90 protein-coding genes, 1 tRNA gene and 1 riboswitch are annotated in these 106615 nt (G+C 71.6%); of the genes, 59 read left to right on the top strand and 32 right to left on the bottom strand.

Annotated features, from left to right (window positions below; translation table 11 throughout):
* Nucleotides 1-515: plastocyanin/azurin family copper-binding protein (locus ACFVDM_RS14720; RefSeq protein ID WP_383639147.1), on the bottom strand; the 515-nt coding region annotated here is incomplete at its 3' end.
* A gap of 862 nt (nt 516-1377) precedes the next feature.
* Between ACFVDM_RS14720 and ACFVDM_RS14715 the strand changes: the two genes are divergently transcribed.
* The 3 genes from ACFVDM_RS14715 (at nt 1378) to mmpA (ending at nt 6834) form a co-directional block, all read left to right on the top strand.
* The gene (locus ACFVDM_RS14715; protein WP_383638309.1) at nt 1378-2409 is read left to right on the top strand and encodes a multicopper oxidase domain-containing protein; all 1032 of its coding nucleotides are present in this window, start codon (nt 1378-1380) and stop codon (nt 2407-2409) included.
* Between the two features lie 84 nt (nt 2410-2493).
* Complete coding sequence (locus ACFVDM_RS14710) at nt 2494-6531, top strand: ThuA domain-containing protein (RefSeq protein ID WP_383638306.1); 4038 nt, start codon at nt 2494-2496, stop codon at nt 6529-6531.
* Nucleotides 6532-6690: 159 nt separating this feature from the next.
* Entirely contained in the window at nt 6691-6834 is a 144-nt protein-coding gene (gene mmpA, locus ACFVDM_RS14705; protein WP_383638304.1) for a morphogenic membrane protein MmpA, read from the top strand.
* Nucleotides 6835-6852: 18 nt separating this feature from the next.
* On the opposite strand, the gene ACFVDM_RS14700 is transcribed toward mmpA, so the two are convergent.
* Nucleotides 6853-8043: a saccharopine dehydrogenase family protein gene (locus ACFVDM_RS14700; RefSeq protein ID WP_383638301.1), complete on the bottom strand. Its 1191-nt coding sequence runs from the start codon at nt 8041-8043 to the stop codon at nt 6853-6855.
* A gap of 304 nt (nt 8044-8347) precedes the next feature.
* Between ACFVDM_RS14700 and ACFVDM_RS14695 the strand changes: the two genes are divergently transcribed.
* From ACFVDM_RS14695 to ACFVDM_RS14680, 4 genes are read left to right on the top strand one after another with little or no spacing between them, the layout of a single operon-like run.
* Nucleotides 8348-9508 (top strand): CaiB/BaiF CoA transferase family protein, encoded by a 1161-nt coding sequence (locus tag ACFVDM_RS14695; RefSeq protein ID WP_383638298.1) that lies wholly within the window; start codon nt 8348-8350, stop codon nt 9506-9508.
* Complete coding sequence (locus ACFVDM_RS14690) at nt 9508-10650, top strand: acyl-CoA dehydrogenase family protein (RefSeq protein ID WP_383638295.1); 1143 nt, start codon at nt 9508-9510, stop codon at nt 10648-10650. Before ACFVDM_RS14695 ends, ACFVDM_RS14690 begins: the two co-directional genes overlap by 1 nt.
* Before the next feature lie 39 nt (nt 10651-10689).
* Nucleotides 10690-11904, top strand: coding sequence for an acetyl-CoA C-acetyltransferase (locus tag ACFVDM_RS14685; RefSeq protein WP_383638292.1), 1215 nt, complete (start codon nt 10690-10692; stop codon nt 11902-11904).
* Nucleotides 11905-11935: 31 nt separating this feature from the next.
* Entirely contained in the window at nt 11936-14107 is a 2172-nt protein-coding gene (locus ACFVDM_RS14680) for a 3-hydroxyacyl-CoA dehydrogenase NAD-binding domain-containing protein (protein WP_383638289.1), read from the top strand.
* Between the two features lie 60 nt (nt 14108-14167).
* On the opposite strand, the gene ACFVDM_RS14675 is transcribed toward ACFVDM_RS14680, so the two are convergent.
* Together ACFVDM_RS14675 and ACFVDM_RS14670 are read right to left on the bottom strand one after the other, a co-directional pair.
* Entirely contained in the window at nt 14168-14899 is a 732-nt protein-coding gene (locus ACFVDM_RS14675) for a MerR family transcriptional regulator (protein WP_383638286.1), read from the bottom strand.
* Nucleotides 14900-15001: 102 nt separating this feature from the next.
* Complete coding sequence (locus ACFVDM_RS14670) at nt 15002-16039, bottom strand: Lrp/AsnC family transcriptional regulator (protein WP_383638283.1); 1038 nt, start codon at nt 16037-16039, stop codon at nt 15002-15004.
* A 105-nt stretch (nt 16040-16144) separates the two neighbouring features.
* Between ACFVDM_RS14670 and ACFVDM_RS14665 the strand changes: the two genes are divergently transcribed.
* The 6 genes from ACFVDM_RS14665 to ACFVDM_RS14640 all read left to right on the top strand — a co-directional run bounded on the left by ACFVDM_RS14665 (nt 16145) and on the right by ACFVDM_RS14640 (nt 24121).
* Nucleotides 16145-17347 carry a M20 family metallopeptidase gene (locus ACFVDM_RS14665; protein ID WP_383638280.1) on the top strand — a complete coding sequence of 401 codons (1203 nt, stop codon included), beginning with the start codon at nt 16145-16147 and terminating at the stop codon, nt 17345-17347.
* Nucleotides 17344-18777 carry an MFS transporter gene (locus ACFVDM_RS14660; protein ID WP_383638276.1) on the top strand — a complete coding sequence of 478 codons (1434 nt, stop codon included), beginning with the start codon at nt 17344-17346 and terminating at the stop codon, nt 18775-18777. Before ACFVDM_RS14665 ends, ACFVDM_RS14660 begins: the two co-directional genes overlap by 4 nt.
* A gap of 11 nt (nt 18778-18788) precedes the next feature.
* The gene (locus ACFVDM_RS14655) at nt 18789-19268 is read left to right on the top strand and encodes a macro domain-containing protein (RefSeq protein ID WP_383638273.1); all 480 of its coding nucleotides are present in this window, start codon (nt 18789-18791) and stop codon (nt 19266-19268) included.
* 133 nt (nt 19269-19401) lie between these two features.
* Nucleotides 19402-20511 carry a helix-turn-helix transcriptional regulator gene (locus tag ACFVDM_RS14650; protein WP_383638270.1) on the top strand — a complete coding sequence of 370 codons (1110 nt, stop codon included), beginning with the start codon at nt 19402-19404 and terminating at the stop codon, nt 20509-20511.
* 126 nt (nt 20512-20637) lie between these two features.
* Entirely contained in the window at nt 20638-23331 is a 2694-nt protein-coding gene (locus ACFVDM_RS14645) for a M4 family metallopeptidase (protein WP_383638267.1), read from the top strand.
* Nucleotides 23332-23488: 157 nt separating this feature from the next.
* Nucleotides 23489-24121 carry a TetR/AcrR family transcriptional regulator gene (locus tag ACFVDM_RS14640; RefSeq protein ID WP_383638264.1) on the top strand — a complete coding sequence of 211 codons (633 nt, stop codon included), beginning with the start codon at nt 23489-23491 and terminating at the stop codon, nt 24119-24121.
* Here ACFVDM_RS14640 and ACFVDM_RS14635 read toward each other — a convergent pair.
* On the bottom strand, nt 24111-25022 hold the full coding sequence (locus tag ACFVDM_RS14635) for an oxygenase MpaB family protein (protein ID WP_383638261.1): 912 nt from the start codon (nt 25020-25022) through the stop codon (nt 24111-24113). The two genes, ACFVDM_RS14640 and ACFVDM_RS14635, sit on opposite strands and share 11 nt — an antisense overlap.
* 94 nt (nt 25023-25116) lie before the next feature.
* Between ACFVDM_RS14635 and ACFVDM_RS14630 the strand changes: the two genes are divergently transcribed.
* A complete protein-coding gene (locus ACFVDM_RS14630; protein ID WP_383638258.1) occupies nt 25117-26052 on the top strand; it encodes an oxygenase MpaB family protein in 936 nt (311 codons plus the stop codon).
* A gap of 12 nt (nt 26053-26064) precedes the next feature.
* Here the strand turns inward: ACFVDM_RS14630 and ACFVDM_RS14625 are convergent, their stop codons facing one another.
* Nucleotides 26065-27108, bottom strand: coding sequence for a LacI family DNA-binding transcriptional regulator (locus tag ACFVDM_RS14625; RefSeq protein ID WP_383638255.1), 1044 nt, complete (start codon nt 27106-27108; stop codon nt 26065-26067).
* Nucleotides 27109-27392: 284 nt separating this feature from the next.
* Here ACFVDM_RS14625 and ACFVDM_RS14620 point away from each other — a divergent pair, with 284 nt between their 5' ends.
* On the top strand, nt 27393-28694 hold the full coding sequence (locus ACFVDM_RS14620) for a M14 family zinc carboxypeptidase (RefSeq protein WP_383639144.1): 1302 nt from the start codon (nt 27393-27395) through the stop codon (nt 28692-28694).
* 158 nt (nt 28695-28852) lie between these two features.
* Nucleotides 28853-30565 (top strand): BCCT family transporter, encoded by a 1713-nt coding sequence (locus ACFVDM_RS14615; protein ID WP_383639141.1) that lies wholly within the window; start codon nt 28853-28855, stop codon nt 30563-30565.
* A 72-nt stretch (nt 30566-30637) separates the two neighbouring features.
* On the opposite strand, the gene ACFVDM_RS14610 is transcribed toward ACFVDM_RS14615, so the two are convergent.
* Nucleotides 30638-31561 carry an FAD-dependent oxidoreductase gene (locus tag ACFVDM_RS14610; protein ID WP_383638252.1) on the bottom strand — a complete coding sequence of 308 codons (924 nt, stop codon included), beginning with the start codon at nt 31559-31561 and terminating at the stop codon, nt 30638-30640.
* Between the two features lie 129 nt (nt 31562-31690).
* Here ACFVDM_RS14610 and ACFVDM_RS14605 point away from each other — a divergent pair, with 129 nt between their 5' ends.
* From ACFVDM_RS14605 to ACFVDM_RS14595, 3 genes are all read left to right on the top strand, one after another.
* Nucleotides 31691-33328 (top strand): ABC-F family ATP-binding cassette domain-containing protein, encoded by a 1638-nt coding sequence (locus ACFVDM_RS14605; protein WP_383638249.1) that lies wholly within the window; start codon nt 31691-31693, stop codon nt 33326-33328.
* A 218-nt stretch (nt 33329-33546) separates the two neighbouring features.
* The gene (locus ACFVDM_RS14600) at nt 33547-34215 is read left to right on the top strand and encodes a GntR family transcriptional regulator (RefSeq protein ID WP_383638246.1); all 669 of its coding nucleotides are present in this window, start codon (nt 33547-33549) and stop codon (nt 34213-34215) included.
* A 50-nt stretch (nt 34216-34265) separates the two neighbouring features.
* Nucleotides 34266-35474, top strand: coding sequence for an amidohydrolase family protein (locus tag ACFVDM_RS14595; RefSeq protein ID WP_383638243.1), 1209 nt, complete (start codon nt 34266-34268; stop codon nt 35472-35474).
* Nucleotides 35475-35580: 106 nt separating this feature from the next.
* On the opposite strand, the gene ACFVDM_RS14590 is transcribed toward ACFVDM_RS14595, so the two are convergent.
* Nucleotides 35581-37980: a Tex family protein gene (locus ACFVDM_RS14590; RefSeq protein ID WP_383638240.1), complete on the bottom strand. Its 2400-nt coding sequence runs from the start codon at nt 37978-37980 to the stop codon at nt 35581-35583.
* 154 nt (nt 37981-38134) lie between these two features.
* Nucleotides 38135-38992, bottom strand: coding sequence for a hypothetical protein (locus ACFVDM_RS14585; RefSeq protein WP_383638237.1), 858 nt, complete (start codon nt 38990-38992; stop codon nt 38135-38137).
* Between the two features lie 134 nt (nt 38993-39126).
* On the opposite strand from ACFVDM_RS14585, the gene ACFVDM_RS14580 reads away from it, so the two are divergent.
* Both ACFVDM_RS14580 and ACFVDM_RS14575 read left to right on the top strand, forming a co-directional pair.
* Nucleotides 39127-40119 (top strand): GlxA family transcriptional regulator, encoded by a 993-nt coding sequence (locus ACFVDM_RS14580; protein WP_383638233.1) that lies wholly within the window; start codon nt 39127-39129, stop codon nt 40117-40119.
* A 33-nt stretch (nt 40120-40152) separates the two neighbouring features.
* Nucleotides 40153-40788, top strand: a complete 636-nt coding sequence (locus tag ACFVDM_RS14575; protein WP_383638230.1) for a DJ-1/PfpI family protein — start codon at nt 40153-40155, stop codon at nt 40786-40788.
* On the opposite strand, the gene ACFVDM_RS14570 is transcribed toward ACFVDM_RS14575, so the two are convergent.
* Nucleotides 40775-41560, bottom strand: coding sequence for an enoyl-CoA hydratase/isomerase family protein (locus tag ACFVDM_RS14570; protein WP_383638227.1), 786 nt, complete (start codon nt 41558-41560; stop codon nt 40775-40777). The genes ACFVDM_RS14575 and ACFVDM_RS14570 overlap by 14 nt on opposite strands.
* Before the next feature lie 80 nt (nt 41561-41640).
* Here ACFVDM_RS14570 and ACFVDM_RS14565 point away from each other — a divergent pair, with 80 nt between their 5' ends.
* Both ACFVDM_RS14565 and ACFVDM_RS14560 read left to right on the top strand, forming a co-directional pair.
* Nucleotides 41641-42249: an HdeD family acid-resistance protein gene (locus tag ACFVDM_RS14565; RefSeq protein ID WP_383638224.1), complete on the top strand. Its 609-nt coding sequence runs from the start codon at nt 41641-41643 to the stop codon at nt 42247-42249.
* Between the two features lie 152 nt (nt 42250-42401).
* Complete coding sequence (locus ACFVDM_RS14560; RefSeq protein ID WP_383638221.1) at nt 42402-42857, top strand: ATP-binding protein; 456 nt, start codon at nt 42402-42404, stop codon at nt 42855-42857.
* 23 nt (nt 42858-42880) lie between these two features.
* Here the strand turns inward: ACFVDM_RS14560 and idi are convergent, their stop codons facing one another.
* The 3 genes from idi to galE form a co-directional block, all read right to left on the bottom strand.
* On the bottom strand, nt 42881-43474 hold the full coding sequence (gene idi / locus ACFVDM_RS14555) for an isopentenyl-diphosphate Delta-isomerase (RefSeq protein WP_383638218.1): 594 nt from the start codon (nt 43472-43474) through the stop codon (nt 42881-42883).
* Between the two features lie 261 nt (nt 43475-43735).
* Entirely contained in the window at nt 43736-44677 is a 942-nt protein-coding gene (locus ACFVDM_RS14550) for a cation diffusion facilitator family transporter (protein WP_383638214.1), read from the bottom strand.
* A gap of 166 nt (nt 44678-44843) precedes the next feature.
* Nucleotides 44844-45827 carry a UDP-glucose 4-epimerase GalE gene (gene galE, locus ACFVDM_RS14545; protein WP_383638211.1) on the bottom strand — a complete coding sequence of 328 codons (984 nt, stop codon included), beginning with the start codon at nt 45825-45827 and terminating at the stop codon, nt 44844-44846.
* 297 nt (nt 45828-46124) lie between these two features.
* Between galE and ACFVDM_RS14540 the strand changes: the two genes are divergently transcribed.
* From ACFVDM_RS14540 to ACFVDM_RS14510, 7 genes are all read left to right on the top strand, one after another.
* Nucleotides 46125-47900, top strand: coding sequence for a DUF5941 domain-containing protein (locus ACFVDM_RS14540; RefSeq protein WP_383639138.1), 1776 nt, complete (start codon nt 46125-46127; stop codon nt 47898-47900).
* Complete coding sequence (locus ACFVDM_RS14535; RefSeq protein WP_383638208.1) at nt 47897-48634, top strand: sugar phosphate nucleotidyltransferase; 738 nt, start codon at nt 47897-47899, stop codon at nt 48632-48634. The genes ACFVDM_RS14540 and ACFVDM_RS14535 overlap by 4 nt, the downstream gene beginning before the upstream one ends.
* Nucleotides 48622-49683 (top strand): iron-containing alcohol dehydrogenase family protein, encoded by a 1062-nt coding sequence (locus ACFVDM_RS14530; RefSeq protein WP_383638205.1) that lies wholly within the window; start codon nt 48622-48624, stop codon nt 49681-49683. Before ACFVDM_RS14535 ends, ACFVDM_RS14530 begins: the two co-directional genes overlap by 13 nt.
* Nucleotides 49661-50440 carry a CDP-alcohol phosphatidyltransferase family protein gene (locus tag ACFVDM_RS14525; protein WP_383638202.1) on the top strand — a complete coding sequence of 260 codons (780 nt, stop codon included), beginning with the start codon at nt 49661-49663 and terminating at the stop codon, nt 50438-50440. The genes ACFVDM_RS14530 and ACFVDM_RS14525 overlap by 23 nt, the downstream gene beginning before the upstream one ends.
* An 8-nt stretch (nt 50441-50448) precedes the next feature.
* Complete coding sequence (locus tag ACFVDM_RS14520; protein WP_383639135.1) at nt 50449-51321, top strand: glycosyltransferase family 2 protein; 873 nt, start codon at nt 50449-50451, stop codon at nt 51319-51321.
* Nucleotides 51322-51430: 109 nt separating this feature from the next.
* Complete coding sequence (locus ACFVDM_RS14515; protein WP_383638199.1) at nt 51431-52360, top strand: ABC transporter permease; 930 nt, start codon at nt 51431-51433, stop codon at nt 52358-52360.
* Complete coding sequence (locus tag ACFVDM_RS14510) at nt 52353-53138, top strand: ABC transporter ATP-binding protein (RefSeq protein WP_383638197.1); 786 nt, start codon at nt 52353-52355, stop codon at nt 53136-53138. Before ACFVDM_RS14515 ends, ACFVDM_RS14510 begins: the two co-directional genes overlap by 8 nt.
* A gap of 93 nt (nt 53139-53231) precedes the next feature.
* Here the strand turns inward: ACFVDM_RS14510 and ACFVDM_RS14505 are convergent, their stop codons facing one another.
* The gene (locus ACFVDM_RS14505; RefSeq protein WP_383638194.1) at nt 53232-53810 is read right to left on the bottom strand and encodes a TetR/AcrR family transcriptional regulator; all 579 of its coding nucleotides are present in this window, start codon (nt 53808-53810) and stop codon (nt 53232-53234) included.
* 246 nt (nt 53811-54056) lie between these two features.
* On the opposite strand from ACFVDM_RS14505, the gene ACFVDM_RS14500 reads away from it, so the two are divergent.
* From ACFVDM_RS14500 to ACFVDM_RS14445, 12 genes are all read left to right on the top strand, one after another.
* A complete protein-coding gene (locus ACFVDM_RS14500) occupies nt 54057-55565 on the top strand; it encodes an MDR family MFS transporter (RefSeq protein ID WP_383638191.1) in 1509 nt (502 codons plus the stop codon).
* A gap of 437 nt (nt 55566-56002) precedes the next feature.
* Entirely contained in the window at nt 56003-56923 is a 921-nt protein-coding gene (gene hpnC / locus ACFVDM_RS14495; RefSeq protein WP_383638188.1) for a squalene synthase HpnC, read from the top strand.
* 29 nt (nt 56924-56952) lie between these two features.
* Entirely contained in the window at nt 56953-57873 is a 921-nt protein-coding gene (hpnD, locus tag ACFVDM_RS14490; RefSeq protein WP_383638185.1) for a presqualene diphosphate synthase HpnD, read from the top strand.
* 119 nt (nt 57874-57992) lie between these two features.
* Nucleotides 57993-59378 (top strand): hydroxysqualene dehydroxylase HpnE, encoded by a 1386-nt coding sequence (hpnE, locus tag ACFVDM_RS14485; protein ID WP_383638182.1) that lies wholly within the window; start codon nt 57993-57995, stop codon nt 59376-59378.
* Nucleotides 59375-60478, top strand: coding sequence for a polyprenyl synthetase family protein (locus tag ACFVDM_RS14480; protein ID WP_383638179.1), 1104 nt, complete (start codon nt 59375-59377; stop codon nt 60476-60478). The genes hpnE and ACFVDM_RS14480 overlap by 4 nt, the downstream gene beginning before the upstream one ends.
* Before the next feature lie 286 nt (nt 60479-60764).
* A complete protein-coding gene (gene shc, locus ACFVDM_RS14475) occupies nt 60765-62768 on the top strand; it encodes a squalene--hopene cyclase (RefSeq protein ID WP_383638176.1) in 2004 nt (667 codons plus the stop codon).
* Nucleotides 62768-63427: a 1-hydroxy-2-methyl-2-butenyl 4-diphosphate reductase gene (locus tag ACFVDM_RS14470; RefSeq protein WP_383638173.1), complete on the top strand. Its 660-nt coding sequence runs from the start codon at nt 62768-62770 to the stop codon at nt 63425-63427. Before shc ends, ACFVDM_RS14470 begins: the two co-directional genes overlap by 1 nt.
* A 5-nt stretch (nt 63428-63432) precedes the next feature.
* The gene (gene hpnH, locus ACFVDM_RS14465) at nt 63433-64452 is read left to right on the top strand and encodes an adenosyl-hopene transferase HpnH (RefSeq protein WP_383638170.1); all 1020 of its coding nucleotides are present in this window, start codon (nt 63433-63435) and stop codon (nt 64450-64452) included.
* A 159-nt stretch (nt 64453-64611) separates the two neighbouring features.
* Nucleotides 64612-66540, top strand: a complete 1929-nt coding sequence (gene dxs / locus ACFVDM_RS14460) for a 1-deoxy-D-xylulose-5-phosphate synthase (protein WP_383638167.1) — start codon at nt 64612-64614, stop codon at nt 66538-66540.
* Nucleotides 66537-67934 (top strand): aspartate aminotransferase family protein, encoded by a 1398-nt coding sequence (locus ACFVDM_RS14455; protein WP_383638164.1) that lies wholly within the window; start codon nt 66537-66539, stop codon nt 67932-67934. The genes dxs and ACFVDM_RS14455 overlap by 4 nt, the downstream gene beginning before the upstream one ends.
* Before the next feature lie 76 nt (nt 67935-68010).
* Nucleotides 68011-68619 (top strand): helix-turn-helix domain-containing protein, encoded by a 609-nt coding sequence (locus ACFVDM_RS14450; RefSeq protein ID WP_383638161.1) that lies wholly within the window; start codon nt 68011-68013, stop codon nt 68617-68619.
* A 46-nt stretch (nt 68620-68665) separates the two neighbouring features.
* Nucleotides 68666-68842 carry a DUF6126 family protein gene (locus ACFVDM_RS14445; protein ID WP_383638158.1) on the top strand — a complete coding sequence of 59 codons (177 nt, stop codon included), beginning with the start codon at nt 68666-68668 and terminating at the stop codon, nt 68840-68842.
* Nucleotides 68843-68885: 43 nt separating this feature from the next.
* Here ACFVDM_RS14445 and ACFVDM_RS14440 read toward each other — a convergent pair whose 3' ends face one another.
* Entirely contained in the window at nt 68886-69698 is an 813-nt protein-coding gene (locus ACFVDM_RS14440; RefSeq protein ID WP_383638155.1) for a tyrosine-protein phosphatase, read from the bottom strand.
* A gap of 489 nt (nt 69699-70187) precedes the next feature.
* A riboswitch (cyclic di-AMP (ydaO/yuaA leader) is annotated at nt 70188-70341 on the top strand.
* Between the two features lie 5 nt (nt 70342-70346).
* On the opposite strand from ACFVDM_RS14440, the gene ACFVDM_RS14435 reads away from it, so the two are divergent.
* Nucleotides 70347-71291 (top strand): peptidoglycan DD-metalloendopeptidase family protein, encoded by a 945-nt coding sequence (locus ACFVDM_RS14435; RefSeq protein ID WP_383638152.1) that lies wholly within the window; start codon nt 70347-70349, stop codon nt 71289-71291.
* Between the two features lie 185 nt (nt 71292-71476).
* Complete coding sequence (locus ACFVDM_RS14430; RefSeq protein ID WP_383638149.1) at nt 71477-72313, top strand: SGNH/GDSL hydrolase family protein; 837 nt, start codon at nt 71477-71479, stop codon at nt 72311-72313.
* Nucleotides 72314-72328: 15 nt separating this feature from the next.
* On the opposite strand, the gene ACFVDM_RS14425 is transcribed toward ACFVDM_RS14430, so the two are convergent.
* The 5 genes from ACFVDM_RS14425 to ACFVDM_RS14405 all read right to left on the bottom strand — a co-directional run bounded on the left by ACFVDM_RS14425 (nt 72329) and on the right by ACFVDM_RS14405 (nt 77621).
* Nucleotides 72329-73243, bottom strand: a complete 915-nt coding sequence (locus ACFVDM_RS14425; protein WP_383638146.1) for an STM4011 family radical SAM protein — start codon at nt 73241-73243, stop codon at nt 72329-72331.
* A gap of 7 nt (nt 73244-73250) precedes the next feature.
* Nucleotides 73251-74615 (bottom strand): STM4012 family radical SAM protein, encoded by a 1365-nt coding sequence (locus tag ACFVDM_RS14420; protein WP_383638143.1) that lies wholly within the window; start codon nt 74613-74615, stop codon nt 73251-73253.
* Nucleotides 74612-75427: an STM4013/SEN3800 family hydrolase gene (locus ACFVDM_RS14415; protein WP_383639132.1), complete on the bottom strand. Its 816-nt coding sequence runs from the start codon at nt 75425-75427 to the stop codon at nt 74612-74614. Before ACFVDM_RS14415 ends, ACFVDM_RS14420 begins: the two co-directional genes overlap by 4 nt.
* A 46-nt stretch (nt 75428-75473) precedes the next feature.
* Nucleotides 75474-76592 carry an STM4014 family protein gene (locus tag ACFVDM_RS14410; protein WP_383638140.1) on the bottom strand — a complete coding sequence of 373 codons (1119 nt, stop codon included), beginning with the start codon at nt 76590-76592 and terminating at the stop codon, nt 75474-75476.
* Between the two features lie 78 nt (nt 76593-76670).
* Entirely contained in the window at nt 76671-77621 is a 951-nt protein-coding gene (locus tag ACFVDM_RS14405; protein ID WP_383638137.1) for an STM4015 family protein, read from the bottom strand.
* A gap of 174 nt (nt 77622-77795) precedes the next feature.
* Between ACFVDM_RS14405 and ACFVDM_RS14400 the strand changes: the two genes are divergently transcribed.
* Nucleotides 77796-78122 carry a hypothetical protein gene (locus tag ACFVDM_RS14400; RefSeq protein WP_383638134.1) on the top strand — a complete coding sequence of 109 codons (327 nt, stop codon included), beginning with the start codon at nt 77796-77798 and terminating at the stop codon, nt 78120-78122.
* Between the two features lie 66 nt (nt 78123-78188).
* A complete protein-coding gene (locus ACFVDM_RS14395; protein WP_383638131.1) occupies nt 78189-79190 on the top strand; it encodes a DUF6745 domain-containing protein in 1002 nt (333 codons plus the stop codon).
* A gap of 50 nt (nt 79191-79240) precedes the next feature.
* Here ACFVDM_RS14395 and ACFVDM_RS14390 read toward each other — a convergent pair whose 3' ends face one another.
* The 3 genes from ACFVDM_RS14390 to ACFVDM_RS14380 form a co-directional block, all read right to left on the bottom strand.
* Complete coding sequence (locus ACFVDM_RS14390; RefSeq protein ID WP_383638128.1) at nt 79241-79831, bottom strand: TetR/AcrR family transcriptional regulator; 591 nt, start codon at nt 79829-79831, stop codon at nt 79241-79243.
* A gap of 93 nt (nt 79832-79924) precedes the next feature.
* Nucleotides 79925-81133: a Glu/Leu/Phe/Val dehydrogenase dimerization domain-containing protein gene (locus ACFVDM_RS14385; RefSeq protein ID WP_383638125.1), complete on the bottom strand. Its 1209-nt coding sequence runs from the start codon at nt 81131-81133 to the stop codon at nt 79925-79927.
* A 201-nt stretch (nt 81134-81334) separates the two neighbouring features.
* Nucleotides 81335-81922, bottom strand: coding sequence for a carboxymuconolactone decarboxylase family protein (locus ACFVDM_RS14380; RefSeq protein ID WP_383638121.1), 588 nt, complete (start codon nt 81920-81922; stop codon nt 81335-81337).
* Nucleotides 81923-82127: 205 nt separating this feature from the next.
* On the opposite strand from ACFVDM_RS14380, the gene ACFVDM_RS14375 reads away from it, so the two are divergent.
* The 7 genes from ACFVDM_RS14375 (at nt 82128) to ACFVDM_RS14345 (ending at nt 88440) form a co-directional block, all read left to right on the top strand.
* Nucleotides 82128-82568: a PPOX class F420-dependent oxidoreductase gene (locus tag ACFVDM_RS14375; protein WP_383638118.1), complete on the top strand. Its 441-nt coding sequence runs from the start codon at nt 82128-82130 to the stop codon at nt 82566-82568.
* A gap of 98 nt (nt 82569-82666) precedes the next feature.
* A complete protein-coding gene (locus tag ACFVDM_RS14370; RefSeq protein ID WP_383638115.1) occupies nt 82667-83929 on the top strand; it encodes an MBL fold metallo-hydrolase in 1263 nt (420 codons plus the stop codon).
* 392 nt (nt 83930-84321) lie between these two features.
* Entirely contained in the window at nt 84322-86286 is a 1965-nt protein-coding gene (locus tag ACFVDM_RS14365; protein ID WP_383638112.1) for an ATP-binding protein, read from the top strand.
* A gap of 7 nt (nt 86287-86293) precedes the next feature.
* Entirely contained in the window at nt 86294-86728 is a 435-nt protein-coding gene (locus tag ACFVDM_RS14360) for a roadblock/LC7 domain-containing protein (protein WP_383638109.1), read from the top strand.
* 2 nt (nt 86729-86730) lie between these two features.
* Nucleotides 86731-87102: a DUF742 domain-containing protein gene (locus tag ACFVDM_RS14355; RefSeq protein WP_383638106.1), complete on the top strand. Its 372-nt coding sequence runs from the start codon at nt 86731-86733 to the stop codon at nt 87100-87102.
* Nucleotides 87080-87862: an ATP/GTP-binding protein gene (locus tag ACFVDM_RS14350; RefSeq protein ID WP_383638103.1), complete on the top strand. Its 783-nt coding sequence runs from the start codon at nt 87080-87082 to the stop codon at nt 87860-87862. The genes ACFVDM_RS14355 and ACFVDM_RS14350 overlap by 23 nt, the downstream gene beginning before the upstream one ends.
* Nucleotides 87859-88440 (top strand): GAF domain-containing protein, encoded by a 582-nt coding sequence (locus tag ACFVDM_RS14345; RefSeq protein ID WP_383638100.1) that lies wholly within the window; start codon nt 87859-87861, stop codon nt 88438-88440. Before ACFVDM_RS14350 ends, ACFVDM_RS14345 begins: the two co-directional genes overlap by 4 nt.
* A 71-nt stretch (nt 88441-88511) precedes the next feature.
* Here the strand turns inward: ACFVDM_RS14345 and ACFVDM_RS14340 are convergent, their stop codons facing one another.
* Both ACFVDM_RS14340 and ACFVDM_RS14335 read right to left on the bottom strand, forming a co-directional pair.
* A complete protein-coding gene (locus ACFVDM_RS14340; protein WP_383638097.1) occupies nt 88512-89417 on the bottom strand; it encodes a transketolase family protein in 906 nt (301 codons plus the stop codon).
* A gap of 80 nt (nt 89418-89497) precedes the next feature.
* Nucleotides 89498-90199 (bottom strand): transketolase, encoded by a 702-nt coding sequence (locus ACFVDM_RS14335; protein ID WP_383638094.1) that lies wholly within the window; start codon nt 90197-90199, stop codon nt 89498-89500.
* 127 nt (nt 90200-90326) lie between these two features.
* On the opposite strand from ACFVDM_RS14335, the gene ACFVDM_RS14330 reads away from it, so the two are divergent.
* Nucleotides 90327-90400 (top strand) — tRNA-Pro (locus ACFVDM_RS14330).
* Between the two features lie 109 nt (nt 90401-90509).
* Here ACFVDM_RS14330 and ACFVDM_RS14325 read toward each other — a convergent pair.
* From ACFVDM_RS14325 to ACFVDM_RS14315, 3 genes are all read right to left on the bottom strand, one after another.
* Nucleotides 90510-91727: a tyrosine-type recombinase/integrase gene (locus tag ACFVDM_RS14325; protein ID WP_383638091.1), complete on the bottom strand. Its 1218-nt coding sequence runs from the start codon at nt 91725-91727 to the stop codon at nt 90510-90512.
* Entirely contained in the window at nt 91727-92026 is a 300-nt protein-coding gene (locus tag ACFVDM_RS14320; RefSeq protein WP_383638088.1) for a helix-turn-helix domain-containing protein, read from the bottom strand. The genes ACFVDM_RS14325 and ACFVDM_RS14320 overlap by 1 nt, the downstream gene beginning before the upstream one ends.
* Before the next feature lie 581 nt (nt 92027-92607).
* Complete coding sequence (locus tag ACFVDM_RS14315) at nt 92608-98019, bottom strand: sacsin N-terminal ATP-binding-like domain-containing protein (protein WP_383638085.1); 5412 nt, start codon at nt 98017-98019, stop codon at nt 92608-92610.
* Between the two features lie 217 nt (nt 98020-98236).
* On the opposite strand from ACFVDM_RS14315, the gene ACFVDM_RS14310 reads away from it, so the two are divergent.
* Entirely contained in the window at nt 98237-98449 is a 213-nt protein-coding gene (locus tag ACFVDM_RS14310; RefSeq protein ID WP_383638082.1) for a hypothetical protein, read from the top strand.
* A 146-nt stretch (nt 98450-98595) separates the two neighbouring features.
* On the opposite strand, the gene ACFVDM_RS14305 is transcribed toward ACFVDM_RS14310, so the two are convergent.
* The gene (locus ACFVDM_RS14305; RefSeq protein ID WP_383638079.1) at nt 98596-98760 is read right to left on the bottom strand and encodes a hypothetical protein; all 165 of its coding nucleotides are present in this window, start codon (nt 98758-98760) and stop codon (nt 98596-98598) included.
* A gap of 156 nt (nt 98761-98916) precedes the next feature.
* Nucleotides 98917-100140: a hypothetical protein gene (locus ACFVDM_RS14300; RefSeq protein ID WP_383638075.1), complete on the bottom strand. Its 1224-nt coding sequence runs from the start codon at nt 100138-100140 to the stop codon at nt 98917-98919.
* 274 nt (nt 100141-100414) lie between these two features.
* Here ACFVDM_RS14300 and ACFVDM_RS14295 point away from each other — a divergent pair, with 274 nt between their 5' ends.
* The 3 genes from ACFVDM_RS14295 to ACFVDM_RS14285 all read left to right on the top strand — a co-directional run bounded on the left by ACFVDM_RS14295 (nt 100415) and on the right by ACFVDM_RS14285 (nt 103857).
* On the top strand, nt 100415-101023 hold the full coding sequence (locus ACFVDM_RS14295; protein WP_383638072.1) for a hypothetical protein: 609 nt from the start codon (nt 100415-100417) through the stop codon (nt 101021-101023).
* Nucleotides 101017-102438 (top strand): hypothetical protein, encoded by a 1422-nt coding sequence (locus tag ACFVDM_RS14290; protein WP_383638069.1) that lies wholly within the window; start codon nt 101017-101019, stop codon nt 102436-102438. Before ACFVDM_RS14295 ends, ACFVDM_RS14290 begins: the two co-directional genes overlap by 7 nt.
* A gap of 525 nt (nt 102439-102963) precedes the next feature.
* Nucleotides 102964-103857, top strand: a complete 894-nt coding sequence (locus tag ACFVDM_RS14285; protein ID WP_383638066.1) for a DUF5655 domain-containing protein — start codon at nt 102964-102966, stop codon at nt 103855-103857.
* 144 nt (nt 103858-104001) lie between these two features.
* Here the strand turns inward: ACFVDM_RS14285 and ACFVDM_RS14280 are convergent, their stop codons facing one another.
* A complete protein-coding gene (locus tag ACFVDM_RS14280; RefSeq protein ID WP_383638061.1) occupies nt 104002-104730 on the bottom strand; it encodes a hypothetical protein in 729 nt (242 codons plus the stop codon).
* Nucleotides 104731-104933: 203 nt separating this feature from the next.
* Between ACFVDM_RS14280 and ACFVDM_RS14275 the strand changes: the two genes are divergently transcribed.
* Complete coding sequence (locus ACFVDM_RS14275) at nt 104934-105350, top strand: NUDIX domain-containing protein (RefSeq protein ID WP_383638058.1); 417 nt, start codon at nt 104934-104936, stop codon at nt 105348-105350.
* Here ACFVDM_RS14275 and ACFVDM_RS14270 read toward each other — a convergent pair.
* A complete protein-coding gene (locus ACFVDM_RS14270) occupies nt 105345-106514 on the bottom strand; it encodes an SUMF1/EgtB/PvdO family nonheme iron enzyme (protein ID WP_383638054.1) in 1170 nt (389 codons plus the stop codon). The two genes, ACFVDM_RS14275 and ACFVDM_RS14270, sit on opposite strands and share 6 nt — an antisense overlap.
* Between the last annotated feature and the right edge of the window lie 101 nt (nt 106515-106615).

Below are 106615 nucleotides of genomic sequence, written 5' to 3'. Positions count from 1 at the left end.
TCGAGGGTGTATTCGATGCCTGCGACGCCTGATTCGGTGTCTGTGGCGGTGAGGGTGACGGTGGCGGTGTCGATGTATTCGCCGGCGTCGTTCTTCGTCCCGGCGACGGTCGCGTTGGTGTCCGGGGCCGTCGTGTCCTCGCCCGGCGCGGCGGTGACCACCAGCTCGCCGACCATCATCTGGTGGCCCGGCATCGCGCAGAAGTAGCGGTAGGTGCCAGGGGTGAGGGTCACCTCGACCGAGTGCCTGCCGCCCTCCGCGTCGAAGGGGCTGGCCAGGATGTTGAGGCTGACATCGTTGTTGTAGTCGCCGTTGGCCGTGTCGAACGTCAGGGTGTGCGTCAGCCCCGTCGTGTTGCCGGTGGCGGCGCTGCTCTCGAACACGATGGTCGCCTTGCCCGCGACGGCGGTGGCGGGGGCCGAGGTGTACTTCGTGTAGTCGTCGCCGGCCGTCCAGGTCAGGACCTGGTCGGCGGCGGCCGTCGCGGCCGGCGCCTTCGACGGGGCGCCGGTCATCGCCGCGTAGGCGGCCGGGGCCGCCAGGGCGAAGGCGGTGAAGACGACGGCCATCACGGCCATCAGCACCGGATGCCGGGTGAGCCGGTCACGTGGCGCGGAGCTTGAGGGGGGCGGATCCGTCTGGTCATGGAGCAGTCTTGTGGACACTGCTGCACCTCTCGGAAATGTCGCTGGTGCGGCACCGCATGGGACTCACGGCCCCGCCTGCTGGACGATCGGTCGCACGCCGGGACGAGCACGTTTCTCACGGAGCACGCCCGCGTGCCCCGGGGCGGCCGGTTCCCGGCCGGGACGGGGACGCGCATCGTGCTGCTGCCGGTCGACCGGCCCGCGCGCGGGCCACGGCCAGTCCGCCGTGACCCGCGCACGGACGGATCGACTCCCGTTCGCTGTCCCACACCGAGGCCGTCGGCGCCGTGATCCCCCGGGAGCGGGGCTCACACAGCCTCCTTCAACGTGACAACGTCGGAAGCTAGCCGCTCTTTTGACTATTCGCCAAGACCTATGACGAGAATCCAACCAACTTTGACCTGAGTCTGGAAAAACTGTCGGCGGGGCCGCTACGGTGTCCAGCGTTCCGAGGCGAATCCCCTTCATTCAGCGGATCCGGACCCGGCGGCAGCCGGCTCCTCGGACCGCGTCAGAGCTCACGTCAGGTCCTGGCCCGTCCGTCCGGCCCGCCCCCCTCGCAGTGCGGTCCGGTGCCCCGCCCACCCCGCCACCCCCGGCGGGCCCGCACGCCAGGTGCACCACGCGTACCGCCGCCGGCAGCACGGCTGTCGTCGTCGGCGGCTCACACACGACCACGAAACGACCGCGTGCGCCTTCGCGAGCCGAGCGTTTCGAGGATTGGAGAGCGATGTTCGACTCAGGCTCAGGCTCAGCTCCAGGCAACGGACGCTTCTTCTCCCGGCGCGCGTTCGCCACCGGCGCCGCCGCGGCGGCCGTCGTCCCCACGGTGCTCGGCGCCACCGCCGCCGTATCGAAGGACAAGCCGGCCGAGGGCAACGGCAACGGCAACGGAAACGGCAAGGGCACCGTACGCGAGCTGACGCTGTACATGGAGAAGCTGCCGAACGGGGAGATGGGCTACGGCCTGGAACCCGGCAAGGCCTCGATCCCCGGCCCGCTCATCGAGCTGACCGAGGGCGACACCATGAACATCGAGGTCGTCAACAACCTCGACGTCGCCGCGAGCCTCCATGTGCACGGCGTGGACTACGACGTGGCCAGCGACGGCACCAAGATGAACGACAGCGTCGTCGAACCGGGCGGCCGCCGCACCTACGTCTGGCGCACCCACGCCCCGGGCCCCAATCACGACGGCACCTGGGAGAGCGGCAGCGCCGGCTACTGGCACTACCACGACCACAACGTGGGCACCGAGCACGGAACGGGCGGCCTGAAGAAGGGGCTGTACGGTGCGGTGATCGTGCGCCGCAAGGGCGACGTCCTGCCCGACAAGCAGTTCACCGTCGTCTTCAACGACATGACGATCAATCAGAAGGCCCACCACGACACCCCCACCTTCACGGCGGTCGTCGGCGAGCGGGTGGAGTTCGTCGTCATCACGCACGGCGAGTTCTTCCACACCTTCCACGTGCACGGCCACCGCTGGGTCGACAACCGCACCGGCATCATGCAGGGCCCCAAGGACGAGACCAGGGTCATCGACACCAAGACCGTCGGACCGGGCGACTCCTTCGGCTTCCAGGTGGTCGCCGGTGCCCGCGTCGGCGCGGGCAACTGGATGTACCACTGCCACGTCCAGAGCCACGCGGACATGGGCATGGTCGGAATGTTCCGGGTGACCGAGGCCGACGGCAGCGTCCCCGGCGGCGACGGCGGCATGGGCGGCATGGGGGACATGGCCGGCATGGACCACCACTAGAGCCGTACGCACCCTCTCCATTCGCGCCCCCCGCATCCCATCCCTGAACGCTCTTCCGGTTCCGGATCGAGTCAAGGAGTAAGCATGGGCAAGAGAGACCGGTTCACATGGTCGAGGCACAGCGGAGCCCCGCCCTCCCGCGGGCGGCGCGTTCCGGGCCGGGTACGCCCCTGGCGCCGGGCGGTCGTCATGCTGTCCAGCGCCGCGCTGAGCGTCGGGCTGTCCGCGCTGCCCGCGACGCAGGCCCAGGCGCGGCCGGCCGACGGCGCGAGCGAGGCGCGGGCCGCCACCGATTCCCGGGTCAGCGTGCTCGTCTTCCACGGGCCCGCCGCCAAGCAGGACGACCCGGTGAAGAAGGCCGCCGCCGAGATCGAGAAGCTCGGCGCGGCGAACGGCTTCGAGGTCGTCGAGTCCGAGGACGCGAAGGTCTTCAACACCGCCGACCTCGCCACATACCGGGGGGTGGTGTTCCTCTCGGCCGACGGCGTGACGCTCAGCGCCGAGCAGGAGGCCGCGTTCCAGTCGTACATCAGTGACGGCGGCGGCTTCGTCGGCGTCCACGACGCGGCGCGCGCCCAGGCGGACTCCTCCTGGTTCACCGGGCTCATCGGCTCCCGCCCGGCGCTCGGCCTGCCGGACGCGGAGAAGGTCACCGAGTCCTCGGTCAACTCGGAGAACCCGCCGAACGAGACCAAGGAGAAGCTGTTCGACGGGAAGAACGACACCAAGTGGCTGGGGCGTTCGCCGACCGCCACGATCACCATGAAGCTCGACAAGCCCGTCGCCGTCGTCAACTACGCGCTGACCTCGGCCAACGACTTCACCGAGCGGGACCCCAAGGACTGGAAGCTGGAAGGGTCCGAGGACGGCAAGGACTGGACGACACTGGACACCCGCAAGGGCGAGACCTTCCCCTCGCGCTTCCAGACCCGGCAGTTCCAGTTCACCAACACCACCGCGTACCGGCACTACCGGCTGGACGTCACCGCCAACAGCGGTGACTCCCTGACCCAGCTGGCCGAACTGCGGCTCTTCAGCGCCGACCCGACGCCGCCGCAGGACTCCAAGGTGCAGAAGGCCGTCGTCGACGTGACGGACCGCCAGCACCCGGCAAACAAGGGCCTGCCCCTCAACTGGACCCGCTCCGACCAGTGGATCAACTGGGACCCGAACCCCATCGGCAAGGTCCACACGATCGCACAGGTCGAGGAGCACACCTACAAGCCCGGTCTCAGCGCCAACGGCGCCTTCCACCCGGTCTCGTGGTGCCGCGACTACGAGGGCGGCCGCTCCTTCTACACCGGCATGGGCCGTACGGAGGAGAGCTACACCGACGACGCGAAGTTCCGGAGCCATCTGCTCGGCGCCATCGAGTGGACCACCGGCATGGTGCGCGGCGACTGCCAGGCGACCATCGCGTCCAACTACACCACCGAGCGGCTGACCGCGCAGAACCAGGCCGGGCAGCTCGACCAGATCGGTGAGCCGCACGGTCTGACCATGGCCCCCGACGGCAAGGCCTTCTACATCGGCAAGGCCGCCTGCCCGTCCGGCGCGATCGTCGACTGGAACGACCCGAAGGTCGGCCTCGGCTGCGGCACCATCCACCAGTGGGACCCCAGGACCAAGAAGGTCAAACTGCTCACCACGCTCGACGTGATGGGCAACCGGGGCAGCGGCGACGAACTCGTCAAGAACGAGGAAGGCCTCATCGGCGTCACCCTGGACCCGAAGTTCGAGAAGAACGGGTGGATGTACATCTTCTGGATGCCGCACGACTCGATCGACCGGGACAAGCGGATCGGTCAGCGCACGGTCTCCCGGCTGACGTACGACTTCGCCTCCGAGTCCATCGACCAGGGCACCCGCAAGGACCTGCTGCACTGGGACACCCAGATCCACAGCTGCTGCCACGCGGGCGGTGGCATGGCCTTCGACAAGGACGGCAACCTCTACATCGGCTCCGGTGACAACAACTCCTCGGGCGGCTCCGGCGGCTACTCGGGGAACAACTGGACCGAGGACTACAAGGGCGTCTCCTTCCAGGACGCCCGCCGCACCTCCGGCAACACGAACAACCTGAACGGGAAGATCCTGCGGATCCACCCCGAGCCGGACGGCACCTACACCATCCCCAAGGGCAACCTCTTCCCGCCGGGCACGGACAAGACCCGTCCCGAGATCTACGTCATGGGCGTCCGCAACATCGCCCGGCTCGCCATCGACCCGGAGCACAACTGGCTCACCGCCGGCTGGGTCGGCCCGGACGCCGGAGCGCCCGACCCGGAGCTGGGCCCGGCCAAGTACGAGACGGCCACCGTCATCACCTCCGCGGGCAACCAGGGCTGGCCCTACTGCATGGGCAACAAGCAGCCGTACCGCGACCGCAGCAACACCGACGCCAAGCAGCTCACCGGCTGGTACGACTGCGACCACCTCAAGAACGAGTCGCCCCGCAACACCGGTCTGACGGACATCCCGCCGGCCCGCGACAACATGATCTGGTACTCCCCCCAGGGCGGCGGCCCGGTCTACCCCGAGCGCTCCGACGGCAGCGGACTCCCGTCGTACGTGGAGAGCGAGGCGACCTACACCGAGCCGTACCTCAAGGGCGGCGGCCAGGCCGTGATGTCCGGTCCGACCTACCACCGCTCCCAGGTGGACACCGGCAGCGGCGTCGCCTGGCCGGCGTACTGGGAGGACAAGTGGTTCATCGGTGACGAGTCCAACGCCAACAACCGCGTCGCGGTGACGGTGGACCCGGACCGCGTCAAGGACGCCGGCGCGCCCGCCTTCGGCGAGGACCTGCGCACCATCATCGCGCCCGGCGGTGGCGCCACCCAGCTCCAGAGCTGGATGGACGCCAAGTTCGGTCCCGACGGCGCGCTCTACATGCTCGACTACGCGGGCGGCTTCTTCAGCCTGCACCCCAACCAGAAGCTCATCCGCATCAGCTACCACGGCGGTCCCGCCACCCCGAACCCGCAGGCGGCCGGGGCGCGCGTGGTCACCCAGAGCAAGCCGAAGACCGTGGCGTTCTCCGGCACCCGCGTCGGCGGGGTGGCCTGGGAGTGGGACTTCGGCGACGGCAGCGCGCCCTCGCACGAGGCCGCCCCGACGCACACCTACGCCGACTACGGCACGTACAAGGCGAAGCTGACGGTCACCTACGCCGACGGCGAGAAGGCCACCGCGACGATCGACGCGAAGGCCGGCTGCTCCGCGCCGGACGCGCGGAAGACCGTCCGGCTGCTCGACACCGACACGGGCGTGGCCAACCACGTGGCCGGCGGCGGCTGCACCGTCAACGACCTGATCGACGACGAGGCGTCCTGGCCGAACCACGGCGCGTTCGTCAGCCACGTCAACGGTGTGGTCAACGACCTCCGCAAGGAGGACGTGCTGGACAACAAGGAGGCGTCCGCGATCGGCAGGGCCGCGGCCCAGAGCCGGATCGGCAAGATCCCCGGATACCGTCCGCTCTTCGACGGGACGGCGGGCACCCTGGCCGACTGGCGGCAGGCGGGCCCGGGGAAGTTCTCCCTCCAGCCCGACGGCACCCTGCGCACCTCCGGCGGGATGGGGATGCTCTGGTACGCGAAGAAGGCGCTGGGGGACTTCTCCGTGAGACTCCAGTTCCGTGATGTCGCGCCCGGCACCGCCAACGCCAACACCGGGGTCTTCATCAGATTCCCCGACCCGCGGACCCCGCTGGCCGACCGGCCCGAGGGCAGCTGCGGAACGGTCGGCTCGGCCCGCACCGCCCAGGAGTGGCTCGCCGTCTACTGCGGACAGGAGATCCAGATCTACGACGGAGCCACGGGCGAGGCCCAGAAGACCGGTTCGGTCTACAACTTCAAGCCCGTGGGCCTGGACAAGGCGGGGGTGACCCCGAAGGGGCAGTGGAACGACTACGAGATCCGCGCGGTCGGCCAGCACTACACGATCATCCGCAACGGTGTGGTGATCAACGAGTTCGACAACACGCCGGGCAAGGCCTCGTCCCGGGCGGGTGACCCGCCCACGGACCTGCGCCAGTTCCTCAGCGGGTACATCGGGCTGCAGAACCACAGCAACAACGACCTGGCCGAGTTCCGCAACATCAGGGTGCGGGACCTGTAGCACGGCGCCACGGTACGGAGGCGGGGGCCGCGGTCACGAGCCGCGGCCCCCGTCCGCGCGTCCCCGCCCGCCCCGTCTGCCCGCCCCCGTCACGGGACGGGCACCTCCTGAGTATCCGTACGGATGGCGCCCGGCGATCATGCTCGGCAGTCTGGACACATGAACGCACACCGCACATCCGGCCGAACCGTCCCCTCGCCGCCCGCCCCGCGCCGGGTCGCCCTCGGCGTCCTGCTCGGCGGGGCGGTGGGACTCGTCTGGGCCGGCGCCATGCTCTACACCCTGGCGTCCTGGATCCTCTGAGCCCCCGCGCCGGACGGCTCAGCGGACATCCGCCACCCGGAAGCGGATCCCCGCTCCGCGCAGCCGGTCGAGCAGCGCGTCGCCCATCGCCACCGCCGGGGTGACCTGGCCCGCGGTCTCCGGCAGATCGTCCAGCGCCAGGCACAGCGCCGACTCGGCCAGCATCTTCGCCGTCTCCCCGTAGCCCGGGTCACCGCCCGACACCTCGGTGAAGACCCGGCGCCCACCGCCCTCGCCCACGAAGCGGACCGTGAACCAGCTGCGCTCCCTGCGCTCCGCGTCCGGTCCGTCGCCCGGCTCGTAGAAGTCCATCAGGCGGTCGCGCACGGCCGGCACCTGCGCCGCACCGAGCAGCAGGCCCATGGCGAGCGTGCCGCCGAGGGCCACCGGGAGGTGCTTGACCGAGGCGTAGTGCCGGTAGCGGAAGTCGGGGCCGTACCGGGGGAGCGCACGGGCCGAGCGCTCCACGATCTGCGCGTCGATCGTCGGCAGCGGAAGCGCCCAGGTGCCGGTCTCGGCGCTGAAGCGGGGTCGGCCGAGCGGGGCGCGGACGCGGCGGGCGACCAGACGCGGCTCGTGCAGCCGCCGCTCCCGGGCGGCGCGCAGCGTCTGCGGCTGCCGGCTCATGATGCTGAGCGTGGACGCGAAGGTGCCGCCGGAGAACGCGGCGTTGGAGCGGACGAAGCCGTCGATCGTCAGCGGGACGCCCTCGGGCAGCTGCCCGACCGTGAAGTACGCGCCCAGGTCGTGCGGGACGGAGTCGAAACCGCAGGCGTGCAGGATGCGCGCCCCGGTCTCGCGGGCGCGGGTGTCGTGCTCCAGGAAGACCTCGTCGGCGAACTCCGTCTCACCGGAGAGGTCCGTGTAGTCCGTTCCGGCCTCGGCGCAGGCCGCGACCAGTTTCCTGCCGTACCAGACGTACGGGCCGACGGTCGTGGCGACCACATGGGTGGACTCGGCCAGCTCGCGCAGGGCGTCCTCGTCGTCCGCGTCCGCGTGCAGCAGCGGGAGGTCAGCGCAGCGCGGATCGGTGTCGGTCAGCCGGTTGCGCAACTGCTCCAGCTTGGCGCGGTTGCGTCCGGCGAGCGCCCAGCGGCACCCCTGGGGCGCGTGCGCCGCCAGATACTCGGCCGTCAGCTCACCCACGAAGCCGGTGGCGCCGAAGAGGACTACGTCGTAGGGGCGTTCCGCCCCGTTCTGCCTGTTCATCAGTGCCTCCGCAGGGGGCCGGCGCCAAGGTCGCACGCAGAGGGTAGCCGAGGCGGCCGTGGCGTTGGGCGCCCGGGGAGGGCTCATGGGGCAGGATCCGGCGAAAGAGGTATCCGGCGTGTTCCGAAAGGAGTGCCGTCCGCCCGGAGCGCGGGCGGGACCCCCGGACCGGGTCGTTCGGGCGTACGACGGGAGTTTCCTGGAACGACCTAAGCGCTTGCTCGCTCCGAGGGGTTGTGCGGAGCCCGGCGCGTTCTTAGCATCATCGATGTTACATCGGTTGTGTCACACCGCTGGGGGCTCGATGGCAACGACAGGGAACGGTCCGGACGGCCCGCGCGGCCCCCTGGCCGGAGTACGTGTGGTCGAGCTGGCGGGCATCGGGCCCGGCCCGTTCGCCGCGATGCTCCTGGCCGATCTGGGCGCCGACGTGGTGCGCGTCGACCGGCCCGGCGGCGCCGGGATCGGCATCGACCCGGCCAAGGACCTCACCAACCGCAACAAGCGCTCCGTCCTCGTCGACCTCAAGGACCCGGACGGCCCCGCCACCGTGCTGGACCTCGTCGCACGCGCCGACATCCTCATCGAGGGCTACCGGCCCGGAGTCGCCGAACGCCTCGGCGTGGGCCCCGACGCCTGTCTGGCCCGCAATCCCCGCCTCGTCTACGGGCGGATGACCGGCTGGGGCCAGGACGGGCCGCTCGCCGACCGCGCCGGGCACGACATCGCCTACATCGCGCTCACCGGCACCCTCTCCATGATCGGCCGGCCGGACGAGCCGCCCACCGTGCCGGCCAACCTCGTCGGCGACTACGCCGGGGGCTCCGTCTATCTCGTCGTCGGCGTCCTCGCCGCCCTCCAGCACGCCCGGACGCCCGACGGCACCGGCCAGGTCGTGGACGCGGCGATCGTGGACGGCGCCGCCCACCTCGCCATGATGATCCACGGCATGCTCGCGGCCGGCGGCTGGCAGGACCGGCGGGGCAGCAATCTGCTCGACGGCGGCTGCCCCTTCTACGGCAGCTACGAGACCTCCGACGGCGGACACATGGCCGTCGGCCCGCTGGAGCAGCGGTTCTACGAGGAGTTCGTCACCCTCCTCGGCATCGCGGGGACCGCCCCCGACCGGGGCGACCTCGCCCGCTGGGACGAACTGCGCGCCGTGGTCGCCGCCCGGTTCCGCACCCGCACCCGCGCCGAGTGGACCGAGGTCTTCGAGGGCACCGACGCCTGCGTGGCCCCCGTGCTCTCGCTGCGCGAGGCCCCGCACCACCCGCACCTCGCGGCCCGCTCCACCTTCGTCGACCACGGCGGGCTCACCCAGCCCGCGCCCGCGCCCCGCTTCTCGGCCACCCCCGCCTCGGTGCGCGGCGGCCCCGCGCTGCCGGGCGCCGACACCGAGGCCGTCGCCGCCGACTGGGCCGTGCCGGCCCTGCGGACCACCCGGAAGGACACGACCGACTGATGCAGCGGCAGATCTTCACCGAAGAGCACGAGGCGTTCCGCGCCACCGTCCGCACCTTCCTCACCAAGGAGGTCCTCCCGTACTACGAGCAGTGGGAGAAGGACGGGATCGTCGCGCGCGAGGCCTGGCTCGCCGCCGGCCGGCAGGGGCTGCTCGGCCTCGCCGTCCCCGAGGAGTACGGCGGCGGCGGGAACCCCGACTTCCGCTACAGCGCCGTCCTGGCCGAGGAGTTCACCCGGGCCGGCGCCCCCGGCCTCGCGCTCGGCCTGCACAACGACATCATCGGCCCCTACCTCACCGGCCTCGCCACCGAGGAGCAGAAGCGGCGCTGGCTCCCCGGCTTCTGCAGCGGCGAGATCATCACCGCCATCGCCATGACCGAACCCGGCGCGGGCTCCGACCTCCAGGGCATCCGCACCACCGCCGAGGACCGGGGCGACCACTGGCTGCTCAACGGCTCCAAGACCTTCATCTCCAACGGCATCCTCGCCGACCTCGTGATCGTCGTCGCGAAGACCACTCCGGAGGGCGGCGCCAAGGGCCTCTCGCTGATCGTCGTCGAACGCGGCGCCGAGGGCTTCGAGCGCGGCCGCAACCTCGACAAGATCGGCCAGAAGTCCCAGGACACCGCCGAGCTCTTCTTCCACGACGTCCGCGTCCCCAAGGAGAACCTGCTCGGCGAACGCGACGGCGCCTTCATCCACCTGATGACCAACCTCGCCCAGGAGCGGATGGGCATAGCCGTCGCCGGCATCGCCGCCGCCGAACACCTCCTGGAGATCACCACCGCGTACGTCAAGGAGCGCGAGGCCTTCGGGCGACCGCTCTCCAAGCTCCAGCACATCCGCTTCGAGATCGCCGAGATGGCCACCGAGTGCGCCGTCACCCGGGCCTTCCTCGACCGCTGCATCGTCGACCACTCCGACGGGACGCTCGACGCCGTCCACGCCTCCATGGCGAAGTGGTGGGCCACCGAACTGCAGAAGCGCGTCGCCGACCGCTGCCTCCAACTCCACGGCGGCTACGGCTACATGGCGGAGTACCCCGTGGCCAGGGCGTTTACCGACGGCCGCATCCAGACCATCTACGGCGGCACGACCGAGATCATGAAGGAGATCATCGGCCGCTCGCTGCTCGCCTGACCCACCCTCTTCGCACCACACCCCCGAAAGGCTGCTGACTTGAGCACCGAAGCGTACGTCTACGACGCGATCCGCACTCCGCGCGGCCGCGGCAAGGCCAACGGGGCCCTGCACGGCACCAAGCCGATCGACCTCGTCGTCGGCCTGATCCACGAGCTGCGCGGCCGTTTCCCCGGCCTCGACCCGGCGGCCGTCGACGACATCGTGCTCGGTGTCGTCAGCCCGCTGGGAGACCAGGGCTCCGACATCGCCCGGATCGCCGCCATCGCGGCCGGACTCCCGGACACCGTCGCGGGCGTCCAGGAGAACCGCTTCTGTGCCTCGGGCCTGGAAGCCGTCAACCTGGCCGCCGCCAAGGTCCGTTCGGGCTGGGAGGACCTGGTCCTCGCGGGCGGCGTGGAGTCGATGTCCCGGGTGCCGATGGGCTCCGACGGCGGGGCCTGGGCCATGGACCCGATGACCAACTACGAGACCGGCTTCGCCCCGCAGGGCGTCGGCGCCGACCTCATCGCCACCATCGAGGGCTTCTCGCGCCGCGACGTCGACGAGTACGCCGCGCTCTCCCAGGAGCGGGCCGCCGAGGCGTGGAAGGAGAACCGCTTCGCGCGTTCCGTCGTCCCCGTCAAGGACCGCAACGGCCTCGTCGTCCTCGACCACGACGAGCACATGCGCCCCGGCACCACCGCCGACTCCCTCGCCGCCCTCAAGCCGTCCTTCGCCGCCGTCGGCGAGATGGGCGGCTTCGACGCGGTGGCGCTCCAGAAGTACCACTGGGTCGAGAAGATCGACCACGTCCACCACGCGGGCAACTCCTCCGGCATCGTGGACGGCGCCGCCCTCGTCGCCATCGGCAACAAGGAGACCGGCGAGCGCTACGGGCTCACCCCGCGCGCCCGGATCGTCTCCGCCGCCGTCTCCGGCTCCGAGCCCACCATCATGCTCACCGGCCCCGCCCCCGCCACCCGCAAGGCCCTCGCCAAGGCCGGGCTGACCATCGACGACATCGACCTCGTCGAGATCAACGAGGCCTTCGCCGGTGTCGTGCTGCGCTTCGCCCGGGACATGGGCCTGCCCCTCGACAGGATCAACGTCAACGGCGGCGCCATCGCGCTCGGCCACCCGCTGGGCGCCACCGGCGCGATGATCCTCGGCACCCTCATCGACGAACTGGAGCGCCGCGACCAGCGCTACGGCCTCGCCACCCTCTGCGTGGGCGGCGGCATGGGCATCGCCACCGTCGTCGAGCGTCTCTGACCGTCCCCCTTCCTACGGAGAAGACACACCCATGACCGAGAGCACGACCATCCGCTGGGAACAGGACGAGACCGGCGTCGTCACCCTCGTACTGGACGATCCCGATCAGTCCGCCAACACCATGAACCAGGCCTTCAAGGACTCCATCGCGGCGATCGCCGACCGCGCCGAGGCCGAGAAGGACTCCATCCGCGGCATCATCTACACCTCCGCGAAGAAGACCTTCTTCGCCGGCGGCGACCTCAAGGACATGATCCGGATCGGTCCTTCGAGCGCGCAGCTCGCGTTCGACACCGGCACCGCCATCAAGAACTCGCTGCGCCGCATCGAGACCCTGGGCAAGCCGGTCGTCGCCGCCATCAACGGCGCGGCCCTCGGCGGCGGTTACGAGATCGCCCTGGCCGCCCACCACCGCATCGCCCTCGACACCCCCGGCTCCCGCATCGGCCTGCCCGAGGTCACCCTCGGACTGCTCCCCGCGGGCGGCGGCGTCACCCGCACCGTACGCCTCATGGGCATCGCCGACGCGCTGCTCAAGGTCCTCCTCCAGGGCACCCAGTACACCCCGCGGCGCGCCCTGGAGAACGGTCTGGTCCACGAGGTGGCCGCCACACCGGAGGAGATGCTGGCCAAGGCCCGCGCCTTCATCGACGAGCACCCCGAGTCCCGGCAGCCCTGGGACGTCAAGGGCTACCGGATCCCCGGCGGCACCCCGTCGAACCCGAAGTTCGCCGCGAACCTCCCGGCGTTCCCGTCCAACCTGAAGAAGCAGCTCAACGGCGCCCCGATGCCCGCCCCGCGCAACATCCTCGCGGCGGCCGTCGAGGGCTCCCAGGTCGACTTCGAGACCGCGCTGACCATCGAGGCCCGGTACTTCACCGAGCTGGTCACCGGCCAGGTCGCCAAGAACATGATCCAGGCCTTCTTCTTCGACCTCCAGGCCGTCAACTCCGGCGCCAGCCGCCCCAAGGGCATCGAGGAGCGCCCGGTCCGCAAGGTCGCCGTCCTCGGCGCCGGGATGATGGGCGCCGGCATCGCTTACTCCTGCGCCAGGGCCGGGATCGAGGTCGTCCTCAAGGACGTCTCCACGGAGGCCGCCGCCAAGGGCAAGGCGTACAGCGAGAAGCTGCTCGACAAGGCGCTGTCCCGGGGCCGGACCACCGAGGCGAAGCGCGACGAACTCCTGGCCCGCATCACCCTGACCGGTGACGTGGCCGACCTCGCGGGCTGCGACGCCGTCATCGAGGCCGTCTTCGAGGACACCGCCCTCAAGCACAAGGTCTTCCAGGAGATCCAGGACGTCGTCGAGCCGGACGCGCTGCTCTGCTCCAACACCTCGACCCTCCCGATCACCGTCCTCGCCGAGGGCGTCGAACGCTCCGCCGACTTCATCGGGCTGCACTTCTTCTCGCCGGTCGACAAGATGCCGCTCGTCGAGATCATCAAGGGCGAGAAGACCGGCGCCGCGGCGCTGGCCCGCGCCTTCGACCTGGTCCGCCGGATCAAGAAGACCCCGATCGTCGTCAACGACTCGCGCGGCTTCTTCACCTCGCGCGTCATCGGGCAGTTCATCAACGAGGGCGTCGCCATGGTCGGCGAGGGCGTCGAGCCCGCCTCCGTCGAGCAGGCCGCCGCCCAGGCCGGCTACCCGGCGAAGGTGCTCTCCCTCATGGACGAGCTGACCCTCACCCTGCCCCGCAAGATCCGCAACGAGACCCGCAAGGCCGTCGAGGAGGCGGGCGGCACCTGGCCGGGCCACCCGGCGGACGCGGTCATCGACCGGATGGTCGACGAGTTCGGCCGCCCCGGCCGCAGCGGCGGCGCGGGCTTCTACGAGTACGACGAGAGCGGGAAGCGCACCCGCCTCTGGCCCGGTCTGCGCGAGCACTTCACCCGGCCGGGGACGGACATCCCGTTCCTCGACATGCAGGAGCGGATGCTCTTCTCCGAGGCCCTGGACAGCGTCCGCTGCCTGGAGGAGGACGTCCTGATCACCGTCGCCGACGCCAACATCGGCTCCATCATGGGCATCGGCTTCCCGCCGTGGACCGGCGGCGTGCTCCAGTACATCAACGGCTACGAGGGCGGGCTGCCCGGCTTCGTCGCCCGCGCCCGGGAACTCGCCGAGCGCTACGGCGACCGCTTCCTGCCGCCCGCGCTGCTCGTGGAGAAGGCCGAGAAGGGCGAGACCTTCCACGACTGACGCCACCACGACGGGCCGCCTTCCCCGCGCCGTGCGGGGAGGCGGCCCGTCGTCGTGCCGTCACTCGGCCGCGAAGGCGGCCCGCAGCTCCTCCTTGAAGGAGCGCTGGAACGCGGTCACCAGGGCCTGCAGCACGATCGGCTGCATGTGCCCGGACAGCGACCGCATCGCCTTCACATGCTCCGGATCCGACTCCCGCTCCCGGTACGGGTTCCACACCTCGTCCCGGAACAGCCGCGACAGCTCGTGCGCGACCGAGCGGGTGTGCTCCAGCAGCACGGTCCGGGCCGCGAGGATCGTCTCGTGCGCGATCGGCACGTCCAGCAGCTCGACACCCAGCCGCAGCAGCCCCGGGTCCAGCCGGTACACCCCGTCCGCCGGATCGGACCGCTCCAGCACCCCCATCGCGGCCAGCCGGTCGATGTCCCCGCGGTCCAGCGGCCGTCCCGCGCGACGCTCCAGATCGGCCCGGGTGGCGTCCTCCGCCGAGTCCGGTGCCCACGACGCCACCAGGGCCCGGTGGATCGCCAGATCATGGGCGCTCAGATCGGGCGGCAGCTGCTCCAGATAACGTTCGATCGCGGCGAGCGTCATCCCCTGGTGCTGGAGCTCCTCGATGAGCGCCAGCCGGGACAGATGCGCCTGCCCGTAGTGCCCCACCCGGCGCGGCCCGATGACGGGCGGCGGCAGCAGCCCCCGGGTGCTGTAGAAACGCACCGTGCGCACGGTCACCCCGGCACGGGCCGCCAGCTCGTCGACGGTGAGCGTGGGCTCCTCGGCTCCGGTCGCCATATCTGCTCCTCGGGTCTCGGTGCAACAGTATTGCTGTCTCACCAAAGATGTGAAAGACCGTGGACCTCGTCCCCGGCCTTCGTCCCGGGCGGGCGGGGGCGTTCAGGGACCGATGGACCGGACGTCGATCGGGACGGTGCCCGTGCGGTAGCCGTGCTCGTCCAGGAGATGGCCGCCGATCTTCGTGTGCCACAGGACGATGGCCCGGTCCGCGATGGTCAGGGCGGGCAGCCGCTCGGTGAGCCGGACCTCGAAGCGCGGAACGTCGTCCAGCGAGCGGACCCAGGCGATGATCTTGAGGTTGTGCCGGCCGATCAGCCCGGCGCACAGCCGCACCTCGCGGGCACCCCGCACCTGCTCGGCGACGGACAGCAGATCGCCGGGCGGGGTGTGGGCCCACAGGATCACCGACACCGGCCACTCGGAGAGCGGGCGCGCCACCTCGCAGCGGATCTGCGCCATGCCCGAGGCCAGCAGCCGGTTGAGGCGGCGGCGCGCGGTGTCGGGGCTGGTGCCGCACTGCTCGGCGAGGGCGCGGTGACCCGCCCGGCCGTCCTCGGAGAGCGCCGCGAGCAGTGAGTGGTCGAGGTCGGTGAGGGTGTACGCGGGCACGTTCGCGTGCGGCGGGCCCGGATCGGCGAGCCGGGCGATCTGCGTACGGTCCAGGCTGCGCAGCCGCCACCGGCTGCCCTCGGAGTAGAGGGTGCTGGCCAGATGGGTGCGGGTGGCGACGATCCCGGGCAGCGAGCCCAGGCGGTGCGTCACCCAGCGGGTCAGCGCCGTCAGATGCGGGGCGATGACGGTGAGCAGCAGATCGCGGCCGCCGCTGACGTGCTCCACGGCCACGATGTGCCGTTCGGCCGCCAGCGTCCGGGCGACCTCGTCGAGACGTCCGTTGGCGCAGTCGACCTCGACGAAGGCGAGGCAGCCCTGCCCGGACGCGGCGGCGGCGGGCGCCGGATGGCAGCCGACCCAGGCGGCCCCGGCCTCGGTCAGCCGGGCCCAGCGGCGGGCCACCGTCACGGGATCGGCGCCCAGCACGGCACCGAGCCGGGTCCAGTCGGCGCGGGGCGCGATCTGCAGGGCGTGCACCAGGGCCTGGTCCAGGGCGTCGAGCATCGGTCTGCCGTTTTCCTGCACCAGCGTTCTCCCTCTGCGATTTCCCGGCGTTCCGCACCCGGAACCTGAGGTGTGACAGCACGGTGTCCCCACTCGTGCCGGACCGTACCAGGAGATCGCACCGCCATGTCGCTCATCGAACGCGCCCAGGAACTGCAGCCCGACCTCGTCCGGCTCAGGCGCTCCCTGCACCGCGAGCCCGAACTCGGCCTCGTGCTGCCCCGGACCCAGGAGAAGGTCCTCACCGCCCTGGAGGGGCTGCCGCTGGAGATCACCCTCGGCAGGGACCTCAGCTCGGTGACCGCGGTGCTGCGCGGCGGGCGGGAGGGCGGCGCCGTACTGCTGCGCGGCGACATGGACGCCCTGCCCGTCACCGAGCGCAGCGGCGTGGACTACGCCTCCCGGACGCCCGGCGCGATGCACGCCTGCGGCCACGATCTGCACACCGCCGGACTCGTCGGCGCCGCGACGCTCCTCGCCGAACGCCGCGAGAGCCTCCGCGGTGACGTGGTGTTCATGTTCCAGCCGGGCGAGGAGGGCCACAACGGCGCCTCCGCCATGATCGCGGAGGGCGTGCTCGACGCGGCCGGCAAGCCGCTCGACGCCGCGTACGCCCTGCATGTCGCCGCCAACCGGCTCCCCGGCGGTGTGGTCGCGACCCGCCCCGGGACCGTCACCTCCGCCTCGGACACCCTGACCGTCACCGTGCGGGGCAGGGGCGGCCACGGGTCCAGCCCGTGCGGCGCCCTGGACCCGGTCCCGGTCGCCTGCGAGATCGTCACGGCGATCCAGACCTGGGTCACCCGCCGCTTCGACATCTTCGACCCGGTGGTGGTCACCGTCGGCAGCTTCCACGCCGGTACGCAGGCGAACGTCATCCCGGAGACCGCCGAGTTCCGGGCGACGGTGCGCAGCTACTCCGAGGCCGCCCACGAACGGCTGATCGAGGGCCTGCCCCGCCTGGTGCGCCGTATCGCCGCCGCGCACGGCGCCGAGGCCGAGGCCGACTACGCCGTCATGTACCCGGTGACCGTCAACGAGCCCGGCGAGGCCGCCTTCGCGCTCGGCACCGCCCGCGAACTGTTCGGCCCCGCCCAGGCGTTCCAGGCCCCCGACCCGGCCAACGGCTCCGAGGACTTCGCCTTCGTCCTGCGGCACACCCCGGGGGCGATGCTCCTCGTCGGCGCCGTGCCCGAGGGCATCGACGCCGACACGGCACCCATGAACCACGCCCCCGAAGCCGTCTTCGACGACCGGGTGCTGCACCGCCAGGCCGCCCTGCTCGCCACGCTGGCGGAGCGGCGGCTGGCCCTGGGGGCCGCGGCATGAGCGGCCCGGCCGCCGTGGCGCCGGCCACCTCGAACGTCCGGGCGGTCGTCGGCCTGCTCGTCGCCTTCGAGCTCGTCAGCGGCTTCCTCCAGGGCTCCGCCGTCCCGCTGATCCCCGAGATCCAGGACCGTTTCGGCGTCGGAACCGGTCAGGCCCAGTGGTTCACCACCGTCCAGTACCTCGCCGCGGCGATCGGCGTGCCCGCCTTCGGCCGCCTCGGCGACCTCTACGGACACCGCCGCATGCTGCGTGTCGCGCTCGGCTGCGTCGCGCTCGGCACCGTCCTCGTCGCCTGCGCCCCCGACCTCGCGGTCCTGCTCCTGGGCCGCGCCCTGATGGGACCGCTGGCCGCGCTCCTGCCGCTGGAGATCGGACTCGTGCGCGACCGGCTGACCGTGGCGGAGGGCCGCCGGGCGGTGGGGCTGCTCGTCGGCTCCCTCGTGCTGGGCACCGTGCTCGGCACCGGCCTCATCGGACCCCTCCTGCCGCTCCTCGGCGGCCTCGGGGGCACCCTGACCGCCCTCGCCGTCCTCGCGACGGGCTGCGTCGTCGTCTCGTACACCGCGATCCCGGAGTCCCGCACCCGGGCCGGGGGCCGCATGGACTGGCGCGGTGCGATCCTGCTCGCCCTCACCCTCGTCCTGCTGCTCGGCACCCTCTCCAAGGGCGCCCGCTGGGGATGGCTGTCGCCCGCCACGCTCGGCGGACTGGCCCTGTCCGCCGCGCTCCTGTACGGCTGGGTCCGCCTCCAGCTCGCGGCCCCGCACGCCCTGGTCGACGTCCGTGCCATGGCCCGCCGGCAGAACGCCCCGGCCTACGCGTCGGGGTTCGTCCTCGGCGCGGTCATGATGGCCGGTCAGTCCGTCGTCGTCAGCTACCTGGCCGCCTCACCCGCCGACGAGGGCTACGGCTTCGCCCTCGCCACCTGGCAGATCAGCGTCTGGGGCGTCGTCCCGCACCTCATGGCCTTCATCGCCTCCACGCTGTGCGCGACCCTCGCCGCCCGCACCGGCTACCACCGCCTGCTGCTGCTCGCCTTCGCCCTGCTCACCGCCGGATACCTGGGCCTGATCGCCGGACACGACGGCCTCGCGCCCTTCGTGACCGCCAACGCGCTCGTGGGCCTCGGCTGCGGCCTCGCCCTCGGCGGACTGCCCACCGTCATCGTCGAGAACAGCACGGGCGACCGCACCGCCAGCGCCACGGCCGTCTACAACAACCTCAAGACGCTCGGCGGCAGCGTCGGCGGCGCCGTCTTCTCCGTCGTCCTGGGCGCGCTCGTGACCGGAACCTCGGACACCCCCACCCTGCGCGCGTACGTGACCATCTGGTCGATCGGCGCGCTCGCCGGCGCCCTCGCCGTCGGCGCGCAACTCCTCGGCCGACGGCGAACCCCGTCGCCACGGCCGGCTGTCAGTGCCCGCGTCTAGGCTCTGTCCTCATGCCGGAGATCCAGTACGTACAGGGTGACGCGACCGCGCCGCAGGGCAAGGGCGTCAAGGTGATCGTCCATGTCTGCAACGACCTCGGGGGCTGGGGCAAGGGATTCGTCCTGGCCCTCTCGCGCCGCTGGCCGGGCCCGGAGGCGGCCTACCGGCGGTGGCACCGGGAGCGCGCCGGCAACGACTTCGGCCTCGGCGCGGTGCAGTTCGTGCAGGTGACCCCGTACATATGGGTGGCCAACGCGGTGGGGCAGCACGGCATGCGCCGGGGGAGCAAGGGCGTTCCGGTGCGCTACGAGGCGATCGACACCGCGCTCGCCGCGGTGGCCGAGCGCGCGGCGGAGCTGGGCGCCTCGGTGCACATGCCCCGGATCGGCTGCGGGCTCGCCGGGGGCACCTGGTCCCGGGTCGAGCCCCTGATCGAGCGGCGGCTGACCGCCCGGGGGCTGCCGGTGACGGTGTACGACTTCGAGGGCTGAGCCCCCCGCTCCCGCACGCCACCCGTGTGCGAGCGCGAACGGTTCCCCCGCCGGACAGCCCGCCCCGGCCCGCCGCCGCCCCGCCGGATACGCTGACCGCCGTCCACGGGGGTGGGTGACAAGGGGAGGTCCGGTGACGGAGGCCGACGCGGAGGGCGGGACGACCGGGGGACCGGGGGAGGGGGCGCCGCCCGGCGCCGAGGACGCGTCGCTGCTGACGCTGCTCGGCCTGGGACCCGACGAGGACACGGTCTACCGGCTCCTCGTGGACCGCCCGGACTGCGAACCGGAGGCGCTCACCGGGCCGGTGGGCGGGATCGGCACGGTGACCCGCGCCCTGGACGCGCTGCTCGAACGGGGCCTGGCCAGCGTCGACCGGCCCGACGCGGACGGCGTCGTACGCTACCGGGCCGCCTCGCCCGTGCTCGCCCTGGGGCCGCTCCTGGAATCGCGGCGCTCCGCCCTGCATCGCGTCGAGTCCCTCGTCGGCGACCTCACCGAACGGCACCGCTCCGCCCAGCTGTACGGGGCGGGCGCCCCGGTCGAGGTGCTGTCCGGACCGGCGGCGATCCGGCGGCGGCTGCTCACCATGCAGCGCCAGGCCAGGACCGAACTGTGCACGCTCGTCCCGGCCCGCCACGTCCCCGCCGTCCTCAGCTTCGAGGACAACCACGCGGAGGTGGACGCCGAGATGATCGGGCGCGGGGTCGACGTCCGCAGTGTTGTCGAACGCGAATGGCTGGAGGACCCGCAGACCGCGAGCCTGCTCGCCTCCTGCGTCGCCCAGGGCCAGCACATCTCCGTCACCGACAGCCTTCCCATCAAGCTCGCCATCGTGGACCGCCGGGTCGCCCTCCTGCCCCTGGACCCGGAGCGCGAGACCGAACCCGTGGCGCTCGTCGTGCACCGCACCGGGCTGCTCACCGCCCTGGTCTCGCTCTTCGAGGAGCACTTCGAGAAGGGCTGGCGGCTGAGCCTGGCCGGTGGGCGGGAGGGCTCCGGCTCCCCGCTCGCGGCCGTCGACCGGCAGATCGTGGCCCTGCTGCACGTCGGGCTCACCGACGCCGCCATCGCCCGCCAACTGGGCATGGGCCACCGCACGGTGCAGCGCCGACTGCACGCGCTGATGGACGAGGTCGGTGCCGAGACCCGCTTCCAGCTGGGCTGGCACGCGGCGAGGGCCGGCTGGCTGCCCGATCTCGGGGACACCGGACCGGTTCCGGGACGCGCCCCGGAGGCGTAATTACGCCACGGCACTTTCGCGCCAGCGCCATCCCTTGTTCCCACCGCCTCCCATGACGAACGATCGGCACGTCAACGCCCGAGCCGCCCCAACGGCTCGGGCGACGGTGTGCAAGGGGAGGTCTCTGTGAGACGAACGAATGTGCAGCGGATGCTGGCCACCGGTGTGGTCGCCGCCGCGACGGGGGCGGCGCTGCTGACCGCGCCCGCCTGGGCGGAGGAGCCGGTTCCGGCCCCGGCGGCCGAACCGGTGGGTGTCGCCCCGGCGATGACCCAGGGCCTCGACAAGGGCCCCCGGCCCGGTACCCCGGCCGAGGCCGCGCGGGCCCATCTGAAGGCCCACGCGGACACCTACCGCGTCCCGGTCTCCGACCTGAAGGCCGTGAAGACCACCAAGGACGGCGCGCAGTCCTCGGTCCGTTTCCAGCAGAAGCACCACGGCGTCCCCGTCTTCGGTGCCGAGTACGCGGTGCAGACCCGCTCGGCCGACGGCGGCCAGCAGGTCACCTCCGCCACCGGAACCCTCTACACCGACCTCACCGTCTCCACCACGCCCCGGGTCGGCGAAGCCCTGGCACGGCAGCGGATGTTCGGCCTGGACCGGAACCTGGCCGGGGTGCGCGACGCCCGGACCGAGGCGCACGGCCTGTCCGTCCTGCCCGACGCGAACGGCGGACGGCTCGCCTGGCACTTCACCGTCACCGGCGGCCGGGCGAACGGCAGCCCGCTCCGCCAGGAGGTCTACGTCGACGCGGCGGTGGGCGGCATCGCGCTCTCGTACAACAACATCGACGCCGCCGACGCCGCGCCCGCCCGCGCCACCGGTGTCCGGGTCGACGGCAGCGAGGCCGCGCTGGACGTCAACAAGGAGACGGACGGCTCGTACACCCTCGTCGACTCCACGCGTGCCATGTACCCGACGACCGGGGGACAGATACGCACCTACGACGCGCTGCGCAAGAACTACACCCTCGTCGCGGGCGGCCCGGTCACCGACGACATCCCGCTGGCCGCCTCGGCGAGCGACCGCTTCGACGGTGTCAACACCGCCTCGGGCGCGGTCGACGCACACCTGAACGCCGCGAAGGTCTACGAGTACTACAAGGACCAGATCGGCCGCGACGGCGTCGACGGCAAGGGCGGCACCATCTACTCCGTCGTCAACGTCGCCTCCAACGGCAAGGACTACGCCAACGCCTTCTGGGACGGCTCCAAGATGGTCTACGGCCACATGGACGGTGTCCCGCTCTCCGTCGGCCTGGACGTCGTCGGCCACGAGATGACGCACGGCGTGACCGAGCACTCCGCGGGCCTCGTCTACCTCAACCAGTCGGGCGCCCTCAACGAGGCCATCTCCGACTACTTCGGCAACGCCATGGAGACCGCCGACAAGGGCATCGCCATGAGCGACCCCAGCTCCGGTCTCATCGGCGAGTACCTCTGCAACGGCACCAAGCCGCTGGAGGAGTGCGCGCTGCGCGACCTGAACGACGGCCGCAACGCCCAGAAGGACTACGAGCCCATCACGCTCGACATCGACAACGGCGGGGTGCACTACAACTCCACCATCGTCGGCGGCGCGCTGTGGGACATGCGCAAGAACCTCGACCCCAAGCTGGCCGACCAGATCGTCTACCGGTCCGCGCAGAACTACCTCACCCCGCTGTCCGGCTTCACCGACATGCGCAACGCGGTGACCCTGGCCGCCCAGTCCCTCAAGGTCTCCGCCGCCGACCTCGCGGCCATCGACAAGGCCTTCGACGACCACGGCATCGAGCAGGGCTGGGAGCAGAAGGGCGGCACCCACGACGGCACCACCATCGGTGCGGACGTCCTGCCCGCCTACGAGGTCTACAGCGGCGTCGACGAGCAGGCCGCGCAGATCAACGGCGACGTCTACGCCATCAGCCACGGCGACGCCATCGCCTGGGACCAGGGCAGCGCCGCCTTCGGTATCACCGTGGGCCGCTTCGGCAAGAAGCCCACGCACGAACTGGCCCAGAAGGACGCCTACCTGCTCGACCCGTCGCTCGACGACGACCGCGTCGTCTTCACCCGCATCGCGGCCGACGGCATCGGCATCTACGGGACCGGCGCCAAGGGGCAGGGCGCGATCAAGAAGCTCGTCGACCGCCCGGACGCGGACGAGACCGAGCCGGTGACCGACAACGGCGCGCTCGCCTACCTCAGCACCACCGCCGACGGCGAGCAGGACGTGATGCTCCGCAAGGCCGACGGCACCACCGTCAACGTCACCCCGGAGGCCGGGACCAAGGCCTCCCGGCTCGCCATGAAGCACGGCACGATCGCCTGGGCCGGCGGCGACGGCACCTATGTGTACGTCTACGACATCGCGAGCGGCACCACCCAGACCAAGCGGATCTCCGGCTTCCTCTTCAACTACGTCTCCGACATCCAGATCACCGCGGACCGTGTGTTCTGGCGGGAGACCGGCGGCTTCCTGATCCCGAGCACCTCGTTCGTCTCGGCCCCGCTCGGCGACCTCTCCAAGGCCGCCAAGCTGCGCTACCCGTCGAACGTCTACGTCGCCCAGTTCTCGGTCAGCGACGAGTACTTCGCGTACTCCACCTATGACCTGTGGGGCGCCCTCGGTGCCTGGACCGAGCCCGGAAAGGTCCGGGTCGCCAAGACCGCCGACGTGGTCGCCGGGGTGGACGCCTTCAGCCGGGTCTCCTGCTCCTCCGGCGCCCAGCTGGCCCCGTCCCTCGGTGACGGCCAGCGCATCGCCTGGCTCGACACGAGCGCCGCGGCCACCGATGTGGTGACCCGCGCGACCTTCGCCGGAACCTGCGAGGGCTAGTCCCCGCCCGGCACCGCACCCGTGACGGGGCACCCACCGGACCTCCGGTGGGTGCCCCGCCCGTGCGTGACAGACATACGCTCCCTGTCACTCCGTATCGAACCCCGGCCGGCCGGCACCTACAGTTGGGGGTCCACGCCGCGGATCGGGGAGGGCCATGACGGCACGGAGCACCGACGAGTCACCGCTGGCCCTCGCGCTGCGCGCGCCCGAGCCCGACGACGCGCTGAGCGAACAGATCCTCGACGCCGCCCGCGAGCAGTTCATGACCTTCGGACTGCGCCGCTCCACGGTGGACGACGTCGCCCGGCGCGCCAAGGTCTCGCGCGTGACCGTGTACCGCAGGGTCGGCAACAAGGACGGACTGGTCGCGGCCTGCCTGCTGCGCGAGTACCGCCGTTTCGTCATGGAGGTCGACGAGGCGGTGGCGGCGCTGCCGACCACGGAGGACCGGCTCGTCGAGGGATTCACCGCGGTGCTGCGGCACATCCGCGAACACCCCCTCATCGGCGGGCTGCTGCGGCTGGAGCCCGAGACCATGCTGCCGTTCCTCACGGTGGAGAGCGGCCCCGCCTTCCTCGCCATCCGCGCCTACCTGGCCGAACGGCTGGGCGAGGCGCGCCGCGCGGAAGGGCTGCCCAGCGGTGACCCGACACCCGTCGCCGAGCTGATGGTGCGGATCACCGTCTCCTTCCTCCTCAACCCCGTCAGCTGCTTCGAGCTCGACGACGACACCCAGGTGCGGGAGTTCGCCCGCCGCTGCCTGGTGCCGCTGCTCGCTACCGGGTAGACGTCCCGGCGCCGTCGTGGGCGCCGTCGCGTTCGTCGGGCAGCGGTTCCAGCGGGCGGTTGCGGGCCCAGTGCGGCCCGAGGTCGTCGAGCCGCCAGCCGAAGGGGTACGAACGCGGCTGCGGCCGGGACGGGAAGCGGCGCGGCCGGGCCGGCAGCCGGCGCACGCAGCGGGCCCGCAGCCGCAGCGCCGCCTCGGCAGAGTTCCGGGCCCACCGGGGCTGCGGCCGGAACCCCAGCGCGGCGAGCAGCGGCTCGTCCAGCAGCGCCAGCGAGAACCTGGCGATCAGCGGCCGCAGCGGACGCGGGTACCAGGCGGCGATGACCCGGAAGGTGGCGTTGGCGACCCGCCGGTTGGCCGGGTCGTAGGCGAACATCCGCGCCTCGTACGCCTCCAGCAGCTCCTCGAACCCCGCATAGCTGTCGGGCACGTCCTCGATGCCCATCACGGCCGCCGTTCTGCGACCGGCCTCCACCAGCGCCTGCACCTCCTGCGCGCACAGCGGGCGCCAGCCGAACCGGTCGATCCAGCGCTTGGGGCCCACCACCGTCGTCGCCAGGACGTACCGGAAGTCCTCGTTGGGGATGGAGTACTTCCCGTGGATCCGGTTGAGGTGCCGGGCCGCCGCCCGTCCGCGCTCCGAGTCGAAACCGTCGGCCGCCATCTCGTAGCCGAGCAGCACCGTGTCGTCGTAGCGCTTCTGCCCGGCCCGCTCGAACTCCTGGGTGCGGTCCAGGAGTACCGAGATCCGGGGGACCCCGTAGTCCCGCAGGAAGGCGACGCCCACCCCCTGCCGGTAGTCCCAGGGGAACTCGTACTGGGAGATCAGCCGGAGGATCTCGGCGTAGTCGCGCGACGGATCCATCCGGCGGATCTGGTGCAGCCGGCTGTAGCGGCCCATGGTGCGCCCTCCTGTCCGTGTACCGGTTCAGCGGTGCGGCCCCGTCCGACGGGTCAACTCACTTGTCGGTGCGGGGAGATGAGGAACAGTCAGAATGCAGAGTCAAAGATACAAATACTATCGACTTGTTTCAGGAGTCCCGTCAACACCGCCGCCGGCCCCGGACCCGCCGACCGCGCTCCGGGCCCCGCCGGGCGGGGTGCTGTGGAGCCTGTCCGGAGACATCCGGGCCCTGCTGATGCTGCCCGCCGCCCTCACCCTCCAGGTCGCCCACCCCGCCGTCGGCGCCGGAGTCGACGAGCACTCGGTCTTCCGCACCGACCCGTGGGGGCGCGGCGAACGCTCCCTCGGCTCGCTCCAGCTCTGGGTGTACGGCGGGGCCGAGGCCGCCGAGGAAGGGCGCCGGCTCCGGCGGCTGCACCGCACCATCAACGGCACCGACATCCGGGGCCGCCCCTACCACGCCCTGTCGCCCGCCAACTACGCCTGGGTGCACGCCACCGGCTACCCCGTCTACCGCCACGGCGCCCGCTACCTCCTGCGCCCGCTCGACGCGGCCCAGGAACGCGCCCTGTACCGGGAATGGCTCCAGGTCGGCCGCGTCCTCGGCATCCACGACCGGGACATGCCGCAGACCATCGAGGAGTTCTGGCCCTACTACCACCGGATGCTCGCCGAGGAGATCGAACGCACCGTCGTCGTGGACGAACTCGTGGCCACCCGCACCCCCGTGCCGCCTCCGGACCGGGGCCCGCTCCCGCTCCGGCTGCTGCTGCGGGCGTGCTGGCCGCTGCTGCTTCCGCCGCTGATCCGGTTCCGCGCCTTCCTCACCGTCGGGCTGATGCCGCCGGACGCGCGTGCCGCCATCGGCCTGGAGTGGACGGACGCGCAGGAGCGCCGGCTCCGCCGGTTCTGTGCGGTGCTCCGTGTCGTGGTGCCCGTCCTGCCGGAACGGCTGCGCTATCTGCCCCGGGCCCGCCGCGCCAGGGCCGCCCACCGGGCCGCGCGGCGCCGGGCCGGTGCCGGGTGATCGGGCCCCGCGCTACGCCGAGGCGCGGCGGACCAGCCGAGTCGGCATGATCACCGCCTCGTCCCCCGAGCCGCCGCCGTCCAGCCGTTCCATCAGCAGCCGGACCATCAGCCGGCCCATGCCGACCACGTCCTGACGGACCGTCGTCAGCGGGGGGTCCGTCGCCTCGGCGACCGACTCCAGATCGTCGAAGCCGACGAGCGCCACGTCCTGCGGCACCCGGCGGCCGTGGGCGCGCAGCACCCGCAGCGCGCCCGCCGCCATCAGATCGTTGGCCGCGAAGACCGCGTCCAGCTCCGGGACCCGCTCCAGCAGCCGGGCCATCGCGCGGGCGCCGCCCTCCTCGGTGAAGTCGCCCTCCTCGATCAGGGCCGGACCGGCGTCCGGCAGGACGTCGGTGTAGCCGTCGATCCGGTCCAGCGCGGAGGTCTGGTCGCGCGGTCCGGCGAGGTGCGCGACCGTGCGGCGGCCGAGCGAGACGAGATGGCGCACCGCCTCCCGCGCCCCGGCGCGGTTGTCGCAGTCCACATAGGGCACCGCGAGCGCGGAACCGGCCCCCGGACGGCCGGGCCGCCCGCCGTACACGGTCGGCACCCGGAACCGGCGCACCACGGCGGGCAGTTCGTCCCCGGTGTGCAGGGAGAAGGCCAGCACCCCGTCGACGTGGCCGCCGGCCAGATAGCGGGTGACCCGTTCGAAGTCGCCCCGGTCCTCCACGAGTAACAGCACCAACTGGGTGTCGTTCAGCGCGAGTTCGCGGCTGATGCCCCGGATGTGCTGGGAGAAGAAGGGGTCGGAGAAGATCCGGGCCTCGGGCTCGTCGATGATCACCGCGACGGCCCCGTTGCGCCGGGTCACCAGGGTGCGGGCGGCGTGGTTCGGTATGTAGCCCAGCTCCTCGACCGCCTTGCGGACGCGTTCCACGAGCGGCTGCCGTACGCCCGCCCCGCCGTTCACCACCCGCGAGGCGGTCGCCCGGGAGACATCGGCGAGGGCCGCGACCGCCTCCAGGGTCGGGCGGGTGCCGTCCGGGACGGCGGGGCTCGGACCGGACACAGGACGCTCCTCGGGGCGCGGGACGGTGCGGAGGACGGCCGGGCCCGGCCGGTCAGCGCGGAACCTCCCCAGCCTAGGCTCTTTCCTCCCGGTCGGGACGGCGACCCCGGTCATGACCGGCCGTCGCCGCGGGGGCGGGCGCACCGAACCGCGCCCGCTGCCGCACGGGCCTGTCGCGGGGCCCGCCCCCGGGGTACCGTCCCGCCATGCCGACAGCCGGGGGCAGGGCCCGCATCGAGTTCCCCGCCGGTGCCCCGACGCAAGGCACCGGCGCCGGGGGACCGATGACACGCACCCGGACCCGCCCCGGCCGGCGCGTGCGCAACCTCGGCCTGACCGCCGTGGCCGCCGCCCTCCTCACCTCCCTGGTCGTCGCCCCGTCCGGCGCGGCGGACACCCCGCCGCGCACCGGTTTCGAGATCAGCGAGGGGGAACGCTGGACGAGCCCCGACGAGGAGAGCGCCCTGCTGGCCGCCGTGGACCGCCACGGCGACCGGGTCTCCGTGGACCGCGTCGGCACGACACCGCGGGGGCGGCCGCTGCGCCTCGTCACGATCGGCGGCGCGCGCCCCGGCGCGCTGACCGTGCTGCTGGTGTGCAGCCAGCACGGCGACGAACCCGCCGCCCGCGAGGCCTGTCTGACGGTGATCAGGGATCTGGCCTACGCCTCCGATCCGGCGACCCGAGCCCTGCTCGACCGCACCCGGATCCTCGTCCTGCCCACCGCCAACCCCGACGGTTTCGCGGCCGGGACCCGGGGCAACTCCGACGGCGAGGACGTCAACCGCGACCATCTGGCCCTGCGGACCTCCGAGGCCCGCGCCCTGGCCGCCGTTCTGAGGGACCGGGCGCCCCAGGTGGTCGCCGATCTGCACGAGTACGCGGCGACTCCTCCGTACTACGAGAAGGACCTCACCGTCCTGTGGCCGCGCACGCCCGCCGCCGCCGGGGTGCGCGGGGCCGCCGAGCGGCTGGTGGAGAACCGGCTGCGGCCGGCGGTGCGCGACGCCGGTTACACCGTCGGGCTGTACGGCGAGTGGAACGACCCCGTCACCGGCGCCCGGATCAAACAGACGGCCGGCGACGGCCAGGAGCGCATCCTGCGCAACCTCGCGGGCGTCAAGCACGCCGTCGCGGTGCTCGTCGAATCCCGCGCCGACCCGGTCGACGCGGCCGAACGCGCCCGTCCCGCGCTCGCCCAGCGCCGCCGGGTGTCCTCGCAACGCGCGGCGATCGAGGCCCTGTTCGACGCGGCCGACCGCGAGCGGGCCGGCCTCGCCGCCGTCACCGCGCGGTCCCGTGCGGCGGGCGCCGGGAACCGGGGGCCGCTGTACCTCGGGGGAGCGGACGACCGGGCACCCCGCACCGGCGATGTGCCTGCAGCCCCGCCCTGCGGCTACCGGCTCACCGCCGCGGCGTACGCCCGGGTCCACGACGAACTGACCCTGCACGGTGTCACGTCCCGTGCGGACGGCGACGGGGTGTACGTCCCCCTGCGTCAGCCCGCCCGCGACCTCGTTCCCCTGCTCCTCGACCCACGGGCCGCATATCACCTCGTAAACGGACAAGCCGATACGGCTTGTTGATCCCCGACGCGCCACCGTCCGTGTGGTACTGCCTACGGAGAGCGAAACATTTCTCCCGAAAGGTGCCGTGCGTGTCGCAGGACGAACAGAGAACGGGCGACGAAGGAACGGGCGACCGGGCAGCGGACGAGCAGGAAGCGGGTTCCCGGCGGGCGGACGTGCTGGGCGACCTCTCGGTGACGGCGGATCTGCCCGGCGAGCCCTCCGGGGACCGCAGGCCCACGACGGACCGGGTGGTGTTCGGTGTCACCGCCGTCCTCACCCTCGCCTTCGTCGTCTGGGGCGCCACCGCCACCGACTCGCTGGAGGACGTCTCCAGCCGCATGCTCAACAGCCTGATCCACAACGGTGGTTGGGCCTTCATGCTGGCCGCGTCCGGCTTCGTGGTCTTCGCCCTCTGGCTGGCGATCAGCCGGTACGGCAACATCGCGCTCGGCCAGGAGGGCGAGGAACCGGAGTTCCGCACGGTCTCCTGGGTGGCCATGATGTTCAGTGCCGGGATGGGCATCGGCCTGATGTTCTACGGCGTCAGCGAGCCACTGGCCCACTTCACCGACCCGCCGCCCGGCACCCACCCGGCCGACGCCGCCGAGGCCATGCAGACGGCGATGGCCACCACCCTCTTCCACTGGACGCTCCACCCCTGGGCGATCTACGCGGTCGTCGGCCTCGCCATCGCGTACAGCACCTTCCGGCGCCGCAGGCGGCAGACGATCAGCGCGGTCTTCGAACCGCTCATCGGCGCCCGCCACGCCCACGGCGGCGTCGGACGGCTGATCGACATCCTCGCGATCTTCGCCACCCTCTTCGGCTCGGCGGCCTCGCTGGGGCTGGGCGCCCTCCAGATCGGCAGCGGCTTCCACGAACTGGACTGGATGGAGAAGACCGGTACGGGACTGCTCGTCCTGATCATCGCGGTGCTCACCGCCTGCTTCGTCGCCTCCGCGGTCTCCGGGGTGGAGAAGGGCATCCAGTGGCTGTCCAACACCAACATGGTCCTCGCCCTGATCCTCGCCGTCTTCGTGTTCGTCGCCGGTCCCACCGTGATCGTGCTCGATCTGCTGCCCACCTCCATCGCCGCGTACTTCGGTGATCTCCCGCAGCTCGCCGGGCGCACCGAGGCCACCGGCAAGGGCGAGGTCGCCACCTGGCTCGGCAGCTGGACGGTCTTCTACTGGGCCTGGTGGATCTCCTGGACGCCCTTCGTCGGCATGTTCATCGCCCGCATCAGCCGCGGCCGCACCATCCGCCAGTTCATCGGCGGGGTCATCCTGGTGCCGAGCACCGTCAGCCTCGTCTGGTTCGCCATCTTCGGAGGCACCGCGATCAAACTGCGCGAACGCGGCAGCCTCGGTGACGCGGACACCCCGGAGGCCCAGCTCTTCGGTGTGCTGCGGGAGTTCCCGATCCCCACCGTGATGAGCATCCTGGTGATGGTCCTCGTCGGCATCTTCTTCGTCTCCGGCGCCGACGCCGCCTCCATCGTCATGGGCACCCTCTCGCAGAAGGGCATCCTCGAACCCGCCAAGTGGGTCATCGTCTTCTGGGGCGTCGTCACGGGCGCGGTGGCGGCGGTCATGCTGCTCATCGGCAACGGCAAGGGCGACGCCCTGGCCGGACTCCAGAACCTGACCATCCTGGTGGCGGCGCCGTTCACCCTGGTGATGATCGGCATGTGCGTGGCCCTGATGCGGGACCTGCGCAGGGACCCGCTGATCGTGCGCCGGGAGTTCGGCGTGGAGGCCGTCGAGTCCGCGGTGATCGAGGGGCACACCAAGTACGACGGCGACTTCGAGATCCGCATCGGCCCCGGCGGCAGCGAGATCACCACCGAACGCGACGGCCGGCGCGGAGGATCGAGCCCCGTCTGATCCGGACGGTGGCCCCGGGCCGCCCGATCCGGGCAGGTGGCCCCGGGCCGCCCGCGCGCCCCGGCGGCCCGCTCAGTCCACCAGGGCCGCCGCCGCCCGCGCACAGCCCAGGGCCACCGTCACACCCGCTCCGCCGTGCCCGTAGTTGTGCACCAGCCGCCCGCCGCCGGGCAGGGGCTCCGCCTCGATCCGGACCCCGCCCTCGCGGGCCGGCCGCAGTCCCACCCGGTGGCCGATGATCCGCGCACCGGCGATCTCGGGCCGCACCCGCGCGCACCGCTCCACGATCGCGCGGGCCGTGTCCGGATCGGGCACGGTGCTCCAGTCGCCGGCGACGGCGGTGCCGCCGAGGACCAGCCGACCGGGCTGCGGGAAGAAGTAGGTCGTCTCGCTGGAGGCGGGATCCGCCTCGGTGAACCACTCCTCGATCCCCGGGTTCTCCACCAGCACCAACTGACCGCGCACCGGCCGCACCCCGGCATCCGGCACCAGCGACGCCGCCCCGATCCCGGTGCAGTTGACGACCACGTCCGCCCCGTCCGCCGCCGCGCCGAGGGACGCGACGGTGCCCCGCTCCAGCGTGCCCCCGGCGGCCGTCACCCGGTCCTCCAGCCACCGCAGATGCGCCGGCATGTCGAGCAGCGGCAGCCGGCAGCGCAGGCCCTCCGCGCTCTGGACCAGGGACTCCACCTGTCCGGCCCACGACCCGAGGGCCGCCAGCCGTTCGCCCCGGTGCAGCCCGCCGACCAGCCGGACACCGGTCTCCCCGGGCCGGGCCGCCAGCTCCTCGTACCAGCGCAGCGTGGTCAGGGCCCAGTCACCGACCAGGTCCAGCGGTTCGATGCGGTAGGGCCACCACAGGGCGCCCGCGACCGCCGACGTCGTCGCGGACGCCGGGTCCGCCGAGACGACCCGCACCCGGTGCCCCTCCCGCGCCAGCACCAGCGCCGTCGTGAGCCCCATGACGCCGCCGCCCACCACTCGCACGTCCGACACTGTCCCACCGCTTCCGCTCGCCGCCGTATCCGTCGGTGGGGACGGTAACCGAACACGCCGGACCCGCCCACCGCGCCCCCGCACGCGGCCTCCGGCCGCGCACGGGGGCCGATTAGGATCGGCACCCTGATGACTGCCACTCTCGTCGCCAAGGACCTCGCCGCCGGACACGGCGACCGCACGCTCTTCGCCGGGCTCGACCTCGTGGTCGCGCCCGGCGACGTGATCGGTCTCGTCGGTGTCAACGGGGCCGGAAAATCGTCGCTGCTCCGCCTGCTCGCCGGGCTCGACCGGCCGGAGGAGGGGGAACTGCGGCTCTCCCCGCCCACCGCCACGGTCGGGCATCTGCCGCAGGAGCCCGAGCGCAGGCCGGGGGAGACCGTCCGGGAGTTCCTGGCCCGGCGCACCGGCGTCGCCGACGCGCAGCGGACCATGGACGAGGCCACCCAGGCCCTCGTCGACGGGGCACCGGGCGCCGACGACGCGTACGCCGAATCGCTGGAGCGCTGGCTGGCGCTGGGCGGCGCCGACCTGGACGAACGGGCCGAGGAGGTCGCGGCCGAACTGGGCCTCACCGTCGGTCTCGACCTGCCGATGACCGCCCTGTCCGGCGGCCAGGCGGCCCGCGCCGGACTCGCCTCGCTGCTGCTCTCGCGCTACGACGTCTTCCTGCTCGACGAGCCGACCAACGACCTGGACCTCGACGGCCTCGAACGCCTGGAGCGCTATGTCTCCGGGCTGCGCGCCGGCACCGTCGTCATCAGCCACGACCGCGAGTTCCTGATGCGCACGGTCACCAAGGTCCTCGAACTCGACCTGGCCCAGCAGCAGATCAACCTCTACGGCGGCGGCTACGCGGCCTATCTGGAGGAGCGCGAGCGGGCCCGCCGGCACGCCCGCGAGGAGTACGAGGAGTACGCGGACAAGCGCTCCGCGCTCGAAGGGCGCGCCCAGACGCAGCGCGCCTGGATGGACAAGGGCGTCAAGAACGCCCGCCGCAAGGCCACCGACTCCGACAAGATCGGCCGCAAGTTCCGCAGCGAGTCCAGCGAGAAGCAGGCGGCGAAGGCCCGCCAGACCCAGCGCATGATCGAACGGCTCGACGTCGTCGAGGAGCCCCGCAAGGAGTGGGAGCTGCGGATGGAGATCGCCGCCGCGCCGCGCTCCGGTTCCGTCGTGGCCACGCTGCGCGACGCGGAGGCGGTCCTCGGCGACTTCGCCTTCGGGCCGGTCTCGCTCCAGATCGACTGGGCGGACCGGGTCGCCATCACCGGGGCCAACGGGTCCGGGAAGTCCACGCTGCTGGCCGCGCTGCTGGGCCGGCTGCCGCTGGACGCGGGGCACGCGAGCCTGGGCTCGGGCGTGGTCGTCGGCGAGGTCGACCAGGCCAGGAAGCTGTTCCACGGCTCGGAGACCCTGCTGGAGGCGTTCTGCGCGGCCGTTCCCGACCAGGAGCCCGCCGATGTGCGCACCCTGCTCGCCAAGTTCGGGCTCCGGGCCGACCACGTCATGCGCCCGGCGACCACGCTCTCGCCGGGAGAGCGGACCCGGGCGGCCCTCGCCCTCCTCCAGGGCCGGGGCGTCAACCTCCTGGTGCTCGACGAGCCCACCAACCACCTGGACCTGCCGGCGATCGAGCAGCTGGAGTCGGCGCTCGACTCCTACACGGGGACGCTGCTGCTGGTCACGCACGACCGCCGGATGCTGGAGGCGGTCCGCACGACGCGGCGCGTGGAGGTGACGGCGGGCCGGATCACCGAGAGCTGACCCCCACCCGCCGCCTGGCCTCGCTTGGTATGCCAACGAGACCGGGCGGCGGTGTACCCGGCGGCCTTGGTCGGTGATTACCGCTTGCGCCGGTGTCCCGGATTGGCGTGGACGGCATCTTGGTATGCCAAATGGTACGGTCTCTGTCCTCGGCCGGTACCGCTCCCCGCGCTGCCCCGGCCGGTGAGCCCCCGCCCGCCGCCGAAGGAGACCCCACGATGACCGCACCGCCGGACGGCGCCGTCTCCCACGCCGACCGCGCCGAGCGCGCGATCCGCGCGGGCATCCTGTCCGGCGCGTACGCCCCCGGCGCACGGCTGCGCGAACGCGAGCTGTCCGACGCGCTCGGCATCTCCCGCATCCCGGTCCGCGAGGCGCTCACCCGGCTCAGCGGTGAGGGACTGGTGGTGAACGCCCCGCGCCGGGGCGCCTCCGTGCGCGCCCTCTCGCTGCGGGACGTGACCGAACTGTTCGACCTCCGCCTGAGCCTGGAGGTCTTCGCCGCCCGGCGCGCGGCCGAGGTTCGTGCCGCCGGCCGCGACGGAAGCCGGCTCACCGCGCTCATGGCCGCCGCCGAGGACGCCACCCGGCGCGGCGACACCGCCGCCGTCCCCGCCGCCAACACCGCCCTGCACGCCGAGATCGTCGCCATGACCGGCAACCGGCTGCTCGGGGACGCGTTCCGGCCCTCCCTGGGGCTGGTGCAGTGGCTCTTCACCCTCACCGCGGGCCGCGACCCGCGCGTCCAGTGCGCCGAGCACCGGGGCATCTGCGACGCGATCCAGTCCGGCCGGCCGGACCTGGCCGCGGCCCTCGCGTACGCGCACATCGAACACGGGCGGGTCCCCTCGCTCGACGCCCTGGCGGACGTCCTCCCGGCCGAGTGACGCCGCTCCTCCTCCCCGAACCGCCGACCGCACCACAGGAGAGACACCCCATGCTGATCACCGACGTCCGCCCCTGGGGCGGCGAGTCCAGCGACATCGAGGTCCGGGACGGTGTCATCGCCGCGATCACCGCGCACGACCCGGTCCGCGCCGCCGCGGACGACACCGTGGCCGGACGCGGACGGCTCGCCCTGCCCTCGTTCTCGGACGTCCACTGCCACCTGGACTCCACCCGGATGGGGCTGCCGTTCCGGCCGCACACCGGCGAAGGGGGCATCTGGGGCATGGTCATGAACGACCGCGCGCACTGGCGCGAGGACGAGTGGAGCGTCGCCGAGCGGGCCACGTACACCCTGGGCCGGATGATCGAGCGCGGGACGACCAGGGTCCGCAGCTACGCGCAGATCGACGCGGACTGCGGCCTGGAGCGGTTCGAGGGCGTCCTCGCCGCCAAGGAGGCGCACGCCGACCGGTGCGACGTCGAGATCATCGCCTTCCCGCAGGCCGGACTCCTGCGCGAGAAGGGCGTCCCCGAGCTGATCGACCGGGCCCTCTCCTCGGGCGCCGCCGTGGTCGGCGGCATCGACCCGTGCACCCTGGACCGCGACCCCGTACGCCACCTCGACGTCCTCTTCGACCTCGCCGAACGCCACCACGCCCCGGTCGACATCCACCTCCACGAGCCGGGCGCGCTCGGCGTGTTCAGCGTCGACCTGATCCTGGAACGGGTCCGCGCCCTCGGCATGGCCGGCCGGGTCTCGCTCTCGCACGCCTACGACCTCGGCGGCGTCGACGAGGCGACCACCCGCCGCCTCACCGAGGAGTTCGCCGAACTGGACATCGCCATGGCCACCGTCGCCCCGGCCCGGCACCGCTCGCTGCCGCTCACCGGACTCACGGCCGCCGGGGTGCGGGTCGGTCTCGGCGAGGACGGCCAGCGCGACTTCTGGTCGCCGTACGGCAACGGGGACATGCTGGACCGCACCTGGCAGCTCGCCTTCACCCACGACTACGGCGCGGACGAACTGATCGAGCACTGCGTGGCCGTGGCCACCGTCGGCGGCGCCTCGATCCTCCGGGACGGCCCGGCCCGGCTGACGTCCACGGCCGACCGTCCCGGCCTCGCGGTGGGCGACCCGGCCGATCTGCTGCTCGTGGAGGGCGAGACCGTCGTCTCCGCCGTGATGGACCGGAGCGGCGACCGCACGGTCCTGCACGCGGGCCGCGTCGTCGCCGACGGACTGGCCCTCGTCGGCTGACGGGAACGGCCGTCGCGCATCCCTCCCGGGGACGGGCGGCAACAGCCGGCGAGAACCGCCGAGGGGGGCGGAGCGGCCCGGCCGCACCCGCCCCCTCGGCCGTCCGCTACCGCTTCCCGCCACCCTGCTTCGGGTCCAGCAGTCCGGCCCTGCGCAGCGCGTCGGCCATCGCGCCGTTCGCGGGCGCCGCCGGGGCCTGACGCCCGCCGCCCCCGCCCCCGTTGCCGCGCCGGTCACGTCCCTGGCCGCCGCGCGCGCCCTGGCCGCCCTGGCCCTGCCGCTGCCTCGGCGGGCGCCCGCCGCGCTCGTTGCCCGGGTTCGCGGCCCCGGCCCCCGCCTCGTCGTCCAGCCGCAGCGTCAGCGAGATCCGCTTGCGCGGGATGTCGACCTCCATGACCTTCACCCGCACGACGTCACCCGGCTTCACGACGTCCCGGGGGTCCTTCACGAAGGTCCGGGACATCGCCGAGACGTGCACCAGCCCGTCCTGGTGCACACCGACGTCGACGAACGCGCCGAAGGCGGCCACGTTCGTCACGACGCCCTCCAGCACCATCCCGGCCTCCAGGTCGCCGATCTTCTCGACGCCCTCCTTGAACGTGGCCGTCCTGAAGGCGGGCCGGGGGTCGCGGCCCGGCTTCTCCAGCTCCTTGAGGATGTCGTTGACGGTCGGCAGCCCGAACCTCTCGTCCACGTAGTCCTCGGCCCGCAGCGAGCGCAGCGTCTGCGTGTTGCCGATCAGCGCCGCGACGTCCGCGCCGGTCCGCTTCACCATCGCGCGTACCACCGGGTACGCCTCCGGGTGCACGCTGGAGGCGTCCAGCGGGTCGTCGCCCCGGATCCGCAGGAAGCCCGCGCACTGCTCGTACGCCTTCGGGCCGAGCCTGGCCACGTCCTTGAGGCCCTTGCGGGAGCGGAACGGGCCGTTGGCGTCGCGGTGCGCCACGATGTTCTCGGCGAGCCCAGTACCGATGCCGGAGACCCGCGAGAGCAGCGGCGCCGACGCGGTGTTGACGTCGACCCCGACCCCGTTCACACAGTCCTCGACGACCGCGTCCAGCGAACGCGACAGCTTCACCTCGGACAGGTCGTGCTGGTACTGCCCGACCCCGATCGACTTCGGGTCGATCTTCACCAGCTCGGCCAGCGGGTCCTGGAGCCGGCGCGCGATCGACACGGCACCGCGCAACGACACGTCCATGTCCGGGAGTTCCTGCGAGGCGAAGGCCGACGCGGAGTACACCGAGGCGCCCGCCTCCGAGACCATCACCTTGGTGAGCTTCAGCTCCGGGTGCCGGGCGCACAGCTCACCGGCGAGCTTGTCGGTCTCGCGCGAGGCCGTGCCGTTGCCGATCGCGATCAGCTCCACGGCGTGCTCGCGCGCCAGCCGCTCCAGCTTCGCCAGCGCCTGGTCCCACTGGTTGGCCGGGACGTGCGGGTGGATGACGTCGGTGGCGACGACCTTGCCCGTCGCGTCCACGACGGCGACCTTCACCCCGGTGCGGAAACCGGGGTCGAGCCCCAGCGTGGCCCGCGTCCCGGCCGGCGCGGCGAGCAGCAGGTCCCGCAGGTTGGACGCGAAGACGCGCACCGCCTCGTCCTCCGCCGCCGTGCGCAGCCGCAGCCGCAGGTCGATGCCGAGGTGCACCAGGATCCGCGTCCGCCAGGCCCAGCGCACCGTGTCGCCCAGCCACTTGTCCCCGGGCCGCCCCCGGTCGCCGACGCCGAAGCGCCGGGCCACCATGTTCTCGTACGAGGACGGGCCGGGCGTCTCGGACGGCTCCTCCGGCTCCAGGACCAGATCGAGGACGTCCTCCTTCTCGCCCCGGAGCATCGCCAGCACCCGGTGCGAGGGCAGCGCGGTGAACGGCTCCGCGAAGTCGAAGTAGTCGGCGAACTTGGCGCCGGCCTCCTCCTTGCCCTCCCGGACCCGGGCCACCAGCCGCCCGCGCGACCACATCCGCTCGCGCATCTCGCCGATCAGGTCGGCGTCCTCCGAGAAGCGCTCGGTGAGGATGGCGCGGGCCCCCTCCAGGGCCGCCGCCGCGTCTGCGACGCCCTTGTCCGCGTCCACGAAGGCGGCCGCGGCGGCGAGCGGGTCCACCGACGGGTCGTCGAGCAGCCCCGAGGCCAGCGGTTCGAGACCGGCCTCGCGGGCGATCTGCGCCTTGGTCCGCCGCTTCGGCTTGAACGGCAGATAGATGTCCTCCAGGCGCGCCTTCGTGTCGGCCGCCCGGATCCGGGCCTCCAGCGCCTCGTCGAGCTTGCCCTGCTCGCGTACGGACTCCAGGACCGCCGTGCGCCGCTCCTCCAGCTCCCGCAGATAGCGCAGCCGCTCCTCCAGCGTGCGCAGCTGGGCGTCGTCCAGCATCTCGGTCGCTTCCTTGCGGTAGCGCGCGATGAACGGAACGGTCGAACCGCCGTCGAGCAGCTCGACGGCCGCCCTCACCTGTCGCTCCCGTACGCCGAGTTCCTCGGCGATCCTGCCTTCGATGGACATCGTCACGGTTCTACCGACTCGCCTTCTCCTGCTGGCTGTGCTGGTCGGGCCCGGGGCCGGCCGTGCGACCGGCCCCGGAGCCACTCGCCTGCATTGTGCCGGGTGGCCGGGTGCCGTGTCGCCCGACCGACCGGGACGGCCCGCGACGGCTTCGGTCCGGTCAGCCGGTGGCCTCCACCGGGAACGCCCCGGCGGCCAGCACGGTGTCCAGGAAGCCCCGGCCCAGCTCGGTCAGCCGGGCCGTGCCCACCCCGCCCAGATGCTCGTACGGGGCCAGGTCCAGCCGGTCCGTGGTCTCCTCCAGGGCGGTCCGCATCGCCGCGCCCTCCTCCGTCAGCGTGCCCTCGGCGGTGAGGTACCCGCGTCCGCGCAGCCGCTCGCGGGCGGCGTCCCAGTCGGTGCGCCGCCAGCCCCGGCTCGCCAGCAGCCAGCGCGGGGCCATGCCCTTGCCCGTGGCGGTGTGGCTGACCAGCGCCTCCAGCGGATCGAGGGAGGCGGTGAGGAGTGCGGCGAGATGGCCGTCGCCCCGGTGCTCGCGCAGCAGGGTCGCCGCGTGCCAGTAGGCCAGGTGCGGTTCGTCCGGCACCGGGAGATCGGCGAGCGCCCCGTACAGCGGCCGGGCGTGCCGGGTGCAGCCCTCGGTGGCGCGCAGGGCCAGTTCGGCGGCCTCGGCCATCTCGGGGGAGGCGACGGTCTCGTCGCCGAGCAGCCGGCGCAGCGTCGTGTCGGCGGCGCGCAGCCGGGCCGCGAGGACCGCGTCGGGGGAGGCGAGGTCCCAGACGGCGGGCACGTGCCGGGAGACGAAGGCGTGGTTGAAGTTGTAGAAGGCGGCGGTGACCGTGCCCGCGCCGACGGCGCCGAGCGGGGCGGCCCGCGTCGCGAAGTAGGCGGCGGACGGGTCGGCTATCCCGATGGCGGCCAGCTCCTTCGCCAGGTCGGGCGAGAAGTAGAGCGTCGAGTGGAACGGGTTGAGGGCGTTGTGGCAGCGGCGTCCGGCGCGGGGCGGCAGAGTACTCATACCCGCACGTTACCGACTGGTCGGTACGGCCCGGAACCCCCGGGTGGACGTGACCTGCGCCCGGCCGCGGCATGGCAGGAAAGGTGGGCAGAGCGTCATTGCGGCCATTCGTGGGCCCCCGCAGGATGGCGTGCATGAACCAGCGCACCGTCCTGGTCGTCCTCTTCGACGGCGTCCAGAGCCTCGACGTGACCGGCCCCATGGAGGTGTTCGCCGGCGCCGCCCGCTTCCCCGGCATCTCCTACGCGCTGCGCACCGCCTCGACCGACGGCGCCCCGGTCCGTACGTCGAGCGGGCTGACCCTGGTGCCCGACGGCCCGCTGGCCGGTGCCGCGACCCCGCACACCCTGCTCGTCCCCGGCGGGCAGGGCACCCGCGCCCCGGAACCGGCGCTGGTCGACTGGCTGCGCGCCCACGGGCCGCGCCCGGAGCGGCTGGTCTCCGTGTGCAGCGGGGCGCTGCTGCTCGCCGCCGCCGGCCAGCTCGACGGACACCGGGCCACCACCCACTGGAGCGTCTGCGACCATCTCGCCCGCACCTACCCGGACGTCGAGGTCGACCCCGAACCGATCTTCGTCCGCGACGGCAGGATCGCCACCTCCGCCGGGGTCACCGCGGGCATCGATCTCGCCCTGGCGCTCGTCGAGGAGGACCACGGCCGGGACGTCGCCCTGGCGATCGCCCGCCACCTCGTGGTCTTCCTGCGCAGGCCCGGCAACCAGTCCCAGTTCAGCGCCCAGCTCACCGCCCAGACCGCCCGCCGCGAACCGCTGCGCGAGGTCCAGCACTGGATCACCGAGCACCCGGCCGCCGACCTCTCGGTGGAGGCCCTCGCGGCCCGCGCCCGGCTCTCGCCGCGCCACTTCGCCCGCGCCTTCCGGGACGAGACCGGCACCACCCCCGGCCGCTACGTCGACCGGATCCGCCTCGAAGCCGCGCGCCGCCTGCTGGAGGACACCACCGACGGTGTCGCCGGCATCGCGCGCGCCAGCGGCTACGGCACGCCCGAGGCGATGCGCCGGGCCTTCCTCAGGGCGCTCGGCACCGGGCCCGCCGAATACCGGCGGCGCTTCAGCACCCGTCCGGCGGGCGGCCCGCCCGCCGCCACCGACCACCCCGGTCACTGACCGGACGACCCACCGAAAGGCAGGCAGTCACCCATGCGGATCGCCATCCTCCTCTTCGACCGCTTCACGGCCCTGGACGCCGTCGGACCGTACGAGATCCTGTCCCGCGCCCCCGGAGCCGAGACGGTCTTCGTCGCCGAGACCGCCGGGCCGGTGCGCAACGACAGCGCGAGTCTGGCCCTGGTCGCCGACCGGACGCTCGACGAGGTCCCGGACCCCGATCTGGTGATCGTCCCCGGTGGCCCCGGACAGGACGCCCAGATGGAGAACGAGGCCCTGCTCGGCTGGCTGCGCCGGGCCGACGCCGCCAGCACCTGGACGACGTCCGTCTGCACCGGCTCCCTGCTCCTGGCGGCCGCCGGACTGCTGACCGGACGCCGCGCCACCTCCCACTGGCTGGCCCTGGACACGCTGAAGGCGTACGGCGCCGAACCGACCGGGGAGCGCGTGGTCAGCGACGGCAAGTACGTCACCGCCGCGGGGGTGTCGTCCGGCATCGACATGGGGCTGACCCTGCTCGGCCGGATCGCGGGCGAGCGGCACGCCCAGGCCGTCCAGCTGCTGACCGAGTACGACCCGCAACCGCCCTACGACGCCGGGTCCCCGGCGAAGGCACCCGCCGCGCTGGTCGAGGAGTGGCGGGGGAGGAGCCGCTTCATCCTGCGGTGAGCTGACCGTCCTCCGGGGCGCCGGCGGGCCAGGTGAAACGCGGGGTGCGGCGCTCCAGGAAGGCGGCGACGCCCTCCGCGGTGTCCCCGCTCCGGCGGGCCTGCTCCGTCCAGTACGCGTCCCGGTCCTCCCGCCCCGCGGCGAACTCCTTGGCCGCGGCCTGGGTCAGCCGCGAGCGGGAGACCAGGGTGCGGGCGTACTCCCCGACCCGCCGGTCGAACGCGTCCTCCGGCAGCACCTCGTCCACCAGCCCGGTCCGCAGCGCCCGCCCGGCGTCGATCAGCTCACCGGAGAACAGCAGATGCTTGGCGGTCGCCGGGCCGGTCAGCGCGACCAGCCGGCGGGTGGACGAGGCGGGGTAGACGATGCCCAGCCGGGCCGGGGTGACCCCGAACGACGCGCCCTCCCGCGCGAACCGCAGATCACAGGCGGCGGCGAGCTGGCTGCCGCCGCCCACGCAGTAGCCGCGCACCGCGGCGAGCGTCGGCAGCGGGAACGCGGCGAGCGCCTCCTCGGCCGCCACGGCCAGCGCCTGCGGCTCGTGCGAGGGATCGCGCAGCGAGGAGATGTCCGCCCCCGCGCAGAAGGTCTCCCCGGCCCCGGTCAGCACCAGGGCGCCCACGGAGGCGTCGGCGGCCAGCTTCTCCAGGAGCACCGGCAGCGACCGCCACATCGCCGCCGTCATCGCGTTGCGCTTGGCGGGGTTGCTGATCACGACGGTGGCGACGCCGTCCGCGACGGCGTGCTCCAGCCGGGGTTCCGTACGGTCCATGGGCCGGATGCTATCCACCGCCCCCGAACCTATGATCAGGAAGGGGTCGCGAAGCAGGTACGCACCCTGAGGAGTACGCCGTGGCCGATCCGGTGAAAGAGGGCAGGAGGCTCCACCGCAGTTTCGGCGGTCTGGCCCTGCTCGGCATCCTTCTCGTCGTCGCCGGACTGGTGGGGCTCGTCTACACGGGCGTGGCGACGCTCACCTCGATGATCCTCTTCGGCTGGCTGCTGCTCATCGGCGGCCTGGTCGGTCTGGTGCACGCCGTGCAGTCGCGCGGCACCAGCTACTTCTGGCTCGGCGTGGTGGTCGCGGCGCTGAACATCGCGGCCGGGGTCGTCGTCATCCGCCATCCGCACGGCACCGCCGAGGCCCTGACGATGTTCGCGGCGCTGCTCTTCCTGACCGGCGGGGTGTTCCGCCTGGTCGGCAGTGTGGTGGTGCGCGGCCCCCAGTTCGGCTGGACGCTGCTCCAGGGTGCCTTCGGGCTGCTGCTGGGGCTGCTGGTCCTCTTCGACTGGCCGCACAGCAGCCTCTACGTCCTGGGCTGCTTCTTCTCGCTGGCCCTGCTCTTCGACGGACTCGGGCTCATCGCCGTCGGAGTGGGCGGCCGGCGGATCGTCTCGCTCGTCTCGGAGCAGATGACCCCCGAGGGCACCGGCCTCGATACACGAACAGAAGAAGAGTAGAAGCGGTCCGAAAGCTGATGGGCTCGGAAGAAGTCGACCAAATCACGTCGATATAAGTCGACTTCTGTTCAGTAGGACGGACCGGCCCGACTACGCCCCGCACCCTGTACTCGACGTGCAGTCACCATCGAGGCGAGAGCGGGTACCGGACTATGGAGAGCCGCGGGAGTGTCCCCGCCCGGCCCGTGTCGTACGAGGGGGTCTGGCGCTTCACGGCCCCGGCCACCGACGCCTCCGTACCCCGGGCCCGGCACGCGGTGCGCGATCTGCTGGCACGCCAGGGCGTGCCCCTGGACGAGGACATCGCCCAGGGCCTGCTGCTCATCGTCTCGGAGCTCGTGACGAACGCGGTGAAGCACGCCGCTCTCCTCTCCCCGGAACTGGCGGTCGAGGTCGCCGTGAACGCCGAGTGGATCAGGGTCGCGGTGGAGGACAACCACCCCTACCGCCCCACGGCCCTGGAGACGGACTACGCGCAGACCGGCGGACGCGGGCTGCTGCTGGTCCGGGAGATCACCCGCGAGGCGGGCGGCAGCTGCGACGTGGAGCACACCGCGAGCGGCGGGAAGATCATCTGGGCGGCGCTGCCGCTCCGCACGCTTCCCTGACCCGCCGCCGCGGCATCCGCGTCCTACCAGCCGGCGGACGGTCCCGTCAGCTCCCTGATCGCCGGACGGGCGGCGTCCAGCACGGTCATGAACCACGCGGAGAACGGGCCCTCGGCATGCCGCTCGGCCAACTCCCCGGCCGTCACGAACACCGTCTCGCCCACCTCCTCCGCATCCGGCCGCGGCAGCTCCCGCACCAGGCCCACGAAGAGGTGGTTGAACTCCTGCTCGACCAGCCCGGAGGCGGGGTCCGGGTGGTTGTAGCGCACCGTGCCCGCCTCGGCCATCAGCGAGGGCGAGACCCCCAGCTCCTCGTACGTGCGCCGGGCGGCGGCGGCGAAGGGCGCCTCGCCCGGGTACGGGTGACCGCAGCAGGTGTTGGACCAGACGCCGGGGGAGTGGTACTTGCCGAGCGCGCGGCGCTGGAGGAGCAGCCGCCCCTTCTCGTCGAAGAGGAACACGGAGAAGGCCCGGTGCAGCAGGCCGGGCGCGAGGTGCGCGGCCAGCTTCTCCTCCGTGCCGATGGTGGTGCCGTTCTCGTCGACCAGTTCGAGCATGATCGCTTCTGCTGCGCTGTCCGACGAGGTGTTCGCCGCGGTGGCTGGTGTGGTCGGCATACCCATCCTTCGCATGTGTTCAGACGCCCCCGGGGTCCGGCGCCCGTGTGCCGGTCCCGTCGAGTCCGGCCCAGTCTGCCGTACAAAAGCGGCTTGTCCGTACTTCGGGTCCAGGCATGTCCGGTTCCGTACGCCGACGCGAGGAGGCGGGACCGGACACGGCGTCAGGTCGGGCGGAGAAGAGGTCCCGCACCGCCGAAGGCGAACGGCGCGTCCGCGAAACCCTACACGCCGGGCCCCCGCGGCCCGGGGTGGCGGCCGTCAGTGGCAGAGCCGGGCCTCGTGCTCCGCGTGACCGCTCGGCTCCAGCTGGAAGGTGCAGTGCTCCACGTCGAAATGGTCACCGAGACACCCCTGCAGTTCGTGCAGCAGCTTCTCGTGCCCCACCGAGTCGAGGAAGTCCTGCTGCACCACCACATGGGCGGAGAGCACCGGCATCCCCGAGGTGATCGTCCAGGCGTGCAGATCGTGGACGTCCAGCACCCCGGGCAGGGCCGTGATGTGGTCGCGCACCTCGTCCATGTCGACCCCGGGGGGAGCCGCCTCCAGCAGCACGTTCAGCGTCTCGCGGAGCAGCTTCACCGTCCTCGGGACGATCATCAGCCCGATCACCAGCGAGGCGACGGGGTCCGCCGCCTGCCAGCCGGTCGCCATGATGACGCCGGCCGAGACCAGCACCGTCACCGAGCCGAGGGTGTCGGCGAGCACCTCCAGATAGGCGCCCCGCACATTGAGGCTCTCCTTCTGCCCGCGCATCAGCAGCGACAGCGACACCATGTTGGCGACCAGACCCACCACGGCGAAGGCGATCGTCAGCCCGCCCCGGGTCTCGGTGGGGGTGATGAAGCGGTCCACCGCCTCGTAGAGCAGGAAGCCGCCCACCCCCAGCAGCAGCAGACAGTTGGCCAGGGCGGCCAGGATCTCGGCGCGGGCGTAGCCGAAGGTGCGGTTCGGCCCGGCCGGCCGGTTGGCGAAGTGGATCGCCAGCAGCGCCATGCCCAGGCCCAGCGAGTCGGTCGCCATGTGCGCCGCGTCGGCGATCAGCGCGAGCGAACCCGACAGCACGCCCCCGACGACCTCCATCACCGTCACGCCCAGGGTGATGGCCAGCGCGATCCGCAGCCGCCCCTTGTGCGCGGCCGCGGCCGTGCCGGTGGGCGGCGGCCCGCCGTGCGCGTGTCCGTGATCGTGCCCTGCCCCCATGAGGACGCCTCCCGGTCGTCTGCGAAAACCGGACGGAACCGCCCGGACCCGGTTCAGTCAACTACGGGTGGGGGGTATAGGGCAACACGGCACTGAACACGGTTATCAACTCCCCTGACCTGCGGAAATGTCCCCAGGTCAGAGGAGTGCGGGCACCCCGGACCGGTCAGCGCGCCACCGTCGGCGGATGGTGCAGCCGCCAGCCCTCCCAGGCCGACTCCACCATGTCGCGCACCCCGCGCCGGGCCGTCCAGCCCAGCTCCCCGGAGATCCGGTCGCACGAGGCGACCGCCTTCGCGGCATCACCGGGACGCCGCGGTTCGACCACCGGCTTCGTGCTGAGCCCGGTGACCTCCGCCACCAGATCCGCCAGCTCCCGCACCGAGACGCCCTCGCCCCGGCCGATGTTCACGGTCAGGTCGCCGGGCTCGTCCCGTTCCGCCAGCCGGCGGGCGACGGCGAGGTGCGCGTCGGCCAGATCCGCCACGTGGATGTAGTCGCGGATGCCGGTGCCGTCGGGCGTGGGGTAGTCGGCCCCGAAGATCCGGGGCCCCTCGCCCCGGGTCAGCCGGTCGAAGAACATCGGGATCACATTGAAGACACCCAGGTCCGCGAGGCCCGGCTCGGCGGCGCCTGCCACGTTGAAATAGCGCAGACAGCCGGTGGACAGCCCGTGCGCCCGCCCCGCAGCCCGCACCAGCCACTCGCCGGCGAGCTTCGTCTCGCCGTACGGGTTGATCGGGACGCAGGGCTCCTCCTCGGTGATCAGCTCCGCCGCGGGGACGCCGTACACCGCCGCCGACGAGGAGAACAGGAAGCTGCGCACGCCCGCGGCGACGACCGCCTCCAGCAGGACGGTCAGCCCCGTCACGTTCTCCCGGTAGTAGTGCAGCGGACGCTCCACCGACTCCCCGACCTGCTTCTTCGCTGCGAGATGCACCACACCGCTCACCGCGTGCCCGGCCAGCACCCGGTCGAGCAGCGCACGGTCGGAGACCGAGCCGCGGACCAGCTCGACCCCGTCCGCCAGCCGCTCGGGGCGGCCCGTGGACAGATCGTCCAGGACGACCACCCGCTCCCCGGCCTCCCGCATCGCCCGCACCACATGGGCCCCGATGTATCCCGCTCCGCCAGTGATCAGCCATGTCATGCGGGCCAGACTACGAGACGCCGGACGGCCCCCCGCCCCCGCGTTTTGTCAGCCGAGGCGGCCATCGACCATGATGATCGCGGACGCGGTCGCATGATGTCGGTCCACCCCGAACGGACCACAAACGGGCAGTGAACTCCCGCTTCCGTTCATCCGATAGCCTCTGCCGACATGCCGCCGGCCGTATCCAGGCCGCGCTGTCGCGCGCCGACCCGTGTCAGCACCAAGGAGTGAGTTCGTCTGTCGACCGCCATTCTCACCGGTGCCCCGGTACCCGGATCCCCGCTCCAGGACGATCTGCGGTCGCTGGGCTTCGACGTCCAGACCGCCCCCGACGTGTCCCGGGCGGCGGCGCTGCTCTCCGAGGTCCCCGCCGGTCACCGCGTCGCCCTCGTCGACCCCCGCTTCGTCGGGCACGTCCACGCCCTGCGCCTCGGACTCACCGACCCGCGCTTCCCCGCCGCCGCCGTCCCCGGGGCGCTCACCGTGCAGCCCGAGGCGCGCGCCGCCCTGGTCGGCGCCCTGCGCACCACCACCGAGGCGGTGGGCGCGGGCGTCCCCGCGGGCCCGCCCGGAGCCACCGCCGTGGTCACCGACCGCACGGTGCCCGGCCGGCTGGCCGCCACCATGGACGCCGAGGGCACCGCGGTCCAGCGCCCGGAGCTGGGCACCCTGGTCGCCGCCGTGCCGGCCGACGAGCCCGCCCGCGCCGCCGCACGGGCCCGGGTGGCCGAGGTCGACGACGAGGCGGTGCGGCTGCGCAGTGCCGTGAAGGCCCGCGACGGCTTCTTCACCACGTACTGCATCAGCCCGTACTCGCGCTATCTCGCGCGCTGGTGCGCGCGCCGCGGGCTCACCCCGAACCAGGTCACCACCGCCTCGCTGCTCACCGCGCTGATCGCGGCCGGCTGCGCGGCCACCGGCACCCGCGGCGGATACGTCGCCGCCGGGATCCTGCTCCTCCTCTCCTTCGTGCTGGACTGCACCGACGGGCAGCTCGCCCGCTACTCCCTGCAGTACTCCACGATGGGCGCCTGGCTGGACGCCACCTTCGACCGGGCCAAGGAGTACGCGTACTACGCGGGCCTGGCCCTCGGCGCCGCACGCGGCGGGGAGGACGTCTGGGCCCTGGCGCTCGGCGCGATGGTCCTCCAGTCCTGCCGGCACATCATCGACTTCTCGTTCAACGAGGCCAACCACGACGCGGTCGCGAACAGCAGCCCCACCGCCGCCCTCTCCGACAAGCTCGACAGCGTCGGCTGGACGGTCTGGGTGCGCCGCATGATCGTGCTCCCGATCGGCGAGCGCTGGGCGATGATCGCCGTGCTCACCGCCCTCACCACCCCGCGCATCGTCTTCTACGCCCTGCTCGTCGGTTGCGCCTTCGCCGCCTGCTACACCACGGCGGGCCGGCTGCTGCGCTCCGTGACCCGCCGGGCCCGGCGCACCGACCGCGCCGCCCAGGCCCTCGCGGACCTCGCCGACTCCGGACCGGTCGCCGAGCTGGTGGCCGCCCGCGCGCCGAGGATCGGCGGTGCCTGGACCGCCCCGGTCGTCGCGATCGTCGGGGCCGGCGCCCTGATCGCCGCCGCGCTCCAGCAGCCCTTCGGCAGCCGCCAGACGATCATCGCCGCCGCGTTCTACGCCGTCTGCTCCGGCATAGCCGTGGCCCGCCCCCTCAAGGGCGCGCTCGACTGGCTCGTGCCCCCGGTCTTCCGGGCGGCGGAGTACTGCACGATCCTGATCCTGGCCGCCCGCAGCGACGTCGACGGGGCGCTCCCCGCGGCCTTCGGCCTGGTCGCCGCCGTCGCCTACCACCACTACGACACGGTGTACCGCATCCGCGGCGGCTCCGGAGCCCCGCCCGCGTGGCTGGTGCGCACCATCGGCGGACACGAGGGCCGGACCCTCGTCGTCACCGTCCTCGCCGCCGTCCTCACGGCACCCTCCGACTTCACCACGGCCCTCACCGTCCTCGCGGTGGCCGTCGCGCTCGTCGTGCTCGTGGAGTCCATCCGCTTCTGGGTGTCCTCCGGGGCACCCGCCGTCCACGACGAAGGAGAACCCGCATGATCGGCCTCGTACTGGCAGCCGGCGCAGGGCGGCGGCTGCGCCCCTACACCGACACGCTCCCCAAGGCCCTCGTGCCCGTCGACGGCGACAGAACGGTCCTCGACCTCACCCTCGCCAACTTCGCCGCGATCGGTCTCACCGAGGCCGCGATCGTCGTCGGCTACCGCAAGGAGGCCGTCTACGCGCGCAAGGAGGAGCTGGAGGCGACGTACGGCCTGAAGCTCACCCTCGTCGACAACGACAAGGCCGAGGAGTGGAACAACGCCTACTCCCTGTGGTGCGCCCGTGACGTGCTCAAGCGCGGCGTGATCCTCGCCAACGGCGACACCGTGCACCCGGTCTCCGTCGAGAAGACGCTGCTCGCCGCCCGCGGCGAGGGCAAGAAGATCATCCTCGCCCTCGACACGGTGAAGCGGCTCGCCGACGAGGAGATGAAGGTCGTCGTCGAGGACGGCAAGGGCGTCCGCCGGATCACCAAGCTGATGGACCCGGCCGAGGCCACCGGCGAGTACATCGGCGTCACCCTCATCGAGGCCGAGGCCGCCGAGGAACTGGCGGACGCGCTGAAGACCACCTTCGAGCGCGACCCCGACCTCTACTACGAGGACGGCTACCAGGAGCTGGCCGACCGCGGCTTCACGGTCGACGTGGAGCCGATCGGCGACGTGACATGGGTCGAGATCGACAACCACGAGGACCTCGCCAAGGGCCGGGAGATCGCATGCCGGTACTGACCCGACTCATCCCCTCCCCGGTCTTCGTCGACATCAGCCGGGGCGCCATGGACGATCTGGCCGGCCTCCTGGTCGACCAGCGGATCTCCGGCTCCGGCAAGCTCGCCATCGCGATCAGCGCCGGCTCCGGACTGGCGCTGCGCGAGAAGCTGGCCCCCGCTCTTCCGGGCGCCGACTGGTACTGCGTGGCCTCCGGTGACATCGATGCCGCCGTGCAGCTCGCGGACGACATCAAGGGCAAGCGTTACGACGCCGTGGTCGGCCTCGGCGGCGGCAAGATCATCGACGTGGCGAAGTACGCCGCGGCGCGGGTCGGCCTGCCGCTGGTCTCGGTCGCCACCAACCTGGCCCACGACGGCCTCTGCTCGCCCGTCGCCACCCTGGACAACGACAACGGCCGGGGCTCCTACGGGGTCCCGATGCCGATCGCCATGGTCATCGACCTCTCCGTCATCCGCGAGGCCCCGGACCGCTTCGTCCGCTCCGGCGTCGGCGACGCGATCTCCAACATCTCCGCGATCGCCGACTGGGAGCTCTCGCACCGGGTCAACGGCGAGCCGGTCGACGGACTGGCCGCCGCCATGGCCCGTACCGCGGGCGAGGCCGTCCTGCGCCACCCCGGCACCGTCGCCGACGACGAGTTCCTCACCGTCCTCGCGGAGTCGCTGGTCCTCTCCGGCATCGCCATCTCCATCAGCGGCGACACCCGGCCCTCGTCCGGCGCCTGCCACGAGATCAGCCACGCCTTCGACCTGCTCTTCCCCCGTCGGGCCGCCAGCCACGGCGAGCAGGTCGGCCTCGGTGCCGCCTTCGCCATGCACCTGCGCGGCGCCAGGGACGAGTCCGGGCTCTTCGCCGAGGTCCTGCGCCGGCACGGCCTGCCGGTCCTGCCCGAGGAGATCGGCTTCAGCGCCGACGAGTTCGTGCAGGCCGTCGAGTACGCCCCGCAGACCCGTCCGGGACGCTTCACGGTCCTGGAACACCTCAACCTCTCCACCGACCAGATCAGGGACGCGTACGCCGACTATGCCAAGACCATCAGTAGCTGAACTCCGCCCGGTCGTTCACCCGCCGGGGGTCAAGGACCGGCGCAGCGGCGAGCACTGGGCGGGCCGGATATACATGCGCGAGGTCTCCCTGCGCGTGGACCGGTACCTGGTGAACACGAGGGTGACGCCCAACCAGCTCACCTATCTGATGACCGTCGCCGGAGTGCTCGCCGCCCCGGCCCTGCTCGTACCGGGCATCCCCGGCGCACTGCTCGGCGTCCTCATGGTCCAGCTCTATCTGCTGTTGGACTGTGTGGACGGCGAGCTGGCGCGCTGGAAGAAGCAGTTCTCGCTGGGCGGGGTCTACCTGGACCGCGTCGGCGCCTATCTGTGCGACGCGGCCGTGCTGGTCGGCTTCGGCCTGCGCGCCGCCGATCTGTGGGGCAGCGGGCGCATCGACTGGCTCTGGGCCTTCCTCGGCACCCTGGCCGCCCTGGGCGCCATCCTGATCAAGGCCGAGACCGACCTCGTCGGCGTCGCGCGCCACCAGGGCGGACTGCCGCCCGTCAAGGAATCGGCCTCGGAGCCGCGCTCCTCCGGCATGGCGCTGGCGCGCCGGGCCGCCGGCGCGCTCAAGTTCCACCGGCTGATCCTCTGTGTCGAGGCGTCCCTGGTGATCCTGGTCGCGGCCGTGCTCGACGCCGTCCGCGACGATCTGTTCTTCAGCCGTCTCGCGGTGGCGGTGCTGGCCGGCATCGCGCTGCTCCAGACGCTCCTCCACCTCGTGTCGGTCCTGGCATCGAGCAGGCTCAAGTGAGTTCCCCCATGAAACTCGGCGCGGTCATCATCACGATGGGCAACCGCCCCGCCGAACTGCGGGCCCTTCTCGATTCGGTCGCCGCGCAGGAGGGCGACCGGATCGAGGTGGTCGTCGTCGGCAACGGCTCACCCGTCCCGGACGTCCCCGCGGGCGTGCGCACCGTCGAGCTGCCGGAGAACCTCGGCATCCCCGGCGGCCGCAACGTGGGCATCGAGGCCTTCGGGCCCTCCGGCGCCGACGTCGACGCGCTGCTGTTCCTCGACGACGACGGGCACCTGCCGCGCACGGACACCGCCGAACTGTGCCGGAAGGCGTTCGAGGCCGATGCCCGGCTGGGCATCATCAGCTTCCGGATCGCCGACCCGGACACCGGAGAGACCCAGCGCCGGCACGTCCCGAGGCTCCGCGCCGCCGAACCGATGCGCTCCTCGCGGGTGACGACCTTCCTCGGCGGCGCCAACGCCGTCCGTACCCGGGTCATCGCCGAGGTCGGCCCCCTGCCGGGCGACTTCTTCTACGCGCACGAGGAGACCGACCTCGCCTGGCGGGCGCTCGACGCCGGGTGGCTGATCGACTACCGCGCGGACATGGTCCTCAACCACCCCACCACCGCCCCGTCCCGGCACGCGGTCTACCACCGCATGGTGGCCCGCAACCGGGTCTGGCTGGCCCGCCGCAACCTGCCGGCGCCGCTCGTCCCGGTGTACCTGGGCGTCTGGATGCTGCTGACCCTGCTCCGCCGCCCCTCGGGCCCCGCGCTGAAGGCATGGTTCGGAGGCTTCCGGGAAGGCTGGACGACACCCTGCGGACCGCGCCGTCCCATGAAGTGGCGTACGGTGTGGCGGCTGACCAGACTCGGCCGCCCTCCCGTGATCTGAGAGGTTCGCCTCTGGGACCATGAGGCGTAGATACTTCTGCCGGGACCCTGTCCGCCCCTGTGCCGCGCCCGTGAACGACCGCGCGTTCCGAATACGAGAGTTTCAACTGGTGAGTGACACAACCCACGACGGTGCTGTTGCGCTGAGCACCCCGCCATCCGCCGACGACGGCCTGGGCGCCGCCGAGCTGGCCGCGAAGTACGGTCTGGCGGTCAGCGGCGCCCGTCCCGGACTCGTCGAGTACGTGCGTCAGCTGTGGGGGCGCCGCCACTTCATCGTGGCGTTCTCCCGCGCGAAGCTGACCGCCCAGTACAGCCAGGCCAAGCTGGGCCAGCTGTGGCAGGTGGCCACCCCGCTGCTGAACGCCGGGGTGTACTTCGTGATCTTCGGCCTGATCCTCGGCACCAAGCGGGGGATGGGCTCCGACGTCTTCATCCCCTTCCTGGTCACCGGGGTGTTCGTCTTCACCTTCACCCAGAGTTCGGTGATGGCCGGGGTCCGGGCCATCTCCGGCAACCTGGGGCTGGTGCGGGCGCTGCACTTCCCCCGCGCCTCGCTGCCCATCTCGTTCTCGCTCCAGCAGCTCCAGCAGCTGCTGTACTCGATGATCGTGCTGGTCGCGGTGACCGTCGGCTTCGGCAGCTACCCCTCGCTGTCCTGGCTGCTGGTGCTTCCGGCGCTGGCCCTGCAGTTCCTCTTCAACACCGGCCTGGCGCTGATCATGGCCAGGCTCGGGGCCAAGACGCCCGACCTGGCCCAGCTGATGCCGTTCATCATGCGGACCTGGATGTACGCCTCCGGCGTCATGTTCTCGATCAAGGAGATGCTGGCCGACCAGCCGGCCTGGATCACCGATGTGCTCCAGTACAACCCGGCGGCCATCTACATGGACCTGATCCGCTTCGCGATGATCGACGGCTACGGCTCCGAGAACCTGCCGGCGCACGTCTGGGCGGTGGGTCTGGCCTGGGCGGTCGTGGTCGGCGTCGCGGGCTTCGTGTTTTTCTGGAAGGCAGAGGAGCGGTACGGCCGTGGCTGAGCAGAACTCCGCGGGGCGCGTCCCCACCGTGATCGCCGACGGGGTGCACATCGTGTACCGCGTCAACGGCGGCGGCGGTGGCAAGGGCAGCGCCACCGCCGCTCTGAGCCGGATACTGCGCCGCGGCAAGGGCGAGGCGCGCGGGGTCCGCAAGGTGCACGCCGTGCGCGGTGTCTCCTTCACCGCCTACCGGGGCGAGGCCATCGGCCTCATCGGCACCAACGGCTCCGGCAAGTCCACCCTGCTGCGGGCCATCGCGGGACTGCTGCCGACCGAGCACGGCAAGGTGTACACGGACGGGCAGCCCTCGCTGCTCGGCGTGAACGCGGCGCTGATGAGCGATCTGACCGGCGAGCGCAACGTGGTGCTCGGCGGACTCGCGATGGGCATGTCCCGCGAGGAGATCCGCGAGCGCTACCAGGGCATCGTCGACTTCTCCGGGATCAACGAGAAGGGCGACTTCATCACGCTGCCGATGCGGACGTACTCCTCCGGTATGGCCGCCCGGCTGCGCTTCTCCATCGCCGCCGCCAAGAACCACGACGTCCTCATGATCGACGAGGCGCTGGCCACCGGTGACCGCAAGTTCCAGATCCGCTCCGAGGAGCGCATCCGCGAGCTGCGCAAGGAGGCCGGGACGGTGTTCCTGGTCAGCCACAGCAACAAGTCGATCAGGGACACCTGCGACCGGGTGCTGTGGCTGGAGAAGGGCGAGCTGCTGATGGACGGCCCGACCGACGAGGTACTCAAGGCGTACGAGCGGGAGACCGGCAAGTAGGGAGCCCACGCCCCGCACCGACGCCATCGGCCTTCAGGACCACCATCCGGTCCTGAAGGCCGACGTCGTCGGTGCGGGGCGGATGCGGACGGATTACGGCGTGACCGCGCCGCCGCCTGCCGGGCGGAGTGCCTGCCAGGCGTCGTCGGCGGCGCCCTCGGGGTGCACCGGGGCGTCGTGCAGCCAGTGGGTGACGAGCCCCATGAAGGCTCCCGTGGCGCAGTGGGCGCGCATCCCGACGACGGGGGAGTCGGACGGGCCGACCCCGGCCTCGACCAGCTGGAGGGTCACCTGCTCGGCGACCAGCTGGTGCAGGCGGTTGATGAAGCGCGCCGATCCGCACGGCCCGAGCATCCGGCGGTAGAGCACCGCGTGCGCGTCGACGTGGTCCAGTATGTCGACGAACGCCGGCGGCACGGCGTGCGGCAGCACCACGAGGGGACACCGCGCGACCAGGCCGACCAGTCCGGCCAGTTCGTTGTCCATCGCGTCCAGCAGCAACTCGTCGCGGTCGCGGTAGTGCTGGTAGACCGTCGCGCGATTGATGGTGGCCCGCTCGGCGACGCGGGCGATGGTGATGGACTCCGGCTCACGCTCGGTGGCGAGCTCCAGGACGGCGGCCCGCAACAGGGCACGGGTCCGCTGCACCCGGGGATCGACGCGCTTGGCCATCTGGCCAGCCTACACAGGCGTGGGCGACAGATGTCGTGGACTGTGAGCCGTCCTGCCGCTCTACGTGCCGTGCCCGGAGTTTCGCGGCCGTCGGGCGACCATGTGCCCGCCCCGCTCCATCTATCCAACATGTGTTGCAAAGGCGACAGTCGTTGTGGAAGTCTGGCGCTCCGGGACGCGGTCCACGAGGGAAGGTCGGTCGTGAAGGCGAAGAAGACTCCGGTCGGGGCCGAAGGGTCCGACCGTGTGACTCCGGAACTCTGGTGGCTGAGCGGCATCATGGCCTTGGGCGGCTTCGCCGGCCTGCTGGACGCGACGATCATCAATGTCGCCATCGGGCCGCTCGCTAAAGTGTTCGACTCTGACCTGGCCACGGTTCAATGGGTGGTGACCGGGTACCTGCTCGCCATCACCGCGGCGATCCCGATGAGTGGCTGGGCCACGGCCCGGTTCGGGGCGAAGCAGACGGTCGTCTTCTCGCAAGTCGTCTTCCTGGTCGCCTCGTTGCTCTCCGGACTGGCCTGGTCCGCGTCAAGCCTGATCGTCTTCCGGGTGATCCAGGGCATCGGCGGCGGCCTGGCGGTCCCGGTGGGCCAGGCGCTGCTGGCTCAGGCGGCGGGGCCGAAGCGGCTCGGCAGGCTGATGTCCGTCGTCACGGTCCCCGCCCTGTTCGCCCCGCTCATCGGCCCCTCGCTCGGCGGCGTCCTCATCGACCACCTCGGCTGGCGCTGGATTTTCTTCGTCAACGTCCCGTTCTGTGTCGTGACGATCGCGCTCGTGCGGGCCAAGGTGAAGAACGTCGTCGCCCCCTCGGCCGGAGCCCGGCTCGACCTGACCGGCCTGGTGCTGCTGCTGCCGGGCCTGGCGCTGCTCGTCCACGGACTCTCCGAGGCCGGCTCGGCCGGTGGCTTCGGGTCCGGAGGGGTGATCGGCGGCCTGGCGGCCGGGGCGGTGCTGCTGCTCGCCTTCGGTGCGCGGGCGCTGAGGAGCCGGACCGAGGGACTGCTGGACCTGCGGCTGTTCAGGGTCCCCGACTTCAGGTCCGGCACGCTGGCCGGTCTCCTGATGAGCATGGCGATGTACGGCGTGCTGATCCCGCTGCCCCTGTACTACCAGGTCGTACGGGGCACCAGCGTCCTGGACTCCGCGCTGCTCCTCCTCCCGCAGAGCCTGGGCTATCTGCTGGCGATCGTCCTGGTGAACGCGCTCACCGCCCGGCTGGGTGTCCGCACCCTCACCGTCATCGGCATCGTGCTGGCCCTGGCCGGCACCCTCCCGTACGCACTCGTCGACGCCCACCCGAACCAACTGCTCCTCGGTACCACCCTGGTGGTCCGCGGATTCGGTCTGGGGGCGTCGATGATGCCGACCATGACGATCGCCTTCGCGAGCGTGCCGAAGGAGACCGCGCCGAGCGCGACCAGCGCGTTCAACGTCTTCCAGCGGGTCGGCGCCTCCCTGGGCACCGCGGTCCTCACCGTCGTGCTCCAGCAGCGGCTGACGGGCGAACTGCCCGCGCACGCGCACTTGCTCGGTCAGGTCGAGCCCGGCGGGACGGTCGCCCGAGGCCTGGCCCCATCCTTCGGTGCGCCGTTCTGGTGGGCGATGCTCTTCACCGCCCTCGCCCTGTTCCCGGCCTTCTTCCTTCCGGGGCGACTGCCGGCCGCCGCCGGGAGCGGTGCGCCCGGTGTTCCGCCCGCACGGGAGAGCGGGAGCGCGACTCCGGCCGACCGGCCGCCTCCGGTCGTCCCGTGAGCCGCCTCACCGTCTCGCCCCGAGCCCCCGTCGGCACCCCGGCGGGGGCCGTTCCGTGTTTCGGGAGGGGTGACGGGTTTCGGACATCCACGTGTCGTCGTACGCGCCCCCGCCCGATCTCCTCCCGCCGGATGACGTCAATCTCCTTGCGCAAGGGGAAAGTTGACCACGCCGTGCGCGCACCCCCGGTGTGCGTCGCCCCCCGGCGTATGGATGAGCGTTGTACAACGTAAGCTGTACCGGTGCTGATTCGTTGCAAGTGGGGCGATACCGCCTGGGTGGGCCGCCCGTAGCCGTCCGCCGCACTCGGAAGGGCGGGCGGCGTGTCCGGAATGGGATGTTTTGGGTCAGCAGTGTAGAACGGGAGATGTGACGGCTATGACGGAAGATCTCCAGCTCCGAGGTGCTCACGCCGTCCCCGCGCAGGGCGGTCGGCAGTGACACGCACCGAACGGACGCGGCTGGATTCCGCCGTCCCCGCGACCCTCGACAAGGCCGCCGACGAGAACTTCCCGGTGGCCCCCTTCTTCCTGCCGCGCGCCTGGCGCGACGATCTGATGGCGGTCTACGGCTTCGCCCGCCTCGTCGACGACATCGGCGACGGCGATCTGGCCCCCGGCGGCGCCGACGCCCGCCATCTCGGCCTCGGTCCGGACGGGGCCGAGGACCGCGTCGCCATGCTCGACGCGCTGGAGCGGGACCTGGGACGGCTCTTCGGTGCCGCCGGCGAGACCCCGCACCACCCCCTGCTCGCGGCCCTGCGCCCCACCGTGCGGCGCCGCGCGCTCACCCCCGAACCCTTCACCGGCCTCATCGAGGCCAACCGGCAGGACCAGAAGGTCCGCCGCTACGGGACGTACGAGGAACTGCTCGCCTACTGCGAGCTCTCCGCCAACCCCGTCGGCCGCCTGGTCCTCCAGATCACCGGCACCGCGAGCCCCGAGCGCATCCGCCGCTCCGACGCCGTCTGCACCGCCCTGCAGATCGTCGAACACCTCCAGGACGTCTCCGAGGACCTGGGCCGCGACCGGATCTATCTGCCCGCCGAGGACCTGGCCAGGTTCCATGTCTCCGAACACGACCTGGCCGCCCCCTCCGGGAACGCCTCGGTGCGCGCACTGATCGCGTACGAAGCGGAACGAGCCGCACATCTGCTGAATGAAGGCACCCCCTTGGTGGGTAGCGTCCACGGCAGGCTCAAGCTGCTTCTCGCCGGATTCGTGGGAGGGGGGCGCGCCGCCCTCTCCGCGATCGCGGCCGCCGGGTTCGACGTACTGCCCGGACCACCCAAACCCACCAAGCCCAGCCTTCTGCGCGAGGTGGGAGTTGTCTTGCGAAGCGCGCGTAGAGAGGGGTGAGCCGGACCGTGGAGGGACAGACGACGTACATGTCGGCACCGGTGCAGGCTGCGTACAGTTACTGCGAGGCGGTCACCGGACAGCAGGCGCGTAACTTCGCGTACGGCATCAGGTTGCTGCCCGCGGAGAAGCGACAGGCCATGTCGGCGCTGTACGCCTTCTCCCGCCGGGTCGACGACATCGGCGACGGCGAACTGGATCCGGAGACCAAGCGCGTCCGGCTGGAGGGCACCCGCACCCTGCTCGACCGGATCCGGGCCGGCGCGGTCGACGAGGACGACACCGACCCGGTGGCCGTCGCGCTGGCGGACGCGGCCCGCCGCTTCCCGCTGCCGCTCGAAGGGCTCGACGAGCTGATTGACGGCGTGCTCATGGACGTGCGCGGCGCCACCTACGAGACCTGGGACGACCTCAAGGTCTACTGCCGCTGCGTCGCCGGCGCCATCGGCCGCCTCAGCCTGGGCGTCTTCGGCACGGAACCGGGCGCCCCCGGCGCCGAGCGCGCCGCCGAGTACGCCGACACGCTGGGCCTCGCGCTCCAGCTGACGAACATCCTGCGCGACGTCCGCGAGGACGCCGGTAACGGCCGCACCTATCTGCCGGCCGACGACCTCGCCAAATTCGGCTGCTCGGCCGGATTCCACCGTGCCACCCCGCCGCCCGGCTCCGACTTCGCCGGGCTCGTCCACTTCGAGGTGCGGCGCGCCCGTACCCTGTTCGCCGAGGGCTACCGGCTGCTGCCGATGCTCGACCGGCGCAGCGGGGCCTGCGTGGCGGCCATGGCCGGCATCTACCGCCGGCTCCTGGACCGGATCGAGCGCGACCCGGAGGCCGTGCTGCGCGGCCGGGTGTCGCTGCCGGGCCACGAGAAGGCGTACGTCGCGGTGCGCGGACTGTCCGGCCTCGACGCGCGCCACATGTCCCGGCGCACGACCCGGGGGCGTGTCTGAATGCGTCCCGGGGACATCTCGCGCACCATGTGCATCATGGATGATCTCTCCGTACGCCGGGCAACCCTCCGCCGCACGGATGCGTCACTGACGGAAAAGACCTGGCGAGAGGGGGACGCATGACCGGCGGAGCGACACGTTCCTCCCGGGCGGTCGTGATCGGCGGCGGACTCGCCGGGATCACCTCCGCCCTGCGTCTGGCCGACGCCGGGCTTGACGTGACCCTGCTCGAAGGACGGCCCCGTCTCGGTGGCCTGGTCTTCTCGTTCCGGCGCGGCGAGCTGACCGTCGACAACGGCCAGCACGTCTATCTGCGCTGCTGCACCGCCTACAGCTGGTTCCTCGACCGCGTCGGCGGGACCTCGCTCGCACCGCTGCAAAACCGTTTGGACGTGCCGGTACTCGATGTCGGGCGGCCCTCGGGGCCCCGCCTCGGACGGATCCGCCGCAACGGGCTGCCGGTGCCGTTCCACCTGGCCGCCGGGCTCGCCGGCTATCCGCACCTCTCGCTCGCCGAACGCGCGAGCGTCGGCCGTGCCGCGCTCGCGCTCGGCCGGCTGGACCCGGAGGACCCGGCGCTCGACGGAGTCGACTTCGCAAGCTGGCTCGCCCGGCACGGCCAGTCGCCCCGCACCGTCGAGGCGCTCTGGGACCTGGTCGGTGTGGCCACGCTGAACGCCACCGCGCCGAACGCCTCCCTCGGCCTGGCCGCCAAGGTCTTCAAGACCGGGCTGCTCTCCGAGCCGGGCGCCGCCGACATCGGCTGGGCCGCCGTCCCGCTCGGCGCCGTCCACGACACCCTGAGCCGCGCGGCCCTGGACGCCGCCGGAGTCCGCACCGAGTTGCGGACCAAGGCCGGTGCGCTCACCCGCGACGAGGGGCACTGGACGGTCGACACCGGAAGCGAACGCATCGAGGCGGACACCGTCGTCCTCGCCGTCCCGCAGCGCGAGACCCACGCCCTGCTGCCGCCCGGCGCGCTGGACGCCCCCGAACGGCTGCTGGAGATCGGCACCTCGCCGATCCTCAACGTGCACGTGGTCTACGACCGCAAGGTGCTCCGGCGGCCGTTCTTCGCGGCGCTGGGCTCCCCGGTCCAGTGGGTCTTCGACCGGACCGAGGCGTCCGGTCTGACCGGCCCCGGCCAGTACCTCGCGGTCTCCCAGTCCGCCGCGGGCGACGAGATCGACCTGCCGGTCGCGGAGCTCCGCGCCCGCTATCTGCCCGAACTCGAACGGCTGCTGCCCGCCGCTCGCGGGGCGGGGATCCGGGACTTCTTCGTCACCCGGGAGCGCACGGCGACCTTCGCGCCCGCGCCCGGCGTCGGCCGGCTGCGGCCCGGCACACGGACCCGCGCCCCCGGCCTGTTCCTGGCCGGAGCATGGACCGCCACCGGCTGGCCCGCCACGATGGAGGGCGCCGTGCGCAGTGGCTCCGTCGCCGCGGACGCCGCGCTCCGGGCGCTCGGCCGCCCCCATGAACATCCGCTGCAGGAGGCGGCATGAGCAGTACCACCGGAACAAGAGGAGAGTCAGTGACCCCGGCGAATCCGGCTTCCGACACCGTGGCGGAGACCACGGACGTCACCGCGCTTCTGGAGCGCGGGCGGGCCCTTTCCACGCCGGTGCTGCGCGCCGCGGTCGACCGGCTCGCACCGCCCATGGACACCGTGTCCGCCTATCACTTCGGCTGGATCGATGCCCAGGGCAGGCCCTCGGACGGTGACGGCGGCAAGGCCGTCCGCCCCGCGCTGGCCCTGCTGTCCGCGGAGGCGGCCGGCGCCGCACCCGAGGCGGGCGTCCCCGGCGCCGTGGCCGTCGAACTCGTGCACAACTTCTCGCTGCTGCACGACGACCTGATGGACGGCGACGAGCAGCGCCGCCACCGCGACACGGTGTGGAAGGTGCACGGCCCCGCCCAGGCGATCCTGGTCGGCGACGCGCTGTTCGCCCTGGCCAACGAGATCCTGCTGGAGCTGGGCACCGTGGAGGCGGGCCGCGCGGCCCGCCGGCTGACCACGGCCACCCGCAAGCTCATCGACGGGCAGGCCCAGGACATCTCCTACGAGCACCGCGAGCGGGTCACCGTCGAGGAGTGCCTGGAGATGGAGGGCAACAAGACGGGCGCCCTGCTGGCCTGCGCCTGCTCGATCGGCGCAGTGCTCGGCGGCGCGGACGACCGCACCGCCGACGTGCTGGAGGCCTACGGCTACCACCTGGGGCTCGCCTTCCAGGCCGTCGACGATCTGCTCGGGATCTGGGGCGACCCGGAGTCCACGGGCAAGCAGACCTGGAGCGATCTGCGTCAGCGCAAGAAGTCCCTGCCGGTCGTCGCGGCGCTGGCCGCGGGCGGACCGGCCTCCGAACGCCTGGGCGAACTGCTCGCCGCGGACGCCAAGAGCAGCGACTTCGACAGCTTCTCCGAAGAGGAGTTCGCCGCCCGTGCGGCGCTCATCGAGGAGGCGGGCGGCCGCGAGTGGACCGCCCAGGAGGCCCGTCGGCAGCATGCGGTCGCCATCGAGGCCCTGCATGGTGTGGACATGCCCGAATCCGTGCGGGCGCAGCTCACGGCGCTCGCGGACTTCGTCGTCGTACGAAAGAGATGATCATCATCCCCTCCATATGACTCGCAGTCGCCGGCCCCCCCCCCCGCCCCGCCCCCCCCCCCCGCGACCCCCCCCCCCCCCCCCCCCCACACCCCCCCCGGGCCCCCCGCCCCCCCCCCACCCCCCCCACCCCCCCCGCGGGGGCCCCCCCCCCTCTGGCCGCTGAAACCCACACTCAAACAACACCCCCCCCTAATCCCTCGCGCCGCCGGGCGCGCCCCACCCCGGGGCCCCGCCCGACGGAGACCCCAGCACAGCAGCGCACCAACTGCACGAAGGGGAAGCCATGACAGCGACGACCGACGGAAGCACCGGGGCTGTGGACCCCCGAGCAGCCGCGGCCAGTGAACCGACAACCGAATCAACCATCGCCGCGGACGACGTCCTCACCGCCGCGCGGCGGGCCGCGGAACGCTCGGTGGAGCACCTCCTCGGCCGGCAGGACGAGCAGGGCTGGTGGAAGGGGGACCTCGCCACCAACGTCACCATGGACGCCGAGGACCTGCTGCTCCGTCAGTTCCTGGGCATCCAGGATCCCGAGACCGTCCGGACCGCGGCGCTCTTCATCCGCGGCGAACAGCTCGGCGACGGCACCTGGGCCACCTTCCACGGCGGTCCCGGGGAACTCTCCACCACCATCGAGGCCTATGTGGCCCTGCGCCTGGCCGGGGACCGGCCGGACGACCCGCACATGGCGCGCGCCGCAGGATGGATCAGGGAACAGGGCGGCATCGCCGCGAGCCGGGTCTTCACCCGGATCTGGCTGGCCCTCTTCGGCTGGTGGAAATGGGACGACCTGCCCGAACTGCCGCCCGAGCTGATGTTCTTCCCGAAATGGGTCCCGCTCAACATCTACGACTTCGGCTGCTGGGCGCGCCAGACCATCGTCCCGCTCACCGTCGTCTCGGCGAAACGGCCGGTGCGGCCCGCGCCCTTCGCCCTGGACGAACTGCACACCGATCCGGCCGAGCCCAATCCGCCGCGCCGCCCGGCCCCCGCGACCAGCTGGGACGGGATCTTCCAGCGCCTCGACAAGGCCCTGCACCTCTACCACCGGGTCGCCCCGCGCGGACTGCGCAAGGTCGCCATGAACGCCGCCGCCCGCTGGATCATCGAACGCCAGGAGAACGACGGCTGCTGGGGCGGGATCCAGCCCCCCGCCGTGTACTCCGTCATCGCCCTGCACCTGCTCGGCTACGACCTCGACCATCCGGTGATGCGTGCCGGACTGGAATCGCTGGACCGCTTCGCGGTGTGGCGCGAGGACGGCGCCCGCATGATCGAGGCCTGCCAGTCCCCGGTCTGGGACACCTGCCTCGCGACCATCGCGCTGGCCGACGCCGGCGTCGCCCCCGACCACCCCGCGCTCGTCAGGGCGGCCGACTGGATGCTCGGGGAGGAGATCGACCGGCCGGGGGACTGGTCCGTACGCAGGCCCCGACTGGCCCCCGGCGGCTGGGCGTTCGAGTTCCACAACGACAACTACCCCGACATCGACGACACCGCGGAGGTGGTCCTCGCCCTGCGCCGGGTCCGCCACCCCGACCAGGCGCGGGTGGACGCCGCCATCCGGCGCGGAGTGCGCTGGAACGTCGGCATGCAGTCCCGCAACGGAGCCTGGGGCGCGTTCGACGCCGACAACACCAGCGCCTTCCCCAACCGGCTGCCGTTCTGCGACTTCGGCGAGGTCATCGACCCGCCCTCGGCCGACGTCACCGGCCATGTGGTGGAGATGCTGGCCGTCGAGGGCCATGCCCAGCACCCGGCGACCCGCCGGGGCATCGAGTGGCTGCTCGCCGAACAGGACGCCGGCGGCGGCTGGTTCGGCCGCTGGGGCGTCAACTACGTATACGGGACCGGGTCGGTGGTCCCGGCCCTGATCGCCGCCGGACTGCCCGCCTCGCACCCCGCCGTCCGCCGGGCGGTCGGCTGGCTGGAGTCCGTCCAGAACGACGACGGCGGCTGGGGCGAGGACCTGCGCTCGTACACCGAGGAGAAGTGGATCGGCCACGGCGCCTCGACCGCCTCCCAGACCGCCTGGGCGCTGCTGGCGCTGCTCGCCGCCGGACGGCGCGACACCACCGCCGTCGCCCGGGGCATCGCCTGGCTGACCGACAGCCAGCAGGCCGACGGCTCGTGGGACGAGCCGTACTTCACGGGGACCGGCTTCCCCTGGGACTTCTCCATCAACTACCACCTCTACCGGCAGGTCTTCCCGCTGACCGCGCTCGGACGGTACGTGCACGGCGACCCGTTCGCCGGCCGGGTCCCGCTGGGCGAGGGGGCCTGATGGGCGATGCCCGGGGGGCACCCGGCCCCGCCGCCCCGCTGCTTGTCGCCTGTGCGCTGGGCATCGAGCTGCTGGCCCTGCGCAGCGGCCGGGGCCGCGCGGGCGCCGCACCGGGCCCGGTGACCGTCCTGCGTACGGGCATGGGACCCAGGGCCGCCGAGGCGGCCGTGGCACGGGCGCTCGACGGCGAGCGGGCGCGCGGCGCCGCCGTCATCGCCTCCGGGTTCTGCGCCGGGCTCGCCCCCGGAATGCACCCCGGCGATCTGGTGGTGGCCGACGAGACCCGCGCCGCCGGGCAGCCGGTCCCCTGCACGGGTACGGAACTGCTGGCCGAGGCACTGGCCAGGGCCGTGCCCGGACGCACCGTCCACACCGGTCCGCTGACCGGCTCCGCCCATGTCGTACGCGGACACGAGCGGGCCGAGCTGCGGGCCACCGGAGCGATCGCGGTGGACATGGAGTCCGCCGCGACCCTGAGCACCGCACTGCGGGCCGGGCCGCGCCCGGTTGCCGCCGTACGGGTGGTCGTGGACGCTCCGGAGCACGAGCTCGTCCGCATCGGCACGGTCCGCGGTGGAATATCGGCATTCCGCGTTCTTCGTGCCGTCCTTCCCGCTTTCTATGAATGGCACCGATCTTTGCTGCTCCCCAGGAGGTGAGCCAGATGGCCATGCCGCTCCGTCAGTCCATCAAGGTTGCGACGTACCTCATTGAACAGAAGCTCCGAAAGCGGGACAAGTTTCCGCTGATTGTCGAGTTGGAGCCCTTGTACGCGTGCAATCTCGCCTGCGAGGGCTGCGGGAAGATCCAGCATCCGGCCGGAGTGCTCAAGCAGCGCATGCCGGTGGCCCAGGCGGTCGGCGCCGTGCTCGAATCGGGCGCGCCGATGGTTTCCATCGCCGGTGGCGAACCCCTGATGCACCCGCAGATCGACGAAATCGTCCGCCAGCTCGTGGCCCGGAGGAAATACGTTTTCCTCTGCACCAACGCCATGCTGATGCGCAAGAAGCTCGACAAGTTCACGCCCTCGCCCTACTTCGCCTTCACCGTGCACATCGACGGACTGCGCGAGCGGCACGACGAGTCGGTCGCCAAGGAAGGGGTGTTCGACGAGGCGGTGGCGGCGATCAAGGAGGCCAAGAGCCGCGGCTTCCGGGTCACCACCAACTCCACGTTCTTCAACACCGACACCCCGCAGACCATCATCGAGGTCCTGAACTACCTCAACGACGACCTCAAGGTCGACGAGATGATGATCTCGCCCGCCTACGCCTACGAGAAGGCACCCGATCAGGAGCACTTCCTGGGCGTCGAGCAGACCCGCGAACTGTTCCGGAAGACCTTCGCGGGCGGCAACCGGACCCGCTGGCGGCTGAACCACTCGCCGCTCTTCCTGGACTTCCTGGAGGGCAAGGCGGACTTCCCCTGCACGGCCTGGGCCATCCCCAACTACTCCCTGTTCGGCTGGCAGCGCCCCTGCTATCTGATGAGCGACGGCTATGTGCCGACGTACCGGCAGCTCATCGAGGACACCGACTGGGACAAGTACGGCCGGGGCAAGGACCCGCGCTGCGCCAACTGCATGGCGCACTGCGGCTACGAGCCGACCGCCGTGCTCGCCACCATGGGATCGCTCAAGGAGTCCCTGCGGGCCGCACGGGAGACCGTCGGCGGAAACCGCTGAGGTGACGACCGCCCGCGGACCGGCACCGCCGGTCCGCGGGAACCGCCGGCCCGGCCCCTCGCGACGCGCCGGGCCGGCGGGGTCACGGACGCGCGGGCACCCCCGCGGGGGTGCCCGCCGTCGTCGGGTGTGGAAACAGGAGCAGAGAGGGGGCCCGGAATGCCGCTGTTGCCGTCCATCCGGGGGCCGCACGATCTCAAGGCGCTGAACGGAGCGCAGCTGGACGAACTGGCCGAGGACATCCGGACCTTCCTGATCCGGGCGGTGGCCAGGACGGGGGGCCATCTGGGGCCCAACCTCGGCGTGGTGGAACTCTCCATCGCCCTGCACCGGGTCTTCGACTCGCCCGTGGACCGGATCCTGTGGGACACCGGCCATCAGAGCTACGTGCACAAGCTGCTCACCGGCCGTCAGGACTTCTCCAAACTGCGCGGCAAGGGCGGTCTGTCGGGCTACCCCTCCCGCGAGGAGTCCGAGCACGACGTCATTGAGAACTCGCACGCCTCGACCGTGCTGGGCTGGGCGGACGGCCTGGCCAAGGCCAACGAGGTCCTGGGCAGGGAGAACCACGTCGTCGCGGTCATCGGTGACGGAGCCCTCACCGGAGGCATGGCCTGGGAGGCGTTGAACAACATCGCCGCCGCCAAGGACCGCCCGCTGATCATCGTCGTCAACGACAACGAGCGCTCCTACGCCCCGACCATCGGCGGCCTGGCCGACCACCTCGCCACCCTGCGCACCACCGACGGCTACGAGCGCTTCCTCTCCTGGGGCAAGAACGTGCTCCAGCAGACGCCCGTGGTCGGCAGGCCGCTGTACGAATCGCTGCACGGCGCCAAGAAGGGGTTCAAGGACACCTTCGCCCCGCAGGGCATGTTCGAGGACCTGGGGCTCAAGTACCTCGGCCCGGTCGACGGCCACGACACGGCGGCCGTCGAGTCCGCCCTCCAGCGCGCCAAGCGCTTCCACGGCCCGGTGCTCGTCCACTGCATCACCGAGAAGGGGCGCGGCTACGCCCCCGCGCTGGAGGACGAGGCCGACCGCTTCCACACGGTCGGCGCGATGGACCCGCTGACCTGTGTGCCGCTCGCCCCGGCCCCCGGACCCTCCTGGACCTCGGTGTTCGGGGACGAGATCGCGGCCATCGGGGCGGAGCGGCCGGACGTCGTCGCGCTCACGGCGGCGATGCTGCACCCCGTCGGACTGACCGGGTTCGCCGAGGCCTTCCCCGACCGGGTCTGGGACGTCGGCATCGCCGAACAGCACGCGGCGGTCTCCGCCGCCGGACTGGCCACGGGCGGACTGCACCCGGTCGTCGCCGTCTACGCGACCTTCCTCAACCGGGCCTTCGACCAGTTGCTGATGGACGTCGCCCTGCACCGGTGCGGGGTGACCTTCGTCCTGGACCGGGCCGGGGTCACCGGCCCCGACGGCGCCTCCCACAACGGCATGTGGGACCTGTCGATCCTCCAGGTCGTCCCCGGGCTGCGGATCGCCGCCCCGCGCGACGCGGTGACGCTGCGCGAGGAACTGCGTGAGGCGGTCTCCGTGGACGACGCCCCGACGCTCCTGCGGTTCCCCAAGGAATCGGTCGGCGAGCCGGTCCCGGCGGTCGGCCGGATCGGCGGGATGGACGTCCTGCACCGCGCGGAGGACGCCGACGCGCTGCTGGTCGCCGTCGGCGTCATGGCCCCGGTCTGCCTCCAGGCCGCCGATCTGCTGACCGGCGCCGGTATCCGCTGCACCGTGGTCGACCCCCGCTGGGTCAAGCCGGTCGACCCGGCCCTGGCTCCGCTCGCCGCCGCGCACCGGCTGGTCGCCGTCGTCGAGGACAACAGCAGGGCGGCGGGCGTCGGCTCGGCCGTCGGCATGGCGCTGCGGGACGCCGGAGTCGACGTACCGCTGCGCACCTTCGGCATTCCCGACCAGTTCCTCGCCCACGGCAAACGGGCCGAGGTGCTGGCCGACATCGGACTCACACCGGTCGAGATCGCCGGCCGGATCGGCGCCGCGCTGGCCGCCCGGGACGCGGCGGACGGCACGGGGCGGAGCGCCCCGGACCACGGTCACCAGGGGAGCGGAGCATGAACGACGAGGGGCCCAAGGGCTTCGATCTGGCACGCCTCCTCGCGGAGCGCGGCGCCGAACGCTACGAACTGCACACCAAGCACCTCAACCACCAGTTGCCGCGCATGCTGCACACCATCGGCTTCGACAAGGTCTACGAACGGGCCGAGGGCGCCCACTTCTGGGACGCGGAGGGCAACGACTACCTGGACATGCTGGCCGGCTTCGGCGTGATGGGGCTCGGCCGCCACCACCCCGTGGTCCGCCGGGCACTCCACGACGTCCTGGACGCCTCCCTCGCCGACCTCACCCGCTTCGACTGCCAGCCCCTGCCCGGCCTGCTGGCCGAGAAGCTGCTCACGCACAGCCCGCATCTGGACCGGGTCTTCTTCGGCAACAGCGGTACGGAGGCGGTGGAGACCGCGCTCAAGTTCGCCCGGTTCGCCACCGGGCGGCCCAGGATCCTGTACTGCGCGCACGCCTTCCACGGGCTGACGACCGGCTCCCTGTCGGTCAACGGGGAGTCCGGTTTCCGCGACGGCTTCGCCCCGCTGCTGCCCGACACCGCCATCGAACTGGGCGACCTCGACGCACTGCGCCGCGAGCTGAAGCGCGGCGACGTGGCCGCCCTCGTCGTCGAGCCGATCCAGGGCAAGGGCGTGCACGCGGCGCCCCCCGGCTTCCTGCGCGAGGCGCAGGAACTGCTGCACCGGCACAAGGCGCTCCTGATCGCCGACGAGGTGCAGACCGGCCTCGGCAGGACCGGTGACTTCTACGCGTACCAGCACGAGGAGGGCGTCGAGCCCGATCTGGTCTGTGTCGCCAAGGCGCTCTCCGGCGGCTACGTACCGGTCGGCGCGACCCTCGGCAAGGACTGGATCTTCAAGCGCGTCTACTCCTCGATGGACCGCGTCCTGGTCCACTCCGCGAGCTTCGGGGCCAACGCCCAGGCGATGGCGGCCGGACTCGCCGTCCTCACGGTGATGGAGGACGAGGAGACCGTCGCCCACGCCCGGCGCACCGGCGATCTGCTGCGCGAACGGCTGGCCGCGCTGGTCGGCCGCTACGAGCTGCTGCACGAGGTGCGGGGACGCGGGCTGATGATCGGCATTGAGTTCGGCCGGCCGTCCTCACTGAAGCTGCGCAGCCGCTGGACCATGCTCCAGGCCGCCCGCAAGGGGCTCTTCGCGCAGATGGTGGTCGTCCCCCTGCTCCAGAAGCACCGCATCCTGACCCAGGTCTCCGGCGACCACCTCGAAGTGATCAAACTGATCCCGCCCCTGGTGATCGACGACGCGGACGTGGACCGGTTCGTGACCGCGTTCACGGCGGTGATGGACGACGCGCACAACGGCGGCGGACTGATGTGGGACTTCGGGCGCACCCTGGTCAAACAGGCGGTCGCCAACCGCTGAGCGGCCGGACCGCGGAGGGATTTGCCTCGGAGGCAAGAAATTTGCCTCCGAGGAAAGTTCCTGGCCCAATAAGAGTATGAATCCTCCGGAAGGAGGGGTGGCCGACGAGCTGCCCGGGGTCGCGCCCCGCCTGCGCGATCTGCGCCGCAGCCGTGGTCTCACCCTGGAGAGCGCCGCCCAGCGGGCCGGACTCTCGCCCGCCCATCTCTCCCGGCTCGAAACGGGCCGACGCCAGCCCTCGCTGCCGATGCTGCTCGGTCTGGCCAGGATCTACGGTACGACGGTCTCCGAGCTGCTGGGAGAGATGCCCCCGGAACGTGACGCGATCGTCCGCGGCCGGAGGTTCGAAGGCGCCGAGGCCGACGGCTGGACGTACCAGCAGGCCGGTGGCTCCGGCCGGGCGATGCAGGCACTGCGCGTCCTCGTTCCCCACGGGGCCCAGGGCGATCTGGTGCGCGTCCACCCCGGCGAGGAGTGGCTGTACGTCCTGACCGGACACCTCCGGGTCGTCCTCGGTGAATCCGTGCACGACCTCGCGCCCGGCGACAGCGCGCACTTCGACTCGCTCACCCCGCACCGGATCACGGCCGCGGGCCGCGAGGGTGCCGAACTGCTCTTCGTCCACACCCTGCTGCAGAGCCCCGCCGCCGAGTTGTGTCTCGGCGGCGCCGTCCACCGTCCCTGAGGCACCGTCCCGCCACCGGCCCCCGGGCCGGCAGAGAGGAACCGTCATGTCGGATTCCGAGAACTACGACCCGCTCACCCCGGCGCGGACCAAGAACTACGACCCGCAGGAGAAGAAGATGCCCCGCGGGCTCGTCATCAGGCTCTTCGCCTATCTGGTGGCCGGGCACGTCATCGCGGGTTTCCTCTACCTGCTCTTCGCCGTGGGGATGCACAACCAGTAGCGGTCAGGTGTGCCCCCGCCGGGCGGGGGGACCCCGCCTGTGGTCAGACCCCGTCGAGCAGCCGCTCGCGCAGTCGCTCGCGCGTCGGCGGGGCGAGCTTCAGCCCGTCGGCGAGGTAGCGGTCGGTGCCGCCCCAGGTGGAGTCGATCGTGTCGAAGGCCGCGGCCAGGTAGTCGCGGTGGGCGCCGAAGAGCGGGTTGAGCAGTTCCATCACCTCGGGCGAGGTGCCGGCCGGTGAGGTGTCGCTGCGGCGGACCCGGTAGCGGCGGTGGGCGTCGTTGGACTTCAGGTAGTCGGCCTCGATGGCGTCGCGCTCGACGCCGACCGCGAGCAGGGCCACGGCGATCGAGAGCCCCGCCCGGTCCTTGCCCGCCGCGCAGTGCATCAGCGCCGGCACGCTGTCCTCGGCGAGGGCGTGCAGCACCCGGCTGTGCTCGGCCGTGCGGTCCAGGATGGTCCGGCGGTACGAGGCGATCATGCGGTCGGCGCCCTTGCCGTCGGCCAGGATCGACCGCAGCTCGGACATGTTCCCGTCGCGGACCATCCGCCAGAACTCGGCTCCGTCCGCGGGGTCGCTGAGCGGGATGCTCACATTGCGCACGCCCGGCAGCTCCACGTCCCGTCCGTCGAGCTTGTGGTCGGCGCTGTTGCGGAAGTCGAAGACCGTGTGCAGGCCGAGGCCCGAGAGAAAGGCGGCGTCCTCGGGGGTCGCGTGCGCCAGATGACCGCTGCGGTAGAGCCGTCCGAAACGCACCCGGCGCCCGTCGGCGGCGGGGAGCCCGCCCACGTCCCGGAAGTTGCGGACCCCGGTCAGCTCGGGCTCCGTCGGCGGGGTCTGCGGCAGCTGCTGCGTCACGTTCACTCCTGGAGGCTCGGTCGCCGGCGCGGGTCGCCGGGGCGTTCACTTCCGTGACGATACGACATTGTTTCGTCGGGCAATCATCTCGGCGTCCGCCTTCTTCCGCGCTTGTGGCGGGTGCCCGGAGGCACCGCGCGGGCCGGATCGGAAGGCCGGCCGTACCCGCGGAGTACCGGTCCGGGAGGGGCGATGGCCATGACATGTCCGATTTGGTGTATTTGGTCGAACGTGCCCTGATTGCACGGGAGATGGCCGGGCCCTCGTGAGCGGGATCATATCCGTGACGGTGTGTGGTGGCGCGGCCGTGGGGTATTCCCCGGCACCTCGCGGAAAGCCAAGATCCGTAATCCACGGAGGGTGACCGGAATTCCGTGTCGGGATTCGGGCGTGGAATCCGCCGCGGAAGCGATGGCTTGTTTCCGCCGTCCCGGCTCGCTTACGTTCCATGTCAATCCGGACGGACCGCCTAATCCTGCCGCCGACCGGAATTCGCACTCACTCACCGCGTGGCAGGAGCGGGGGAACCAGGTAGGCCGCCGTCCGGGAATTCCCGACGGCTCGGGGTGAAGTCGCGCCCGGCGCGACCGGACATCTCCAGTCCGAACCCGACAGCTCACCTCGCAGGCGCCGGAGAGGAAATCCTTCATGCCCATCTCGGGTAAGCACCGCCGTCCCAAGTCCAGCACCATCGCCCGCGGCGTCGTCGTCGCCAGCGCCGGCGGAGCCGTCATCGCCCTCCCGCTGCTCGGTGCCACCGGTGCCAGTGCCGCGGAGCAGACCGCTCCCGCCGCGAAGACGGCCGCCGCCGCGCACGCCACCCCGGCCAAGCCGGTCGCCGCCCACCAGGCCGGCACCACCACCTACTCCGTGGTCTCCGGCGACTACCTCTCGAAGATCGCCGCCGAGCACCACGTCAAGGGCGGCTGGCAGAAGCTGTACCAGGACAACCGCGAGGTCGTCGGCGAGAACCCGAGCCTGATCTTCCCGGGGATGAAGCTGACCCTCGGTGCGAAGAGCTGGGGCCACTCCGCCGGTGCGTCCGCCGCCGCGAAGGCCCCCGCCGCGAAGACCCCGGCCAAGGCCCCGGCCGCCGCCGAGTCCAAGGCCCCCGCGACCAAGGCCCCGGCGTCGTCCGGCTCCTCGGACGCCCAGGAGAGCACCGCCCCGGCCACCCAGAGCAACGACTCGGGTTACGTCCACCCGGTCCCGGGCAACCACACCACCGCCTACCGCGCCTCCGGCTCCAACTGGTCCAGCGGCAGCCACACCGGTATCGACTTCCCCGTCTCCACCGGCACCAGCGTGAAGGCCATCACCTCCGGCACCGTCGTCACCGCCGGCTGGGGCGGCGCGTACGGCAACCAGGTCGTCATCAAGCACGCCGACGGCCACTACTCCCAGTACGGCCACATGTCCTCGCTCTCCGTCTCGGCGGGCCAGACCGTGACCGCGGGCCAGCAGGTCGGCCTCTCCGGCTCCACCGGCAACGCCACCGGCCCGCACCTCCACTTCGAGGTCCGCACGGGCCCGGAGTACGGCTCGGACATCGACCCGATCGCCTACCTGGCGTCGCACGGGATCAACGTCTGATTCCCCTGGCAGTAGGGGTCCGGTGAACCGGACCCGGCAATAAGCAGAGGGACGGTGCGCGGCGGCGCACCGTCCCTCTGCTTATTCCCCCTTTACCAAAACCTGACCGGGTGGTCTATCTCACCACCCGTCAACCCCTTATTACGGTCGCGTAGGTCACATTCGGCGGTGCAGGATATGCCCTTGTGGCAGACGATTCGAACAACATCAAGCAGGGCGCCGGACGACGACAGGGCGCCATCGAGTCGTACGCGGCGATTGGCGACAGCTTCACCGAGGGCGTCGGCGACCCCGGCCCCGACGGAACCTTCGTCGGCTGGGCGGACCGCTTCGCGGTCCTCCTCGCGGACCAGCTCCCGGACCAGTTCCCCGACCCCGGAACGGCCCACGGGAACTTCCGTTACGCCAATCTCGCCGTACGAGGACGCCTCCTCGACCAGATCGTCGAGGAGCAGGTGCCGCGCGCCAAGGAACTCGCCCCCGACCTGGTGAGCTTCTGTGCCGGCGGCAACGACATCATCCGGCCGGGCACCGACCCGGACGACGTGGCCGAGCGCTTCGAGCGCGCGGTCGCCGATCTGACCGGCGCGGTCGGCACCGTGATGGTGACCACCGGCTTCGACACCCGCGGGGTACCGGTCCTGCGCCATCTGCGCGGCAAGATCGCCACGTACACCGCCCATGTGCGGGCCATCGCCGACCGCTACGACTGCCCGGTGCTCGACCTGTGGTCGCTGCGCTCGGTCCAGGACCGGCGGGCCTGGGACGACGACCGGCTGCACCTCTCGGCCGAGGGGCACACGCGGGTCGCCCTGCGCGCCGCCCAGGTCCTCGGCTACGAGGTGCCCGCCGACCCGGACCAGGCCTGGCCGCCGCAGGACCCGCGCGGCACGCTCGAAGTGCGCCGGGACGACATCCACTGGGCGCGCGAATACCTCGTGCCGTGGATCGGCCGACGGCTGCGCGGCGAGTCCTCCGGCGACCACGTCGAGGCCAAGCGCCCCGATCTGCTGCCGCTCTGACCGGCCCCGCTGTCCTCAGTCGCCCAGGGCCGGCACCCCGGCCGGGGGGACGGGGGACAGCGGCAGGAGCCGGGACGGCGGCACCGCCGGAACGCGTTCCAGCACCCCGCCCGCGAAGACGTCGTACAGGGGCAGCGTCTCCAGATGGACGTACCCGATGTGGCAGTCGCACACCGCCCGCGGACAGGCACGGGGCCGCAGCGCCGCCCGGTAGCTCCCGTCGTACAGGTTGCCCAGCTCCGCGCGGACGAAGTGGCAGCGGCGCACCGTCCCCTCGCCGTCGACCGAGATCACCGACTCACCGGTCCGGCAGGGCAGCCCGGCCGAGCGGTGCGGATGGCGGCTGTACGGGAACAGCGGATCGATCTCGGTCCACCGCCCGGCCTCCTCGTCCGTGTAGGTCACGCCCTCGGCGGCGTTGATCCAGAGATAGACCTCCTCGGGCAGCGCCGCGCGCAGCCGCCGCGCCTCGACCAGATGCCCGTCGAGCCCCACCACCCCCACGCTGTAACGGATCCCCAGCGCCCCCAGCTCCTCGCAGCGGCCCAGGAACCGTTCGTACGGCGTCTGCCCCGGGTGGTACGTGCACCACAGCGCGATCTTCTCGCGGCCCGCCGCGCCCGCCTCGGCCAGCCAGCGCGTACGGCCGCCGAGGTTGGTCTGGATCGCGACCCGGCGCACCTGCGGCAGCCCGGCCAGCTCGACCATCGCCCGGCGGTACCAGGACCGCACCAGCCCCTCGCCCCATGGAGTGAAGAGCACCGAGATCCGGTCCCCGGTCTGCTCCGCCACCCAGGCGGTGAACCGCTCCAGCGCGGCCCGGTCCGCCCGCAGCTGCTCCCGGCTGTCGCGGCGCTTGGCGAACGGGCAGTACGGGCAGTCGTAGTCGCACGAGGCCAGCGGGCCCCGGTACAGGATCGTCAGGTCCACGCCCCGCTCACCTCGTCTCGTACGCGGCCATCGCGGCCCGCACGGCGGGGGAGAACAGCTCCGGGCCCAGCGCGTCCGAATACGCCAGCCCCTCGGCCGTCAGCCGCAGCAGCCCCCGCGCGGGAGCCGCCGGATCCAGCCAGCCGCGCTCCTCGAAGCGGGCCAGCTCGGCGGGGAAGTCCTCGTACGGCGAGCCGCCGAACCGCTCGTGGTACCCCGCCAGGTCCATGCCCTCGGCCTGGAGGACCGACTGGAGGAGATGGCGGCGCCGCGCCTCGTCCCCGTCCGTGTACCGCCCGACCTCGGCCCGGGAGAAGTCCTCGGTGGCCGTGTAGCGGTCGATGATGGACCGCACCTCGCGCATGTCCACCGCGTAGTCGAAGGAGTAGTGCAGCCGCGAGGTGTACGACCGCGCGCCGCAGCCCAGGCCGATCATGCCGTCGGTCTGGCAGGCGTAGTCGTTCGGGCCCTCCGCGCGCGGGGCGTCGCGGCGGCGGAACATCCGCATCGACACCTGCTCGTACCCCTGCTCCAGGAGATGGTCGCGGCCGGTGCGGTACAGCCGCAGCCGCTGCTCGTCCCACTCCGCGTCCGGCGCCGTCTCCCCGGCGGCCGCGGCCCTGTCGAGACCGGTGAGGGGCCGGACGTACAGCGGGTAGAGGTACAGCTCCTCGGGGCGCCACCGCAGGGCCGTGTCCAGCGAGCCGAGCCAGCTGCGCTCGGTCTGCCCGTCGATGCCGTAGATCAGGTCGATGTTGAGCACGGGGATGCGGGTGGCCCGGATGAGATCGAGGGCCCGCTCCACGTCCCGGAGGCGCTGAGGGCGCACCGCCGCCCTGGCCTCCTCCTCCACGAAGCTCTGCACCCCGATGCTGATCCGTGTCGTCCCCCGGTCCGCGAGGACGGCCAGCCGGTCGGCCGTCGCCGTCGACGGCGAGGTCTCGACGGACAGCGGGACCGCCCGCAGATCGGCGCCCATCCGCTTCTCCGCGATGTCGCACAGCCGCTCCAGCTCGCCCGCCGTCAGGAACGTCGGCGTCCCGCCGCCGAACGCGGCGGCGGCGAACCGCACCGGGTCCGCGTCGCCCAGCGCGTCCCGCACCGCCGTCGCCTGCCGGTCCAGTGCGTCGAGATAGCGGGTGGTCAGCTCGCCGGGCGCGCCGATCCGGGTGAAGAGATTGCAGAAACCGCAGCGGACCTCGCAGAACGGTATGTGCGCGTAGAGCGAGAGAGCGTCCTTGCTCTCGTCCGCCCACAGCGCGTCGAGCGCGGGCCGGCCGGCGGGATGGCCCGCCAGGTCCTCGTACGCGGTCTTGTGCGGATAGGCGTACACGTAGTTCTGGTACGGCCGTGCGGTGGTCTGGCTGGTCATCGTGCGGTGGCTCCCGGTTCCAGGAAGAAGTGCGCGTAGGGAACGGTCCAGACGGACTCGTGGCCGAGCCGGTGGCCGGTGAAGCCGTCGTCGCCGTAGGCCGTGCCGTGGTCGGAGCAGACGATGGCGAACGCGCGGCGCCGGCTGCTCATCGCGGTGAAGAGCCGCCCGATGTGGGCGTCCACGTACTCCAGGGCGGCCGCGTGCGTGGCGCGGCTGTCGCCGTCCTCGGGCGTCGCGCCCGGGAGGTGGAACCAGTTCGGCTGGTGCAACGCCGGCACGTTGACGAACAGGAACAGCTTCCGGTCGGGCGGCAGCTCCGCGACGACCTGCTCGGCACGGGTCACCTGCGACTCGAAGGAGGTCGGCGAGGCCACCCCGAACTCCGGCTCCCAGTGGGTCTCCTGGAAGAGCCCCGGCAGCACCGAACCGAGCGGCGGTCGCTTGTTGAAGAACCCCACCCCGCCGATGCACACCGTGCGGTAGCCGGCCGCGGCCAGCGCCGAGACCAGATCGGGCGTGTCGAAGACGAAGGTGCCCTCGGCCGTGGTCTCGCTGCCCGCGAACCGGGCGGCGAACAGCCTCGGGTGCGGTCCGGGGGAGGCCGGGGTGGGCAGGAACCCCGCGAAGATCGCCTGGTGGGAGGCGTAGGTGAAGCTTCCCGGCGCATGCCGTTTCTCCCAGGCCCCGCCCGGCAGATGGCGGGCCAGGTGCGGGATGCGCCCGGCGGCGGCCAGCTCGGCCGCCACGTCGTACCGCAGGGTGTCCAGGGTGACCAGGAGAAGGTCGTGGCTGCCCACGACCTCGCCCATGTCGGGGCGGGCGCCGCCGGTGGAGCCGGTGGTGTCGGAGGGTGGTTCAGGACGGTGCGCTGACACGGTGGTTCCTTGTTCGGTTCAGTACGGCGGCGACCTGCGCCGCATAGGTGTCCAGTCCCTCGGCGCCGCTGCCGGGCAGACCCGTCAGCCGGGGCAGCAGATCACCGAAGGCGTTGACCTCGCCGACGGCGAAGCGCCGCCAGCGGGTCGAGGGCAGCAGATCCACGCCGACGCACAGCGTGCCGGGGAAGGCGGCCGCCGCCCGTTCGCAGACGGCCGTCGCCCGCTCCCAGCCGCCGCCCGCCTCGATGAGCGCCCGCGCCTCGTCCAGGTCGCCGCGGACTCCGCCGAGATGGAGATTGGTCATGGGGGAGCGGCTGGTGCGCACCACCGCGTGGGTGGCCCGCCCGTCGACCACCACGACCCGCAGGTCCGCGACCCGGCCGTGCAACGCGGCCTTGGGCAGCCACCGTTCGACATGCAGACCGTCCGGCGCCAGCGCGTCGACCAGGGCCGCGACCTCGCGCTCGGTCGTGCAGTGGCGCACCCGCAGCGAGTTGAAGAGACGGCCGGCCTCGTCCCGTTCGACCGAGGTGGCCGCCCGCACCCGGCCGGGGCCCGCCGTCTCCAGGGCCAGCACCCCGGAGGCGGAGGAGCCGTGCGCGGGTTTCACGAACACCCTGGGCATCCGGTGGCCGGCCATCAGCGCGCGCAGCCCGTCCCAGTCCCGCACCGGGGCGGCGTCCGGGCCCGAGGTCGGCGAGGCGGGGACGGGGACGCCCGCCGCCTCCAGGACGCCGTGGCACAGCCGCTTGTCGAACAGCACGGCGATGTCCGCCGCACGGTCCAGCAGCCGCGCCCCGGCCTCCGTCGCCGCCCGCTCCACCTCCCGCACGGCGGCGGTGAACCGCGCGTACCAGAGCGCGGAACCCTCCACCCGCGTCGGGTCGTCGACCCCGCGCAGCATCCGCTCGACCTCCGCGTCCTCCCCGGGCGATTCGACGCGCACGGTCTCACCGGGCAGGAACTCCGCCCGCCCGGCGAGCACATCGCGCCACGCCACCGTGCGGGCCGACGGGAGCCCGGCGGCCCGCACGGCGGCCCGGAAGAGATCCACCCGGCGGCTGCCCGGATTGCCGACCACCGCGAACCGGAGCACGTCAGGCCCCTGCCGCGGTACGACGGGACCCGGCGCCCCGGCACCAGGCCGGCGCGGGGACGGGCCGTCCGCGCGTGATCACTCCGACACCGTGACGTACCGGCCGGCCGCCCCGCGGTCGCCCCACGGCTCACAGCGCCCGGACACGTCCACCCGCACCCCGTGCGGTTCCAGGGCCTCGACGACCCGCCGCTCCATCGCCTCGGTGAGGAAGTGGTGATGCAGGTCCAGTGCGCCGAGATGGGTCAGCGGCTGGCCCTCCAGAAGCGCCGCCGCGCCCTCGTCGCCGAGCACCCCGCAAGACAGGTCGAGGGTCGTCAGCCGCGCCACGACCGGCGCCGAGGCGATCGCTGCGGCGATCTCGTTCTGCACCTCGCTGTTGCGCAGCCCCAGATGACGCAGGGCGGGGAAGCGCGTCCCCGACAGCAGCGGCGCCAGGTCCGAGACATTGGCGTCGCCCCCGTAGGCGGACACCCCGAGCCAGAGGTCCAGGTGCTCCAGCGCGGGCAGTTCACTGTCCAGCACCCCGCGCACCACCTCGGCCGGCAGCCCGCCGGCCTCGATGGTCAGCGACTTCAGCCGCTCGTGCTTCGTGGCCGGGAAGACCAGATCGGACCCGCCGCGCACCCCCAGCTCCACCAGCCCGGGGAAGGCGGTGAGCAGCGCGGTCACATCGCTCTGCTGGATCCAGGAGATCTCCGCCTCCTCCTGCACCAGATCGCCGACGAACACCGCCTCCAGCGAGGTCAGCCGGTCCGCCGCCGCGATGACCAGCCCGATCGGGTACGAGGACGTCTCCTCGTACGACTCGCCCCACTGCCCGATGATCAGCGCCCGGACACCGGCGGGGTCCACCTCGTCCAGGAACGCGGTGAACTCCTCCTCCCAGGTCTGCTCGTCCTCGTACGCGTCGACCGAGACGCGCCAGGCCGCGGCGTCGGCGGCCGGCCGCGGCCCGCCCTCCGCACCGGACTGGAAATCGACGGCCGGAAGGCCGAGCAACTCGTTCAGGTGGTCCGCATCGGACATGGCCCTGATCTCCTGATGACGACGTCGGATTGATGTCCGCAAGGTCTATCAAGGACCACTGACAATGCCGAGACCGGGCCCGCCGAACCGCGGCCGCGGCCGATTGTCAGACCCCCGCCGTAGCGTTTTCGATGTGGCCGGCACACCGGGTGCCACCACGGAGGGGAGAGGTCTGTGTACCGGCAGGGCGATGTACTGATCATGGCGCTGGAGGAGTCCGCGGTGCCCCCGCACCTCCTGGACGCGCCGGGTGAACTGCGCGACGGGCGCGGCCGGCTGGTGCTCGCGCTCGGCGAGGTCACCGGGCACGCCCACGCGGTGCCGGGGCCGGGCCGGCTGATCCGGGAGGCCGGGGTGTTCGGCCCGATGCTGCTCCATCTCCCCGACGGCGGCCGGGTGGTGCACGAGGAGCACGCGGTGATCACGCTGCCGCAGGGCTGGTTCCGGGTGGTGCGTCAGCGGGAGTACGCGCCGGGGGCGGTGCGCATCGTCGCCGACTGAGCGACGGAGAGCGCAGTGGTGGACGCAGGGATGTCAGTGATTCGGGAACAGGGGACGGGAAGACCGATGCAGTACGTGGACTCATGGCGGGCCGTGGCGGCGGCGACGGGTGCGGCGGACCGGGCGGCGGCCGAGGACGGGGTGCGCCTCGCCTACCGGCTGGCGGGGCTGGCCGAGCCGGCGGAGTTCGTCTGGGCCGATTCGCCCAGGGCCGCCGTCGAGGCGGTGGAGAAGCTGACCGATGCGGGGCGCTCGGTCCGCGACGACGTGCGGACCCGCCCCTGGGCGGAGGAACGCCGCCGGATGTACGACGAACTGGGCCCGGCCGGCTGGTCGGCGCTCTGGTCGGCCACCGGGGCCCAGCTCTGGGAGACCACCGCGGCCCTGGCCGACCGGATACGCGCGGGGGTCGTCGCCGATCTCACGGAGCGCCCCGAGGACGAGACCGATGTCCGCCTCGTGCTGCTCGACGCCGTCCTCGGCCAGCACGACGCGGCCTGGCTCGCCGCGTTCGACGGCCGGGGCGAGCGCCTGGAAGGACTGGCCGCCGTCGCGCGGAACGCCGGATGGTGGTGGCCCTACGAGCGGTCCGTGGTGCTCACCGAACGGCCCGAGGCGCTGTACCGGGACGAGGCGGGCCGTCTGGACCGGGGCGACGGACCGGCCCTGGCGTACCGGGACGGCTTCGCCCTGTACGCCTGGCGGGGCATGCCGGTGCCCGCCGAGTTCCTGGCCGGGCTGGCCGAGCTGACACCCGCACGGATCCGCGAGGAGGAGAACGCGGAGCTGCGCCGCGTGATGCTGGAGTTCTACGGCTACGACCGCTATCTCACCGAGTCCGGCGCCGAACCGGTCCACCGCGACGAGACCGGGGTGCTCTGGCGGATCTCGCTCGTCGGCGACGAGGACGTGGCGATGGTCGAGGTCGTCAACTCCACACCCGAGCCCGACGGGACGTCCCGCACCTACTGGCTGCGGGTGCCCCCGAGGACCCGCACCGCGAAGGAGGGAGTGGCGTGGACCTTCGGTCTCCGGGGCGAGGACTACACGCCCCTGCGCCAGACCTGAGGAGGACCGGGCCGGGCGGGGAGGCGGGAACGGGGGAGGAGGAGTCGCCGTCAGGCCGTCAGGGCGGCGTGGTCGATGCCCAGTTCCCGGGCGAGCGCCTCCTCGGCCCACTCCAGCATGGTGGCGCGGGACAGCGGACCGGCGTACGAGGTCATCTGCACCGCCAGACCGTCGAGCAGCGCGGTGAGCTTCCAGGCCACCGACATCGGGTCGTCGCAGTGGAACTCGCCCGCTGCCGCGCCCTCCTCGATGACCTCGGCCAGCTCCGCCTTCCACTGCTGGTCGAGATCGCCCGCCACATTGCGCAGCGCCGGATCGCGCAGCGAGGCGGCCCAGCCCTCGATCCACAGCCGCCAGCCCTTGGCCTGTCCCGTCGGCGCGTACCAGCGCACGGCGGCGCGCAGTCGGCGGACGGCGGTGGTGCGCCGGCTCAGCAGCCTGCGCAGATGGGCCAGATCGGCCTCGGCGGCGTGCGCGAAGGCGGCAGCGACCAGTTTCTCCTTGGTGGAAAAGTGGTACAGGACGAGGGCGTTGCTCACACCGAGCACCGAGGCCACATCGGCGATGCGCACCGCGGCGACACCCCGTACCTCGATCTGCTCGACGGCGGCGCGCAGCAGTTCCTCGCGTCGCTCCGCCACTCCCAACCGCACTCTCGCCACTCCGTCACCCTAACGAATTCCGGTGGCGGGGGCGGGCGGGGGCGTCCGGGCACCGGGCGGTGCGGGTCCGGTTCAGCGGTACCAGCCGTAGCGGCCGGCGATCACCGGGAGCCGGTCGGCCACCACGGCGTGCGCCGCCGCGCGCGGAGTGCAGCTCTCCCGTGCGGCGCGCTCCAGGACCAGTCCGACCAGGTCCCGCATGGCACGCCGCACATGGGCGAACGCCTTCTCGGCGTCGGCGTCGACGTCCCCGAACAGGGTCCACCACCACCATGCGTTGGTGCAGGAGTTGACCACGACGTCGGGCAGGACGGTGATCCCCCGCGCGGTGAGCCGTTCCTCCGCCTCCGGCAGGACCGGCATATTGGCGGCCTCCACCACCCATCGGGCCCTGACGGCGGCCTGGTTGGTCAGGTCGATGGCGTAGGAGACCGCGGCCGGCACCAGCACGTCCGCGTCGGTGTCCAGCCAGGCGTCGGCGGGCAGTTCCCGGTCGCCGGGGCGCAGGACACCGCGGTCCACCGTGCCGTGGGCGTCCCGGGCGGTCAGCAGGGCCTCGACGTCGAGCCCGGCCGGATTGGCGAGGGTGCCCTTCACATCGGCGACGGCCACCACGCGCAGCCCGGCCCGGGACAGGAAGCGGGCGGTCGCCCCGCCCATCGTGCCGAACCCCTGGAGTGCCACGCCCGCGTCGGTGTGGGCGACCCCGGCGCCGTCCAGCGCGGCGAGCACCGACTCCGCGACCCCGCAGCCGCCGACCAGTTCGTCGAGGCCGATGCCGTCCACCTCGACGGCGAAGGCGTCGGCCAGCCGCTTGCGGGCGGCGGCCTCGTCGTCGAGGAGCGGGTAGACCGCCTGGACGGTGGAGACCAGCCCGGCCTCGGCGGCGGCCCGGTCGACCAGGTCCTGGGTCAGCCCCAGGTCCTCACCGGTCGTCCAGACCTGCTCGACGTAGGGCCGGACCGCGCGCAGATAGCGGACCAGGATGCCGTACGCGGCGGGGTCGCGGGGGTCGCAGTCGATGCCTCCCTTGGCACCGCCGAGGGGTATGTAGCGGGCGCCCGGCCGGTCCGCGTCGAAGTGCAGGGCCTCCTTCATGGTCATGCCCCGCGCCAGCCCCGCCACCTCCTCCAGCGTGCAGCCGGCCCGCATCCGCAGCCCTCCGCTGGACACCCCGCGCACCAGCCGGTCGACGACCAGGTGTCCCTGGCGGCCGGTGACGTGGTCCGTCCAGGTCAGCGAGATCAGTGGGGCGGGAGGGGATGCCGGGGGTGTGGTCATCGGTGGGGGCTCCTCGGTCACGGCGCGCGGGCCGGGCCCGGGGGCGGCGCCATGGGTCCAAGGGGTGCGGACCCACCGCCCCCGATGTCCGGCCGACGTACTTCTACTGAATCGCCAGTCAGTATCAGGAGGCGGGGCCGCACTGTCAACGAGGCCCGGGGCCCGCCCGGCCGATCATGGCCGGACAGCCCCTGCCCGGGATCAGCTCCCGGCGGCCCCGGTACGGCGCCCGGCGGCGGGCGGCGGCACCTCGCACTGGTCCTTGAAGCCCTGGCTGGCGATCCCGAGGGCGTCATTGGTCCGCGCCCGCATGTTCTCCACCGCGATCACCGCCGTCAGCTCCACCAGCGCCGGCTCGCCGACCGCGACGCGCAGCCGCTCCACCAGGTCGTCCTCCACGTGCGGGGGCGTGACGGACATGCCCTCCGCGTAGGCCAGCACATCGCGCTCCAGCGGTGTGTAGGCATCGCTGTCGTGCCAGGCGGGCACGTCGGTGAGCTTGCGCGGGTCCATGCCCTCGTTGTGGTGCAGCCAGTACCCGAAGTCCATGCACCAGGCGCAGCCCACGGTGGCCGCCGCCCCCATCACGGCCAGCGCCGAGAGCTGCGGGTCCAGCTTCTTCCAGCGGGCCACGGACATCTCGTACCGGGAATTGGCCCACAGCACCCCGGTGTGGTGGGCACCGGCCCGCAGCGGGTCCATGACCTTTCCGTAGGTCCGCTTCGAGTACCACGACACGGCGCGGAACAGGAGGCTGCGGGGCGGGTCGAGCGAGATACGGGCGGTCATGACCGGTCTCCTTCGGAACGGCTCGGTTCCGGACGGTGCGGCGGCGAGCCGGCGCCCGGACGTGCTTGCACGGATGGGACGGGCCGGGGCCGCCGGATGTGACATCGCTCCGAGGACGGTGCGCGAAGTGGCCGGAACCGTACGCCCCGGGCCGACGGGGTGCCCCGAGCGGAATCCTGCGCGGGGGCCGTGCGTTGGACCGGGCATGACGGGATTCGACGCACGCCAGGAAGCGCTGCTGCGGCTGGTCGGCGAGGAGGACGGAGGCGTCCTGGTGACGCTCGGGAAGGACGGCAGACCGCAGCTGTCCAATGTGAACCACTTCTATTATCCCGAGGAGCGCCTGGTCCGCGTCTCGGTCACCGCGGACCGCGCCAAGACGCGCAACCTCCTGCGGGACTCCCGGGCGAGCTACCACGTGACCAGCCGGGACCGCTGGGCCTGGACGGTCGTGGACGGCACCGCCGACCTCACCCCGGTGGCCGCCCGGCCCGACGACGCCACCGTGGAGGAGCTGATCACGCTCTACCGCGACGTCCAGGGCGAGCACCCCGACTGGGACGACTACCGCGCCGCCATGGTCAGGGACCATCGCCTCGTGGTGCGGCTCCACGTCGAGCACGTGTACGGGCAGCAGCGTGCCTGAGCCTTCCGCGGAGCGCCCTCCCGATGGCCGCTCCGCGCTCGCACAGCCGTACGCCCTGCCCATAATGAGAACGACACCGACGCCCCCAGGAGACCCTTGTGACCGGCGCTGACCCCCTTGCGTTCCGCACCCGGCTGCGCGCCCTGCGCCCCGCCGCCTTCGGAGCCGACCCGGACGGCGCCCGCATGGAGCGCATCCGGCGCTCCCCGAACTTCGCCGACGGCGTCTTCCAGAACCCGGTGGGGGCGCGGATCCGGCCCTCCGGTTCCCCGCTCGACTTCGCGAAGGTCTTCTTCCGCAAGGAGGAGCGGGTCCTCAGGACACCGACCGGCACCGTTCCCGTGCACGCGACGACCCTCGCCGATCTCGCCGAACCGCCCGCCTCGGGTCTGAGGCTCACCTGGATGGGGCATTCCAGCGTCCTCGCCGAGATCGACGGCCGACGGGTGCTCTTCGACCCGGTGTGGGGCGAGCGCTGTTCGCCCTTCCCGTTCGCCGGACCCAAGCGGGTGCACCCCGCGCCGCTGCCGCTGGGCGCGCTGGGCACGGTCGACGTCGTCGTGATCTCGCACGACCACTACGACCACCTGGACCTGCCGTCCATCCGCACGCTGGCGGGCACCGACACCGTCTTCGTCGTCCCGCTCGGCGTCGGCGCCCACCTGGAGCACTGGGGCGTCGCTCCGGACCGTATCCACGAGCTGGACTGGAACGAGTCCACCACCGTCCGGGACATCACCCTGACCGCCACCCCGGCGCGGCACTTCTGCGGCCGGGGCCTGCGCAACCAGCAGCACACCCTCTGGGCCTCCTGGGTCGTCGCCGGACCCGGGCACCGGATCTACCACAGCGGTGACACCGGATACTTCCCCGGTTTCCGGGAGATCGGCGCCGCGCACGGCCCCTTCGACGCGACCATGATCCAGATCGGTGCGTACAGCCAGTTCTGGCCCAAGGACCGTACCGACAGCGAGCCCGAGCCGGGGGCCTGGCCGGACATCCACATGAGCCCCGACGAGGGCGTCCGCGCCCACCTCGACCTCCAGGGCGACGACGCGTCGGCGGGCGTCATGCTGCCGATCCACTGGGGCACGTTCAACCTCGCCCTGCACCCGTGGGCCGAACCGGCCGAGTGGTCGATGCGTGCCACCCAGTTCGCCGGGGTGACGATGGCGTCCCCGCACCCGGGGCAGCCCTTCGAGCCCACCGATCCGCCGGCCGTCGATCCGTGGTGGCGCGCGGTCGCCGCCGAACCGGCGCCCGGCTGGGGCAACTGGCCCCCGGTCCATGTGCCGCTGACCGGTCCGGCTCAGGCCGTCACCGCCCCGGACCACGACCGCGCGGGAGCCGCGCAGCCCTGACCCCGCCCCGGTGGGTCCACCACCGGAAGCCCCCTGCGGGGCAGCCCCCTCGAAGCAAGCCCGTCGAAGCAAGCCCCCTCGGTCGTCGCCGAGGGGGCTTGCCGCGTTCCCCGCGGGGCCGGGAGGAAGCACTCCACCGCCCGCCGGACGAACGGGGCATCGGAAAAATCGGCTGTCAGTGCGAGCGGTCATACCAGAGCGGGACGGATGGCGGGCAAGTTCCACAACTGCCCGCCACGGCCGCGCACGAGGCGACTACCGTGTGTGGCCGGTGATCAACGGTGGGCTCATATTCTCCGAGCCTGCCCGGCCGATGACCGGAGAATGACCGACCACCGTAGGTGCCACCGCATGGATGCCGATTCCTGGTGCCCCACGTACCGAGGACGCTGATGTCTCAACTTCGCGCACCCGACGCGCGACCGGAACGACGAGAGGGCGGGCGGCACGGCCGACCGGGTCCCCGTTCCCACTCGGCCGCGGCCCGGCCCCGCGCCACCCGGCCGTCCCCCGAGGCGCGCATACGCCCTCAACTCCTGCGGACCGCCGTCCTGCCGGCCGTCGCCACCGCCCTCGCCGGCGCCGGCGCGGTGATCTTCACCGCCCGCGCCGGCGGCGTACGGCCGACCCGGGAGCTCTGGACGGCCTACGGCGCCGCCGGCGGGCTCGCCCTCGCCGCGGTGATCGCCGCGTTCCTGGCGGCCAACCGGGTCGCCACCACCGTGCTGGGCCGCTGTCTCGCACTGCGCCGGGCCAGCGTCCAGCACCAGGCCGACCTCCAGCAGGTGGTGGAGCAGCTCCGCAACGGCGAACCCGTGCCCGCCCGGCGCGCCCCGCACCAGACCGCGTCCGGCGGCGACCCCTTCGCGCTGCTGGCCCAGGAACTGGGCCGCCAGCAGGAGGGCGCCGTGGCCGCCGTCGTGGAGGCGTCCCGGCTCGCCGAGCCCAGCGGGGAGGACCAGAAGGTCGAGGTCTTCGTCAACCTGGCCCGCAGGCTTCAGTCCCTGGTGCACCGCGAGATCCAGCTGCTCGACGAGCTGGAGCACGAGGTCGAGGACCCCGACCTGCTCAAGGGCCTCTTCCACGTCGACCACCTGGCCACCCGCATCCGCCGGCACGCGGAGAACCTGGCCGTGCTCGGCGGCGCCGTCTCCCGGCGGCAGTGGAGCAACCCCGTCACCATGACCGAGGTGCTGCGCTCCGCGATCGCCGAGGTCGAGCAGTACCCCCGGGTCAAGCTCGTGCCCCCGATCGACGGCACCCTGCGCGGTCACGCCGTCGCCGACGTGATCCACCTGCTGGCCGAACTGGTCGAGAACGCCACGGTGTTCTCCGCACCGCAGACCCAGGTCCTGCTCCGTGCCCAGCGCGTCACCGCGGGCCTCGCCCTGGAGGTCGAGGACCGGGGACTCGGCATGCCCGGCAACGAACAGAAGCGGATGAACGCCCTGCTCGCCGACCCGGACCAGGTCAACGTCGCCCGGCTCCTCCAGGACGGCCGCATCGGCCTGTTCGTGGTCGCCTCCCTGGCCCGCCGGCACGGCATCGTCGTACGGCTGCAGAGCAACATCTACGGCGGCACCCAGGCCGTGCTCGTGCTGCCGCAGACCCTGCTCGGTGCCGACGAGGACGCCTCCGCCGAGTCCGGCGGGGCCCCCGTCCCGCCGCTCGGACCCGCCCACCGTCCCGCTCCCCAGGACGATGCCGGGGCCCATCGGGCCACCCCGGCCCCGGCGCCCGCGCCGGTGCCCGCTCCCGACCCGGAGCACCGCCCCTACGTGCCGAACCAGCAGCCGCGTCCGCAGCCGACGACGGCCACGGCGGGGCAGCCACCCAGGACACCGCAGGGCGAGGCCCCTCCGCTGCCGATGCGCGCCGAACGACTCGACCGGCCCGCCGCCGCGCGCCCCGACGAGGACGCGGTGCCCGTGCCCCCGCAGGACAACGCTGTCGCGCACAGCGCGGCGGGCCGCCCCCAGCTGCCCCGCCGGTCCAATCAGGAGAACCTGGTCCCGCAGCTCAGGGAGGCGCCGGCGCCGCGTACCGACGAGGAGCCCAGCCTGCACGACCCCGGGCTGGTGGCGGCCTTCCGGCGCGGCATCGACCTGGCCGAGGCACGGGTCGAGACCGAGTTCGACGGCGACGCCGAGCCGGCCGGCGAGGGTGCCGGGTTCGGCCCGGCCGGCGGTGCGGGACTGCCCGTGGGAGCGGACGCGGGCACCTCCGCCGCCGCGGTCCGGGGACCCCTGGAACCGCTCCCCGTCCGCGGTGCCGCCCCGGTGCGGCTCTTCCGGTCCGGCCCGTACGCCGGTGACCACGACCCACTCGACGCCCACGCGAACACGACCAAGGAGTAGATGCACCATGGCCACCGAAATGCCGTCCGGCCAGGTCTCGGACCTCGACTGGCTGCTGAGCGGGCTCGTCCAGCGCGTGCCGTACACCCGCAGCGCGGTTCTCCTCTCGGCCGACGGGCTGGTGAAGTCCCTGCACGGCATGGACGCCGACAGCGCCGACCACATGGCGGCGCTGGCCGCGGGCCTGTACTCCCTCGGCCGCAGCGCCGGGGCCCGGTTCGGCGACAACGGGGAGGTCCGCCAGGTGGTGGTGGAACTCGATTCGACGCTCCTCTTCGTGGCCACGGCCGGATCCGGTACCTGCCTCGCCGTGCTCGCCGGGCGCAACGCGGACGCCGCCGTCCTCGGCTACGAGATGACCATGCTGGTCAAGAGCGTCCGGCCCTATCTGATGACCCCGACGAGACAAGCGGCCGGGTCGCCGGGCGCCACGGGACTGTGACCGTGCCGGCCACGCAGGACGGGCCGTTGCTCGACGATGCGGCAGGCCGCCTCATCCGCCCCTACACGGTCAGCAACGGCCGTACCCGTCCCACCACCGTGCTCGATCTGCTCTCCCTGATCAGAGCCACCGGGGCCGTCCCGCAGACCCACCTGGGTCCCGAGCACTCCGTGGCGCTCGGCCTGTGCGGCGGCCCCACCTCGGTGGCCGAGATCGCCGCCCATCTGCGGCTGCCCGCCGTGGTCACCAAGGTCCTCCTCTCGGACCTGGTGGACTGCGGCGCGGTGACCGCCCACCCGCCCGCCTTCCAAGACATGCCCACCGACCGATCCCTGCTGGAGGCAGTGCTCGATGGCTTACGACGACAGCTCTGACGGCTTCGACGGATCCGCCCCGTACGCGGGGACGGCGAGCCCCGGACATGTCGGCTACGCGGACGCACCGGCCCCGGGCGGATACGCGGATCCACCGGGGGATCCCGGATACGGCGGCGGCGACGCCTACGGATACGCGCACCCCGCCCAGCCGCCCGGAACACCCGAGGGCTTCCCGGTCGCGCTCAAGGTGCTGGTGGCCGGCGGTTTCGGCGTCGGCAAGACGACCTTCGTCGGAGCGGTCAGCGAGATCGCGCCGCTCAGCACGGAGGAGCTGCTGACCCAGGTCAGCGCCGCCACGGACAGCCTCGAAGGCATCGAGTCCAAGACCTCCACGACGGTGGCGATGGACTTCGGCCGGATCACGCTGGACGAACAGCATGTCCTCTATCTGTTCGGCACACCGGGCCAGGAGCGCTTCTGGTTCATGTGGGACGAGCTGTCCCAGGGCGCGCTCGGCGCCGTGGTCATCGCCGACACCCGGCGCCTGGAGGAGTGCTTCGCCGCCGTCGACTTCTTCGAACGCCGTGGCATCGGTTTCATCGTCGCGGTCAACGAGTTCGACGGTGCCTTCCGCTACGGCCCCGAGGAGGTGCGGGCCGCCCTCGATCTGGCGCCCGAGGTACCGGTCGTCCTCTGCGACGCCCGGATCGCCAGCTCGGGCACCGGAGCACTCGTCACCCTCGTCCAGCACCTGATCAACGCGTCCGACGCCGCGGCCCCGCTCTCCGGTCACGGAAGCTACGGAGCACCCCGGTGACGACGCCGCACGCCCTGGGGCGCCTGCTGCTGACACCCGTCGACAGCGACGCCCGGGTCCGCAGCCGGCGGTTGCGCAGCCTCGGTCTGGGGGAACGGCCCGACGGCACCTTCGAGAACTTCGACGCCTTCGCCGACCGGGTGGCCGAAGTGACCGAGGTGCCGTTCTCGATGGTCAACTTCATCGACGGGAACCGCCAGTTCTACGCCGGACTGCACACCCCGGCCGGCACCCGCAAGGGCTCCGACCTGGGGGCGGCGGCCGCCGGGAGCGGGCGCTTCGTCGCCCTCGACCACGGCTACTGCCCCCATGTCGTCGTCCGCCGCAAGGCCCTCGTCCTGGAGGACGTCTGCGACTATCCGCGGTTCGCCGGCAATCCCGTCGTCGACGACATAGGCATCCGCTCCTATCTCGGGGCGCCGCTCATCGACCGTACGGGCCTCGCCCTCGGCGCCGTCTGCGCCGTCGACATCGTGCCCCGCTCCTGGGGCAGGGCCGGACTCGACACCATCAAGTCCCTGGCCCAGGAGCTGGTCTGCCACCTCCACCGGCGGGAGGAGAACATCCTCGGGATCTGACCCGGCCCCGGGCCGGCCGGATCCCGGCTCAGGCGTCCGCCCGCTGCTTCGGGCCCGACGGGCCGTGCGCCTCACTCGCCGCCGAAGAAGGCACCGATCCGCTGCCGCAGACCGCGCGGGTCCAGCCCGTGTGCGACCAGGTGCTCGTCCATCCGCCCGTACCGCCGCAGCTCCTCCCGGGCCACGCCCAGTCCCAGGACCCGGTGGGGTACGGCGGCGAGCGCGTCATTGGCCGCAGCCGTCGAGGTCCCCGCCAGATACGGCTCCACGATCACGACATCCGCCGCGTCCCGACCGGCCACCGCCTGCCGCAGGCCCAGGGCGTCGAACGGACGGACGGTCGTCGCGTACAGCACGGTCGTGTCCAGCCCTTCGGTGGCGGCGAGGACGTTGTCCAGCATCGGGCCGACGGCGACGACCACACCCCGCCCGCCCTCCCGCACGGTGGCGAACCGGCCCGGCCCGCCCACCGGCCGCGCCCGCTCGTTCGACTGCACGGAGAGCCGCACATACACCCGTCCCTCCCCGGCGGCCGCCTCCCTCAGCAAGGTCTCGGCCTCGTCCGGGTGGCCCGGTACGTGCACGGCCCAGCCGTCCAGGGTGTCCATGAGCGCCACATCGCCGGGTGCCATGTGCGTGAACCCGCCGGCCGGCCAGTCGTACGAGGCCCCGGCGCTCACCAGCACCCCGCCGACTCCCTGGTGCCCGAAGTCCAGCTTCACCTGCTCGAAGGGCCGCTCCACCAGGAAGCTCGCGAAGGTGTGCACGACGGGCCGCATCCCGGTGAGGGCCAACCCGGCCCCGGCCCCGATCAGCAGCTGCTCCCGGATGCCGACGTTGACGACCCGGTCGGGATGGTCCCGCTCGGCGCGGGCGAATCCGTCCCGGCTGATCTCCGCGAGGACGAGCGCCAGGCGCGGGTCCTCGTCGAGCAGCCGGGTGGTGGTGGCGATGAAGCGGTCACGCATCGTGTCCATGGGAGGGGGTCCTTCTTCTCGGTCCGAGGAGGCAGGGGGCGGGGCGGGGAAGGGATTACGGAGGCGGCGGAGGGCGAGGGTCAGTGCTTGGGGGCGACCCGGGCGACGACGGCCCGGGGGCGTCCGGGGTGCGGTGCGGTGAAGGCGGCGTACAGGGCCTCGTGGTCCCGTCCGTCCACCGAGTCGACCGACCAGCCCGCGGTCGCGAACCGCTCGGCGATCCCGCCGGGGCGTCCGTACGTCGCCGAGGCGTTGTCGATCACCACGGTGTGCAGCTGGTCGAGCCCGGCCGGACCGGCGTACGCGATCGCCTCGTGGTTGCTGCCCTCGTCCAGTTCGGCGTCCCCGGTCAGCACCCAGACGCGCGGCTCGCGCAGCCCCTGGGCGCGCAGTCCCAGCACGTTCCCCACGGCCAGCGGAAGCCCGTGCCCCAGCGACCCGCTGCCGATCTCGACCCCCGTCACCAGCATCCGGTCCGGATGGTGCCCGAGTGGCGAGTCGTACGAGCCGAACCCCGTCAGCACCCCCTCGTCGATGAATCCCCGCGCGGCGAGCACCGCGTAGTACGCCGTCGGGCCGTGCCCCTTCGACAGCAGGAAACGGTCCCGGACGGGCGCGTCCGCGGTCTCCGGTGTGACCCGCAGCACCCGGTCGTACAGCACCCACAGAGCGTCCAGCGTGGAGGTGGCGGCGGGCCCGTGCTTCTCGTCGCCGGTCATCAGGCTCATCAGCCGCGGCAGGTCGCGGTATCCGGAGGCCGGGGCGGTGGTCGTGTTCGTCATGCCACCGAGCGTCCGACATCAAGTGCGCTTGAGGTCAAGCGATGAATGCGTTCGTGACCACCCTTTGAAGTGCGGTATTGTTCTCATGCGCGTTCAGCCAGGGGGAAACCCCAGGTCAGACGGGCAACGGGACGTGGCGCAGCTTGGTAGCGCACTTGACTGGGGGTCAAGGGGTCGCAGGTTCAAATCCTGTCGTCCCGACTGGAGACAGTCGCAGATCAGGGCCGGTTTCGGAGACATCCGAAACCGGCCCTTGATCATTTTTGGGGACCAGTTGGGGACCAACTGGAGGTCCGGCGTCCTTGACCGGTCAGCGGGTCATGACGATGGGGCTCGGGAGTGAGCGTGGTGCGCGCAGCGCGCTGAAGTGGGCGGAGAGCGCCGCCCCGGCTGCCGTGATTTTGTGGACATCCGGGTGAAGGTAGCGCTGGGTGGTAGTCAGTGAACCGTGGCCGGCGATTCTGCGGAGGACGTGTACTTGGACCCCGGCGTCGGCGAACCAGGTCAGGCCGGTGTGTCGGAGGTCGTGGCGGCGCAGGTGCTCGTAGCCGAGCTTGGTGACGACATCGTCCCAGTGAGTGGCGTCGCGCAGGACGGCGGTGGAGATGCGTCCGCCGCGCGGGCCGGTGAACAGGCGGGCGTCCGGGTTGGGGCCGGCGGACAGGATGCGCTGGGCGACGAGGGGGCGGATCTCCTCGATGATGGGAACCTTGCGGGCCCGCTTGCCCTTGGTCCCCTTGTCGGTCAGTCCACCGGGTGCGGGTGTGGTCTGACGCCGCACGGTCCAGATCCACTGGGTGGTGTCGATGTCCCCGACGCGGCAGCCTGAGACCTCGCCGATCCGTGCGGCGGTACACGCGGCGAAAACGACCACGTCTCCCCAGCCGCGGTACTCGTCGTAGGAGGCGGCCACGAGTGCGTCGGCCAGTGCGAGGAGTGTTTCCCAGTCGGGCAGGGCGAGCGCGCGTGGGTCAAGGAGTTCGTCCTCGGCCTGCTTGTAGAGCTTCTGCCAGCCTGTGACCCGGGCGGGGTTCACCTTGATGAGGCCGTCGCGCACTGCCTGCTCCATGACACGGACCAGGACGGCGATGGTGTTCTTCACCGTGGAGCGGCTCAGCTCGTCGGCGATCCAGTTCTGCACGGTGCGGTCGACGACGCCGTTGGTGATCATCCGGACCGCGACGTGGCCCAAGGCGGGCACGACACGCATCCGCCAGCCTGACAGGTAGGGGTCGAGTGTTTTCAACTCCAATCCACGCAGGGCAAGTTCCATGTTCGCGTTGCCATACTCGGCGAGCTTCATGGTGGCGAGCGACGGGGACAGCCCTGCCTCAGCCGCCTCGATGATGGACTGGAGCCACTCCTTCGCTTCGTCCTCGTCCGCCTTCCCCTCCGACAGGGACAGACGCCGCTTCGTAGCCGGATCGAACCAGCGGACTCGGGCGCGGTACGGGTTGGGGCGATCAGGCCGGTACTCGATGTCGGTGGTGAGTCGGACACCGACCGGCACAATGGCCTTGTCGGCCATCATGCGACTCTTCCCGGGACGGTCCGGTGGCGACGCAGCCATTCCTCAACGTCGACCGCGCTGTACATGATGACGCGTTCCGAAACGGATACGAACGGCGGGCCCTGGGGTGGCCGGGCGGTGCGCCAACGGCGCAGAGTCGAGGCGTTTACACGCAGGCAGGCGGCCAGGTCGCGCGTCGAGTACCAGGCATTCGCCAGGAGAGACGACTGGCTGTCATTTCGGACGAGAGGGGCACCGCCTTCATTCTTCGTGTACGTCTGACGGTCTGTGTAGTGCGCTATCGGTTCGGTGGGCAAATTCGGTGAATCTCCGGGGGCGTATAGAGCCCCAAAGGGATACAGAAGGCGGTCGGCGAAAAGCGGCGCAGCCCGCAGGAACTGATCCGCAGTGGTGCTCTGGGCAAACGGCGGACAATAATCATCTGCAGAAGCGCCGGTTTGGCTAACCGGTGATGTTCGGCTATGTTGCCCTCATTTACGACGTGGTGAGCATCACGTGATCCGCCGATCATCGTTGCTCGATGACGCATCATGTGGAGTGTGTCGCGATCCTTGAACCGGTCGGAAAGGGCTCCTGACCTGCGGTTTTGTTGGTGCGCTTTATGTGCGGTGTGGGCGTTACGGGCGATATCTTGACGTTGAAATGACGCTCGTGACGCTCATTTGACGCTCGTTCTGATGGGGTGTCAGGTGAACTGTTGGGCAGGTCAGGCCCCGTCGGACGGTGTATATCGATGGAGCGCCGAGGGCGTGTGACGCTCTGCGCGGAGCTGCTCGTTCCTGATGATCACATGTCCCGGACGAGACCAGCCAGCGCCGTGAGCTGCGATGTCTGGCCGTCGAAGGTCGTTGACCTGCGCTGTAGTTGAACGTCAAGGTCACAGCAGGTACGAGAAGCGCAGTGCCCCGCCCTCCTCGCGATAGCGGTCCCGGCCGCGCTTCCCGTAGGGGTTGGGGAGCATCTGGATGGCCACCTTGTGCGGGGTGAGGGCGTAGGTGACCACCAGGAGGCGCCAGCGGTCGTTGCCCGCGTGCTGGCGGGCCGCGCGGACCTCGCTCTCCCCCAGCTCGAAGCGGCCTCCTTCGCCCCCGGTCGCCTTCACCTCGTACAGGAAGGGACGGCTGCCGGAGCCGACCCGGAAGTCGAAGCCGAGGCTGTCGTCGCCCGACGGGCCGGGGAAGGCTTTGCGGCGGTTGCCCGACACCCAGCCGGTCTCGTCCATGCGGTCCGGGTAGCGCGCGCACAGCCATTGGTACGCGTACCACTCGCCCACGTACCCGATGGCTTCCCGCTGGGCCGTGGTCAGCCCGCTGTCCGTGCCACCTCCGTACCGCCGCCCGCGCGCGCGGCTGGTGGCCCAGGTGCGCTCGGTCCGGGGGAGGGGGTCTGTGAAGCGGAGCGGACCGGTGGCGGTGATGCCTGGCGCAGATCCGCTCCTCAGGACCTGGTCAAGTTCACGGGTGAGGGCGGTGAAGTCGCCGGAGTGCACGTCGAATTCGCGGCCGCCGACGGAGATCGACCGCCGTTCGCGCTCCCGTTTGCGGCGCTCGTGTTCCGCCGCGTTGCGCACGCGGTCCAAGTCGGCCTCGGACAGCCCGTGGCGCTCGGGATCCGTCGTCACCGCCATCCCATCGGGCCACTGGCCGAGGGCCGCCAGCCAGCCGACGATGTCGGACGGAGACAAGGGGCGGAAGTCCAGCGCGCCCGCGGCCTCCAGCCGCGCGGTGACCTCCTCGGCCGGCTCGGCTCCGGTCAGGGCCGCGGGCAGCGGATGTCCGGCTGCCCCGACGAGGACCGCGAGGTCGGCGGCCAGGCCGGTGATCGTACGGAGATTCGCGCCGCGGACCTGGTCGAGTGCTGGCAGGCGTTCGCCCGACCGGGGCACCGGGCGGCCCAGGCGCAGCGCCAACTGGTCCTCAACGTGCGCCTCCAAGGTCCCCGTGTCGGCCGTGTCCACGGTGTACTCCCATGCCTCCGGCGCGGTGATCCAGTCGAGGGCTCGGACCGGGGGCCAGTCGGGCATCGGACGGCGCGCGTCGAAGTCCTCCAGCACCGCCCAGCGCAGCCGGTTGACGAGCTCCTTCTTGCGCAGGTCCAGGTGGGTGCGGAGAGCCTCCTCGTGCTCCTCGGCATGGCTGACCGGTTTCACGGGCGGGCCCATCGCGCGCAGGGTGTCGTTCAGCTCGGCGAAACCGATGCCCAGGTCGCGCCGCAGTTCGTCCGTACCGCGGGCCAGGCGAGCCCTGGTGATGAACTCGAATACGGGGACAGGGAGTTCGGCAGCGAACTCCTCAAGGTGCGCGTGGAACTCCCGGGTGTCGCCCGGCGGTGGCAGAAGCAGCGAGTCCGCCGCCTCCGCGCCGAGCAGGTGGACGAGGAAGGGCCGGCAGCGCTCCAGTACCACGCCGATGGCCCCGTCGATCCGGCGGCTCGTTTCCTCGACTTGGTGGACCGTGACTTCCAGGGCGTAGGCGAGCTCCTCCTGGCCCGGGTCGCGCAGGTCGGCGTGGCGAGTAGCGAGCTGGTGGGCGGCGAGGCGCAGCCGGTCGCCGAACTCCCGCCGTCCCAGCAGCTCGGCGACCGCCACCATGATGCGGGTGATCTCGGGCCAGCCCGGCTCGCCCGCCGGGGCGAGGACGAGCGGATGCTTCGGATCGGGCAGCGGCAGCACTCCGCCGAGGTGGCCCGGCAACGTCACGGGCCGGCCGTCGAGCTCGATGTTCCAGGAGCGATAGCGGTGCAGACGTACGCTCCGGACCAGGGACGTCAGCTCGCTCAGCTCGGCCTCGCTCGCCCGGGGGCCGCGAGTAACGTGGTCGGAGAGGACGCCCACGGCCAGGGTGAGCCATGGCAGTTGTTGGACCAGTGGCTCTCCCAAGACCGCGCGGTCCACCCGTGAGCCGTCCACGGTCACCGTAAACATCAGGTCGTCAGTGTGCCGGACGGCGGCGGGGTGTTCGGCCGCCAGCAGCTCGGCGGCCTCCGCCGAGACACCGGGAAGGGTGAGCAGGGGACGCGCCATCTCCCGTACCAGCAGGGGCGTCAAGCCATCACGTTCACCGCTGACGTAGAGCACGGCCCCGGCATCGCCATCGCTCTCCCCGTCGTCCAGAGCGGACAGCGGTACGCTGACCAGCCGGTCCCCGGACTCAGCGAGCAGACTGGCGCCCTTGGGCAGCGCAGGACGGGGATGCTGTACGAGGTGCCGCCAGGCGCGTTCGTTCGCACGCTGCGCGGCGGGCCGGTCCTCGGCCCCCAGCGCGCCCTCCGCCGCAAGCCGTCCTAGCGCGGCGATGAGGCGGGCGCTGTCCCGGGGGTCGTCCCAGGTCGGCAGCCGCATTTCCCGCAGGCGGTCGCCCGCCTTCCCGCTTTCCAGAAGGTGGCGCAGCCGATGGTCGACGGTCGGCGCGTACGAGGGCTCCTCCTCCAGCCCGGGCGGGCAGTGCCAGGCGTCGGCCGGCCGGACGAACCGGACGGCCCGGGCGCGGCCCCGCACCGGGAGCCACGGCTGCTCCCGGACAAAGGCGCCGAGCGGGGTTGGGACCCGTTCCCTGTCCGGGGAACTCTGGCTGCCAGCACTGGTCCAGACGCTTGCAAACCTCGTGCCCTCCCAGCTGGCCAGGCCATGCAGGACAAGCCGTGCGTACGCCAGCCGGGCCTCCTGCCCGAGGCGTTCGACGACATCCTGGCCGGGGAGCCGCCAGGCGGGGGTTCCCCGGTACGGAGTCCGGGGGTAGTAGACACCGGGCCAGTGGACGTACGGCTCCCACTGCTCCTGCACCTTGGCAGACACCTTCGCCATGCGGACCAGCTGCCGAGCGCTGAGCTCCTGGCCTTGCTCTACCCAGCTCAAGGCGTCGGAGGACCTGACCGGGACCAGCCCGTCGGCCACCCCGGCCTCCAGCAGGAACGCCCGCCATTCCTCGGTCTCGCCCCGCTTGGCGAACTCCTCGGGCGTGGCAAGGAGGCGTCCAGTGATCGCTTTGAGGCTCTTCGACACGTCCTGCCCGGCGGCGACCACCGCAGCCAGGTCCTCACCGGCGGACGCACGGCCCCAGCCCCGGCCGAAGACGGCGCCGCTCGCCCTGATCAGCCGGCCGTCTGCCGACGGTACGTACAGTCCGAGCGAGGAGATATCCGTTCCGCCCAGCGAATGCCGAGGCTGCCACAGCCGGAAGACGAACCGCAGGGTCTGGAGCCGCAGCCGGAGATCGGTGCTTGCGCTGAGCGCCTGCCGTACGTGGTCCAGCAAGCCCTTTGTGTCGTACGGCCGGACGAGCCCCTCCTGCTCGAGGAAGGCGCGTGCGGACCGCCCGCGCGTACGCTCGCTGGGGTCCTTCCAGACCAGACCTGGGTGTAGGGAGAACAACCGCTTGCCGAGCAGGGCGGGGACGGACGGAGCCCCGGTCTGGGTCGCTTCCGTACACACCGGCTGGAAGAACGCCTCACGGCGGACACTCTGACCGCTCGGCTTGCCCTGGGTACGCGTGCTTGTGCCCGTACCCGCCCTGCCGAGGGGACGGTTGGTATGGCGGAGTGTGCGGTCGTCCGCGAGCAGCAACTGCCTGTCGTGCAGGACGTGCGCGTCGTCCTCGAAAAGCGCGGCCAGGTCCTCGTACAGCGCGCTCCACTGCTCGGGGGGCTCACCGGGCTGGGGAACGGGCAGGCCCGCTACGATCCGTTCCACGTACTCGGCGAGGATCTCCGGGCCTGGCTCCCATGGGCACGCAAGGGCCTTGCACAGAGCTGCCAGCCGTTTCAGCCGGTCGCCGCCGATCTCGGGGTCGGCCACCACGATCCCGGCCTCGTGCGCGCGGTGCGCCGTGAGAACGGTCAGGTCGAGGTCCGGCCACAGGACCGCGCCCCGGGGCGGGGCCCAGTTCGTCTGCGGCACGGCGCCGTCCGTGGTGAGGACAGGCACGAGCGGTACGTTGGCGAGTTCCCTCCCGTGCACACGCAGAGCCGCCGCGCCGAGCCGCCGCGCCGAGCCCTTCTCACTCTCCCAGCTCACCAGGTCCACGGCCAGCTGCCGCATGGACGGCTCGGGCACGGTACGCAATACCGCGGCGGCTGCCAGACAGGTCTCGGCGACCGCGTCGAACAGCAGCACGTTGAGAGGGTTGTCGGAGGGAAGCCCGGTACGGTCGAACTTGGTGAAGAACGGGGCGTTCACGTGTCCCGGGAACGGCGCGGCCTGGTCCTCACCCATTGGCAGGAAAGTGTAGATCTGCCCGCGTCGCGGTCGGCGCGGTGCGGGCAGAGGGAGTGCGACCTCGACGACGGCGGACCGCTTCCACTCCTGCCATGTGTCGTCGAGGAGCCCAGCACCCACGGCCTCGGCGAGGGTGCTGTTCAGCCGTTCCTTCTCCACGGTGCCTCGCACTACGAGAAAGGTGCCGGATGGCCCCAGGTCCACGGTCGCGCAGGAGACGGGGAAGCCGTGCCCGGTGCCGTCCTGCGCAACCGCGAAGTGCGCCTCGGAGCGGGTCAGTTCATGCCGCTCGAGCGCCTCGTGGAGGTCGCCCAACTCGCCTGCCTCGCCACCGACGGCCCGCCGTTCCAGCGTCAGGCCAGCAAGCCGGTCGAGGAACAGCATCACGGGTACCTTCGCCTCCGCGAGTTCGCCCATCCGTAGCCGGACCTCGGCCCGGGCGGCCTCGCTCAGCAAGGGCAGCCGGACGATGGTTACGTACCCCCGGGCCGCGAGCTGCCGACAGGTCGCGGGCACATCGTCCAGCGGCAGGGGCGCCTGGAGCGGCGGATACTTGGCGGCCACCTCGTGGGCGTTGTTCTCACCGGCGAGGAACTCCTCCACGTCGGCCTTCTGCGCGAAGCGGAAGCAGTACCCGTCCAATTCCGGGCCGAGCGGGCTGTCGGAGTCTGCGCTGTAGATCTCGGGTGCCTCGCTGATCAGCAAGATGCTGCGAAACCCGACACCCTTGTTCCCGATGCCCTCGCCGACCTCCTTCGAACTCTGCGCGAGCTCGCAGATCCGCTCGACGTTCCGCCAGGTGAAGGGCATCCCGCCGTTGGCAACGTACAACGTCCCCCACTCGCCCTCCGCCTCGTCCAGTAGTACGTGGACCCGTCCGTCGCGGCGGTCTCTCGGATGCGCGTCGTAGCCGTTCTGCAGCAACTCGAAGAGCGAGCGGCCGGCGTACTCCCGCGCGCTCGTGTACGACACGGAGTTCACCTGCCGTGCCATGCGCAGGACTTGCTCCGACCGGGCCCCCTCCAGCACGGACCGGCCGTACTCCCGCAGTTGCTCGGTCCGGGCGTTCCTCGCCATGGTTCTCCCCTCACCTGAGCGTGACGAGGACGGTATCCCGCGGCACTGACATCGGGGGCGCGAGGAACCACCGTGTGGAGTGCTGCTCGGAGCTGACGTTTTCGTCCGCCGTCGCACGGGCTCGAATTTGTACAGGGTTTCCCTTGTCCACGGCGTGTCCTGAGGAAGGGGCCTGATCCTGCGAGGAGAGGTCGGCGCGGCGCGTGGAGGCCAGATCGTGGAACGGGTTGAGCACGGGGTTCACCGGGACGCGTTCGCGGCGGTGAAGGCATTCCGGACCGAGTTGTACTCCTGCCTGTTTTCGCGCGGCGATGCCCTGTTCGAGCTGTGCGACGCGTTGTTGTGCACGGACGGTCCGGCCCGCACGCTTGTGGACCTGGCCCTCGGCCCCCAGGACGACCGTGGAAACGTGCCCTCTGCTCCGGGCTGAACCAGGGCCGGATCAACGTCGCGCTGCGTCGGGCTTCTGGTCGGGGTGCCGTTGCCCAGGGCAGCTGACGGCCGCCTGCCACACCTTCGGCTGGGGCCTAGCTAGCCACGGGGAGCACGTCTGCTGGCGTATCTGGGCGTGCCGGTTCAGCTTCGCCGTGCCGCGTCCGCTTTCCGCACCATCTTCGCCGCGTGGTCAGCCGAGTCGGCCAAGTTCCGGAGTGCGCTGGATACCCGGCTGAGGAACTCCACCATGTGGTCGGCGAGGGTGTCCTGCTTGATGCTGGTGCGGAAGGTGGTGTTCTGGGCCATGGTCGGCTCCTCGGAAAACGGCTGCTGGGTGTGCTGCGCCCACTGTGGCACCGGGGACTGACGTGTCGGGCGGAAACATGACACTCCCCACCCGAATCGGGTAGGGAGCTCGGGCACCAGGTGACGCGGCAAGGGCGGTCAGTGGTGGCTGACGGATCATGCCTCATGCTTCCTGCGGCACGAGAAGTGCTCGGGCAGCCCTTCGGGTCCCTTAAGGCTTGCGGGCTGACCGCATCCGAAGCGGCAGAGTGGGATCGCTTGACCCGACGCGTCGACCGGAACCCGGGCAGCCTCGGTTTTCCGAGGGTGGGACTCAAGGACGATCGCGCGGCTGCCGCGTCTCTGCTTCGGTTCACTCCGCACCTCCGACGCCGGACGGTCCTCGGTGCACCTGTCGTGCCGGTCCCCCTGTCGTACGGATGTCCGGTGCTCCTTGCCGTCCAGGGCGGGCCCGTTCGCCTCGAGGTACTGCTGCCACTGCTGTGCGGGGAGCCAACCGTGGTGGCCGCCGTGTTGGAACGGGATCCGCTCACCGGCCGCAGCTTCCACGATGAACCGAGTAAGAGTCAGACCACCCTCCCCTGTGAAGGTGCTCGACTGATGGGCGGGCATGAGGACTCGGTGCCAGCCCCCGCAGTACCCGGCGTCGGTCGGGTTCTCTGGGTCGTAGGGCTTCTCCGGGCACCGAGTGAGTGCGCCGTTTTGGCTGCACTGGCCCTCCTCCAGGACGAAGTTGCCGTCCTGGACCGCGATGGGGTTTTTCTGTACGCGGATGACGGAGGCCGGCAGGTTGGGCGTGCGAACGTAAGGGACGGTGCCGATGCCAGCGTGGTCGGGGTCGGCGAAGTCCCAGACCGACTGAATACCGCCGCGGCGCCGAAACCCCTCCCGTGCCCGCATCCCGCGGGCTGTCTGGGCGCTCAGCTGAGGCTCGTAGCCCAGGATGAGGCCGTTGGCGCCGTTGATGCGTACATCGAGGCGCGCGTGCCCGTCGGTGGTCTGCGACTCGATGTCGGCGTGGAAGCCGTGATCTTCGGAGTCCTTCGCGACGCGTTCCTTGCGGGCGAGGTGCTCGTCGGACTCGTGGCTGATGGGCTTCTCCCCGGGTTTCCGGTAGTGAGAGGCAAGCCATACACCGTCACGCTGGACGAGGTACATGGGGACGCGCCGGCCGCGGAGGTCCCGGCAGTCGGGGCAGATGAGCCCGCGCTTTTCGACGGGGACACGTCCTCGCATGCGCAGGAGCACGTTCAGGAGGTCTTGGCCTTGCGGGACGCCGAGGTCGGGGCGGTCCAGGTCGAGGTTCTGGCCGGCAGGTTCGTAGTAGACGGGGTTGCGGAAGAGGTCTTCGTCGCTGTCGATCTGAAGGTCGTTGTCCATTGGTACTCCCCGCAGCCGCCACGAGTAGGAATCACAACGGTACGGGGAGGGTCTGACAATCGGGGCTGTCCTGCGGAAACAGGGTGCGCTGAGAGCCGCAGGGGCGGTGGGCCTACAACAGTTTCTAAGGGTTGGACTCTGTACGAACCCGAGCGCAGTGCGACTACCAGTAGGAAGGATCGGAGCCGTAGTGAGTGTCGGCGGCCAGCCGTGAATCGATGCCAGAATCCTCGCGCTCTGTATCGAGGGTGGTACGTAAAGATACTCTTGCGCCGTGCCGGGTGAAGAAGAGCACGTGAAGGGCGCCGAGGCGGTGCAGCGGGTCAAGCGGTGGCTTGAGGGCACCATGCGGGTGTCGCAGTCCTACACCAACATCGATGGTGCATGGGCGCGGAAGCTCACCTTGCGGTGGCCGAACGGGAATGAGAGGCCCTTCTCGTACGACCTCGGCGGGATGATGCGGGGCGGCGAGTGGGACGGCCAGATGTTCTGCGCCGAGGTGAAGTGGCGCAGGAACGCGAGCGACCAGGGGCCTGCTTACAAGAGTTTCCTGGCCAAGTGCTACGTGGCGCTGAGCCAGGAGTACATGCTCGGCGACCACTACATGTGGATCAGCTGGGCGCCCTTCCGTGCCAATGACTGGGATCTGCTCACCAGCCCTCAGATGATCCGCGAAGCCGTGCTCGCGGAGTCGCTGCGGATCTTCGGCATCGAGGATCCGGAGGCGGCTGCCGAGTCGATCAAGGACGAGCTTGTGGAGGACTTGTCCGAGCGGCTCTGGCTGGTCGTGATGTCAGAGAAGCAGGAGAAGCTGGTACCGCTGGATGACTGGCGTGGAGTCGTCGCCAACTTCTACAACAGCCAGGGGAGGTCGTCATGGTGACGCCAGTGGCGCCGGAGATCGACAGCGCTCTCGACCACCCTGATCCGCGGCAAGCGGTCGAGCGGGTCAAGGATGTGATCCAGCGACGTCTCCTGGACGTCTATCCCACTGCGCGGATCGTGCGGACGGACTTCTTCAATCACACCTACGTTCCGGACCTGCTGATGACGTGGAGCTCCGGTACCCGCAGGTCCGAACGACGCGTCTACCTTCGCGCGTCAGCTGATCCGGAACTCCTTGCCTCGGATGTTCAGCTCTTCGAGCGTGAACAACAGCCGTTGGTAGTGCCACTCGCCCGCCTCGGGTCTGGGCCTGCACGAGTGCAGTTGGAGACCGTTGCCGAGGAGCATCACACTCTTGTGCTTGATCCCTCTGGACTTGGGGCACTGCCGGCCCGCCCCCCAACCCGGACGCCAACCGCTCTGGCGTCCGACGCGATCGTCGAAGGAGGTCGCGGCATCATGGGGGAGCATCAGGTCGAGCGCTTCCTGTACACAGTCGGCTCGGGCGTGGAAGCGGCCCGCGAAGGCCAAGCCGACCCTACTCGGCTGGCTCTCTCGGAAGTCTCTCGGCATACTGTGCCCGACGTGTCGCGCCGCATGTCCACGTTGATGGCAGCCATGTGGCAGGGCAGCGGCCGCTCGTTGTCCGAGTTCCCGGCCAATGTCCCCTACCAGACATCCCTCGACGAGACCTCGCTGAGCCTGCTCCTCTCTTCTCCCGAGATCACGGATGAGGCTTTCTGGCGCCGTATCCAACCGCTCGTGGACGCCAAGACGCTGCTGCGCACCGACATCACTGACACACCCAACCTCCAGCGCTTGATGCTCAGCGCGGTCAAAGCGTGGAAAGCGCATGTGTGCATGGTGGCCGAGCCAGCGGCAGTGAGGGCGGGGGGTGCCTGGCGCTGGGTCATCGACCATGGACACCTCGGTTTGCGAGGACCCGACTTCGTGGCCTTCCTGGCCGCCAGCCGCAAGGATCTCCACGCTCCGGACGAGTACGAGGCCCCCTTGCTGGCCGAGGTCCGGGAGCGGGCCGCCATGTTCGCCATTCCCTTGACCTCGATCCGGATGCTGATGACCAACCGCAGCATCGGCTACGACGCCCCGGGCGAAGACGTCACCCATGATCCACAACTCGACGGGATCAGCGCAGCGTTGGGACAGGAGGAGGGCGTGGTCGAAGCACAAGCCCTCACCCCTACCCGCATTCCTCTGCGGTGCAATTTCGTCAGCAGGACTGCGAGCCCACCGGGAGCGAGGGCACTTGTTCCTTATGCCGAACTACTGGGCACAACGCTCCGGCTGATCCTGGGCTTGAGCGCCGAGGACGCGGCGCAACTCGAGAACTTGCTTGACACGGGCGAGCCGACCCCAGGCCGTTGGGAGCAAACGGATCTCTTCGACGGCTAATAGGTGTAACCCCGCCAGTGATTTTGATCTTCTCTTGCTCTACGAATTCTTGCACCGCAGTCAGTGATTTGATTGCCGCGATGCATGGATGAGTGTGAATTCGTCATGCTCCGTGAGCAATTCACGCTTGTATTCCCCACGGATTTTGCACACTTGGATTTTCGCCCAAGTGGGGTGCAGGGGAGTGGTGGAAAAATCTGGCGGCGTTACGGCAGATCAATTTTCCGATCGGGCCCCAGTGTGGCGTGCGTGGTGGACCGTCGCGATAGAGCAGGTGCTTAGAAGGCACCTGCTCTATCCACTGAGCTACGGGGGCTGACCTGCGCAAATGTAGCTTGCGAGAGCCGTCCCCCAGGGGTCTGGGGGACGGATGGGGGAATCGCGGATTCCTGGTGGCCGGGGGCGCGAGCGCTCCTCGATCAGGCCATACGTGGGATGGCACAGAACCTTCACGTTCTCGCAGCCTCCCTCGGAAACAATTTCTCATCTGATCAGCGTTGCTCCTCTCCGAGTCGAGGGGGCCGGGTGGCGGGATTGAAGTTGTTTCGCATGGACATGATCAACCTTGGTATGGCTGAGGTCGTGCCGCGTCTTGCTGAGATCGAGGCGGACATCCAGCGACTTGTCGAAGACAGCATGGAGATGCTGCTGGGTGTTCGGTTTTTGGCGAGCGAGTACAGCACCGGACCGGTGCACGGGGGGCGAATCGACTCGCTGGGGCTGGACGAGAACGGTTCGCCCGTAATCGTTGAGTACAAGCGCGGCACAGACGCCGGCGTGATCAACCAGGGCCTGTTCTATCTGGCGTGGCTGATGGACCACCGGGCCGAGTTCGAAGACCTGGTGCGTGACCGGCTTGGGGCGACGGCCGCGTCCAGAGTTCTGTGGAGCAGTCCGCGCCTGATCTGCATTGCCGGCGACTTCACCCGGTACGACGTGCACGCCGTGGGTGAACACCGGCGCTCGATCGACCTGGTCCGCTATCGGCTCTTCGGCACCGACCTGTTCGGCTTGGAGACCGTGGCCTCCACGAGCGGTGGCACGCAGGTCCGCCAGGCGCGGCGTCGCCCGCGTACCCCGACAGCGGGTGGCGGCCGGGATGCGGTCATGGCGGACCTGGCCGGCGCGGTCGACGAGGCCCTTCTAGGGCTCGGGGACGGTGTGTCCCGCGTCGAGCGCAAGCAGTACCGGGCGTACCAGCGGCTGCGGAACTTCGCCTGTGTGTGTCCGCCGCAGCGGACCAAGCTGCTGGTCTACCTGAAGGTCAGCCCGAAGGACGTCGATCTCGTTCCGGGTTTCACCCGCGACGTGTCGGGCCTCGGGCACCACGGGACCGGGGACCTGGAGGTGCAGCTCCGCACGCTGATGGACGTGGAGAAGGCGCAGGATCTTTTCCGGGCGAGCTACGCCGCGGCTTGACGGCGGGCTCTTGGCCTCGTGCTGCAGGGTCAGTCTGCGGTTGCTGGTGGGTGCCTTTCGACGGACGGGTAGGGCGTGGCGGTGGACTGCCAATGATGCGGGGGATCGCCGGTTTGGCCAACCGGCGATCCTGAGCTATGTTCCTCAGCCCTGATCGGGGGGTGCCGATGAGGGTTCGAGGTGCGGGTTCGCGTCTTCTTGCCGGTTCGGTTGGCCGAGGTCAGTCAGAGGAGTTGTGTGGGTGATGACGTCGACGCGGTGTGATCGGGCGTAGGCGGCGACGGCCAGGGAAAGCTTGGGTTCACCCTCGGTCCGGCGGGCGGTGGCGGCAACGTGGGCCGATAGCTGCGGGGTTACTCGCATGCGTCCTTGGAGCAGGCGCAGATTGCCGGTGCCGTGCTTGGCCGCCAACTGGGCCGCCTGTTCGTGGCCGGGCTTCTCCACCAAGGCCACCATCGTCTGCACCGGCCCGGCGCCGGAGCAGACGATCACTCCGTGGGTGTGTGCCGCAGTCATGTCGAACGGTGCGGCGAGCACCGCTGGTGTGGCCGGCGAGCCGAGAGCCGCCAGGGAACGGAGTGCGAGGTGGGTGGGATCGACGTTGTCGGCGAAGGCCACGTAGTAGTCGCCGTTTTTTGTGCGCAGATGTTCGGCACCGTTGAGTACGGAGGTGACGTCCGCGTAGCGCCCGTGCTGGGCGATGAAGTCGAGCTGGAGGTCCTCGCCGGGTACCGGTGATGGAGGGGTCTGGTCGGTGAGTCGATGGTATTGAGCGAGAGCGCCGGGTATGAGGACCTGACGGGTCCATCCGATCAGCGGTGTGTAGTAGGGGTGATGGATTACCACGGCCTGCTTGCTGCCGAGAGTGGTCACCTCGTCCACGATGTGTGCCAGACCGGGCCGTCCGTGAACGGGGCGCAGTTCCTTGGGCAGGTACGGGGACCAGGAGCCCACCCTTGTGCCGAGTCCTCCGGCGGCGACTACCACCGGAGCTGCGGCTGGGACTGAGGTCTGTTTCACCGTTGTGTCCTTCGGGTGCGGCTTGCGCGCGATAGCGTCGACGGATGCATGTACGTGTGACGGGCATCGTCATTGAGGTCGGCCAGATTCTGCTGTTGGACCAGGACACCGACGGCCCCCGGAGCTGGTCTCTGCCGGGGGGCAAGGTCGAGGACGGTGAGGGCCTGGACGAGGCGCTGGTCAGGGAAATGAAGGAGGAGACCGGCGTCGAGGTTGAGGTCGACCGGCTGCTGTATCTGTGTGACAACCAGAAGGCTCATGTCACTCACATCACCTTCGAGGCCCGCCGAGTCGGCGGGCATCTGGGGGCGGTCAAGGAGGGCGCCGATACGAGGCCGATTCGCAGCGTCGAGTTCGTGCCCCTCGACGATCTGCCGGGCCTGGGCTTCAGCGAGACGTTCATGACGCTGTGCCGGGACGGATTCCCGGGCGCAGGGTCCTATATGGGACCGAAGTCCGCGATCGGACTATGACCCCACGGTCAGGGCGCTGAGGATCATCCGGTCGAGGGCGCCCGGCGTGGTGGGTGCGGAACTGTCGGCGACATCGACCCACTGGTTGAGGCGGTGCGCGAGTTCCCACGCTCCGAGCCGGGCCGCGTCGGTGGTGCCGGCGTCGCGGACGAGGCGGACACCGACGCCCCGCGAGGAACCCAGAAGGTAGCGCGATCGGATGGCAGTGACAGCCTGCTTGGTTCCAGGGGTGTTCCAGGCGGCACCGAACAAGTATCGCTGCACCGGCTGCGAGGCCGGCTGGTCGGGGCCGTCACTGCACCAGATCTGCACGTTGCCGATCAGGTGGTGCACGGTGCGACCGCCGAGGCCGGGTTCGGCTACCGGGCAGCTGTCTCCGAGGAGGTAGTCGCTGTTGTGCGCCCGTGCGCCCTGGGTCGCGTGGAGCGCCTCGGCGCGGGTGGGCAGGCGGGCACCGCACCATGCGGCCATGAGAGCCGCTCCGATCCACGTGACCCAGTACGCCGGGTGGGACTCGTATCCCGGGCTGATCCGCCAGCGCCGCTCGGTCGGCATGTAGTGGAGCCGCCCGCCGCGTTCCTGCGGCATGGGGCACACCAGCAGGTGGGTGCCCAGCCGGGAGTTCGCAGCGCCACCCTCGTGGAGCAGGTTCAGCATCTCGGCCATTTCGGCATTGCTGACGAGCACGTTGCGCCACATGGCGTTCGCGGTGGGGACGTACTGAGGTTTCGGAGTGCATTCCGAGACCGGCACGGTCCGGACTCGACGTACGGGGAGGGTCATCGGGGGACGAACCTCGTACAGGTCGCCGCCGGAGAGCCATTCGGACGCCGCGGCCATGGTCTTCGGCGGCAGGAGCTGGCGGGCCCGCAGCAGGGTCTGGCCGACCGACTGCGTCAGCAACTCTACGTATGGAGACGCCAGTTCGACCACCAGGGCGTCCTTGCGCGCCGTGGTCGCGAACGTCGGGTCGGCAGACGGTGCGCTCGGGCCGGTGGCCCGCGCCGCCTCTTCGGGCTTCTGGGCGGGGATCCCGAGGAAGCCGTTCAGCCGCGACTGTACCTGGGCAGGGTCGGTGACGTGCTGCTCGTACGGGACGACCAGGAGAGGCCGGGGTCCGGCTTCCGGGTCGTGAAGGGCGCGGGCCAGTAGCACCGTGTTCACGACGATTAGGCACTGTTTCTCGGATCTCCTGACGTGCGTGGGGTGTTGGGGGCAGGCTGCTTTTATGGGCCGTGGTGATCTGACGAATGCGGAGTGGGACC

The organism is Streptomyces sp. NPDC057682, from assembly GCF_042799575.1.
In the GTDB taxonomy this organism is placed as follows: Bacteria; Actinomycetota; Actinomycetes; order Streptomycetales; family Streptomycetaceae; genus Streptomyces.
Note: the sequence above shows the minus strand (reverse complement) of the source record. Positions and strands in the feature narration are given on the sequence as shown.

Coding starts and splice junctions, on each gene's coding strand:
- ACFVDM_RS14715 (WP_383638309.1), top strand. CDS start 1,378: ATGTTCGACTCAGGCTCAGGCTCAGCTCCAGGCAACGGACGCTTCTTC.
- ACFVDM_RS14710 (WP_383638306.1), top strand. CDS start 2,494: ATGGGCAAGAGAGACCGGTTCACATGGTCGAGGCACAGCGGAGCCCCG.
- mmpA (WP_383638304.1), top strand. CDS start 6,691: ATGAACGCACACCGCACATCCGGCCGAACCGTCCCCTCGCCGCCCGCC.
- ACFVDM_RS14700 (WP_383638301.1), bottom strand. CDS start 8,043: ATGAACAGGCAGAACGGGGCGGAACGCCCCTACGACGTAGTCCTCTTC.
- ACFVDM_RS14695 (WP_383638298.1), top strand. CDS start 8,348: ATGGCAACGACAGGGAACGGTCCGGACGGCCCGCGCGGCCCCCTGGCC.
- ACFVDM_RS14690 (WP_383638295.1), top strand. CDS start 9,508: ATGCAGCGGCAGATCTTCACCGAAGAGCACGAGGCGTTCCGCGCCACC.
- ACFVDM_RS14680 (WP_383638289.1), top strand. CDS start 11,936: ATGACCGAGAGCACGACCATCCGCTGGGAACAGGACGAGACCGGCGTC.
- ACFVDM_RS14675 (WP_383638286.1), bottom strand. CDS start 14,899: ATGGCGACCGGAGCCGAGGAGCCCACGCTCACCGTCGACGAGCTGGCG.
- ACFVDM_RS14665 (WP_383638280.1), top strand. CDS start 16,145: ATGTCGCTCATCGAACGCGCCCAGGAACTGCAGCCCGACCTCGTCCGG.
- ACFVDM_RS14660 (WP_383638276.1), top strand. CDS start 17,344: ATGAGCGGCCCGGCCGCCGTGGCGCCGGCCACCTCGAACGTCCGGGCG.
- ACFVDM_RS14655 (WP_383638273.1), top strand. CDS start 18,789: ATGCCGGAGATCCAGTACGTACAGGGTGACGCGACCGCGCCGCAGGGC.
- ACFVDM_RS14640 (WP_383638264.1), top strand. CDS start 23,489: ATGACGGCACGGAGCACCGACGAGTCACCGCTGGCCCTCGCGCTGCGC.
- ACFVDM_RS14635 (WP_383638261.1), bottom strand. CDS start 25,022: ATGGGCCGCTACAGCCGGCTGCACCAGATCCGCCGGATGGATCCGTCG.
- ACFVDM_RS14630 (WP_383638258.1), top strand. CDS start 25,117: ATGCAGAGTCAAAGATACAAATACTATCGACTTGTTTCAGGAGTCCCG.
- ACFVDM_RS14620 (WP_383639144.1), top strand. CDS start 27,393: ATGACACGCACCCGGACCCGCCCCGGCCGGCGCGTGCGCAACCTCGGC.
- ACFVDM_RS14605 (WP_383638249.1), top strand. CDS start 31,691: ATGACTGCCACTCTCGTCGCCAAGGACCTCGCCGCCGGACACGGCGAC.
- ACFVDM_RS14600 (WP_383638246.1), top strand. CDS start 33,547: ATGACCGCACCGCCGGACGGCGCCGTCTCCCACGCCGACCGCGCCGAG.
- ACFVDM_RS14595 (WP_383638243.1), top strand. CDS start 34,266: ATGCTGATCACCGACGTCCGCCCCTGGGGCGGCGAGTCCAGCGACATC.
- ACFVDM_RS14585 (WP_383638237.1), bottom strand. CDS start 38,992: ATGAGTACTCTGCCGCCCCGCGCCGGACGCCGCTGCCACAACGCCCTC.
- ACFVDM_RS14580 (WP_383638233.1), top strand. CDS start 39,127: ATGAACCAGCGCACCGTCCTGGTCGTCCTCTTCGACGGCGTCCAGAGC.
- ACFVDM_RS14575 (WP_383638230.1), top strand. CDS start 40,153: ATGCGGATCGCCATCCTCCTCTTCGACCGCTTCACGGCCCTGGACGCC.
- ACFVDM_RS14570 (WP_383638227.1), bottom strand. CDS start 41,560: ATGGACCGTACGGAACCCCGGCTGGAGCACGCCGTCGCGGACGGCGTC.
- ACFVDM_RS14560 (WP_383638221.1), top strand. CDS start 42,402: ATGGAGAGCCGCGGGAGTGTCCCCGCCCGGCCCGTGTCGTACGAGGGG.
- idi (WP_383638218.1), bottom strand. CDS start 43,474: ATGCCGACCACACCAGCCACCGCGGCGAACACCTCGTCGGACAGCGCA.
- ACFVDM_RS14550 (WP_383638214.1), bottom strand. CDS start 44,677: ATGGGGGCAGGGCACGATCACGGACACGCGCACGGCGGGCCGCCGCCC.
- galE (WP_383638211.1), bottom strand. CDS start 45,827: ATGACATGGCTGATCACTGGCGGAGCGGGATACATCGGGGCCCATGTG.
- ACFVDM_RS14535 (WP_383638208.1), top strand. CDS start 47,897: ATGATCGGCCTCGTACTGGCAGCCGGCGCAGGGCGGCGGCTGCGCCCC.
- ACFVDM_RS14530 (WP_383638205.1), top strand. CDS start 48,622: ATGCCGGTACTGACCCGACTCATCCCCTCCCCGGTCTTCGTCGACATC.
- ACFVDM_RS14525 (WP_383638202.1), top strand. CDS start 49,661: ATGCCAAGACCATCAGTAGCTGAACTCCGCCCGGTCGTTCACCCGCCG.
- ACFVDM_RS14520 (WP_383639135.1), top strand. CDS start 50,449: ATGAAACTCGGCGCGGTCATCATCACGATGGGCAACCGCCCCGCCGAA.
- ACFVDM_RS14505 (WP_383638194.1), bottom strand. CDS start 53,810: ATGGCCAAGCGCGTCGATCCCCGGGTGCAGCGGACCCGTGCCCTGTTG.
- hpnD (WP_383638185.1), top strand. CDS start 56,953: ATGTCGGCACCGGTGCAGGCTGCGTACAGTTACTGCGAGGCGGTCACC.
- hpnE (WP_383638182.1), top strand. CDS start 57,993: ATGACCGGCGGAGCGACACGTTCCTCCCGGGCGGTCGTGATCGGCGGC.
- ACFVDM_RS14480 (WP_383638179.1), top strand. CDS start 59,375: ATGAGCAGTACCACCGGAACAAGAGGAGAGTCAGTGACCCCGGCGAAT.
- shc (WP_383638176.1), top strand. CDS start 60,765: ATGACAGCGACGACCGACGGAAGCACCGGGGCTGTGGACCCCCGAGCA.
- ACFVDM_RS14470 (WP_383638173.1), top strand. CDS start 62,768: ATGGGCGATGCCCGGGGGGCACCCGGCCCCGCCGCCCCGCTGCTTGTC.
- hpnH (WP_383638170.1), top strand. CDS start 63,433: ATGGCCATGCCGCTCCGTCAGTCCATCAAGGTTGCGACGTACCTCATT.
- dxs (WP_383638167.1), top strand. CDS start 64,612: ATGCCGCTGTTGCCGTCCATCCGGGGGCCGCACGATCTCAAGGCGCTG.
- ACFVDM_RS14455 (WP_383638164.1), top strand. CDS start 66,537: ATGAACGACGAGGGGCCCAAGGGCTTCGATCTGGCACGCCTCCTCGCG.
- ACFVDM_RS14450 (WP_383638161.1), top strand. CDS start 68,011: ATGAATCCTCCGGAAGGAGGGGTGGCCGACGAGCTGCCCGGGGTCGCG.
- ACFVDM_RS14445 (WP_383638158.1), top strand. CDS start 68,666: ATGTCGGATTCCGAGAACTACGACCCGCTCACCCCGGCGCGGACCAAG.
- ACFVDM_RS14435 (WP_383638152.1), top strand. CDS start 70,347: ATGCCCATCTCGGGTAAGCACCGCCGTCCCAAGTCCAGCACCATCGCC.
- ACFVDM_RS14420 (WP_383638143.1), bottom strand. CDS start 74,615: ATGACCAGCCAGACCACCGCACGGCCGTACCAGAACTACGTGTACGCC.
- ACFVDM_RS14415 (WP_383639132.1), bottom strand. CDS start 75,427: ATGGGCGAGGTCGTGGGCAGCCACGACCTTCTCCTGGTCACCCTGGAC.
- ACFVDM_RS14405 (WP_383638137.1), bottom strand. CDS start 77,621: ATGTCCGATGCGGACCACCTGAACGAGTTGCTCGGCCTTCCGGCCGTC.
- ACFVDM_RS14395 (WP_383638131.1), top strand. CDS start 78,189: ATGCAGTACGTGGACTCATGGCGGGCCGTGGCGGCGGCGACGGGTGCG.
- ACFVDM_RS14385 (WP_383638125.1), bottom strand. CDS start 81,133: ATGACCACACCCCCGGCATCCCCTCCCGCCCCACTGATCTCGCTGACC.
- ACFVDM_RS14380 (WP_383638121.1), bottom strand. CDS start 81,922: ATGACCGCCCGTATCTCGCTCGACCCGCCCCGCAGCCTCCTGTTCCGC.
- ACFVDM_RS14375 (WP_383638118.1), top strand. CDS start 82,128: ATGACGGGATTCGACGCACGCCAGGAAGCGCTGCTGCGGCTGGTCGGC.
- ACFVDM_RS14365 (WP_383638112.1), top strand. CDS start 84,322: ATGTCTCAACTTCGCGCACCCGACGCGCGACCGGAACGACGAGAGGGC.
- ACFVDM_RS14360 (WP_383638109.1), top strand. CDS start 86,294: ATGGCCACCGAAATGCCGTCCGGCCAGGTCTCGGACCTCGACTGGCTG.
- ACFVDM_RS14350 (WP_383638103.1), top strand. CDS start 87,080: ATGGCTTACGACGACAGCTCTGACGGCTTCGACGGATCCGCCCCGTAC.
- ACFVDM_RS14340 (WP_383638097.1), bottom strand. CDS start 89,417: ATGGACACGATGCGTGACCGCTTCATCGCCACCACCACCCGGCTGCTC.
- ACFVDM_RS14335 (WP_383638094.1), bottom strand. CDS start 90,199: ATGACGAACACGACCACCGCCCCGGCCTCCGGATACCGCGACCTGCCG.
- ACFVDM_RS14325 (WP_383638091.1), bottom strand. CDS start 91,727: ATGGCCGACAAGGCCATTGTGCCGGTCGGTGTCCGACTCACCACCGAC.
- ACFVDM_RS14315 (WP_383638085.1), bottom strand. CDS start 98,019: ATGGCGAGGAACGCCCGGACCGAGCAACTGCGGGAGTACGGCCGGTCC.
- ACFVDM_RS14305 (WP_383638079.1), bottom strand. CDS start 98,760: ATGGCCCAGAACACCACCTTCCGCACCAGCATCAAGCAGGACACCCTC.
- ACFVDM_RS14300 (WP_383638075.1), bottom strand. CDS start 100,140: ATGGACAACGACCTTCAGATCGACAGCGACGAAGACCTCTTCCGCAAC.
- ACFVDM_RS14290 (WP_383638069.1), top strand. CDS start 101,017: ATGGTGACGCCAGTGGCGCCGGAGATCGACAGCGCTCTCGACCACCCT.